The organism is Halorhodospira sp. M38 (assembly GCF_022227985.1).
In the GTDB taxonomy this organism is placed as follows: domain Bacteria; phylum Pseudomonadota; class Gammaproteobacteria; order Nitrococcales; family Halorhodospiraceae; genus Halorhodospira; species Halorhodospira halophila_A.
The window spans coordinates 1-112917 of sequence record NZ_JAJNQP010000005.1; the positions used below are offsets into that span (position 1 = coordinate 1).

Genomic DNA, 112917 nt, shown 5'->3' on the forward strand with positions numbered 1-112917 from the left:
CCCGGGAATTCGTGTTTCGCAACCGAGGATCACCGCATGAGTAGAGTCTTCAACTTCAGCGCCGGTCCGGCCATGCTCCCCGAGGCGGTGATGCGCCAGGCCGCCGACGAGATGCTCGACTGGCACGGCACCGGCATGTCGGTCATGGAGATGAGCCACCGTGGCAAGGCGTACGTCTCCATCGCCGAGAAGGCCGAGGCCGACCTGCGGGAACTGCTGCAGATCCCGGACAACTATAAGGTGCTCTTTCTCCAGGGCGGTGCTACTGGCCAGTTCTCGGCCATTCCGATGAACCTGCTCCGTGGCGGGCAGCGCGCCGACTACATCTACACCGGGCAGTGGTCCAAGAAGGCCATCGCCGAGGCGAAGAAGTTCTGCGACGTTAACGTCGCCGCCTCCGGCGAGCCGGACATGATGCACATCCCGCCGCAGTCGCAGTGGCAGCTTTCCGACGACGCCGCCTACGTCCACTTCACCCCCAACGAGACGATCAGCGGCGTGGAGTTCCACTGGCTGCCGGACGTCGGGGACAAGCCGCTGGTCGCCGACATGTCCTCGACGCTGCTGTCGCGGCCCATCGACGTCAGCCGCTACGGCCTGATCTACGCCGGGGCGCAGAAGAACATCGGCCCGGCCGGCGTGACCCTGGTCATCGTCCGCGAGGACCTGATCGGCCAGGCGATGCCGCAGACCCCCACGGTCTGGGACTACAAGCAGCAGGTCGACGCCGACTCCATGCTCAATACGCCGGCCACCTATCCGCTCTACATTGCCGGGCTGGTCTTCCAGTGGCTCAAGGAGCTCGGCGGGCTCGAGGCGATGGCCGAGATTAACCACCGCAAGGCGCAGAAGCTCTACGACGCCATCGACGGTTCCGGCTTTTACAGCAACCCGGTGGACCCGCAGGCGCGCTCGTGGATGAACGTACCCTTCGTGCTCGCCGACGACAGCCTCGACAAGACCTTCCTCGAGGAGGCCGAGGCGGCCGGTCTGACCACCCTCAAGGGGCACCGCTCGGTCGGTGGAATGCGGGCCTCGATCTACAACGCCATGCCCGAAGCCGGTGTCGACCGGCTGATCGAGTTCATGGCCGACTTCGAGAGGCGAAACGGGTGAATCCCATGTACCGCATCCTCACGCTGAACAACATCTCGGTGAAGGGCCTGGACCGGCTGCCCCGCGAGCGTTTCGAGACCTCGTCGGACATCGCGCACCCGGACGCCATCCTGGTCCGTTCCGCCGACCTGCACGGCCAGGAGGTTCCCGATTCCGTGGTGGCCATCGGCCGCGCCGGGGCGGGCGTCAACAACATCCCGGTCGGGGACATGACCGAGCGCGGCGTGCCGGTGTTCAATGCCCCGGGTGCCAACGCCAACGCGGTTAAGGAGCTGGTCATCGCCGGGCTGTTCCTGGCCGCGCGCAACATCTGCCCGGCCTGGGAGTATGCCCGGGGCCTGCAGGGCAGCGACGCCGAGCTGCATGAGGCCATGGAGGCCAACAAGAAGCGCTTCGTCGGCTTTGAGCTGCCCGGGCGCACCCTGGGCGTGGTTGGCCTCGGCGCCATCGGCGTCCAGGTGGCCAATACCGCCCGGGCCCTGGGCATGAAGGTCGTCGGTTTCGACCCGCAGATCACCGTGGATGCCGCCTGGGCCCTGGACTCCGGGGTCGAGGCGGCGCACAGCGTGGGCGATGTCATGGCGCGCTCGGACATGATCACCATCCACGTGCCGCTGATCGACGCCACCCGGGGGCTGATCAACGCCTCGCGCCTGGCCCAGGCCCGCCAGGGGGCTACGCTGCTCAACTTCTCGCGCGCCGAGGTGGTGGATGAGGGCGACGTGCTCGAGGCACTCAACGAGGAGCGTCTGCACGCCTACGTCAGCGACTTCCCCAGCAATGCCGTCAAGGACCATCCGCAGGCGGTGACGCTGCCGCACCTCGGGGCATCGACCCACGAGGCCCAGGAGAACTGCGCCATCATGGTGGCCGATCAGGTGCGCGATTACCTGGAGACCGGCAACGTGCGCAACGCGGTCAACTTCCCGGACATGAGCATGCCGCGCAGCGGCAAGGGCGACCGCCTGTGCGTGGTCAACGCCAACGTGCCGAACATGCTCGGTCAGATCTCCAGTCTGCTGGCGCAGCACGGTCTGAACATCGACGACATGTTCAACAAGGCGCAGGAACGCCTGGCCTACACCTTGGTGGACGTCGAGGGCGAGGTGCCGGAAGCGGTGGCCGAGGAACTGCGCGGCATCGAGGGGGTTCTGAAGGTCCGCGTGATCCGCTGAGGGGGAGCGATGTCCGTCGACAATGACGACCTGGCCGCGCTGCGGCAACGGATCGACGGGATCGACGACCAGATCCTCGAGCTGGTCAGCGAGCGGGCTCGCCTGGCTGAGGAGGTGGCCCGCGCCAAGGCCCGCCGCGGTGAAGCGCTCAAGGTCTACCGGCCTGAGCGGGAGGCGGAGATCCTGCGGCGGCTCGTCGAGCGCAACCGGGGGCCGCTGACCCGTGAGCAGGTCACGGTCCTCTTCCGCGAGGTCATGTCCGCGTGCCGGGCGCTGCAGCAGCCGCTGACCGTCGCCTTCCTCGGCCCGCAGGGCACCTTCACCGAAGAGGCGGCCAGCAAGCACTTCGGCCACGATGCCGGCATGTCGCCTCAGGCCACCATCGGCGGCGTATTCCGCGAGGTGGAATCGGGGGCGGCGCATTACGGCGTGGTCCCCGTGGAGAACTCCTCCGAGGGGGTGGTTAGCCACACCCTGGACCGCTTCCTGGACTCGGAGCTGGCCATCGTTGGCGAGGTGGAGCTGCGCATCCACCACGCCCTGGCCAGCCACGCCGGTGGGCTGACCTCGGTCGAACGGGTCTACTCGCACCAGCAGGGGCTCTCGCAGTGCCGCGCCTGGCTCGAGACCCATTTGCCGCAGGCCGAGCGCCATCCGGTCTCCAGCACCGCCGAGGCGGCCCGGCTGGCGGCCTTGGAGCCCAACGCCGCGGCCATCGCCAGCGAGGCGGCGGCGGAGCGCTACGGCGTGCCGCTGCTCCAGGAGCGCATCGAGGACTACCACGGCAACACCACCCGCTTTCTGGTTCTCGGCTACCAGTCCCCGCCGCCGAGTGGTCACGACAAGACCTCGCTGGTGGTCTCCAGCGCCAACCGCTCCGGGCTGCTCTTCCAGCTCCTTGAGCCGCTGGCGCGCAACGGCATCGACATGACCCGGATCGAGTCGCGTCCGGCGCGCCAGCAGGGGGTGTGGGAGTACGTGTTCTTCATCGACATCCTCGGGCACGCCGGGGACGAGCACCTGCGTGGCCCCCTGGAGGAGATGCGCCAGCGTGCCAGTCTCTTCCGTGTTCTCGGCTCCTATCCAAGGGCGATCTGATCCATGGCTGCATCCGAATCCGCATTCCTCGAGCTGGCCAATCCGGGCGTTCGCGGCCTCGCCCCATACGAGCCCGGCAAGCCCATCGAAGAGCTCCGGCGCGAGTATGGCGTCGAGGAGGTGATCAAACTCGCCTCCAACGAGAACCCGCTGGGGCCCTCGCCGCGGGCGGCGGAGGCTGCTACCGCGGCGGTCCAGGCCGGTCACCGCTACCCGGACGGCAACGGCTTCGAACTCCGGCACGCCATCGGCGAGCGCCACGGGGTGGATCCGGGGCGGGTGACGCTGGGCAACGGTTCCAACGATGTCCTCGCCCTCGTGGCGCAGACCTTTCTCGGCCCTGGACGCCGCGCAGTCTTCTCGGCCCACGCCTTCGCCGTCTACCCGATCGTGACCCAGGCGGCGGGGGCCGAGGCCCGGGTGGTACCGGCGCTGCCCGCCGGGCACCCGGAGCAGCCCCGCGGCCACGACCTGGAGGCGATGGCCGCCGCCACGGACGAATCGGTCCAGGTGGTCTTCGTCGCCAACCCCAATAACCCGACCGGCACCTGGGTCGGGGGCGAGGCGCTGCGCCGGTTTCTCGACGCCGTGCCGGCGACGACCCTGGCGGTGGTCGACGAGGCCTACTTCGAGTACGCGGTGGAGGAGGCGGACTACCCCGATGCCAGTCGTTGGCTCGACGATTACCCGAATCTCATCGTCACCCGCAGCTTCTCGAAGGTCCACGGCCTCGGCGGCCTGCGGGCCGGCTACGCCCTGTCGCATCCGGCGGTTGCCGAGCTGATGAACCGCGTGCGCCAGCCGTTCAACTGCTCGGGCCCGGCCCAGGCGGCGGCGGTCGCGTCGCTGGCCGACTGCGAGTACCTGGAGCGTTCGGTGGCGCTCAACACCGAGCAGCGCGCAGTACTGCGCCGCGGCCTGGAGGAGTTGGGCTTCGCCCCGCTGCCGTCCGCCGGCAACTTCCTGACCTTCGACGCAGGGGATCGGGCGGCGGAGCTCAACGAGGGGCTGCTGCGCAGCGGGGTTATCGTCCGCCCGGTGGACGCCTACGACCTGCCCGGGCACCTGCGTGTGAGCGTGGGCACGCCGGTGGAGAACCGCACCTTCCTGGCCGCGCTCTCCCGGCAGTTGCACGGGGGTACGGCGTGATCCGCCGCCTGGCGATCATCGGCGTGGGCCTGATCGGTGGATCGCTGGCCCTGTCCCTGCGCCGCAACGCAGCGGTGGAAGAGGTGGTCGGCTGCGGGCGCAGCGCCGCCAACCTGGAGCGTGCCCGGGCGCTGGGGGTCATCGACCGCGGTTGCCACGACCCCGCCGAGGCGGTTCGAGGCGCCGATCTGGTGGTGATCTGCGTACCCCTGCGTGCCATGCGCGGGGTTCTGGCCGCCCTCGAGGGGGCGGTGGAGCCCGGTACCGTGGTGACCGACGCCGGGAGCGTCAAGGGCTCGGTGATCGAGAACGCCCGTGCCGTCTACGGGACGCCGCCGGCGTGGCTGGTGCCCGGCCACCCGATCGCCGGCACCGAGAACAGCGGCGTGGAGGCCGCCTTCGCCGAACTCTACGATCGCCGTCGGGTCATCCTGACCCCCACGGCGGAGAACCCCGAGGAGGCGGTCGAGCGCGTCGCGGCCATGTGGCGGGCGGCCGGTGCCCAAGTCGTGCGCATGGAGGCCGATCACCACGATGAGGTCCTGGCGGCCACCTCCCATCTGCCGCACGCGCTCGCCTATGCGCTGGTGGATGCCCTGGCCGGCTGGGATGACCGGCAGGAGATCTTTGAGTACGCCGCTGGCGGATTCCGCGACTTCACCCGTATCGCTTCGTCGGATCCGGCCATGTGGCGGGATATCTGCACCGCCAACCGGGCGCATGTGGTCGCGGCACTGCGCCGCTACCAGGAGGATCTGGGGCGGCTGACCGACGCGCTGGCCGCCGGTGACGACGATCGGGTCCTGCGTGTGTTCGAGAATGCCCAGGAGGCCCGCGCCGGCTTCCTGCGCTTGCTGGAGGGGCGCTCGTGAGCGCGATGCAAAACGAGAACTGGCGGGTCGCCCCGGGCGGGGCGATCCGCGGCGAGGCCCGGGTCCCTGGGGACAAGTCGATCTCCCACCGGGCGGTGATGCTCGGCGCCCTGGCCGATGGCACCACGCAGGTCACCGGTCTGCTCGAGGGGGCCGACGTCCTGGCCACCATCGAGGTCTTCCGCGCCCTCGGCGTGGCCATCGACGGTCCGGAGCACGGCGCGGTGACGGTCCACGGGGTGGGCTGGGAAGGGCTGCGTCCGCCGGCCTCCGAGCTGGACGTGGGCAACTCCGGCACCTCCATGCGCCTGCTCGCCGGACTGCTGGCCGGGCTGCCCTTCGACACCGTGCTCACCGGCGATGCCTCGCTCAACCGTCGCCCGATGCGCCGGGTCACCGAGCCCCTGGCGGAGATGGGCGCGCGGATCACCACCAGCGAGGCCGGCACCGCTCCGCTGCGCATCCACGGAGGCAGCCCGCTGACCGGCATCGATTACACGCTGCCGGTGGCCAGCGCCCAGGTGAAATCGGCGCTGCTGCTCGCCGGCATGCGCGCTGCCGGCCACACCTGCGTCACCGAGCCGGCCCCCACCCGCGATCACACCGAGCGCATGCTCCAGGGGTTCGGTTACCCGGTCTCCCGCGATCTGGCCACGGTCTGCCTGGAGGGCGGGCGGCGTCTGTACGGGACCCGCGTCGACGTCCCGGCGGACATCTCCTCGGCCGCCTTCCTGCTGGTCGCGGCGAGCATTGCCCCGGGCTCGGACCTGACCCTGCGCCATGTCGGCTGGAACCCCACCCGCACCGGCGTGGTGGAGATCCTCCGGCGCATGGGCGCCGATATCGAGGTGCTGGGTACCGACGAGGTCGGTGGCGAGCCGGTGGCGGACCTGCGGGTGCGTTCCGCCGGGCTGCGTGGCATCGCCATCCCCGAGGAGCTGGTGCCACTGGCCATCGACGAGTTCCCGGCGCTGTTCATCGCGGCCGCCTGCGCCGAGGGCGAGACGCTGCTCACCGGCGCCGCCGAGCTGCGCGTTAAGGAGTCCGACCGCATCGCGGTGATGGCCGAGGGCCTGCAGGCGCTGGGGGTGACGGTCGAGCCTCGCGAGGATGGGGCCCGCATCGTCGGCCGGCCGGTGCTCGACGGTGGGCAGGTGCACAGCCATACCGACCACCGCATCGCCATGGCCTTCGCCATCGCCGCCCTGCGTGCCGAGGCCCCGGTGGCGATCGAGTCCTGCGAGAACGTGCGCACCTCCTTCCCCGGTTTTGTGGAACTGCTGCGCCGGCTGGGGATGGGGGTGGAGGTCGACGCCGGGCCCGCCCATACCCCCTGAACCCTAACCGTCGAAACCTGAAACTTCATGACCCAGACCAATCCCCCTCCCGTACTTGCCATCGACGGCCCCAGCGGGGCCGGAAAGGGCACCGTGGCCAAGGCCGTGGTGCTTGCCCTCGGCTGGCATTTCCTGGACAGCGGTGCCCTCTACCGCCTGACCGGGCTCTACTGCCAGCGCCAGGGTGTGGCCGCCGACGATGCGCCGCGGGCCGCCGAGCTGGCAGCCGTGCTGCCGGCGGAGTTTCGGGTCGCCGACGGGGCGGAGCGGATCCTCCTCGACGGCGACGACGTCTCGGCCGAGCTGCGCACCGAGACCACCGGGGCCCTGGCCTCGCAGGTGGCGGCTCTGCAGGCGGTGCGTGACGCCCTCCTGCAGCGTCAGCGCGACTTCCGCCGCCCCCCGGGGCTGGTGGCCGACGGCCGCGATATGGGCACCGTGGTCTTCCCCGACGCGCCGGTGAAGGTCTTTCTCACCGCCAGCGCCGAGGAGCGCGCGCGGCGGCGCTATAACCAGTTGAAGGAGCAGGGGGCCGATGTTAGCCTTGCGAGCCTGTCGGAAGAGATAGCCGAGCGAGACCGACGCGACGCCTCCCGTACCACGGCGCCACTGAAGCCCGCCCCGGACGCCGAATACCTCGATACCACTGGCCTGGCCATCGAAACGGTGATCGAACGGGTACTGGCGCAAGTGCGGGGACGGCTGGGATAATCGGCACAAGCGCGTCGCCGCCGCCCCCCGCGGGGTGGCAGGCGGCCGTAAATCGTATTCAAGGAAGGGCCGGCGGCCGTGGCCGCCGAAATCCACCACCAACAACTGACCGTGACACGGTCCTGGATCGACTGAGCGATGACCGAAAGCTTTGCGGAACTCTTTGAGGAGAGCCTTGCGAACACCGATATGCGGCCTGGCGCCATTGTTACGGCGAAGGTCGTGGGGATCGACAACGAGGACGTGATCGTCAACGCCGGCCTCAAGTCCGAGGCGGTGATCCCTGTCTCGCAGTTCTATGACGAGGCCGGGAACCTGGAGGTGAACGTCGGCGACGAGGTCGAGGTGGCCCTCGACACCGTCGAGGACGGCTTCGGCGAAACGCGGCTCTCCCGCGAGCGGGCCAAGCGCGCCTACGCCTGGCGTGCCCTCGAGAAGGCCTACGAGAACAGCGAGACCGTGTCCGGTCAGATCAGCGGCAAGGTCAAGGGCGGTTTCACCGTCGATCTGGGCCACATCCGCGCCTTCCTGCCCGGCTCCCTGGTGGACATCCGCCCCGTGCGCGACACCACCTATCTGGAAGGCAAGGACCTCGAGTTCAAGGTCATCAAGCTCGATGCCCGTCGCAACAACGTGGTGGTCTCCCGCCGCGCGGTGGTCGAGGAGGAGTACAGCGCCGAGCGCGAGGCCCTGCTCGAGAAGCTCCAGGAGGGCGAGACCCTCAAGGGCATCGTCAAGAACCTGACCGACTACGGCGCCTTCGTCGACCTCGGCGGCATCGACGGCCTGCTGCACATCACCGACATGGCCTGGCGCCGGGTCAAGAACCCCTCGGAGGTGGTCGAGGTCGGCCAGGAGATCGAGGTCAAGGTGCTCAAGTTCGACCGCGAGCGCAACCGCGTCTCGCTCGGCCTCAAGCAGCTCGGCGCTGACCCGTGGGAGGCCATCGCGCAGCGCTACCCGGAGGGGGCGCGCGTGCCGGGCAAGGTCACCAACATCACCGAGTACGGCTGCTTCGTCGAGATCGAGGAGGGCGTCGAGGGCCTGGTCCACGTCTCCGAGATGGACTGGACCAACAAGAACGTCAATCCGGCGAAGCTGGTTGCGGTCGGCGACGACGTCGAGGTGATGATCCTCGACATCGACGAGGAGCGCCGCCGCATCTCGCTGGGTATGAAGCAGTGTCAGCCGAACCCGTGGGATGAGTTCGCCGCCAAATACGCCAAGGGCGATCGCGTCGTCGGTCAGATCAAGTCGATCACCGATTTCGGCATCTTCGTCGGCCTGGAGGGCGGCATCGACGGCCTGGTTCACCTCTCCGACCTGTCCTGGGACGAGGCCGGCGAGGAGGCGGTGCGCAACTACCGCAAGGGCGAGGAGGTCGAGACCGTCGTCCTGTCGATCGACCCCGAGCGTGAGCGCATCTCGCTGGGCATCAAGCAGCTGGAGCAGGATCCGCTGAGCCAGTGGCTGGCCGACCACCAGAAGGGCGCCACGGTCAAGGCCAAGATCCTCTCCGTCGAGGCCAAGGGCGCGACCCTGGACGTCGGCGGCGGTGTCGAGGGCTACATCCGCGCCTCGGACCTGGCCAAGGAGCGCGTCGAGGACGCCCGCTCGGTCCTTGAGGAGGGGCAGGAGCTCGAGGCCAAGTTCGTCGGCGTCGATCGTCGCAACCGCACGGTCAACCTCTCCCTGCGTGCCCAGGAGGCCGAGGAGGAGCAGGTGGCGGTGCAGGAGCACGCCCGCCCGGGGCCGAGTGCCGGCACCACGCAGCTCGGCGATCTGCTCAAGGAGCAGATGAAGGGCAACCAGGACAACTGAGTCCGGTGACCCCGGGGGGCCGTGCGCCCCCCGGTCCCGCCGATCCGAGCCAGCAAGCAGAGACCCCCGACCCATGACGAAGTCCGAGCTCATTGAGGCCATTGCGTCCAAGCAGCCGCATCTGGCTCACAAGGACGTTGAAGACGCGGTCAAGAAGATGCTCGAGCACATGAGCGAGACCCTGGCCAACGGCGAGCGGATCGAGATCCGCGGCTTCGGGAGCTTTTCCCTCCACCACCGCCCAGCGCGGATGGGCCGCAACCCCAAGACCGGAGAACCCGTGGCGCTGCCAGCCAAGTACGTGCCACACTTCAAGCCGGGTAAGGAGCTGCGGGAGCGCGTAAACAGCAGCCGCCACCAGGCGCCGCTGCGCTCGCAGTGAATCGTTTCCAGCCATAGAGGGTGAGAGCCGGCCCATGCGACGCATATTCGCCATCATCGGTATCCTTCTGATCATTCTTATCGGGCTTGCCTTCTCCGTGCTGAATGCGGATCCGGTCGCCGTGGATGTCTTCTTCGCGGAGTTCCAGGTGGCGCTGTCCGTGGCCCTGGTGATCACGCTCATCGTCGGCGCCGCCCTCGGCGCCCTGACCAGCATCGGCGCCGTCTGGCGCCGTCGCCGCGAAGTCTCCCGGCTCCGGCGGCAGCTCGGCTACGCCGAGCGGCAGCTGCAGGCCATGCGCCGCGTGCCGCTGGGAGACAGTGACTGACCCCGATGCACGAGCTGCTGTGGCTACTGCTGCCAGTAGCCGCCCTTTCCGGATGGTGGATCGGCCGGCGCGGCGGAGGTGACGAGCACCACGATTCCTACTCCCCTCCGATCTCGGATGCTTACTTCCAGGGCCTCAACTACCTGCTCAACGAGGAGCGAGACAAGGCGCTGGAGGTGTTCACCCGCATGGTCGAGGTCGACAGCGATACCGCTGAGACCCACCTGGCGCTGGGCAGCGTCTTCCGTCGGCGGGGCGAGGTCGACCGGGCCATCCGCATCCACCAGAACCTCATTGCCCGTCCGTCGCTGACCCGACGCCAGCGCACCTACGCGCTGCTCGCGCTGGGCGAGGACTACATGAAGGCAGGGGTCTTCGACCGGGCCGAGAAGCTCTTCCAGGAGGTGGTGGAGCAGGACGCCCACGTCGATCAGGCCCTGCGCCGGCTGCTGACCATCTACGAGCATGAGCGCGAATGGGACCGCGCCATCGAGACCGCCGAGCACCTGGAGCGGGTGGGCGAGGGCGACTATCGGGTCCGGATCGGCCAGTTGCGCTGCGAGCAGGCCGCCCACGCCCTGAGCCGGGGGTACACCGAGCACGCCCGCAAGGCGCTACGCCGGGCGCTGAGTGCCGACCCGGACTGTGCCCGGGCGAACATGCTCCTCGGTGACCTGGAGCGCGAGCTGGGACGCTACAAGGCCGCGGTCAAGGCGTATGAGGCGGTGGGTACGCAGGATCCGGCGCTGCTGCCCGAGATCCTCGACGGCCTGGCCGCCGCCTACCGCGGGCTGGGGCGCCCGGGGCAGATGGAGACCTTCCTGCGGGATACGGTCACGCGCATGCCGGACGGCCGCCTGATGGTCCGCCTGGCCGAGGTCATCCGTGAGCGCCGCGGCACGCAGGCGGCGATCCGCGAGCTGACGCTGATGCTGCGCCGGCAGCCCTCGCTGGACGGCATCCGCCGCCTGGTGGCGCTGACCCACTCGGTGGGTGAGCCCATCGACCCGCGCGAGATGCAGATCCTGCTCGATCTCTTCGAGAAGCTGGAGGCCGGTCGCGCCCTCTACCGCTGCCGGCGCTGCGGTTTCTCGGGGCGGACCCTGTTCTGGCAGTGCCCCGGCTGCCAGAGCTGGGCGAGCATTCGACCGCAGAACGAGACGGAGGGCGGATGAACGTACCTGCCGGGCCGCGACTGATCGTGGCGTTGGACTTCCCCGCGGCGGCCCCGGCCGAGGCCCTGGCCGCGCAGCTCGATCCGCGGCTGTGTCGGCTGAAGGTGGGTAAGGAGCTGTTCACCCGCGCCGGACCGCAGCTGGTGGAGCGACTCCAGGGGCGGGGGTTCGAGGTCTTCCTCGACCTCAAGTACCACGATATCCCCAATACCGTGGCCGGTGCCTGCCGCGCGGCGGCGGAACTCGGCGTCTGGATGGTCAACGTCCACGCCCTTGGCGGACGGCGGATGCTCGAGGCCGCCGGCGAGGCGGTGGCGGCTGCCGACGGGCAGACCCTGCTCACGGCGGTCACCGTGCTGACCAGCCACGACGCCGCCACCCTCGAGGAGATCGGCCTGGCCGGGCCGCCGCGTGAGGCGGTGCTGCGGCTGGCCGGGCTGGCCCGTTCCAGCGGGCTCGATGGCGTGGTCTGCTCGCCGGAGGAGGCCGCAGCCATCGGTGAGCGCTTCGGCGGTGGCCTGCTTCGGGTCACCCCCGGCGTGCGTCCGGCCGGGGCGGCGGTCGGGGATCAGCAGCGCATCGCCACCCCGGCTGCGGCGGTGGCCGCCGGATGTGATTACCTGGTCGTCGGCCGCCCGATCACCGCCGCCGACGATCCTGCCGCCGCCGCCGCCGGGATCGGCGCCGAGATTGCCGCCGCCGGGTGAACGCCGGCGCCGTCCCCGATTGGCCCGGCCGGGGTGGGCTGCTACATTAATACCGACGCCGTCGCAAGACGGTGTCGTCCGTCGCCAGGGAGTGGCGACTTACAGGCACAAGCATCAAGGAGGATCCGACATGCCTGAGCAACTCAGCGGCGCTATCCGCGCGTCCATCCCCGCGACCCTCACCGCACTCACGCTCACCGCCGGGGCTGTCCAGGCCGCCGGGGGCGTGGACATCAATGAAGCCGGTGCCGAAGAACTCGCCGCCGGGCTGACCGGCGTCGGCGAAGTGCGGGCGGCCGAGATCGTCGAGGAGCGCGAGGCCAACGGTCCCTTCCGGGATGCCGACGACCTCAGTCGCGTCAGCGGCGTGGGCCCGGCGACCGTGGAGGACAACCGGGAACGGATCCGGGTGGAGGACGCCAACTAGGGCGGTGAAGGCGGGGGCGGCGGGGCCGCCCCCGCCACCGGCGATCACTCCATGTGCAGGCCGCCGTTGATGTCGAGGTTGGCGCCGGTGATGAAGCCGGCGTCCTCCGAGGCGAGATACTCGATCAGCGAGGCCACCTCGTCGGGCTCACCGAGTCGTTGTACCGGGATGGTGTCGATGACCTGCTGGCGGGCTTCCTCTTTCATGGCCATGACCATGTCGGTGGCCAGGTAGCCGGGCGAGACCGTGTTCACCGTCACCCCCTTGCGCGCCAGCTCCCGCGCCAGGGACATGGTGAAACCGTGCATGCCGGCCTTGGTGGCGGCGTAGTTGCATTGACCGAACTGGCCCTTGCGGCCGTTGACCGAGGCGACGTTGATGATCCGGCCCCAGCCGCGGCCGGCCATGTCATCGGCGAACTGCTTGGTGACGTTGAAGACGCTGTCGAGGTTGGTCCGCATCACCGCATCCCAGCTCTCCCGGGTCATCTTCTTGAAGCTGCCGTCCTTGGTGATGCCGGCGTTGTTGACCAGGATGTCCACGGGCCCTGCCTGCTCATGGATCGCCTCGGCCATGGCCACACAGGAATCCCAGTCGGAGACGTCGCACTGAACCGCATGGACGGGCCCGGTTACCCCCCGCTGCTGGAGCTGCTCGCGCCACTTGTCGACACGGCCGTTGTCCGAGGTGTAGGTGGTCACCACGGTGTGTCCGCTGCGCCCCAGGCGCGCACAGACCGCTGCGCCCAGCCCGCCCAGGCCACCGGTCACCAGTGCCGTCTTCTGGCTCATAAGGTTGCTCCCCCTTCGATCTGGATCCTTATCCTTGGTGGTGCCGCCTGGACAGGTGTGCCTGCCTGCGGCTTTTTCCCCAGAATAGGGGCTATGCACTCTTTTGCAAATGACGCGGCGCAGCGTAATGGTGGCTTTTGCTGCACATCGGAAACGCTTGCGCGGGGCCGTTCTCAGGAGGTGGGATGACGCAGACGCAAGGACCCGCGCCGGGGCGCGGGCGGATCTACGACGACTTCGTGGCCACCATCGGGCATACGCCGCTGGTGGGCCTGCCGCGGCTGAGCGCCGAGGCGGGTCTGGCGGCCGAGCTGTTGGCCAAGCTGGAGCTGTTCAACCCGCTGAGCTCGGTCAAGGACCGCATCGCCCTGGCCATGATCGAGGCGGCGGAGGCCGAGGGCCGTATCACGCCAGGTCGCTCCACACTGATTGAACCCACCTCAGGGAACACCGGCATCGGCCTGGCCTTTATCGCCGCCGCGCGGGGTTATCGGCTGATCCTGACCATGCCGGCGAACATGTCCAGCGAGCGCCGCAAGCTCTTCGCCTTCTACGGTGCACGGGTCGAGTTGACGGATCCGGCTGTCGGTATGCGCGGTGCCATCGAGCGAGCCCAGGAGCTGCTTGAGGAGATCCCGGACAGCTTCCAGCCGGGGCAGTTCAGCAATTCCGCCAATCCCCGGGCCCATCGCCGCGCTACGGCCGAGGAGATCTGGCAGGACACCGGCGGTGTCGTGGACGGGCTGATCGCCGGGGTGGGGACGGGGGGCACGCTCACTGGTGTGGCCGGGCTGCTCAAGGAGCGACGGCCGGGCTTTCGGGCTTACGCCGTGGAGCCGGCCGGCTCGCCGGTGCTCTCCGGCGGGGCGCCCGGCCCTCACGGCCTGCAGGGTATTGGCGCCGGCTTCCTGCCGGAGACCCTGGATGCCGCGCTGGTGGATGAGACCCTGCAGGTGGAGGACGCTGAGGCGCTGGCCATGAGTCGTCGTGTGGCACGATTGGAGGGGATTCCCTGCGGGATCTCCAGCGGCGCGGCATTGGCGGCGGCGGTGCGGGTGGCCGCGCGCCCGGAGCTGGCCGGTCAGCGTCTGGTGGTCATCCTCGCCTCTAGCGCCGAGCGCTATCTCTCGACCCCGCTGTTCGAGGGGCTGGATGACGAGGCGTAGTCGGCGGCGAGGAGCCGGCGGGCACACGTTCCACCTGCCCGAGCGGTGGAACGCTCCAGAGCTGGTGGATACTGCGGCCGCGGGAGGTGGGGGCGTCAACACGGCGCATTGAGCGCACCGAGCAGCGCAACCCCCTCGGGGCATGCGGTGCGAACCTTTGCTGGTTCGCACCGCATAGCGCGTAGCGCACGAGCGCCGCGCAGCGGCGCGAGCTTTACGCGCGGCCCCGAGGGGGAGAGCAGCGCAGGGGACCCCGAAGGGGTGCGCTCATCAGCGCCGTGTTGACGCCCCCACCTCCCACGGCCGCAGCGAGCCGTCCTCGGGCTTCGCCAGCCCGCATCGCCCAAGCGGTGAACCGCCTGCCCGCCGGCTCCTCGCCGCTTACGTCTCGTCATCCTCGCCCAGGGCGAAGAGCGAGGCATTGCCCCCGGCCGCGGCCGTGTTCTCCGTGACCACCCGCTCGTTGACGAAGCGCAGTAGGTAGTTCGGACCGCCCGCCTTGAAACCGGTGCCCGACAGACCTTCGCCGCCGAAGGGCTGCGAGCCGACCACCGCACCGACAATATCCCGGTTCACATAGGCGTTGCCGGCGCGGATCGCCCGCGTGGCCGCATCCCGATGACTGTCGACGCGGCTGTGCACACCGAACGTCAGCCCATAACCGGCGGCGTTGATCCGCTCCACCACCGACTCGAGTTCCCCCGCCCGCCAAGTGGTGTAGTGGAGCATCGGCCCAAAGAACTCCTCCTGCAGGTCCTCGATGGCGTCCAGCCGGTAGAGCGACGGGGGGACAAAATGGCCGCGGGCTCCGGCGTCGCCCAGAGGTGTTCGATGGACCACCCGGCCGGCGGCGGCCATCGCCTCATGGTGGGCCTCCAGCCGGGCCCGGGCCGAGGCATCGATGACCGGGCCGATGTCGGTGGCCAGCCAGCGCGGGTCGCCGACCCGCAGGGCGTCCATGGCACCGCGCAGCATCTCTAGAAAAGGTTCGGCGATGTCTTCCTGGAGGCAAAGCAGGCGCAGCGCCGAGCAGCGCTGACCGGTACTGAAGAACGCCGAGCGCAGGACATCCACCACTGCCTGCTCGGGCAGGGCGCTGGAGTCCACGACCATGGCGTTGAGGCCGCCGGTCTCAGCGATCAGGGGGACGATGGGTCCTTCGCGCCCGGCCAGGGTGCGGTGGATCTGCTGCGCGGTGGCGACCGAGCCGGTGAAGGCCACGCCGTCGATGCGCCGGTCGGCGACCAGCGGCGGCCCGATGCGCCCGCCCTCGCCGGGTAGCAGGTGGAGCACGTCGCCAGGGATGCCCGCCTCGTGCATAAGCGTCACCGCCCGGTGGGCGATCAGCGGTGTCTGCTCCGCCGGCTTGGCGATCACCGCGTTGCCGGCGGCCAGGGCGGCGGTGATCTGACCGGTGAAGATCGCCAGCGGCAGGTTCCAGGGGCTGATGCACAGATACGTGCCGCGGCCATGGAGTTGTAGCGCGTTGGTCTCGCCGGTGGGTCCGGGCAGCGGCGTCGGCTCGCCCATCAGCCGTCGTGCCTGGGCGGCGTAGTAACGGCAGAAGTCCACCGCCTCGCGGACTTCGGCGATGCCATCGCGCAGCGTCTTGCCGCCCTCCAGGGTACAGAGGGTCATGAGCTCGGCCGTGTGCGTCTCGTAGAGATCGGCCAGGCGCTCCAGGGCGCGGGCGCGTTCCTCGACCGGTGTCGCCGCCCAGCGCGGCCAGGCCGCGGCGGCGCCGGCCAGCGCCTGTTCCAGTTGCGAGGGGCCGGCCCACAGCACGCGGCCCACCCGTTGCCCGGTGTCGGTGGGGCTGCAGATATCCGCCCACTGGCCGTCGGCGTCGTCCGCGTCGCGGCCGTTAATAATCGGCCGCGCCTGACGCCGGGTCTCGGCCGCCTTGGTCATGGCGTCGGCCAGCGCGGCGGTCTCCTGGCGGTTGGAGAAATCGATGCCGCGGCTGTTGGTCCGACCCGGGCCGAAGATCCCGGCCGGCAGAGGCAGGTGGGGATGGCGCAGGGTCGGACGCGAGCGCAGGTGCTCCACCGGATCGGCGATCAGGGTCTCTACGTCGCCCTCGTGGATCCGGTTGACGAAGGAGGAGTTGGCGCCGTTCTCCAGCAGCCGCCGGACCAGGTAGGGGAGCAGGGCCTCGTGCTGGCCCACCGGCGCGTAGATGCGCACCGGGACACCGCGGCCGGGGCGGGCGTCGACGAGTTGATCGTAAAGCTCGTCGGCCATGCCGTGCAGGCGCTGGAACTCGAAGGGTTGCTCTTCGGCCAGTTCCAGCACGGCGGCCACCGTGTGGGCGTTGTGGGTGGCGAACTGGGGGTAGATCTGTTCGGGGTAGCGCAGCATGCGCCGGGCGCAGGCCAGGAAGCAGACGTCGCTGGCCGCCTTGCGCGTGAAGACGGGGTAGTCGTCGAGGCCCTGGATCTGGGTGTCCTTGACCTCGGTGTCCCAGTAGGCGCCCTTGACCAGGCGGACCCGCAGCCGTCGCTGGTGGTGCCGCGCCCGTTCGGCAAGCCACTCGATCCACTCCGGCGCCCGCTTCTGGTAGGCCTGCACCGCGATCCCCAGGCCGTGCCAGTCGGCCAGTTCGGGGTCGGCCATCACCGCCTCGAGCACGTCCAGGGTCAGATCCAACCGGGCCGCTTCCTCGGCGTCCACGCACAGGGCGATGCCGGCCTCCCGGGCCCGTCGGCAGAGCGCCTGCAGCCGTGGGATGACCGTCTCCCGGACGCGTTCCTCCTGGCCGGGCTCGAAGCGCGGGTCGAGGGCCGAGAGCTTCACCGAGACCTCGGCGCGGGCGTCCATCGATGCGTTGGGGTCGGCGCTGCGGCCAAAGTGTTCGATCCCTGCGCAGTAAGCCTGGAAGAAGCGCTCGGCGTCGGCATCGGTCCGCGCCGCTTCGCCGAGCATGTCGTAGGAGTAGCGGTACCCCTTGGCTTCGAGCTTGCGGGCACGCCGCTGCGCCTCGGGGATGTCGCGGCCGAGGACAAAGGTCTCGCCGAGCAGGCCCATGGAGCGGCGCACCGCGCGGCGGATCAGTGGCGCCCCCCGGCGCGCCATGGCACCGCGCAGTTGAGCCCCGAACCAGCGTTCGGCTTCGCCGGCATCGAGGATCCGCCCGGTCAGCGCCAGGCCCAGGGTGGCGGCGTTGACCAGCAGGCGGCGGTCGCGGCCCAGGTGCGATGACCAGCCTCCGGCGCCGAGCTTGTCGTGGATCAACCGATCGGCCGTGGGGGCGTCGGGGATGCGCAGTAACGCTTCGGCCAGGCACATGAGCGCGACCCCTTCCTCGCTGGAGAGGTCGTATTCGTGGAGCAGCGCGGTCAGCGAGGACTGGCGGCGCTGGGCACGGATCATGCCGTGGACCAGGGTGCGGGCCCGCTCCTGGATACGCGCCCGGGTCTGCGGGTCGCACTCGGCCTCCCGGATTAGGGCCTGGCTGCGGGTGGGCTCGTCGATGCGATAGGCCGCGGCCAGGGGTTGGCGCTCGACGGGCAGCAGCTGCTCGGGGTCCGGATGGACGAACGCGCTCATGGCACCTCCTCGGGCGGATCGAATCAGGGCGGACATCGCCTGCTGCGTGCAGGGCGCGTGCCAGCCCGCCCCGCGCGCAGTGCTCGGCCTGCGAGCGGGCGGCGCTTTCCCTGATTGTGGCGCCTGTCGGCCGGGTCGGCGAGGGCGGTATGCCGGCGCAGTGCCTTGCACGATCGCAGTGCCTGGTATTTCATCCCCGGTCACGCATGGTGCAATCGCCGCGCCTGCGTCCGGGGATGCCGGGCGGTGCGCAGCGGCACGGAATCTGCACCCGGTAATCGTTGACCCTGACCCGCGGCCGCCGGGCGGCGGGCGTTGCACAAGCGGAGGAGCGGGCTATGGAAGAGAACCTCACGGCAGCCACCTGGTTCTGGCTGCTGGTGCCGATGTTGCTGGTGGTGGTGCTCGCGCTGGCGAGCCTGGTGCGCCGCAAGCTGCGGGAGGAGGACCAATGAACGGGGAGCTCGATCTGAACATCCCGCTGCTGGCGACCTTTGTCGTCTACCTGATCCTCATGATCCTGGTGGGGCTCTTCGCCTACCGCTTCACCAAGAGCCTGGCCGACTACATCCTCGGCGGGCGGCGTCTCGGATCGGGGACTGCGGCCCTGTCCGCCGGCGCCTCGGACATGAGCGGCTGGCTGCTGCTCGGCTTGCCCGGGGCGGTCTACGCCTCGGGGATGAATCAGATCTGGATCGCGGTGGGCCTGGCCATCGGCGCCTACCTCAACTGGCAGTTCATCGCCGAGCGGCTGCGCCGCTACACCGAGGTGGCGCGGGACTCCATCACCATCCCCGCCTACTTCGAGAACCGTTTCCGGGACCGGACCTCCGCCCTGCGCGTGGTCTCCGCCCTGGTGATCCTGCTCTTTTTCACCTTCTACACCTCGGCCGGGCTGGTGGCGGCGGGCACGCTGTTCGAGGACACCTTTGGCGTGGACTACACGCTGGCCCTGGCGGTCGGCGCCTCGGTGATCCTGGTCTACACCCTGCTTGGCGGCTTCCTGGCGGTTAGTTGGACCGACTTCATCCAGGGCATCCTGATGTTCGTCGCGCTGATCCTGGTGCCGGTGATCACGGTGATGAATCTCGGCGGCTGGTCGGAGACCGCCGGGGCGGTGGCGGACTTCGAGCCCGGGGCGCTGGATGCCTTCCACGACGTGACGTTGTTCAGCATCATCTCGCTGATGGCTTGGGGGCTGGGCTACTTCGGGCAGCCCCACGTGCTGACCCGATTCATGGCCATCCGCAGCCCGAAGGACATCCCGGCGGCCCGGTTCATCGGCATCAGCTGGATGGTCTTTGCCCTGTTCGGGGCGATCTTCACCGGCTTTGCCGGTATCGCCTTCTTCGAGGGGACCGGCACCCTGGACAACCCCGAGACGGTCTTCCTGGCCCTGATCCAGGCGCTGTTCAACCCGTGGGTGGCCGGCTGCCTGCTGGCGGCGGTGCTGGCGGCGATCATGAGCACCATCGACTCGCAGCTGCTGGTCTCCTCCTCGGCCCTGTCCGAGGACTTCTACAAGCGCTTCCTGCGCCCGCGCGCCGGCGATCGCGAGCTGGTCTGGGTCGGCCGTGCCACGGTGCTCGTCATCGGACTCTTCGCAACGCTGTTGGCGTTCGATCCGGACGCCGCGGTCCTCGACCTGGTCGCCTACGCCTGGGCTGGATTCGGTGCCGCCTTCGGCCCGGTGATCATCCTCTCGGTGTTCTGGCGGGGTACCACCCGCAACGGTGCGCTGGCGGGGATCGTCGTCGGTGCGGTGACGGTGGTCGTCTGGGATCTGCTCGAGGGTGGCCTGTTCGATATGTACGAGATCCTGCCCGGCTTCATCCTCGGGACACTGGCGATCCTGGTCTTCAGCCGCATTGGTGGCCGTCCCGGCGAGGAGATCGAGCGCGAGTTCGATCGCGTCCGGGCGCGTATGGACTGACCCGTCGCCCCCGCCGCCCGGGGCTCGTTGGCACCTGGGCGGCGGGGGCACGTATCCCTCGCCGCGCCAGGCATTGGGTCCGGGCGGGATCCTTGCCCTCGATGTGCGCCTGCACTTCCCCCGTGCGCCGTGTGCTGATGCAACAAGGCTGCATGCGCCCGCGCAATGACGCAGACTGTGCGCGTTTGCGCCCCGCAGGGGCGTGACCTGCCTGCAGAGGAGGAGCGCATGATCGAGATGCAGCCGATCGGGGTGATCCGCACCCCGCACACCGAACGTCGCGGTATGCCGGTCCAGCCGAGCGGTGCCGGCGACTTCACCGGCCAGGTGGAGGTCGATCCCGCCTACGCGGCCGGGCTCAAGGATCTGGACGGGTTCTCGCACATCACCCTGATCTTTCTCTTCGACCGCAGCGAGGGCTACGAGCTCGAGGTGGTCCCCTTTCTCGATGATCGCCCCCACGGTGTCTTCGCCACCCGGGCGCCCCGGCGGCCGAACCCCATCGGCCTGTCCACCGTGCGACTGGAGGCGGTGCGCGGCAACACCCTCGAGATCCGGGGGCCGGACATGCTCGACGGCACGCCGCTACTCGACATCAAGCCGTGTACGCCGGAGTTGGGTCCACAGGGCCCGGTGCGCCGCGGCTGGCTGGACGAGGCCCGGGCCCGCTTCGCCGAGGGTCGGGCGGACGAGCGCTTCCGGCCGTAGGGGTCGCGGCTGCCGCAGCCCCTGGCGGACATACGGCTGAGCGGATAAAATAAACAGGACGCATTCGCATTTGCATGAAGGAGGTAGCATGATACTCCGGTTCCGGACCCTCGCGGTATCGTGGCGCGGCGCACTGCCGGCGGCCGGTCTGGCGGGGCTGGCGGCACCGGCGGCGGTGCTTGGGGGCTCGGGGGCCGAGGTCCTGCCTCAGGTGACCGTGACCGGCGATCCCCTGGGCAGCCGCACGGAGAGCGAACTCGTGCGCCCGATCTCGGTGGTGGAGGGTGAGGCGCTGGAGCGCCGTCGCGGTGGCGGGACCATCGGCGAGGTCCTCGACGGCCTGCCGGGGATCAGCAACGCGGACTTCGGGCCCGGCGTGGGCCGGCCCACGATCCGTGGCCTGCAGGGGTCCCGGGTCGAGGAGCTGCAGGACGGCATGCGCATCAGCGATGTCTCGGACGAGGGCGTCGATCACGCCGTCGGGGGGGACTCGCGGCGGGCGCAGTCGGTGGAGTTCATCCGCGGGCCGGCGACACTGATGTACGGCTCCGGGGCCGCCGGCGGGGCCGTGAACATGGTCACCAGCCGCTTTGACCCGTTTATCGGCGACCAGGTCTCCGGCCGCCTTTACGGCGCCTACACCGACAATGCCAACAAGCGCCAGGGCTACGCCGGTGTCGAAGTGCCCCTGACCGAGGGGTTCGCCCTGCGCACCGACTACAGCCTCAGTCGCAGCGACGACGCCGACATCGCCGGCTTCCAGCTTGAGGAGGGACGCGACGGCGATCACCTGATCCGCGATACGCTGGTCAACAGCGACGTCAAGGACGACAGCTGGTCACTGACCGGGATGTGGTCCGAGGACTGGGGCTACATCGGCGTCGGCTACGACCGCTGGGAGATCGAGTACGGCGTGCCGGAGGCTTTCTTCCCGGTGCACAACACAGGCGATATCGACCTCTCCGACGAGTACGAGCGGATCTACGCCGAGCACGACCGCTTCGATCTGCGCAGTGAGTTCTACGACCCGTTCGACGGCTTCTCGGCCGCCCGTTTCAATCTCTCCTACACCGAGTTCGTCCAGGATGAGATCGAGTACGAGTACGACACGAGCACCGGACGGCTGGACGAGCGAGAGCTGGAGGCGACCTTCGAGCAGGACGAGCTCGACGCCCGGCTGGAGCTGACCCACGATCCCCTGGACGCCCTCGGCGGGCTGCGCGGGACCGTCGGCATCGATTTCCACGACGTGGATTACATCGGCGCGGCCGATGGCGACGACCTCATTCGCCCCACCGAGACCACCTCCACCGGGGTCTTCGTGGTCGAGGAGCTGCCCACCGGCTTCGGCGCCGTGGAGTTCGGCGCCCGGCTCAACCACGAGCGCTCACGGGCGGCGGATGTGGCGGACCAGCAAATCAAGAAGGTCGCCGAAGACGGCAGTATCAACGGGGTCGACGTGCCCGAGCGCAACTTCCAGGAGGAACTCGGCAGCCGCACCTTCACTACCGGCAGCGCCTCCGCCGGTGCCCGCTTCGAGCTCGACGACGCCCACCGCCTGCGCACGTCGGTGACCTACGCCGAGCGCGCCCCCTCGGCCGAGCAGCTCTACGCCTTCGGGCGCCACGGCGCCGCCGGCACCTGGGAGGTGGGGGATCCGGATCTCGGCGAGGAGCAGTACCTCAACCTGGACATCGCCCTGGAGCGCCACCAGGGGGCGGTCCGCTACGACGCCGCGGTCTTCTACAACCGGGTGGATGACTACATCTACTTCCAGAGCTTCGACGACAACGGCGAGCCTCTGCGCGTTGACGGGGATGCAGATTACGATGAAGAGGGCGATCAGCTGGTCTACAACACCGCCGCCGACGTCCATCTCTACGGCCTGGAGTTCGAGGCGGAGCACGATCTCACCGTGGCCGACTGGCCGGTGACCGCCCGGGCCAGCGGCGACTACCTGCGCGGGCGCTTCCGCGACGGCGGGAGCCTGCCGCGGATGACGGCGCCGCGGCTGGGGGTCGGCGCGGACACCGCCTGGCGGACCCTGGACTTCGCCGTGGACTGGCGACACGTTTTCCGGCAGACGGATACCGGCCCGGCGGAGACCGAGACCGGCAGCTACAACCTGGTCGGCTTCGATATCGGCTGGGAACCGCAGGATGTCGAGGAGCTGCGCGTGTTCTTCCGCGGCCGGAACCTCCTCGACGAGGACGGCCGACGCCACGAGAGCTTCTTCAAGAGCTCGGCGCCGATCCTCGGCCGCAACTACACCCTGGGGGCGAGCTACAACTTCTAGCCGGTGGCGTGGCGGCGGCCGGCCCCGGGCGTTGACCCGGGGCCGGCTGCCGGCTAGCTTGCAGCGATTATGAGCGAGCCCTCCGCATCCCCGCACAACCACCCCGCCTCCGCGGCCGCCGGGCCGCCGCTCGGGGTGGTGCTCACCGGCGGCAGCCGCGGCCTGGGCCTGGCCATGGCGCAGCGTTTCCTCGCCGCCGGGGATACTGTGGTCGTCTGCGCCCGGGATCCGGCGCGGCTGGATGCGGCGCGGACCGAGCTGGCCGCCGCCACGGGGGCCGGGGAGCGTCTACACGTCCTCGCCGCCGACGTCGCCGACCCCGGGGAGGCCGAGCGGCTGGCGGATTTCGCCGTCGAGCGACTGGGGACCATCCACCGCTGGGTGAATAACGCCGGTACCGCCGGGCGCTTCAAGCGGCCGCTGACCGGGCTGGATACGGCGGACATTGCTGGCACCTGCGCGACCAACCTCACCGGCTCCATGCAGCTTTGTGCGGCGGCGCTGCGGCGCATGCAGGCCCAACCGGCGGCGCAGCAGCCGTGCTACCACCTGTTCAACTTCGGGTTCTCGGGGCTGGGGGCGCGTTTCTCGCGGACCTCCATCCCGCATCGGGTCAGCAAGCTGGCGGTGGCGGAGCTCTCCCGTCAGCTGCGTCGCGAGCTGCAGGCCGCCGGCGAGCGCGGGGTGGGCGTCCACGAGCTGCGTCCCGGGCTGGTGCGCACCGAGCTGCTGCTCGCCGATTTGCCCGAGAGCGCCCGGCCGATTATTGATCGCCTGGCCGAGCCCCCGGAACGGGTGGCCGATGTCCTGGTGCCCCGAATCCGCGGGGTCACCGGCACCGGGCGCACCCTGCAGTACCGCTCGCCCCTGGTCACGCTGCTCCGCGCCCTGACGGCGGTGCCCGCCCTGCGCCGCGGCGGCTGATCGGGGCAGCCCCGGTCAGCGGACGCGGAACTGCCCCACGCGGTCCTGCAGGTCGGCGGCCAGCCGGGCGACTTCCTCGCTGGCCGATGCGACCTGGGAGGCGCCGCTGGCGGTGGCGTCGATGGTCGCCTTGATCTGGGTCAGCGAGCGGTTGATCTCCTCGGAGGCCGCCGACTGCTCCTCCGCAGCGCTGGCGATCTGGGTGTTCATGTCGTTGATGGTCCCTACGGACTCGGTGATCGCACCCAGCGACTCCGACGCGCGCGAGGCAATGGTTACTGCCTGGCCAGAGCTGCTGCGGCCGTTCTCCATGGCCTGGGCCGCCTCTTCGATGCGCCCGCGCAGGGTGTCGAGGATCTCGCGGATCTCCTCGGTGGAGGTCTGGGTGCGGGTGGCCAGCTTGCGCACCTCCTCGGCGACGACCGAGAACCCGCGGCCGTTCTCCCCGGCGCGCGCTGCCTCGATGGCGGCGTTGAGGGCAAGCAGGTTGGTCTGCTCGGTGATCTCGTGGATCACGTCGAGCACCTTGGTAACCCGCTCGGCGTCTTCATTGAGCTGCTGGACGACGCCGGCGGCGGTCTCGGCCTGCTGTGCCACCTGACGGATCTCGTCGGCGTTCTCCTGCACGACCTCCGAGCCCGACTGGGCGGCCTGATCGGACCGGCGGGCGGCTTCGGAGGCGTCCGAGGCGTTTTCGGCGACCTGCTGGATGGTGGCCGCCATCTCGTTCATGGAGGTGGCCACCTGCTCGGTCTCGGACTGCTGCTCGCGCAGCTGGCCGCTGGTCTCGCGCACCGAGGCCGACAGCTCCTCGGCAGAGGCGGAGAGCTGGGTTGAGGCGTCGGCGACCGAGCCGATCAACCCCTGGAGCCGGTCAATGAAGGCGTTGAAGTTGGTGGCCAGTTCGCCCACCTCATCCCGGGAATGGACCTCCAGGCGGCGGGTGAGGTCGGCTTCGCCGCTGGCGATCTCGCCCAGTGCCCGGCCGGTGGCGGCGATCGGCTGCGCGATGCGCCGGGCCACCAGGACGATGATCCCGCCAAGCAGCACCACCGCCGCGGCGAAGACGATCAGCAGGTTCTGCTGCAGATCGCGGGCAGCGGCCATCAGTTCTGATTCTGGCACGGCGATCCCCAGCGACCAGCCGGAGAGTCCGGAGACCGGGGCAAAGGCCGCTGTGTAGGCGGTGTCGTCGGCCCCGCTGAAGGTGCCCACGCCTCGCTCACCGTCGACCATGCGCTGGGCGATCGCCTGGTAGTCGGTATCCCCGGACTCCAGCGCGTTCTCTTCCATGCGCACGTCCTCGTCCGGGTGGGCGACGGTGAGGCCGTCGGCGCTCAAGGCCCAGGAGAGGGCGCCAGCGCGATCCGTAGTCGATGCCACCACATCGGCCAAGGTGTCGAGGGTGACGGTCACCGCCACCAGGCCGATGACATCCCCCCCGGCATCGGTAACTGCCCGGGCGATGACGGTGATCGGATTGCCAGTACTGGCGGAGTGGACCGGATCGGAGATGACCAGCGTCTCCCGCTCCTCTTCGACGATGGTCTGCCAGTAGTCGCGCCCGGAGAGATCCGTCTGCTCGCCGCCGTGGTGGTAGGTGGCCGTCCCCTCGGTGTCGACGAAGATCAGCACTTCGTATTCGTCGCTCATGTGCTCGCCCTGGCCGGCGAGGAAGTCACCGATCCGATCGGGGTCGCCGGAGGCGAGCGCCTCGCTGTGCGCCAGGGCGGAGACGTAGGCCGTGTGCGTGTCGAGCCACTGGCTGATGGCCTCGGCACCGGCCTCGCTCAGCTCCTGAGTCGAGTCGGTGATCTCGGTGCTGAAGCGGTCGTTGGCCTGGTGGGTGGCGATCCCGCCGACGATGACAAAGGCCAGCAGAGTGGGGACGCCGAAGAGGAGGAGCAGCTTCGGGGTGAGACGGACGGCACTGAGCATGAGGATTCGCTTCCCCGTTGCAGGCGGTCTGTTGGTTTTTCGTTAACTGGAAAGACGCGTTGGATGGCTTGAGCAGGCGACCGCGCAATGGTGCCTACGCCGGATCGGAGGCGCAAATCGGTCGGCTAGGCATCGGGCAATGCCGCCGGGGTGGCTGGGCCAACCCAGCGGCATTGCCGTGCCCTAGTCAGCGACGCCGGTAGCGGTCGAAGGCCCGCTCCAGCTCCTCGGGGTCGAGATCGGCGGAGTTGACCACGCCGCCCTGGACCATGATGGATTCATGGTTGTCCTGCCAGCGCTGCTGCTCTTCCTCGGTGGCGCGTGGCATGAACCACCCGGTCGCCGCAAAGAGCAGGCCGATCAGCGGCGACAGCCAGCAGACGATGGCAAAGGGGGCGTAGACCAGCGTCGGGATGCCCAGCGCACCGGCGGTGAAGGCACCACCCGCGCCCCAGGGGATCAGCGGGTTGATCATGGTCCCGCCTTCCTCCACTGAACGCGACAGGTTCAGGGTCGATTGTCCCTGCCCCCGATAGACCGGGGCGTACATCCGGCCCGGCAGTGCGATCGACAGATACGGGTCGCCGGAGATGAGGTTGGTGCCGGCGGCACTGCCGGTGCTTGCCGCGAACAGGGAGAACCGACCGCGGATGCGCTGGATGATGGCGTTGAGGATGGCCTCGATGCTGCGCGTCTGCTCCAGGATCCCGCCGAAGGCGAGGGCGATGAGCACCAGCGAGATCGTCCACATCATCGACTGGATGCCACCGGTGGAGAGCAGGTCGTCCACCGATTCGACGCCGGTCTCGCTGACGAAGCCGTCCTGCATCGCCATGATCGCGGTGGTCAGATCGGTGCCCTGGACGAGGACCGCCATGACCGCGCCGGCGATCGCACCGGCAAAGAGCGTGGGTAGCACCGGGAAACGCATCAGCGCCAGGCCCATGACCAGCACCGCCGGCAGCAGCAGCACCGGATGCAGTGTGAACTGCGCCTCCAGGCCCTCGAGGATGGTCTCGATGCGTCCGCTCTCCAGGCCGGTGTCCGCGTAGCCAAAGCCGATGGCCCAGTACGCGGTGCCGGCAACAATCAGCGCCGGCACGGAGGTGGCCATCATGTTGCGGATGTGGCTGAACAGGTTGGTGCCAGTGACGGCCGGGGCGAGATTGGTGGTGTCGGACAGCGGCGACATCTTATCGCCGAAGAAAGCACCCGAGACGATGGCGCCGCCGGTCAGGGCCATGGGGATGCCCAGCCCCTCGCCGACGCCCACCAGGGCCAGACCCACGGTGCCGACCGTGCCCCAGGAGGTGCCCACGGCCATGGAGACCACGGCGGTGAGGATCATGGCGGCGAGCAGGAACAGTTCCGGGGTGATCAGCAGCAGGCCGTAGTAGATCAGCAGCGGCACGGTCCCCGAGAGGATCCAGGTGCCGATGATCATGCCCACGGTAATCAGGATGGCCACCGACTGAAGACCGATATGGACGACGTGGTAGAGGCCGTTCTCCATCCGCCACCAGCGGATGCCGTGGTACCAGCCAAGCAGGCCGGTGAAGGCGATGCCCAGGGCCAGTGGTACGTGGGGGACGAAGTCGTCGAAGGCGAGGATCTGAAAGACCATCAGGCCCATGGTGAAGGCGATGGGGAGCAGGGCCGTGGTCACGCTCGGAAGCGGGATCTCCGGCTCCCGCGCACCGTTCTCGTTGGTGTCGCTCATGCAGACTCCAGGGTTGCCAAGGAAGCCGGCATTATCGCGATGATGGATGTCATTGCAAGCGGTGCGTTGACCCGCCGGGTAGCCCCAGCGGGTGACAGGAACACTGTGATTGCTACATTCGATCAGGGAGCCGTCTTGAGTGAGACTGCGCACAAGCGCAAAATGGAATCGTTCAAAACGGCAATCCGCAGGAAGCAACGGAGATAACAATGACCGATCAGCAGAAGACCGGCGGCTGCCCGGTGATGCACGGCGCGATGACCCAGGTGGGCGAGTCCAACATGGACATGTGGCCCAACGCCCTGAACCTCGACATCCTGCACCAGCACGACCACAAACCCGATCCGATGGGCCCGGGCTTCAACTATCGTGAGGAGGTCAAGAAGCTCGATCTCGACGCGGTCAAGCGGGATCTCCACCAACTCATGACCGACAGTCAGGAGTGGTGGCCGGCGGACTGGGGCCATTACGGCGGGCTGATGATTCGCATGGCCTGGCACGCCGCCGGCACCTATCGGGTGGCGGACGGCCGGGGCGGCGGCGGCACCGGCAACCAGCGGTTTGCCCCCATCAACAGCTGGCCGGACAACGTCAACCTGGACAAGGCGCGGCGTCTGCTCTGGCCGATCAAGAAGAAGTACGGCAACCGGCTCAGCTGGGCCGACCTGATCATCCTTGCCGGCAACGTGGCCTACGAGTCCATGGGCCTGAAGACCTACGGGTTCTCCCTCGGGCGCGAGGACATCTGGCACCCGGAGAAGGACATCTACTGGGGCTCGGAGAAGGAGTGGCTGGCGCCGAGTGATGCCGAGGACAGCCGCTATGGTGACGACCGCGAGTCGCTGGAGAACCCGCTGGCGGCGGTGATGATGGGCCTGATCTACGTCAACCCCGAGGGCGTGGACGGCAACCCGGATCCGCTACGGACCGCCGAAGACGTGCGCATCACCTTCGAGCGCATGGCCATGAACGACGAGGAGACCGTCGCCCTGACCGCCGGCGGGCACACGGTGGGCAAGTGTCACGGCAACGGCAACGTGGAGCATCTCGGTCCGGACCCGGAGTCCGCCGATGTCGACGAACAGGGCCTTGGCTGGAACAACAAGGTCTCCCGGGGGATCGGGCGCGACACGGTCTCCAGCGGGATCGAGGGCGCCTGGACGACCTATCCCACGCGCTGGGATAACGGCTACTTCCACCTGCTGCTCAACTACGAGTGGGAGTTGACCAAGAGCCCCGCCGGCGCGTGGCAGTGGGAGCCGGTGGATATCAAGGAGGAGGACAAGCCGGTCGACGTCGAGGATCCGTCGATCCGCCTGAACCCGATCATGACCGATGCGGACATGGCCATGAAGATGGATCCGGCGTATCGCAAGATCTCCGAGCGCTTTTACAACGACCCCGCCTACTTCGACGAGGTCTTCGCCCGGGCCTGGTTCAAGCTCACCCATCGGGATCTGGGGCCGCGGACGCGCTACATCGGACCGGAGGCACCGACCGAGGATCTGATCTGGCAGGACCCCGTGCCGGCCGGCCGGACGGACTACGATGTGAATGAGGTCAAGGCGAAGATCGCCGATAGCGGCCTGAGCATCGGCGAGATGGTCGCCACCGCCTGGGACAGCGCCCGGACCTTCCGCGGCTCCGACTACCGGGGTGGTGCCAACGGCGCCCGTATCCGGCTTGCCCCGCAGAAGGACTGGGAGGGCAACGAGCCCCAGCGTCTGGCGAAGGTGCTTGGCGTTCTTGAGGGCATCGCTGCCGAGACCGGGGCCAGCGTGGCCGATACCATCGTGCTCGCTGGCAACGTGGGCATTGAGCAGGCGGCCCGGGCGGCCGGCCACGAGATCACGGTGCCCTTCGCCCCGGGGCGCGGCGATGCCAGCCAGGAGATGACCGATGTCGACTCCTTCCAGTACCTCGAGCCGCTCGCCGACGGTTACCGCAACTGGCTCAAGAAGGACTACGCGGTCCAGCCCGAGGAGATGATGCTCGACCGCACGCAGCTGATGGGTCTGACGGCGCCGGAGATGACTGTCCTCGTCGGCGGCATGCGGGTGCTCGGCACCAACCACGGCGGTGCGAAGGATGGCGTGCTCACCGATCGCGAGGGGCAGCTGACGAACGACTTCTTCGTCAACCTCACCGACATGGCCTACACCTGGAAGCCGGTGGGCAAGAACCGCTACGAGATCCGTGAGCGCAGCAGCGATGCAGTGAAGTGGACGGCGACCCGGGTGGACCTGGTCTTCGGCTCCAACTCGATCCTGCGCTCCTACGCCGAGGTTTATGCCCAGGACGACAACCAGGAGAAGTTCGTCCACGATTTCGTCGCGGCCTGGACCAAGGTCATGAACGCCGACCGATACGACCTGGAGGCGTAACCGCGGTTTCACCCCGGTCCGGGCCGGGGTGAAAGGGCATGCCCGGCCCCGCCAGAGCGGAGCCGGGCATCGGCCGCTGCCCACTTCCCAGTCATCAGGAGCATCACGGATGAGTGACCACGTCTACAAGATCGTCGAACTGACTGGTTCGTCGCCCGACGGAATCGAGGAGGCCGTCAACAACGCCATCGCACGTGCCGGCGAGAGCCTTCGCCACCTGCGCTGGTTCCAGGTGGTGGATACCCGAGGCCATATCGAGGACGGGCGAGTGAGTCACTGGCAGGTGACGATCAAGGTCGGCTTCACCCTGGAATAGGTTCGCCTCTGCCGCATGACCTCTGGGCCCGTGGAGGGCGGTCGCGCCATGGCCCGAAAGTTGCTGGATGGGTGGTGCTTCGATCGATCCATAACCCATTTGGCAAGGCAGGAGTGAAGCTATGCCCAGCGTGACCTTTCGGCATCCAGACCACGGGGAGCAAACCGTAGAGGCGGTGGCAGGCAGTCATACGGAGCCGGTCCTGAAACTGGCCCGCCGGAACCACATCCCGATCTCTTTCGATTGCCAGGACGGCGAGTGTGGCAGTTGTCTGGTTTATGTCCATTACGGTGTCGCAAAAGGGACAATGGCGGGTCCACTGACGGACCGCGAGGAGCGGGTCCTGCTCGAGCTGGGCAAGGTCACCCAAGCGGAGATCGATCGCATGCGCGTCGATGATCTGCCCACCAACTGGCGTCTGATGTGCCAGATGGTGGTGCGTGACGAGGACCTGGTGATCGAGTACGGCGATGTCTGAGCTCGGGCCTGGTCTGGATTGTGAGCGGGCCATCCAGCGCCTGCTCCAGTGCGTTGACCGCCACATCGCAGAGGAGCCGGAGAATAGCCGAGTGCGGCGGTATCTGGAGCGTGAGCTGGGCGGCCGGGATGGTTCAGAGCCGGATACGCGCCTGATGGTCCACGCGCAGATTAACGTGATCCGGGAGTTATTCGTTCAGCGCGGCGATGATGCGGGTCTGAGCATGCTCTCCGCCATCGAGCGGGAATGCTGCTGAGATCCGGACTTGGGGGTGGCGGCCTCTCATACCGGTGAGGGGTCGCCCGGCCTCCCGGTGATACAGGGTTATCACCTTGCGCCCGCGGAGTCGGGTGGCCGACAGGAAGGGGTGGTGGATGGCTCCCCGGGACGGATTCGAACCGCCGACCCAGTGATTAACAGTCACTTGCTCTACCGCTGAGCTACCGGGGAAGCGTGGTGTCACCTCACGACGCGCTGCGTATTCTGCCGATCCTCTACTGCGTTGGTCAAGCCTCTATGGGGTTTTCCGTGCCCGTCCTGCCGCCCCCGCGATCGCCCGGGGCCATCGCGGGGGCGAGGAGCGGTGCCGATCAGCCGCCCAGGGCCTGCTGCAGCCGGTCCATGGCGCGCTCCAGGTTCTCCATACTTGTAGCATAGGAGATGCGCGCGTACCCGGGGAGACCGAAGGCGGAACCCGGGACCAGGGCCACGCCGGCGTCGTTGATCAGCTGCTCGGCGAAGGCGACGTCGTCCTTGGCGCCGACCCGGTTCATCGCCTCCTCCATGTGCGGGAAGCAGTAGAAGGTGCCGTCGCAGGGCGTGCAGCTGACCCCCGGCATGGCGTTCAGCCGCTCGACGACGAAGTCGTGGCGGGCCTTGAACTGCTCGAGCATGGGCTGGATGCAGCCCTGATCGCCGTTGAGCGCGGCCAGCGCGCCGGCCTGGGAGATGGAAGCCGGGTTGGAGGTGCTCTGCGACTGCACCTTCTTCATGGCGCCGATCAGCGGGGCTGGGCCGGCCGCGTAGCCGATCCGCCACCCGGTCATGGCGTACGCCTTGGAGACGCCGTTGACGACGATGGTTCGGTCGACCAGCTGCGGGGCGGCCATGGCGATGTTGGTGAAGGGTTCATCGCGCCAGAGGATGTGCTCGTAGATGTCATCGCTGACCACCACCACCTGGGGGTGCTGCTCGAGCACGGCGCCCAGCGCCGCCAGTTCGTCACGGGTGTAGGCGGTGCCGGTGGGGTTGGACGGGCTGTTGAGGATGACCATGCGGGTCTTGCGGGTCAGGGCCTGCTCGAGCTGCTCGGGGGTGATCTTGAAGCGGCTCTCGGCACCGGCGGCCACGAACACCGGCTGAGCACCGAAGACCAGGGCCATGTCCGGGTAGGAGACCCAGTAGGGCGCTGGGATGACCACTTCGTCGCCGTCGTTGAGCACCGCCGCCATGGCGTTGAACAGGGACTGCTTGGCACCGCTGGAGACGAGGATCTGGCTGGGCTCGTAGTTCAGGCGGTTGTCGCGCTCGAGCTTGTCGATGACCGCCTGCTTGAGCTCGGCAGTACCGTCCACGGCGGTGTAGCGGGTCTGCCCCTGTTGGGCGGCCCGGACGGCGGCCTCGATGATGTGCGGGGGGGTGTCGAAGTCCGGTTCGCCGGCGCCGAGGCCGATGACGTCGTGGCCGGCGGCGCGCAGCTCGGCGGCGCGGGCGGTGACGGCGAGCGTCGGCGATGGCTTGATGCGCTGGACGCGATCGGCAAGCTGAAGGTCCATGGTCTGGCTCCGCGTTGAAAGTTGGGCTCGGTGCGTATGATAAGGGTTTTCGGGTCGGGTGTTCACGGTTCAGTGCGCGTGGGGCGGGGTTGAGGCTTCGGGGTTCAGTGGGCAGGGTCCGGCAGGTGGTGTCGTTGGTCGAGCGGGTAGACGCTGTGTGCAGGGCGCCGGGTCAGGGTGCGCCCAAGATGAATGCGGGGGTTCGATGACGGAACGTTTCAAGCTCAACGCCCGGTTTCAGCCGGCGGGTGATCAGCCCCAGGCCATCGAGGAGCTCGTCGAGGGGATCGAGTCGGGGCTCTCGGATCAGACCCTGCTCGGGGTCACCGGTTCCGGTAAGACGTTCACCATCGCCAACGTCATCGAGCGGCTGCAGCGCCCGGCGATCCTGCTCGCTCCCAACAAGACCCTGGCCGCCCAGCTCTATGGCGAGATGCGCGAGTTCCTGCCGGAGAACCGGGTCGAGTACTTCGTCTCCTACTACGACTACTACCAGCCCGAGGCGTACGTGCCGTCGTCGGATACCTTCATCGAGAAGGATGCCTCGGTGAACGAGCACATCGAGCAGATGCGCCTGTCCGCCACCAAGGCGCTCCTCGAGCACCAGGATACGGTCATCGTCGCCTCGGTATCGTCCATCTACGGCCTCGGTGACCCGCAGGCGTACATGTCGATGCTCCTGCACCTGGTCCGCGGCGAGCGCATCGACCAGCGGGCGATCCTGCGCCGGCTCGCCGAGCTGCAGTACACCCGCAACGACACCGAACTTACCCGCGGGACCTACCGCGCCCGCGGCGAGGTGATCGACATCTTCCCGGCCGAGTCCCCGGAGGAGGCGGTGCGGGTGCAGCTCTTCGACGATGAAATCGAGGAGATCAGCTGGTTCGACCCGCTCACCGGCGAGCTGCTGCGCCGGGTGCCGCGGGTGACCATCTATCCGAAGACCCACTACGTGACCCCGAAGGAGCAGCTGCACCGGGCCGTCGAGCAGATCAAGGAGGAGCTGCGCGAGCGCCTCAGCGAGCTGCGCGCCGCCGACAAGCTGGTGGAGGCGCAGCGGCTCGAGGAGCGGACCCGCTTCGACATGGAGATGATGCTCGAGCTCGGCTATTGCAACGGCATCGAGAACTACTCGCGCTACCTCTCCGGGCGGGCGGCCGGTGAGCCGCCGCCGACCCTGTTCGATTACATCCCGCCGGAGGCGGTGCTGTTCATCGATGAGTGCCACGTCACCGTTCCGCAGATCGGCGGCATGTACAAGGGCGACCGTTCGCGCAAGCAGACGCTGGTCGACTACGGCTTCCGCCTGCCCTCGGCGCTGGATAATCGGCCGCTGAAGTTCGAGGAGTTCCGGCGCCTGGCTCCGCAGACGGTCTTCGTCTCGGCAACGCCCGGCCCGTTCGAGGAGGAGCACGCCGGGCAGGTGGTCGAGCAGGTGGTTCGCCCCACCGGGCTGGTCGATCCGGAGGTGGAGGTGCGCCCGGCCACCGCGCAGGTCGATGATGTCTATGGCGAGATCCGCGCCCGCGCCGAGCGTGATGAGCGCGTGCTGGTCACCACGCTGACCAAGCGCATGGCCGAGGACCTGACCGAGTACCTGGAGGAGAACGGGATCCGCGTGCGCTATCTGCACTCCGACGTGGACACCGTTGAGCGCACCGAGATCATCCGTGACCTGCGCCTGGGTCATTTCGACTGCCTGGTCGGCATCAACCTGCTGCGCGAGGGGCTCGACATCCCCGAGGTCTCGCTGGTGGCGATCCTCGATGCCGACAAGGAGGGGTTCCTGCGCTCGACCCGTTCACTGATTCAGACCATCGGCCGGGCGGCTCGCAACATCAGCGGCCGCGCGATCCTCTACGCCGATCAGGTGACCGACTCCATGCGCCGCGCCATCGGCGAGACCGAGCGTCGGCGGGCCAAGCAGATCGCCCACAACGAGGCCCACGGCATCACCCCGCAGGGCATCCGCAAAGAGGTGCCCGACATCATGGAGCGCGGCGGGGTGCCGGCGCCGGGCGCGCCGCAACGGGCGGCCGGAGTGGCCGAAGAGGCCGGCGCGTACGCCGGGCTGTCGCCGGCGGAGGCGGTACGGCGGATCCGTGAGCTGGAGAAGCGGATGCATGAGCACGCCCGGGATCTCGAGTTCGAGGCGGCCGCGCAGGTGCGGGACGAGATCCGCCGTATCGAGGAGCAGGCCCTCGGCGGCGGCGACGCCACGGCCGCCGCTTCCTGAGCGGGCCTGCGGTTCAGCTCGGACGGCGGTTTTGCATCAGGGTCTCGATATCCAGGCGTTTGTCGCCGTGCCGGGTGCGCATGAGCACGTCGTGCTCGTAGTGGTAGTAACGGGCGATGAAGTAGGCCGAGCGCAGCGCCGCGATCTCGGTCTGCGAGTTGCCGATGTGCTGCACGCCGCCCTGTTCGTTGTAGAAGACTACCTCCCAGCCGTTGTCACGCTCCTCGATGATCAGCCGGTAGGTTGTGCGCAGTCGCGGTTTGTGCGGCCGGGGATTCAACAGCTGCTCTCCTGATCGGGCAAGTCGCCCCCATCCTGCCATGGATCGGCGCCGCCGCGGGGATCCAGGAGGGGTGCACGCCTAGAACTATAAGACTTCTAAAGAGTCTTCCCTTCGGGTTCGGGAATATGTACCCTTTGAGTACGGATTGAGCGAAGTCAGAGATCATGCTCCGAATCAACCGCGAGACCGATTACGGCGTTGTCATCCTCTCGGCCATGGCACGCCGGCCGGGAGAACGGGTCAACGCCGCGCAGCTGGCGGGCGCCCACGGCCTGCCGCAACCGATGGTTAGCAAGGTCATGAAGCAGCTGGTGCATGCCGGGCTGCTGTGCTCCTACCGCGGCGCCAAGGGCGGCTACGGCCTGGCCCGGCCTCCCGAGCAGATCTCGGTGGCCGAGGTCATCGAGGCCCTCGAGGGGCCGATCGCCTTCACCGAGTGCGTCGAGAGCGGGACCGATAATTGCACGCACGTCGAGGACTGCAATGCCAGCGCCACCTGGTCGCGGATCAGCTCTGTGGTCCGGCAGGCCCTGGCGGCGGTGAGTCTGGCGGAGATGGGCGAGCCGGCCAGCGCGCCGGTGGGGATCTACCCCCGTCAACAGGTTATTGGCCACTGAGCAGCCGGAGGCTTGGGCGACATGTCGAGCAGCAACGAAACCATTGAACGGTTCACCAGCCGGGGCTACGAGGCCGGCTTCTTCACCGATATCGAGCAGGAGTTTGCACCACCGGGGCTCAACGAGGAGACCATCCGGTTCATCTCCGAGAAGAAGGGCGAGCCGGAGTGGATGCTCGAGTGGCGGCTCGAAGCCTACCGCGGCTGGCTGGAGATGGCTGTGCCGCAGTGGCAGAACGTGCAGTTCCCGCCCATCGACTTCCAGGCCATCTCCTACTACGCCGCCCCCAAGCAGGGGCCGAAGAGCCTCGACGAGGTCGACCCGAAGCTGCTCGAGACCTACGAGAAGCTCGGCATTCCGCTGCACGAGCAAAAGATGCTCGCGGGCGTGCAGGAGGAGGGCGAGCCTGCCGAGGGCGCCCGGCGCTCCAACGTGGCGGTGGATGCGGTCTTCGACTCCGTCTCCGTGACCACCACTTTCAAGGACGAGCTGGCCAAGCACGGGGTCATCTTCTGCTCGATCTCCGAAGCGCTGCACGAGTATCCGGAGCTGGTGCGGCAGTACATCGGCAGCGTCGTGCCGCGCAAGGACAACTTCTTCGCCGCGTTGAACTCGGCGGTCTTCTCGGACGGCTCTTTCGTCTACATCCCCGAGGGCGTGGAGTGCCCCATGGAGCTGTCCACCTACTTCCGCATCAACGCCGGGCATACCGGGCAGTTCGAGCGGACCCTGATCATTGCCGAGAAAGGCAGTTCGGTCTCCTACCTGGAGGGCTGCACCGCGCCGCAGCGTGACGAGAACCAGCTGCATGCCGCCGTGGTCGAGCTTTACGCCCACGACGATGCGCAGATCAAGTACTCCACGGTTCAGAACTGGTACCCCGGCGACGAGAACGGCGTCGGCGGCGTCTACAACTTCGTGACCAAGCGCGGCCTGTGCGCCGGTAAGCGCTCGAAGATCTCCTGGACCCAGGTGGAGACCGGTTCGGCGATCACCTGGAAGTACCCGAGCTGCGTGCTCAAGGGCGACGACTCCATCGGCGAGTTCTACTCGGTGGCGGTGACCCGCGGCCGTCAGCAGGCGGATACCGGCACCAAGATGATCCACATCGGCAACAACACCCGCAGCCACATCATCTCCAAGGGGATCTCGGCGGACTACGGCCAGCAGAGCTATCGTGGCCTGGTCAAGGTGCTGCCCACGGCGAGCAATGCCCGCAACTACTCGCAGTGTGACTCCATGCTCATGAGTTCCCACTGCGGCGCCCACACGTTCCCGTACATCGACATCCAGAACCCCAGCGCACAGCTCGAGCACGAGGCGACCACCTCGAAGATCGGCGATGACCAGATCTTCTACTGCAAGCAGCGCGGCATCAGCGAGGAGGACGCGGTCTCCATGATCGTCAACGGTTTCTGCAAGGAGGTCTTCCAGGAGCTGCCCATGGAGTTCGCCGTCGAGGCGCAGAAGCTGCTCGAGGTCACCCTCGAGGACAGCGTCGGATAAGACAGATTCCCAGGAGAAGCGGACCATGCTGAAGATCAACAACCTCCACGCCAGCGTCGAGACGACGGAGATCCTCAAGGGCATCGACTTCGAGATGGGCCCCGGCGAGGTGCACGCCATCATGGGGCCCAACGGGTCGGGCAAGAGCACCCTGTCCAAGGTGCTCGCCGGCGATGAGAGCTACGAGGTCACCGACGGCGCGGTGACCTTCGAGGGGCAGGATCTGTTCGAGATGGAGCCCGAGGAGCGGGCCCGGGCCGGGGTCTTTCTCGGCTTCCAGTACCCGGTGGAGATCCCCGGGGTGAGCAACAGCTACTTCCTCAAGGCGGCGGTCAACGCCGCCCGTGAGGCCCGGGGTGAGGGCGAGATCGACCCGGTCAGCTTCCTCAAGATGGCCCGCGAGCGGGCGCAGTGGGTCAAGCTTGACGAGTCGCTTCTCAACCGACCGGTCAACGCCGGCTTCTCCGGCGGCGAGAAGAAGCGCAACGAGATCTTCCACATGGCCATGCTCGAGCCGCGGCTGTGTATCCTCGACGAGACCGATTCCGGGCTGGACATCGACGCCCTGCGCGCTGTGGCCGACGGCGTGAACAGCATGCGCGACCCGCAGCGCTCGTTTTTGATCATCACCCACTACCAGCGCCTGCTCAGCTACATCGTGCCGGACTACGTGCACGTCATGGTCAACGGGCGCATCGTGCGCTCCGGCGGCAAGGAGCTGGCCGAGGAGCTGGAGCGCACCGGCTACGCCCTGTTCGAGGACGAGGAGGCTGCCTGACATGGGAGCGGTGGAAGAGCTCAAGAGTCACCCGCGCGCGGTCTTCGACGACCTCGCCGACCCGGGACCGGCCTGGCTGGCCGAGCGTCGTCGCGCGGCCATGGCCACCTTCGACGCCCACGGCTTCCCGACCCGGCGCTGGGAGGCGTGGAAGCACATCGACCTGACCCCGGTGCTGCGCAGCGACTTTCGCCCGCCGCAGGGCCCGGGCGAGGTAGACGACGGCCTGGCGGGGCGGCTTGATCAACTTCTCCCGCCCGGCGATGGGCCCCGGCTGGTCTTCGTTGATGGGCAGCTGGATCCGGCGCGTTCGGATTACGCCAAGCTGCCCGCCGGGGTCTCGGTGCGCCCCCTGAGCGAGGCGCTGGCCGAGGAACCCGCCTGGCTGCAGACGCATCTGGCCGCCCACGCCGACCCGGCCAACAGCCCGTTCATCGCCCTGAACACCGCTTTGATGGGCGAGGGAGTGGCCGTGCAGGTGGCCCGCGGGGCGATGGTCGAGGCGCCGCTGCTCATCGTCTGCTACACCAGCGCTGCCACTGCCGGCCACGCCGTCTACCCGCGTGTGATCGTCCACGGCGAGGAGGCCAGCCACCTGCGTGTGGTGGAGTACCATAGCGGTGATCCGCAGGCGGCCTACCTCAGCTGTCCGGTCACCGAGCTCATCGCCGATGCCGGCGCCCAGGTGGATCTGACCCGGATCAGCGAGGAGGGCGACGCCGGCTGCCAGCTGGGGGCGGTCAGCGGCACCGCTGCCCGCGATGCCCGGGTCGGCGCCCACTCCTTTGTCTGGGGCGGCGACAAGGTGCGTGTGGACATCGAGGCGACCGTACAAGGCGATAACGGCGAGGGGGATCTCACCGGCATCCACCTCAGCGACGGCCAGCGCTTCGTCGACCACCACACCTGGGTCCACCACGACGCCGAGCACACGCGCAGTCGCCAGGTCTTCAAGGGCGTGCTCGACGGGCGCTCGGAGACCGTCTTCGACGGCCTGATCAAGGTCCATCCGGGGGCGCAGAAGACCGACGCCGAGCAGGAGAACCGCAACCTGATCCTCAGCCCGCGGGCGCTGGCCCACTCCAATCCGCGCCTGGAGATCTTCGCCGACGACGTGCGCTGCACCCACGGCTCCACGGTGGGCGAGCTCGATGAGCAGGCGCTGTTCTACATGCGCGCCCGCGGCATCGATCCCGTCGTGGCCAAGAGCCTGCTGACCTACGCCTTCGTCGCCGAGGTGGTGGAGACCGTGCGTTGCCCGCAGGCCGCCGCGTACGAGCGTGCGCTCCTGCGCCGGTTCCTGCCGGGCGGCGAGCAACTGGAGGGTTTTGAGGCATGAGCATGGTCGAGGAGGCGACCCGCCCGGGGGCGGTGGATGTGGACCGGCTGCGCGCCGACTTCCCCGTGCTCCGCCGCGAGGTCAACGGACGGCCGCTGATCTACCTCGACAGCGCCGCCAGTGCGCAGAAGCCGCAGTCGGTGATCGATGCCGAACTCGGCTGCTATCAGCACTACTACGCCAACGTCCATCGCGGGGTGCACACCCTCTCCCAGGAAGCGACCACGGCCTTCGAGGGGGCGCGGACCGAGGCCCAGTGCTTCCTCAACGCCCCCAGCGAGCGGGAGGTCATCTTCCTGCGCGGGGTCACCGAGGCGATCAATCTGGTGGCGCACAGCTTCGTCGCGCCCCGGGTCGGGCCGGGGGATGAGATCCTCGTCACCCACATGGAGCACCACTCGAACATCGTTCCCTGGCAGCTGGTCTGCGAGCGGACCGGTGCCACCCTGCGGGTGGTGCCCATCGACGACAACGGCGACGTGGATCTGGAAACGGTGCGCGGCATGATCCATGAGCGCACCCGGCTGGTCAGCGTGGTCCACGTCTCCAACGCCCTCGGTACCGTCAACCCGGTGGCGGAGATCGCCGCCATGGCCCGGGCCGAAGGGGTGCCCGTGCTCCTGGACGGGGCGCAGGCCGCTCCCCATCTGCCGGTGGACGTCCAGGAGCTGGGGGTCGACTTCTACGCCTTCTCGGGCCACAAGGCCTACGGGCCTACCGGCATCGGCGTCCTGTGGGGCCGCTATGAGCACCTGGCCGGGATGGTGCCGTATCAGGGCGGGGGCGACATGATCCGCCACGTCTCCTTCGAGGGCACCGAGTACGCCGAGCCGCCGGCGCGCTTCGAGGCGGGGACGCCGAATATCGCCGGCGCCATCGGCCTGGGCGAGGCACTGCGCTATATCGAGGCCATCGGGCGCGAACGGATCGCCGCTCGGGAGGAAGAACTGGTCGGCCACGCGGCCGAGGCCATCGCCGCGGTGCCGGGGGTGCAGCTCATCGGCCGGCCGCAGCGTCGGGCCGGGGCCGTCTCCTTCATCATGGAGGGGACGCACCCCAACGACGTGGCCATGCTCTTGGACGAGCAGGGGATCGCCATCCGCGCCGGTCACCACTGCGCCCAGCCGCTGATGGAGCGCTACGGCGTGCCGGCCACGGCACGGGCGTCGTTCGGCGTCTACAACACCCACGACGAGGTGGAGAGCCTGGTGGTGGCCCTGGAGAAGGTCCGCCGCCTGTTCGGCTGACCGACGCGGCCGGGGCGGTGGCGCCGGCGCCCCGGCCGGTGGCGGCTATGGCTCGTAGAGCATCCGCACCGCCCCCCAGTGTTTGCCCCGGACCTGGATCGGGGCGGAGACGTCGCGGATCAACTCGAAGCGGCCACCGCCCATGTCCCGCCGGTAGGTCTGCAGCAGGAAGGGTTTCTCGTTGCGCGCCGCCGACTGTGCGGTGCGGTCCTCCCAGATGCGCCGCTGCCGGGCGTGGCGGGCGTTCCACTGTGGGTCGCCGGGACGCTGCGGGTGCGAGACGTGGCGATTGTGGGTGGGGATGTAGCCCCGGTTGTCGATGACGAAACACCCGGAGATGTGCGCATCCTCCAGTGGCGGCTCCTGGAGCTCGGGCAGGACCCGATCGGTGAAGGCCACGAACCGCGTCTCATACTGCTGTGGGTCGGTCCCCGGGACCTCGCGGTAGTCGCGGTCGAAGAGGTCTGCCTCGCTGATCTCGCCTTCGCGGATGGCCGCCTCGAAGCGCTCCGACACCTGCCGCGCGACCTCCATGACCCGGACGATGTATGGGGTGTCCTCGGTCTCGACGTCCGAGGCGTTGGCCAGGTTCATCAGCTCCTCGGTGAAAGCGAGGAAGCGGTCGATCTGGGCCCGGCCGCGCTCGAGGTCAGAGTGGGAGGCCTCCAGCTCGGCGGTGTTGTGGTCGAAGCGCTCGATGGTGTGCTCGCTCTGCGTGTCGATCTCCTGGACCGCCTCGGCGATCCGCGCCGATTCGGCATCCACCGACGCCATGGACTGCTCGAGCTGCTCGAACAGGCTCTGCATCTGCCCCGTGGTCTGCTCCACCCGCTGCGCCCGGCGCGTGCTGTGGTGGCCGATGGCGATCAGCTCCTGGGTCTGCTCGGTGAGGTTCTGCAGGGTGCGGTCCATGTCCCCGGTGGCCTCGCTGGTCTGGGCGGCCAGGGACTTGACCTGCTCGGCCACCACGGCGAACCCCTGGCCGGCATCGCCGGCACGGGCTGCCTCGATGGACGCATTGAGGGCGAGCAGGTTGGTCTGCTTGGCGATGGCGCCGATCCCCCGCGCCACCTTGGTGACCCGCTGCATCGCCTCGTTGAGATGCTCCAGGTCGCTCTCGATCTCGCGCACCGAGGTGCTCAGCCCGGCGATCCGCTGCAGAGCATCGCGGATGCGGTCTTCGGAGCGGCGCATGTCGGCCCGCGCTGCACCGGAGACGTGCTGGGCGTTACGGGCCGCCGCGTCGACGACCTTGTTCGCCTCGGACAGGCGCTGGCACGACTCGCGCAGCTCCTGGAACAACCGCGCCTCGCGCTCCATCTGCGCGGCGGTGTCGTCCACGTTGCCGTGCACGTCGGAGACCTCCAGGCCCAGCTGGCTGGTCTCCTCCGAGACGCCGCGGATGGCCTGCGCCAGGGCGTGCTCCCGGGCGTCCCGTCCGGTATCCGCCCGGGGAGCGCCGGAGCGCCCCGGTAGGAAGCCACGGCCCCTCAAGAAATCGATGAACGCCATACCCGCTGCTCCGTCGCTATCGTTCACTCGCCGCCGTAGATCACCCGCAGGCAGCCCCGGACCTGCCCCCCGGCCTGCACCGGTGCGCTGATCTCCTGGACCACCGGCCCCGCGCCGCCGTACTGCAGCCGGTAGGTCTGCAGCAGGTACGGCTCGCGGCTGCGCAGGGCCGAGCGGGTGGGGCGGTCGTCGAGCCGCTGTCCCTGCAGAGCATCGCGCAGGCCGGTCGCGCCGCCCGGCGGCACGGTGGCCGCAAGGCAGTGCCCCTCGGCGTCGCAGATCAGGGCGGCGCGTACGCCGGTTTCTCCCTCGACGAGCTGCTCGAGAGCGGAGCGCGCCTGGGCGGCGATCTGTTCGGCGCCGGCCTCGGCCGGCAGCGTCTCGCCCAGTTCCGCGGCGATCCGGCGGATCCGCCGGATCAGCCGCGTGTCCCGGGTCTCCACCCCGTCGACGGCGGTGCGCCGGATCAGCTCGTGGGCGTGGCGACTGATCTTCTCGGCACGCTGGTCGGCGGCCTGCAGCGTGTCGGTGGCCCGGCGCACGGTGTCGGCCAGCTCTTCGAGCCCCTCGACGGTGCGCCGGCAGTAGTGGTCGATGGTATGCACCGACTCGCGGACGCGGCCCGAGTCGGTGTCGATATCGGCCATGGCGCTGCCGGCGGTCTCCATGATCTCCTGGATCGCCTCGGTGCCGTCGCGCACCGCCTCGGCCTGCAGCGTGCTTTCGCCGCCTTTCTGGACCAGGCGGTCGATGATGTGGGTCAGCTCGTCGAGGATGGTGTGGATGTCATCGGTGGCGTCGGCGGTCTGCTTGGCCAGCGCCTTGACGTGCTCGGCCACCACGGCGAAGCCGCGGCCGACCTCGCCGGCCCGGTTGGCCTCGATGGTGGCGTTGAGCGCGAGCAGGTTGGTCTGCTTGGCGATGGTGGCGATCTCGCTGGAGACCTTCGAAACGCCCTGCAGCGCCTCGTTGAGGGCACCGAGCTGGCGTTCCACCCGCGTCACCGACTCGGCCAGCTCGCGGATCTCCTCCAGCGCCTTCTGGATCCGGGCCCGTGAGTGCTCCACGTTGCTGCCGGCCTCGGTGGCCACCTGCTGGGCGCGGTCGACGGCCTGGTGGACCACCTCGTTGCTGCGGGCCATGCTGCGGGCGTTGGTGCGCAGGTCGCTGAACGACTCATTCTGCCGCTCGAAGGCGGCGGCCAGGGCGTTGAGGACCTCGGTGATCTGCACCGCCTCAATGCCGATCGCCGAACTGCGCTCGGCCACCTGCTCGGCAACCTCCTGGCGCGAGCGGGTGACCGCGCGGGCGTCGGGGTGTGCGTGTTCCGGGGGCGTGGCCATGCGTTCTTTCCTGGCTGTGGGTGCCGCGCGGGTGCGGATCCCGCCAACGGGCCGCGGTGCCCGCGCGTGCCCCTTATAGCGTGGCGGCTGTCCGGCCGTAAAGCGTCGCGCCGGGTTCCGCCCGGCTCTGGTATCCTTGGCGGCAGCAAAGCCCGGTTCTGTAACGAGGCCCTCGAATGATGCGATGGCGGAAGCTCTCCGCGCTGCCGGCACTGGTCTGCCTGGCGCCGCTGGCCTGCTATGTGCCTCCTGATGACGGCATTGCCGATGGCGGTGGCGACGCGCGCACGCAGGCCGAAGCGCCCCGGCAGGACGACCGGGATGAGGCACAGCAGGAGCAGGGTGGCTGGTGGTCGCAGCCGCAGCCGCAGCCGCAGCAGGAGCCGGAGCAGGAACAGGGGGGCTGGTGGTCGCAGCCACAGTCCGACGCCCGGCAGGAGACCCGGGGCGGTGCCGATGAGATCGCGGCGCTGGCGCAGCAGGCGCGGGAGGCCTACGAGAGGCGCGACTACGACCGGGCGGTACAGCACCTGGAGCAGGCCCTGGACCAGGCGCCGGAGCGGGCGGTGCTGTGGCAGAACCTGGCGGCGGTGCGCTACCAGCAGGGGCACCACCAGCGGGCCGAGGAGCTGGCCCTGCGCGCCGTAGACACCGGCGGCGACGACCTCGCCGTGATGCGCGAGGCGTGGTGGCTGGTGGCGGCGGCGCGCATGGAGCGCGGTGACCGGGGCGGCGCCCGGGACGCGGCCTCCTCGGCGCGAAGCTTCGGTGATACCGGAGACGGTGGCCTTGGCCGATTCTAGGCCGCCCGGGGGAGCCTTCGCCCGGGCCGTGGTCGCCGAACTCGATGTCGGCGGGGCGGTCAGCCGGGCCATCGAAGGGTTCGCCGCGCGCCCGGGGCAGCTGCAGCTTGGCGCCGCGGTGGCCGACACGCTAGCCGACGGCGAGGTGCTGGTGGCCGAGGCGGGCACCGGTATCGGCAAGACCTACGCCTACCTGGTGCCCACGCTCCTCGACGGCCGCCGGGTGATCATCTCCACCGGCACCCGGACCCTGCAGGATCAGCTCTTCCACCGCGATCTGCCCCGGGTGCGGGCGGCGCTGCAGGGCGCATCCCCGCAGCCGATGCGCACCGCCCTGCTCAAGGGGCGGGCCAACTACCTGTGCCGTTACCGGCTGCAGCGGGCCGTGGAGGAAGGGCCGTTCACCGCCCCCGACGAGGTCGCGGCCATCCAGACGGCGGCGGAGTGGGCGCGGGCGACGGACAGCGGCGACCTGGCCGAGGCGCCGCAGGGCGTCGAGGGGGTGGCCGAGCGCATCACCGCCACGCCCGAGCGCTGTCTCGGTCAGGGTTGCCCGGCCTACGACACGTGCTTCTTCTACGAGGCTCGCCGGCGTGCCCACGAGGCCGACGTGCTGGTGGTCAACCACCACCTGCTGCTGGCCGACTGGGCGGTGAAGGATGCCGGCTACGGGGCCGTGCTGCCCGAGGCGGAAGCGGTGATCCTCGACGAGGCCCACCTGCTCCCGGACACGGCCGCGCGTTTCTTCGGTCACTCGGTCTCGGCGCGGGCGATCCGCGATCTGGTTCGCGATGTGCGTATCGCCGACCGGCGCGAAGCGGGCGACATGCCGGATTTGCGCGCGGCCATCGATACCCTGGAGGCGGCGGTCGCCGGGCTGCGCCTGGCCCTGGAAGGGGGGGAGCAGCGGGATGCCTGGTACACGGTGGCCGAATCGGGGGGCGCCGAGGCGGCCGAAGCCCTGCGCGGGGCAGCGGCTGGCCTGCAGCAAGCCCTCGCTCTGGTGGCCGAGCGTGGCCCCGAGCTGGAGGCGTGCCACCGGCGCGCCGGTGAGCTGGAGGAGGCCCTCGGCTGCTTCCTCGCCCCCGCGGAGGGCGAGGTCCAGTGGTACGAGACCCGCGGGCGGGGTTTCGCCCTGCACCGGACACCCCTGGATGTGGGCGGCAGTTTTCGCCGGCACATGGAGCGGGAGGCCGATGCCTGGGTTCTGCTCTCGGCCACGCTGGCGGTGGGTAGCTCCTTCGCTGCGTTCCGGGGCCGCCTCGGGCTGGCCGATACGGTGCGCACCGAGCAGCTGCCCAGTCCGTTCGACTACGCCGGCCAGTCCCTGCTCTACTGCCCCAGCGGGCTCCCGTTGCCCAACCAGGCGGGGTACGATCAGGCGGTGGTGGCGCGGGCCCGCGAGGTGATCGACTGCACGCCGGGCGGGGTGTTCCTGCTGTTCACCAGTCATCGGGCCCTGCGCCTGGCCCGCGAGCAGCTGGAGACGGCCCTGAGGCGACCGCTGCTGGTCCAGGGCGATGCCCCGCAGGGGCGGCTGCTGGAGGCCTTCGCCCAAGCCGGCGACGCCGTCCTGCTGGGTACGGCGAGCTTCTGGCAGGGGGTGGACATCCGCGGGGCGGCGCTCTCGGCGGTGATCATCGACCGCCTGCCGTTCGCCGCCCCGGGAGATCCGGTGACCGCCGCCCGGCAGCGCGCGGTAGAGGATGCCGGCGGGGTGGCGTTTCGCGATATCCTCTTACCCGAGGCGGTCATCGCCCTGAAACAGGGGGCCGGGCGCCTGATCCGCGACGACGCCGACCGCGGCGTGCTGATGATTGCGGACCCGCGCCTGCTCGGCAAACCCTACGGCCGACTGTTCCGCAACAGCCTGCCGGCGATGCCGCTGACCCGCCGTGTCGAGGATGTGAAGGCCTTCTGGGAGGGCGTGTTATGAGCCTCATCGACCGGATTGCCGAACGCCGACTGGAAGAGGCCGTGGAGCAGGGCGAGCTCCAGGACCTGCCCGGCGCCGGGCAGCCGCTGGAGCTCGATGACGACTCCATGATCCCCGAGCATCTGCGCACCGCCTACCGGGTGCTCAAGAACGCCAACTGCATCCCACCGGAGTTGGCCGAGCGCCAGGAGATCCGCAGCCTCGAGGACCTCATCGACGCCCTCTACGCCGATGCCTCCGCCGAGGCGGCGGAGCAGCGCAGCCAGGCCGAGCGGCGGCTGTCGCTGCTGCGCGCCCGGCTCGAGCGCAGCGGCCACGACGCCGATGCCCTGTACGTCGCCGAGCAGGGCTACCGGGATCGGTTGCTGAGGCGTTTCAGCAACGCCGATCCGGAGGACGGCGCCGACTGAGCGAGGCGCTTTTCTCCGTGCAGACCCTTCCCTTCAGTGACAAAGCGAGTACAATGCCCGGTTTACTCAAGTACGTATCAGAAGCCCCGCCGCGGGGCCGATGACTCAACGTAACGGGAATCGCAAGGGCGCATATGGTTACCATTCGACTGGCAAGGGCGGGCGCGAAGAAGCGGCCCTTCTACCACATCGTAGTTACCGAGGCGAAAAAGCCGCGGGACGGCGCCTTCATCGAGCGCCTGGGCTACTTCAACCCCGTGGCCTCGGGGCAGGAGGCGCCGCTGAAGCTGGACGTCGAGCGCTCGAAGGCGTGGATCGCCAAGGGTGCGCAGCCGACGGAGCGTGCGGCTCAGCTGATCCGGCAGGCCGAGCGCGCCGAGCAACCGGCTCAGTAAGCCGGTCCGCGGTCCATGCCGGATCGTGAGCCCAGGCGGGTCGTCGTCGGCCAGATCGTCGGGCTGTTCGGTGTGGCGGGGTGGGTCAAGGTCTACTCCTACACCCAGCCGAAAACCAACCTGTTCACTTACGCCGACTGGGAGCTGGCCACCGCCGACGGCTGGTGGGCTGTCCGGCTCGAGGCGGGGCAGGAGCAGGGAAAAGGCCTGATCGCCCGGGTCGCCGGCATCGATGATCGCGACGAAGCGCGGCAGTGGGTTGGCAGCGACATCGCGGTAGCGCGGGAACTGCTGCCGGAGCCGGACCCCGGTGAATACTACTGGGTCGATCTGCAGGGGCTGGCGGTGCGCACCGTCGACGGCGTCGAGCTGGGGGCTGTCAGCCACCTGTTCGAGACCGGCGCCAACGACGTCATGGTCGTGCGCGGCGAGCGAGAGCGGCTGATCCCGTTTACCCTCGACCACGTCGTTCAGCGGGTCGATCAGCAGGAAGGCGTCATCGAGGTTGACTGGGACCCCGAATTCTAGGCGCATCGACGTCGTCACCGTCTTCCCGGAGATGGTCGAGCAGGTGGCCCGGTTCGGGGTGGTCGGCCGGGCGGCCGAGCGGGGCCTGATCGAGCTGGCTGCGTGGAACCCGCGGGACTACGCAACCGATCGGCACGCCACCGTGGACGACCGGCCCTACGGCGGTGGTCCCGGCATGGTGATGAAGGTCGAGCCGCTGCGCCGGGCTATCCAAGCGGCTCGGGCAGCGGATCCGCGCCCGGCCCGGGTGATTCACCTCAGCCCCCAGGGGGCGCGGCTGGATCAGGACGGGGTGGCGCGCCTGGCGGCCCGCGAGCGGGTGATCTACCTCTGTGGCCGCTACGAGGGCATCGACGAGCGGCTGCTCGAGGCCGAGGTGGACGAGGAGCTGTCCATCGGCGACTACGTACTCAGCGGCGGCGAGCTCGCCGCCATGGTCGCCATCGACGCCACTACGCGGCTGGTCCCGGGGGCGCTCGGGCACGAGGACTCGGCGGCCGAGGACTCCTTCGCCACCGGGCTGCTCGACCATCCGCACTACACCCGCCCGGAGGTCTACGAAGGGCAGGGGGTGCCGGAGGTGCTGCGCTCCGGGGATCACGGGGCGGTGGATACCTGGCGGCTCAAGCAGGCCCTGGGGCGGACGTGGCTGCGTCGCCCGGATCTGCTCGCCGGGCGGGAGCTGGACGAGCGGCAGCGCCGCTTGCTGGATGAATTCATCGTCGAGCACCGCGCAGGGGCGCGGGCCGGCAACGATCACGAAGAAACGTAGAACCGAGGGGAATCGTCATGAACGTCATCGACGAACTGGAGCGCGAGCAGATCGAGGCGTGCAAGCACACGGTGCCGGAGTTCGCCCCGGGCGACACCGTGCTGGTGCAGGTGTGGGTGCGTGAGGGCGGTCGCGAGCGCGTCCAGCCCTTCGAGGGTGTCGTCATCGCCAAGCGCAAGCGCGGCCTGAACTCCTCGTTCACCCTGCGCAAGACCTCCCACGGCGAGGGCGTCGAGCGGGTCTTCCAGACCTACAGCCCGCAGATCGAGAGCATCAAGGTCAAGCGCCGCGGCGACGTGCGCCAGGCCAAGCTCTACCACCTGCGCGAGCTCAGCGGCAAGGCGGCGCGCATCAAGGAGAAGATCAACTAAGGGCTTCGATTGCCCGGCTCATCCGGCTGGCGGCGGGCTCGTGGGCGGTATCGCGCACGGACTCCGCCGCCCGCTCCGGATTGTCCAGGATCCGTTCCCGGGTCTCCTCGGCCAGGGCGCGGGCTTCCTCCCGATCTCGTGGCACCTCGCCGGTGGCCGAATCCGGCCCCGAGGCGTTGACCGCCACCGGGTCGCTGGCGCGCACCGACTCCGCATCCCGGTTGCCGGCCGCCTCGGTGCGCTCCTCCCGGATCCGTTCCGTCCCCGTTGTCTCCCCGTCCCGTTCCGGGCGCAGGGCCTCCTGGCGACGCTGCTCGGCAGCGTGCTCGGCGTGGTGGGGGCGGATCGCTTCGTGGCTGGCCGTGGCAGGGTCGATCTCGGTCATGGCTGCCTCCGTCGTTCCATCCCCTGAAGATAGCACGCGGGCAGCGGCTCGGTTCGGAGGTTGCCGGAGCGGGTATTGTCAGGCGCGCGTGATGCGCCGGGAGCGGTCGCTGGCGGTGTAGCCGCCGTGGGTGCCGTAGGTGAGTTCATCGGCCCGCTCGTGGGCGCCGGTGGCCAGGTCGAGCAGGCGCCGGGTATGGTCGAGGTTGCGGTGGATGAGGCGGCCATTGGCCTCGTTGCGGGCCTGGATGGTGCGCAGCAACTGCTCCAGCTCGCCCCAGGCGGAGCGCAGCGACTCCGGTGCAGTACGCAACACCGCCCGCACGCCAGCGGTCCCCGTCGGATAGCCGGCTTCGGTGAGAACCCGCCGCAGCTGCTGCTCGGCCTCTTCCAGGGCCTCGACCTGGGCGCCCTTGCGGCGCAGGAGTTCGTCGAAGCCGTTCAGGTCCCGGTCGATCAGTTGCCGGGCCTCGGCCTCGAGGGTGGCGGCGAGTTCCCCGGCGCGCGCCTGGCAGCGCTCGACGCGCACGGCCAGGCGCTGCGCCAGCTCCGCGTCCAGCGTCTGGCGCGGAAAGCGGTCAGAGCGGCCGTGCTCCGCCGGCGTCATCACGACTCGACCAGCGCCTCAAGCTCAGCGAACTTCTTGGCGACTTTCTCGGCGTCCACCGGGTAGTCGCCGTTGGCGATCCGCTCCTTGATGGCTTCGACCCGATCCCGGTCGACTTCCGGGGTTTGGTCGATGCGTTCGCGGACCGTCTGCAGTCGTTCCGAGGTCTCGGCCTCGTCGGCGCCGCCTGCGCCCCGGGGCGGGGCGTTCGACGCCTCGTCGGCGCCGCCGCTCTTCGGGCCCTTGCCCGGCTGGGCGGTCGCGGGTCCGACGGGGCGCGGACCCCCTCCTTCGATCGGATTGGACATCGGGCTCTCCTCAAAACCTTTCCTATGCGGGCTGCAGCGCCGCTCCCTGGCCTGCATGGACCCGTGCTATCCGTATCTATCGGCGGCCCGGGCAGGAACTTGAGTCCTGGTTCCGGTTACTGTGACCCAGGTTGCCACTGACGGCAACTCCCGCCGCCTGCGGCCTAATCGCCGACCCGGACCTGGCCCTCGCCGACGACCCGTGCCTGGATCTCCCGTCCGGAGTCCAGGTTCTCCACCCGGATCCGGTCGCCTTTCTGGCCGTGCTCCAGGGCGCGGCCACGGCTGCTGATCTGGATGGCATCGCCCCGGCCGGCGGCGATGGTGACCCGGTCGTTGCGCTCGACCAGCGTCGGGGGCTGCACGTGGTTGCCGGTCACGGCCACCCCCTCGCGCAGGCTCCGGCGTACCTCCTGGCCGACCAGATCGCCGGCGTCGCGGTAGAACTCGCCGCGGACCCGGCGCGCATCCCGCGTAGCGGTGCGCAGATCCGCCGCCGCGAGCCGCTGTCCGCGGCGCAAGCTGCGTCCGGCCACCACCATCTCCGTCTTCAAGGTGGTTTCCATGCGCACGTAAACGGTCCAGGGTGCCTCTCCGCTGCAGCGCACCCCCACGGTACCGGCTTGGTGGGGGCTGCGCCCGCGGGGGATGAACCCCTCCAGCTCGCCGTCACACGCACGCAGTTTCAACCGGCCGTCCACCCCGCGGGCCTCGACCTCCACCTCGTCGTACTCCCCGGCCAGCGCCTCGCGCAGGAACACCTCCGCCGTCTCACGGATGGCCTCCGGCGACTGGGTGCTGGCCTGCGCCGCCGCCGGGGCCAGGACCGTCAGCGCCAACAATACGACGGCCAGGCGCCAGGCGGGCGACGGTCGCGCACTGCGCCCGACCCTGCGGGCGGGGGTGGCGCCGGCGGGTCTGCTCATCGGTCCGCGCGCAACCTCCATTCGGTTGGTGATCCTCCGGAGAAATATGCAAAGGGTGTGCCGCGGCGTCGGCCGCTTTCCCTGATCCGGCTACCGGATTAACATGACGCCAACGGGCGGGGGCCAGCCCCCGGGACGCACGCCGATAAGGGAGCCGTCAGCGATGGCCGGAATCATGAGCTCCGTCGACCAGCGGACCCAGCTGGCTGGCCATAACCGCATGGAGCTGCTGCTGTTCCGTTTCGAGGGGCGGCAGCGCTACGGGATCAACGTGTTCAAGGTCCGCGAGGTCATACCGGCCCCGGAGCTCAGTTACGTGCCGCATGCCCATCCGGCCTCGCTGGGGATTGCCTACATCCGCGGCCACACCCTCTCGGTGCTCGATCTGAGCTACGCCACCGGCAACGGCGCCATCACCAAGGAAGAAGGCAACTACATCATCGTCACCGAGTACAACCGTCAGGTCCAGGGGTTCCTGGTCGGCGGGGTGGACCGGATCGTCAACATCAACTGGCAGGACGTGCTGCCGCCGCCGAGCGGGGGTAGCGCCGGCAGCTACCTGACCGCCGTGGCGCGCTACGACGGGCAGATGATCCAGATCGTCGACGTCGAGAAGGTCCTCGCCGAGGTTCAGCGTGCCGGCGGCGCCGATCCGGAGGTCACCGAGGGCGGTGGCGTGGATCACGCCGAGGGCTCCGAGGCTTACAAGGTCCTGGTGGTGGACGACTCGGCGGTCGCCCGGGGGCAGATCAAGCGCACGCTCGAGGAGATCGGTGTGCGCGTGGTCACCAAGAACAACGGCCGCGAGGCGCTGGAGCAGCTGCGCACCTGGAAGGATCAGGATCCCTCCGGGCTCGACGATCTGCTGATGGTGGTCTCGGACATCGAGATGCCGGTGCTCGACGGCTACACCCTGACCCGATCGATCCGGCAGGATCCGGGGCTTGCCGGGGTCCACGTCCTGCTCCACTCCTCGCTCAGCGGTGTCTTCAACACCGAGATGGTGCGTCGCGTGGGGGCCGACGAGTTCCTGGCCAAGTTCCACTCCCGGGAGTTGGCCGAGCGGGTCGGCGCCCGGCTGGCCGAGCGAGGGGGATGAGCATGCAAGGAGGACGGTTTGGCCGCGCTTTCCGTGGGTGAAGAGGAGTACCAGGCGTTCGCACGGTTCCTGGAGCGCGCCTGCGGGATCGTCCTTGGGCCGAGCAAGCAGTACCTGGTGGCCAGCCGGCTCGGGCCGCTGCTCGAGGCCGAGCGCATCCCGGATCTGGCCACCCTGGTCCAGCGGCTCGAGCAGCGCCCCACCGCCGATCTCAAGGGGCGGGTTATCGAGGCGATGACCACCAACGAGACCCAGTGGTTCCGCGACCGCTTCCCCTTCGACGTCCTGCGTCGGCACCTGCTCCCCGAGATGGAGCGCCGCCGCGTCTGGCCGGTGCGCATCTGGTCCGCGGCCTGCTCCTCCGGGCAGGAGGCGTACTCGATCAGCATGACCGTCGACGAGTACAACGACAGCGGCGGGCGTATGGAGGCCGAGATCCTCGGGACCGACATCTCCACCGCGATGGTCGAGGAGGCGCGGCGGGGGCGTTATACCGCCAACGTGGCGCGCCGCGGGCTGGCGCCGGAACGCCAGCAGCGGTTCTTCGATGCCGTGGGCGAGAACACCTGGGAGGTCAAGCCCGCCGTGCGCCGGCGGACTAGCTTCCGCGTCCACAACCTGCTGGAGAGCTACGCCGGTCTGGGTCGATTCGACATCGTTTACTGCCGCAACGTGCTCATCTACTTCGGCTGGGACTCGCGGCGGGATATCGTCCAGCGCATCGCCGAAGTGACCCGCCCGGGCGGGTACCTGATCGTCGGGGCGTCGGAGTCCCTCGCCCGGCATTCCGACGAGTTCGAGCTGGTCCGCCTCGATGGCGGTGTGGTCTACCGGCGCCGCGGCTGACGGACAGACCCTGCCGCCGGGCGGCAAGCGCTTGCCGCCCGTTGCCGCCTTCTTCCGGCTTAGTCGTTGATCCGCCAACCCCGCGTGCCTGGCACGCGATCTGCATAAAAGTCCCGTGAACGAACACCACGGGAGCCCGCCATGCGGATCGGCTTCGATCAGGCCTTCTCGGCACCCGAGCAGGCCATGCGCCTGCGCGGCGAGCGGCACGAGCTGCTCGCCTCGAACATCGCCAACGCGGACACGCCCGGCTACAAGGCGCGTGATATGGATTTCCGCGAGGCCATGCGCCAGGCCAGCGAACCGCAGCCGCAGCCGTTGCAGGCGACGCATGCGCAGCACGTGCAACCGCCGCCTTCATCCACCATGGCGGCAGGCGATCCGAAATCTTTATACCGGGAGCCCCACGCCGCCTCGCTCGACGGCAACACCGTCGAGATGCACGTCGAGCAGGCCAAGTTCGCCGAGAACGCCGTGAACTACCAGGCCGCCGTGGACTTCCTCAACGGCCGGATCCAGAAGCTCACCGGCGCCATCCGAGGGGAGTAAGCGAACATGTCCTTGATGCACGCCATCGACGTCGCCGGCACCGGGATGAACGCCCAGCAGCTGCGCCTGAACACCGTGGCCAGCAACCTGGCCAACGCCGAGACGGTCGCCTCCAGCCCCGAGGAGGCGTACCGCGCCCGGCAGCCGGTTTTCGCCGCGGCGCTCCACCAGGCCCAGGGCGGCTATCCGCAGGGTGGCGGACCGCAGCCGGCGCAAACCCCCGGCTGGGCCGAATCCGGCGGGCCGGTGGATCGGGTCAGCCCGGTGAGCTTCCAGCGTCAGTTCTTTGGCGGCGAGCCCGCCGGTGTGCCGGCGGCCGGCGACCCCTGGGCCAGCCCGTCGCCCAGCGTACCGGTCTTCATGCCGGGTGTGGTGGAGAGCGACGCCGAGATTGAGCCGCTGTACAAGCCGCACCATCCGCAGGCGGATGACGACGGCTACGTCTACCGCTCCAACGTGAACTCCGTCGAGGAGATGACCAACATGATCTCCGCCTCGCGGTCGTTCCAGAACAACGTCGAAGTCATGAACACCTCGCGGGATCTCATGCTCGAGACCCTGCGCCTCGGCCGCTGAATCCGGGAGGAGCGACCATGCTCGATCCGAGCCAACTGATGGGCGGGGCCGCCGGTGGCGGCCAGAAGGCCCCCAAACCGCCGAACGCCGGTGACGGCGGATCCGGTAAGCCGGGCGGCGGGGCCACGCAGGGCGTCGCCGAGGGTGTGCAGGCGGCGCAGAAGGCGGCCGAGAAGCCCGTGGGCAGTGGCCCCGCCGGCGGTTCGCGCGGCGAGCCGTCCGGTTCGGTCGCCCGGTCGGGCTATGAGGCGCTGCCCGAGGATCTGCGCAGCATCCCCGACGAGAAGGACGACGGCGACCCGCAGAGCATCGGCCACGAGGACTTCCTGGAGCTGATGATGGTCCAGCTCGAGAACCAGGATCCGACCGACCCGCAGGACACCGAGCAGATGATGGGGCAGATCGCCCAGTTCACCACGGCCTCGGGGATCGAGCAGCTGCAGTCGGACTTCCGCGAGTTCTTCGAGCACATGCGCTCGGATCAGTCGCTGCGCGCCTCGCAGCTGGTCGGCCGTGAGGTGGTCACCGAGAGCCGCGAGGCCTATCTGCCCGAGGATGGGGAGATGGAGGCGCTGCTCCAGCTCGAGCGCTCGGCCCCCAATCTGACCGTCGAGATCGAGAACGAGGCCGGAGAGCGGGTCCACCGCGAGCAGCTTGGTGAGGTGGAAGAGGGCGAACACCCCTTCACCTGGGACGGTACCGACAATGACGGCCAGCGCATGCCCCAGGGCACGTACCAGGTCAACGCCTACGTTGAGGACGGTGATGAGCGCGAGCCGGTACCCACCCTCGTCGGTGCGCCGGTGACCAGTGTCTCGGTGGGGATGGACGGCCGGCCGCCGGAGCTCAGCGTGGCCGGGCTTGGTGAGATGTCGCTGTCCGACGTCAAGCGCATCCGATAAGACGAACAAGAGCAGCGGGGATCGAGGAGATCAGCCATGTCATTCAACATCTCGCTAACCGGGATCAACTCCGCCTCCAAGGACCTGGAGACCACCAGCAACAACCTGGCCAACGCCGGCACTACGGGCTTCAAGGAGTCGCGGGCGGAGTTCAACGACCTCTTCGCCATGGGCCCGATGGGCATCCCGCAGCTGGCCGTGGGGCAGGGGTCGCGGCTGGCCAACGTCGGCCAGATGTTCAGCCAGGGGTCCTTCGAGTTCACCGAGCGCAGCCTGGATCTGGGTATCGAGGGGCGCGGCTTCTTCCGCCTTGAGGACGACGGCGAGGTCAGCTACACCCGGGCCGGTCAGTTCGAGGTGGATCGCGACGGCTACATCGTCAACAACACCGGCAAGCGCCTGACCGGCTTCCAGACCGACGAGGACGGCAGCCGCATCGGCGACGGTCGCGATCAGCTTCAGCTGCCCACCGACGGGATCCCGGCGCGTGCCAGCGAGAACGTCGAGATCGCCGCCAACCTCAGCGCCGATGCCGAGGTGATCGATGAGGGTGTGGCGTTCGATCCGGACGACAGCGAGACTTTCACCGAGTCGACGACGACCACCCTCTACGACTCCCAGGGCTCGGCCCGGGACGCGACCTTCTACTTCCGCAAGGCGGGCAACAACGAGTGGGATGTCTACACCCAGATCGACGGGGTGGACTACGACGCGGCGGGTGCCGAGGGTGAGGATTTCTTCGGCCCGCACCGTCTCACCTTCGACACCTCCGGTTCGCTGGTCGATGCCGAGGGCGATGATGAAGGCCGGATCGCCAGCCTCGAGGAGATCCCGCTGCTCGCCGAGGTGGACGACCTGGACATCGACATCGACTTCGGCGAGATGACCCAGTTCGCTCGGCCGTTCAACGTCACCAACGTCTCCCAGGACGGCTACACCGCCGGCGAGTTCGAGAACATCAACGTCGAGGGCGATGGCACTATCCTGGCCCGCTACAGCAACGGCGAGGCCCAGGCCGTCGGTCAGGTGGCGCTGACCAGCTTCCCGTCGGAGGAGAACCTGCAGTCCGTGGGCGAGACCTCCTGGCAGGCGACCCGCGATGCCGGGGATCCGCTGATCGGCGTGGCCGGTCAGGGCCAGTTTGGCCGCATCGAGAACGGCGCCCTGGAGCAGTCCAACGTGGAGGTCTCCGATCAGCTGGTGAACATGATCACCGCGCAGCGCAACTTCTCCGCCAATGCGCAGATGGTCAGCACCCAGGATCAGGTGACCCAGGAGATCCTCAACATCCGCTAACGGGGTGTCCCCTCCCGCCGCAGCGGGGCAGAACGGGTAGAGGCGTATGGATCGTCAACTGTATGTGGCCATGACCGGGGCGAAGCACTCCCTGGAGGCGCAGCACCACAACAACCAGAATCTGGCCAACGCCAGCACCCCGGGCTTCCGCGCCGACCTGGACAGCTTCTACCAGGCGCCGGTCTACGGGCCCGGCTTCGCCACCCGGGCCTACGCCGAGGAGCTGCGTGCCGGGACCGACTTCAACCCGGGGCCGATCGAGACCACCGGGCGCGACCTGGATGTGGCCATCCAGGACGAGGGCTGGTTCGTGGTCCAGGCACCGGACGGGGACGAGGCGTACACCCGGCGCGGCGATTTCCAGACGACGCCCGAGGGGCTGCTGACCACCGGCGATGGCCACCTGGTCATGGGCGAGGCCGGGCCCATCTCGATCCCGCCGGACACCAAGGTGGACATCGCCGACGACGGGGTGATCACGGCCACCCCGCAGGACGGAGCCGGGGCGCCCATCGAGCTCGACCGGCTGCGCCTGGTCAATCCGGACCCGACGCAGCTGGTCAAGGGCGAGGACGGGCTGATCCGCCACGCCGAGGGCGAACCGGCCGCTGACGACGCGCAAGTGAAGGTCCGCGGCGGCGCGCTCGAGGGCAGCAACGTGAACATGGCGGAATCGCTGGTGAACATGATCGATCACGCGCGGCAGTTCGAGACGCACATCAAGATGCTGACCGCCGCCGAGGAGAACGAGCAGACCAGCGCCCAGCTGCTCAACCACCCGGGCTGAGGTGGCGCGAGCTGTCCACTGCCGTGACAAACGAACAACAATGAGGTGACGCCATGGATCCCGCCCTCTGGGTAGCCAAGACCGGACTCGACGCCCAGCAGAAGAGTATGCAGGTGACGTCGAACAACCTGGCCAACGTGAACACCAACGGTTTCAAGAAGGACCGGGCCAACTTCGAGGACCTGTTCTATCAGACCGTCCGCCAGCCCGGCTCCCGAGCCAGCCAGGACAACCTGCTGCCCTCGGGGCTGATGCTCGGCACCGGCTCGCGGGTCATGGGTACGGAGAAGATCCACTCGCAGGGCAATGTGCAGCAGACCGAGCGGAGTCTTGATGTCGCCATCGAGGGCAAGGGCTTCTTCCAGATCCTCCGTCCCGACGGGCAGGTGGGTTATACCCGGGACGGCGCCTTCCAGCTCAACGAGAACGGTGAGATCGTCACCTCCGGCGGCTACCTGCTCGAGCCGGCCATCCAGGTCCCCGAGGAGGCCGAGACCATCAGCATCGGCAGCGACGGTACGGTCAGCGCCAAGATCCCCGGCGACGAGGAGCCCGAGGAGATCGGCCAGATCGAGCTTGCCGACTTCATCAACCCCTCCGGCCTCGAGCCGGTGGGCGAGAACATGTTCCTTGAGACCGCGTCGAGCGGCGCCCCCGAGGTGGGTGCTCCGGGGGAGGGGGCCCTGGGCAACGTCATGCAGGGGGCCCTGGAGACCTCCAACGTGAACATCGCCGAGGAGCTGGTGAACATGATCGAGAACCAGCGCGGCTTCGAGACCAACACCCGGGCCATCTCGACCACCGATGAGATGCTCCAGTTCCTCAACCAGAACGTCTGAGGGCGGCTGAGATGACGCGCTGGCATCGGTGGGTACGCGGCTGTGCCGCGGCCATGGTGGCCGGGGTGGCGGCAGCAGCGTGCACCCCGATGCCGCAGGAGGCGCCGGATCCGTCGCCGATCACCGCGCCGCGGGTCGACATCCCCGATGACCCGGACGAGCGGACCGGCTCGGTCTTTGATGAACAGCGCGGCATGCGGCTGTTCGAGGACCGCAGCGCGCGGCGCACCGGGGATCTGATCACCGTGGTCATCGAGGAGGAGACCGCCGGCGATCGCTCGATCAACTCCGAGATGGCGCGCCAGCAGGAGGCGGATATCCCGGCGCCGCAGATCGGCGGCGAGGACCTGGAGATCTTCGGCCGCCCCTTCGCCTTCGAGCAGGAGGGCGAGGCCAGCTTCGAGGGCGGCGGGAGCGCGGACCAGGAGACGAACCTCACCGGCACGATCAATGCCGTGGTGGTGGACACCACCCCCAACGGACACCTGGTCATCCGCGGCGAGAAGAACGTGCGGGTCAGTCAGGGCCGGGAGACGCTGCGCATCTCGGGGATCGTGCGCACCGACGATGTGGGGGCCAACAACGAGGTCTCGTCCAACCGGGTGGCGAACATGCAGGTCGGTTACACCGGCGAAGAGGCGCTCAGCGACTCCGCCCAACCGGGGTGGCTGACGCGTTTTCTGATGAGGCGCTACTGAACGGCGGGTGCCGCCGCGATGGACGGCGCGCTCGGGAGGACGCAAGGTGATGAGAATGCGCAGGATCGACACACGCTGGGTCCAGGTCGCCGCAGGGGTGCTCCTGGTGATGCTCGCGGCGAGTGTCTCAGCGGCCGAGCGGATCAAGGACATCGCCTCGGTGGGGGGCGTGCGCAGCAACCAGCTGGTCGGCTACGGCCTGGTGGTGGGCCTCGACGGGACCGGCGATGACACCCCGTTCACCGAGCAGAGCGTACGCTCCATGCTCTCCAGCCAGGGGGTCAATATTCCCCACGACGTGGATCCGGACGCGGACAATACCGCGGCGGTGATGATCACCGCCGAGCTGCCGGCCTTCACCCGTCCCGGGCAGCAGATCGATGTCAGTGTCTCGTCGCTGGGCGATGCCGACAGCCTGCAGGGCGGCGAGCTGCTGATGACGCCGCTGCGTGCCGCCGACGGCGAGGTCTACGCGGTGGCCCAGGGGCGTGTGGTCATCGGCGGCTTCGGCGCCGAGGACACCGAGATCCCCGTGGACAACCAGCTTGGCGGCTCCATTCCCAACGGCGCGATGGTCGAGCGGCGCATCGAGACCGGTTTCCAGGATCGCGACGAGGTGGTGCTCAACCTCCACGAGCCGGATTTCACCACCGCACGCCGCACGGCCGAGGTCATCAACCACAACCTTGGGCCGAACACCGCCCGTGCCGAGGACGCCGGCTCGGTGCGGGTGCGTGCGCCGCAGGATTCGGATCAGCGGGTGAGTTTCATCTCGTTTCTCGAGGAACTGCGTGTCGAGCCCGGTGAGGCGCCGGCGGAGGTCATCGTCAACGCCCGCACCGGGACCATCGTCATGGGCTCCAATGTCCGCGTCCGCCCGGCGGCGGTCAGCCACGGCAACATGACCGTGGCCATTGGCGCCGGCGGCCCGGAACAGGTGGCCGACGACCCCTTCGGGTTGGATGAGCCGCTGATCGTCCCCGACGAGGGCATGGAGGGCCTCGAGGGTGAGAATCCGGCCTTCGTCTTCGAAGCCGGCGCCGATCTCAACGAGATCGTCGACGCCATCAACGCCGTGGGCGCCGCCCCCGGCGACCTGGTGGCGATCCTCGAGGCCCTCAAGCGTGCCGGTGCCCTGCGTGCCGAGCTGACCATCATCTAGGGAGGCGATCATGCACAACCCCGGCGGCGGCGCCCTTGGCAACGCCCTCGAGCCCCAGGGGCTGCAGCAGCTGCGCTCGATGTCGCGCAACCCCAGCGAGGAGGACCTCGCCGAGGTGGCACGGCAGTTCGAGGCGGTTTTCGTCGAGATGATGCTCGGTCAGATGCGCCAGGCCACCCCGGGCGATGAGATCTTCGGCGGCAATGCCGAGGAGACGTACCGCGACCTCTTCGACCGGCAGATGGCGGTGCAGATGTCCCGCGACGGGGAGGGCATGGGACTGGCCCCGATGATCGAGGAACAGCTGCGCGAGAATGCGGGCTTCGAGACCGATCGGATGCAGGGGCTGCCGCAGGAGATCTCCGACTACCGCCACTCAGCGGTACCGGTGCAGCCTGATGCCGGGGAGCTCGCGGCGGCGGACGCGGGCGACGGCGCGCAAGGCCGCAGTGGCGGCCTCGGCGGCAAGGGGGCCGGCTGGTCGAGCCCGCAGGACTTCGTCGAGGACATCACCCCGGCGGCCAGGGAGACCGCCGAGCGCCTCGGGGTGCCAGCGGTGGCCCTGGTGGCCCAGGCTGCTCTGGAGACCGGGTGGGGCCAGCACATGGTGGCCGACGGGGACGGGCGCAGCGCCAACAATCTGTTCAATATCAAGGCCCACTCCGCGGACTGGCAGGGCGATGCCGTGCGCGTGCCCACCCTGGAGTACCGGGATGGTATCCCGCAGCGCGAGATGGCCGACTTCCGCGCTTACGACTCGGTGGCCGAGAGCTTTGCCGATTACGCCGACTTCCTCGAGCGCAACCCGCGCTACCGTGAGGCCCTGGAGGTCGGCGACGATCCGGAGCGGTATGTCGAGGCCCTCCAGCGGGCTGGGTACGCCACCGATCCGCAGTACGCGGAGAAGCTGCAGCGGATCATGGAGCTTGGTGACGACGGGCAGGGGGTGCGGATCGGCGGTGAGACCCTCAAGATTTCCGATTCCGTGCCGAGAGGTTAGACAGGGCAGGGTGGGCCTGCGGGCCCCAGCGAGGCGGAGTCTATGGTTGATCTGTTGCAGACGGGCATCTCCGGGCTGCGCGCATCCCAGCGCGGGCTGGCGACCACGTCGCACAACATCTCCAACGTCAACACCGACGGCTACAGCCGCCAACGGGTGGAGCAGGATACGAGCATCCCGCACTACCACTCCCGCGGGGCCGTCGGCACCGGCACGCAGGTGCAGACCATCCAGCGCCTGACCGAGGATCACCGCGTCGACGCCCTGCGCAACAACCACGCTGAATATGAGCGCCTGGATCGACTCGCGGAGATGACCGGGCGCATCGACAACCTGGTTGCCGACCAGGACGCCGGGCTGAGCCCGGCGCTGCGTCAGTTCTTCGACGCCGTCGAGGAGGTGGCCAACGACCCCTCGAACACCGTTGCCCGGCAGCAGCTGCTCACCCAGGGGCAGGCCCTGGCCGATCGCTTCCAGACCCTGGACAACCGACTGCTGACCCTGGAAGAGGACGTCAACAAGCGGGTGCGGGCCGAGACCGACAAGGTCAACGGCCTGGCCGAGTCCATCGCCGAGCTCAATGGCGAGATCCGCAGCCGCTGGACCAACCCGCAGCGCCCGCCCAACGACCTGCTCGACCAGCGCGACGAGAAGATCCGCGAGCTCTCCGAGCACGTCACGGTCCGGGTGACCGAGCAGGACGACCGGTCGCTGAACGTGGGCATTGGCAATGGCCAGCCGCTGGTCACCGGCGACCGCGCCAACACCCTGGAAGTCACGCGCAACGCCTTCGAGCCGGAGCGCCCGGAGCTGGCTGTCCGCCGGGGCGATCGCGCCGTTCAGATCACCGACGCCGTTCAGGGCGGTTCGCTGGGCGGGCTGCTGGAGTTCCGCAACGGTGTGCTGGACGAGACCCGCGATGAGATCGGCCGGGTGGCCACCTCCCTGGCCGGGGCCATGAACGAGCAGCACCGCAGCGGCATCCAGTTCGACAGCGGTTACCCCGAGGCCGGTGACGACTTCTTCGACTACGCCCGAGAGGCCGGGGTCTCCGCCCACCGCGGCAACGCCGGCGAGGGCCAGCCGCAGGTGATCGTCGACGAGGAGCGTATCGGTGAGCTGCGCCGCGAGAACTACCAGGTGCGCCTCGTTGACGGGCAGTGGCAGGTAGCCACCGAGGACGCCAACGAACTCCGCACCCTGGGCGAAGGGGAGGATGCGGACATCCAGCCCGATGCCGACGGCGGCTACCGCTTCGACGGGCTCATCCTCTATCCGCCTGACCCAGAGGGCGGTGACGTCGAGGAGGGCGACCGCTTCCTGATCCAGCCCACCCGGGACGCGGCTCAGGGCATCGAGGGGCGGCTCTCGCGGCCAACCCAGGTGGCGGCGGCCGCACCAGTGGTCACCGGCGAGGCGCCGCGTGCCGATGGCCAGACGGAGAACACCGGGCGCGCGCAGATCGGTCCGCCGGACGTGGGGCGGGCCGAAGGCGTCATGGCAGCCCTGGAGGAGGGGGGTGCCCTGCAGCAGGGGGTCGAGATGACCTACGCCGATGACGGCACGTTCACCGTGACCATCGGTGGCGAGACGGCGGGCACCTTCGACTACGACCCCGAGGACATCGAGCGCGGCCAGGTGGTGAACCTGGCCGAGGACGTGGAGCCGGCCGGCAGCGCCCAGGCCGAGACGCTGGCGGCGCTGGATGTCTCGGTGCGCATCTCCGGCGTGCCGGATGACGGGGATCGCTTCGGGCTCTATGGCAACTACGAGGGCGTGGGCGACAACACCAACGCCCTGCGCATGGCCGAGCTGATGGAAGAGACCGTCATGGACAACGGCAACAGCACCTTCCAGGAGGCCTACAGCGCCATGGTCGGCGAGCTCGGCGGCTTCAGCCAGCGGGTGCAGACCAATCGCGATGCCCAGGAGGCCCTGCTCAACCAGGCCAAGGAGCAGTGGGAGGAGCTCTCCGGCGTCAACCTGGATGAGGAGGCGGCCAACATGATGGAGTATCAGCAGGCCTACCAGGCCGCCGCCCAGATCATCACCAGTGCCGACGAGGTCTTCCAGGAGATGCTCAACGCGGTGCGTCGCTAAGGGGGTGAGCCGTGCGCGTATCCACGAGCCACATGCAGAACACGGCCGTTCAGAACATGACCGGCCAGCAGAGCGAGATCAACGACACGCAGACGCAGCTCTCCAGTGGGCGTCGGGTGCTGCGTCCGTCGGATGACCCCACCTCGGCGGCGCGCACTCTGGATCTGAAGCGGGCCACCGAGTCGGTGGAGCGATTCAACCGCAATGGCGACCTGGCGCGGACCCGGCTGTCCATGTCGGAGTCTGCCCTGGAGCATGCCGGCAACGAGCTGCAGCGCATCCGCGAGCTCACCGTCCAGGCGGCCAATGGCAGCCAGGATCAACGCACGCGCAACTACATCGCCTCGGAGATCGAGGAGCGCTACAAGCAGCTGGTCGAGCTCGGCAACAGCCGTGACGGCAACGGGGAGTATCTCTTCTCCGGCTCGCGCACTCGCACTCAGCCGTTCAACATGGGCACCGATGGGCACGTCACCTACCACGGCGATCAGAACAGCCGCGAGGTGCGCATCGGGCCCGGGCGGCAGATCGGTGTGGATCACTCCGGCTTCGATGCCTTCATGAAGGTCCCCGACGGCAACGGCCAGTATCAGGCCTACCAGGGCGAGGAAAACCGCGGCACCGGTGTGGTCAGCGTGGTCGACGGCAAGGTTCGGGGTCTGGACGCGGAGCAGTACCGCCTGCGCTTCGCCGAGGACGAGGACGGCAACACCCGCTACGCCATCCAGCGCACCTACAACCCCGAGGATGAGAATGCCTGGGAGTGGGTGGGTGGCGAGAACGGCGAGCCGCCGGCGGTGGAGGACGCCCCGCTGTATGAGCCGGGGGCGACCATTGAGGTGGACGACGGTGTGCGCGTGAAGATTGAGGGCAACCCCGATCCGGGCCAGGGGGGCTTCGAGGACGGCGATCACTTCACGGTCACCGGCAGCCGGTCCCAGTCGATCTTCGCCACGGTCAACGAGCTGATCGGTGCCCTTAAGGAGGGCGAGGGCCCGGATTTCAACAACGCCGCGGACCGGGCCCTCGGCGATCTGGACCTGGCCATGGAAAACACCTACCGGGTCCGCTCGGAGATCGGCGCGCGCCTGTCCACCCTCGATAGCGAGAAGGCCAGCAACGAGGCGGCGATCATCGACCTCAAGCAGGCCACCTCCGACGAGCGCGACCTGGACTACGCCGAGGCCACCGGACGCTTCAACCAGGAGCTCACCGGGCTCGAAGCGGCGCAGTCCACCTTCGGCCGTGTGCAGAACCTCTCCCTGTTCGATTACATCTGATCTCCCCGTGTGATGACGGGTCGCCCGGCGCACCAGCCGGCCACCCCGGCCTATGCAGGCGCAGAGGAGGCCTAGCGCTGCACGCCCGATGAGTGGTGGGGTCGTCGATCGAAAAAAGCAATGGCGTCGTCCCGCTTGAAGTATAGTAAACGCGAATCGTTCTCACTATGATGCGCATGACGTGTTACAGCCATGTGTAGCAAGGGGGGGGTATGAAACAGGGGGTGACGCCTTGGGGAGTCGCGGCGGTCGCGGTCTTGAGCGGGAGCGGCCTGGCGACGGCCCAGGCAGAGACCGACGGCGAAGCGCGTCTGCTTGATCGCATCATGATCACCGGCGGGCCGGACCGGGTGCAGGATACCGCCGGCTCGGCGCAGGTGCTCAGCCGGGAGGATATCGATCGGCAGGGGTACACCGATCCGCACCGCATCCTGCGCCAGATCCCCGGGGTGAATGTGGCCGATGAGGAGGGCTACGGTCAGTTCCCGCACATCAGCATGCGAGGAGTGAACCCGGAGCGAAACGCGCGCATCACGGTCATGGAAGATGGGGTGCTGACGGCGTCCCCCGCGCCCTATGCAGCCCCGGCGGCCTACTATTTCCCGCCCATGGGTCGGATGGACAGCGTCGAGGTGCGCAAGGGCTCGAGCGCCATCAAGCACGGCCCCTACACCGTCGGCGGCGCCCTGAACATGACCTCCACGCCGATCCCCCAGGAGCGCTCCGGCAAGGTGGAGGGGCGCCTGGGCTCGGACAACGGGCGGCGCGCCCACGCCCACATCGGCGGCCGCGAGGGGCAGTTCGGCTGGCTGCTGGAGAGCTACACGGAGCAGAGCGACGGCTTCAAGGAACTCGACCATCCGCTCTCCGGGGATCAGTCCAACAAGCCCAACAATCCGGTGCCGAACACCGGCTTCGACCGCAACAACTTCGTCGCCAAGGGGATGTGGGCCAGCGACCCCACCGCCGAGGTCTACCAGGAGGTGGAGTTCAAATACGCGCGCGATCGGCGGACCGTCCACGACACCTACCTGGGCCTGCTCCCCGACGACTTCGACGACAACCCGCACCGGCGTTACGCCGGCTCGCAGCTCGACGAGATCAACACCCAGAACGACCTCTACCAGGTCCGCCATTACTTCCAGCCCACGGTGGATACCGACGTCACCACCACGCTCTACCGCACCGATACCGTGCGCAACTGGTACAAGCTGCATGAGGTGGGTGTTAACGGAAACGGGTTTACCGGCATCTCCGACATCCTCCGCGACCCCCGTGACCATGAGGATGAGCTGGCCTGGATCCTCGGTGGCTTCGACACCGCCTATGACGCGGGGCTTAGCATTAAGGACGACGCCCGCGGCAACGTCCGCGCCAACAACCGGGAGTATTACGCCCAGGGCCTCCAGGTGCAGGTCGGCCATCTCTTCGAGGCCTTCGGCTGGGATCACGACCTGGAGGTGGGCTTCCGCTACCACGAGGACGAGGAGGACCGCGAGCAGTGGCAGGACTCGTTCGAGATGCAGAACGGCATGATGGTTCTCGACGAACACGAGGAGCCGGGTGAGACCACCAACCGGGTCACCTCCGCCGAGGCCTACGCGTTCCACGTGCAGAACACCATGGAGCGCGGTCCGTGGACCCTGGTTCCCGGTGTGCGTTACGAGAACATCGATGTGGACCGCGAGGAGTGGAGTGATCCCGAGCGTACCAGCGACAACATTGATCCGGACGGTACGCGGTCGAACACCTACAGGGTGTGGACGCCCGGCGTCGGCGCCACCTACGCCATCGATGATCAGTGGAGCGTCCTGGGCGGGGTCCACCGCGGCTTCGCGCCGGCCGGAGCCAGTGAGGACGCCGATGAGGAGCTCAGCGTCAACTACGAGGCCGGTTTCCGGTTCAGCGACGCGCACACCCAGGCGGAGGTCATCGGCTTCTTCAACGACTACTCCAACATCAACATTGAATGCACCGCTGCCGGGGGTGCCAGCTGCCCACAGGGTGATGTCCGCAGCGCTGGCGGCGTGCACATCTGGGGCTTGGAGGCGCTGTGGATGCACGATCTGGGTCAGAGCCAGGACCTGCCCGTCCAGCTCCCGGTCAGCGTCAGCTACACCTTCACCGACAGCGAGTTCCGGGAGAGCGATGACGGCGAGCTGTCGAACCAGTGGGAGAATGCCCGCAAGGGTGACCGCCTGCCGGAGATCCCCGAGCACCAGCTCAACCTCAGTGCCGGCGTGGGCCAGGCTGACTGGCGCGTCAACCTGAACGCCAACTACGTCTCCGAGACCCGCGCGCTGGCGGATCGCGACTACAGCGACCTGAAGATCGACTCCCGGTGGCTGTTTGATCTCTCCGCCCACTACCAGCTGATGGACAACGTGCGGTTGCTCGGGAGCATCGAGAACCTCACCGACGAGACCTACGTCGCCCACCACCGCCCGGCGGGGGCACGGCCCGGCGCGCCGCGGACCTACTGGGCGGGGATGCGCGTCGACTTCTGATCCCACGTCACGGGTCACCCGTAGCTTAGGGGTGCTCATGCCTGCCGCCTTGGCGGCTTCCTCCAGCCGAACGATCGGCGCCTGATTGCCGGGGAGGGCATCCTCCCCGGCACTTTTTTGCCCGCCTCACGGGTCGCGGCGCGACCCGCTCTTGCCGCTGCGCTTGCCGCCCGCCGCCGTCGGGTCACCCTCCGTGGTGCTCTCGGTTGCCTGTTGTGGCAACATGCTGCCCCTGAACACCTTGCTCAAACAGTCAGATACGAGGATGCGGCCCCTGCTTGCCGCTCTGTGCCACCGGATTGCCGCGTATGGAAAATTTTTGCCGCCGAAGGGGTAAAGCCTTGCCGCCGGTCGCCGATACGGTAAGTGAAGGCGAAAGACTGGGTACCGGCAGGCGGCAAGAGCTCGCCGCCGGGGCCTTCCAAACAGCGGAGCACAAGGAGCAAAGGCAATGGCACAGGTCATCAACACCAACATTGCGTCCCTCACCGGTCAGCGGCATCTGAGCGCCAGTCAGGGCGAGCAGCAGCAGGCCCTGGAGCGGCTCTCCTCGGGCAAGCGGATCAACTCCGCGGCCGACGACGCCGCCGGCCTGGCGATCAGCGAGCGCTTCACCTCGCAGATCGGCGGCATGAACCAGGCGGAGCGCAACGCCAACGACGGCATCTCCTACGCCCAGACCGCCGAGGGCGCCATGGAGGAGATGGGCAACCTCCTGCAGCGGGTTCGTGAGCTGGCGGTGCAGTCGGCCAATGACACCAACACCGCCGAGGACCGCCAGGCCCTGGAGGCCGAGGTGCAGCAGGCGGTGCAGGAGATCGACCGGATCGCCTCCAGCACCCAGTTCAACAACCAGAACATCCTGGACGGGTCGCTCGACGAGCTGGTCTTCCAGGTGGGTGCCAACCGGGCCCAGAGCATCAACACCAGCGGTGTCGATGTGCGTGGCCACAACCTCGGCGCCGAGATCGGCGAGGGGCAGGCGGTGCAGCGCGTTCTCGATGAGGAAGGCAACTACGGCGATCTGGACCTGGATGGCTCGATCAACATCAACGGGCTGGATATTGACGTCAGTGGCTCGCGCAGCGTCTCCGACGCCATGGACGCCATCAACGCCCAGTCCCGTGCCACCGGTGTGACGGCGTTCCGCGCTGACCGGGCCACCACCGAGTCGTTCGACTTCAACAATGACGGTGGCGCCAGCCTGGAGATCAACGGCACCACCATCAGCGTTGGTGAGGATGCCGGTGTCGGCGAGTTCGTCGACGAGGTGAACGCCGCCTCCGGCGACACCGGCGTCCGTGCCGAGATGGACGGCGACCAAGTGCGCTTCGTCTCCGAGTCCGATTTCCGCATCGAGCCGGGTGACGACAGCCCCATCGGCGATCTCGGGCTCGAAGGCGAGGAGAGTGGGATGCGCTTCGAGCGCGGCATCCAACTCTCCACCGACCTGGGCCAGCGGATCGACGTCAATGGTGACGCCGACACCCTCGGGGCGCTCGGGATGTCCGACGAGCAAATGGAGATGAGCCGTCACCGGGTCAGCGGGCCGGATGCGCTGAGCGTGGCCACCCGGACCGACGCCGATGACGCCATCCGTACGGTGGACTTCGCCCTGGGGCAGATCAACGACGCCCGGGCCGACCTGGGTGCGGTGCAGAACCGCTTCGAGGCCACCACCAGCAACCTGCAGAACGTCTCCGAGAACATGGAAGCTTCCCGTTCCCGGATCCTGGATGCGGACTTCGCGGCCGAGACCGCCGCCATGACCCGCGCCCAGGTGCTGCAGCAGGCCGGTACCTCGGTCCTGGCCCAGGCCAACGAGGCCCCGCAGAACGTCCTGACCCTGCTGCAGTAAGACCCGAGGCGGAGCCCGGCTGACCCCCCCCGGGCTCCGCCACCGGCTCGCTGACCCCGAGACCGGTGCCATGACCCGCAGCAGTTTCGGGATTCTTCCGTGAACGGACGCGGATAAAGAGAAGGAGGTGAGACGCCGGCCATGACCTGAACCCACGCGGGCCGACCCCGGCGGTGACCGTTGGTGGACAACGGAACCGTTAAAGCTTTGCCAGGGAGCGCCGATACGTTTGGGCAAGAGCGCGAGACGCGAGCCCAAGCGAACAGGTTCGCTCGTGCTGGGGTCAGCGAAACGGCGCCGTAACGGCGTCAGACGTGAGGAGACGGGTCATGGCACAGGTGATCAACACCAACGTTGCATCGCTGAACGCGCAACGGCACTTGAATTCTTCCCGGGGCGATCAGGAGGTGGCCCTGGAGCGGCTCTCCTCGGGGCTGCGCATCAACAGCGCCCGGGACGATGCGGCTGGGCTGGCGATCAGCGAGCGCTTCACCGGCCAGATCAACGGCATGGATCAGGCCGCCCGCAATGCGAACGACGGGATCTCGTTCGCCCAGACCGCGGAAGGCGCCATGGAAGAGATGAGCAACCTGCTCCAGCGGGTCCGCGAGCTGGCGGTGCAGGCGGCGAACGACACCAACTCGCCGTCGGATCGCGCCGCGCTCGACCGCGAGGTGCAGGCCGCCGTGCAGGAGATCGGCCGGATCGCCGAGACAACCCAGTTCAACCAGCAGAACGTGCTCAACGGCACCCTGCGCGAGCTGGTCTTCCAGGTCGGGCCGAACCGCGGCCAGACCATCAACGCCGGCGGCGTGGACGTCCGCGCCGAGAACCTGGGCGCCAATGTGGCCGAGGGGCGGGCGGTGCATCAGGCCGCCGGTGGTCCCGGTGTGGAGCTCCCGGGCGGGCTGCAGGTCAACGGTCACGAGATCGACCTGGGCGATGCGCGCGGGCTCAACGACGTGGCGCGCGAGATCAACGAGCGCCAGGCCGAAACCGGCGTGTCCGCCATGCGCGCCGACCGGGCCGAGACCCAGGCGGTAGAGTTTGACGGCTTGGGTGAGGGCGAGCGCGGTCAGCTGCGTATCAACGACCACGCCATCGAGCTTGACGAGAGCGTCACGGACATCGGCGAACTGGCCGCCCGGGTTAACGACCGGGCCTCGGAGACCGGGGTGCGCCTGGAGAACGGGGAAAACGGCTGGTCCTTCGTCTCCAACAGCGACTTCGAGCTCGAGTACTTCTCGGACGACGCCGAAGATGCCATCGGTGTTGGTGGGACCGAGATCGGCCAGGGGCTGGATCGCGCCGACGAGGAGAGCACCGGGCTCATCGTCGAGCGCGGCATCACCCTCTCCACCGAGATCGGCGGCGAGCTGCGGGTCGAACCGGTGGATGGCGACGACGATGCAGACCTGGGGCAGATCGGCCTGAAGAACTGGCAGCCCGGCGATGACTACGAGGACCTGCAGGCGGAGGCGTACACCATCGGCGGGGTCGACCCGGTTGATGTGCGCACCCGCGAGACCGCTTCCGATACCATCGTGGCGGTGGACTTCGCCCTGCAGCAGATCAACAACACCCGGGCCGATCTGGGCGCGATCCAGAGCCGGTTTGACGCCACCATCAACAACCTGAACATCTCCTCGGAGAACCTGAGCGCATCCCGCTCGCGGATCCTGGATGCCGACTTCGCCGAGGAGACGGCCGAGATGACAAGGACGCAGATCCTGCAACAGGCGGGGACCTCGGTGCTGGGTCAGGCCAACGAGATCCCGCAGCAAGTGGCACAGCTGTTGCAACAGTAACGACGGCCGGGACCTCCGGGGAGCCTTCCGGAACCCGGCCCAGGGGCCTGGTAGCAGGGCCGGTCGGGAGGCTGTATGAGTGAAATGCACAAGGTGAGTTCCGTGACCAGCAGCATCAACTGGTCGCGGCCAACCGAGCAGGGGGAAGGGAGGCGCCTTGCCCCCGAGCAGGACACGGCAGCACCGGTCCCCGCCGCCGAGACGGAAGAGCGCTCCCGCGTGCCGTTGTCCGAGCTCGAGCCGCTGGAGCACTTCAAGGCGGAGGATCCCCAGGCGCTTGCCCGGGCGGTGGAGCGCATGGAGCAATTCATGCAGCGCGTCGGCCGGGACCTGGAGTTCCGGGTCGACGACAACACCGGCAAGACGGTGGTCACTGTCTACGTCCGCGGCACCGACGACGTGGTCCGTCAGATCCCCCCGGAAGAGATGCTGGCTATCGCCGCGCGCATGCGCGAGGTCCAGGGGCTGCTCTTCAACGGGGAGGCCTGAGCGTGGCCGGAACGCATCCGCCGCCGGAAGGGTCCACCGGGCAGGCCCGCTAGCGATACCTCGAGAGGTGACCGGATATGGTCTCACCGCTGGATCAGATGCCGAACATGCCGAGCCAGATGGACGTCGGCTCCGGCATCGACACCAACAAGATGGTCCAGGACCTGGTCCAGGCCGAGCGGGCACCCACGGAGCAGCGCCTGGGCCGGCGCGAGGAAGAACTGCAGGAGAAGCTCGAGGCCCTGGGGCAGATGCGAGGGGTCATCGGCGAACTCCAGGAGGCCGTCCAGGGGCTGGGCGATCCCGGCGCTTACTCCGGCATCGATGCGGAATCGAGCAACACCAGTGTGGCCGGGGTCTCGGCCAGCGAGGAGGCGCGCCCGGGCCAGTACGACGTGGAGGTGGAGCAGCTGGCGCGGACCCAGCGCATCGCCACGGCCAGCGGCGTGTTCGAGGACAGCGCCGATCCGGTCGGCACCGGCCGGCTGATGATCACCGACGGCCAGGGCAACGAGCAGGCGGTCACCATCGACGAGGAGTCGGCCACCCTGCTCGGCATCCGCGACGCCATCAATGCCCAGGCCGAGGGCGTGCGCGCCTCGGTGGTCGATGATGGCGCCGGGCCGCGGCTGGCCCTGGCTACCGAGCAGACCGGTCAGACCAATGCCATTACCCAGATCCGCGCCGAGCAGGATCCGGAAGCGGACGAGGGCGATCTCTCCGCCCTGCAGTACAACGTCGCCGATCCCCAGACCGGCGAGCCCGCCGGCGCCTTTCAGGAGATCCGCCCGGCCAGCGACGCCGTAGTCACCATCGACGGCATGCGCGTCACCCGCCCTGAGAACCGCATCGAGGGGGCCATCGAGGGCGCCACCATCAGCCTCCAGGACGAGGGGCGCAGCCGCATCTCCATCGAACAGCAGACCGGGCTGGCCGAAGAGAATATCCAGCGTCTGGTCGACTCGTTCAATCAGGTCCGGGCGCAGCTCAACCAGCTCTCGGACTACGACCCCGAGACCGAGAAGGCCGGCCCGCTTCAGGGGGACCATACCCTGCGCAACCTCCTCTCGCAGCTGAGCCGGTCCCTCAACGAGCCAGTGGAGGCCCTGGACGGGGCGCCGATTTCATCGTTGGGGGATCTCGGTGTGCGCACCAACCGGGACGGCACCCTGGAACTCGATGGCGAGCGCCTGCAACAGATGGTTGGCGAGCACTCGGAGCTGGTCACGCGCATGATGACCGACCCGGAAAGCGGGGTGATGTCGCGGTTGGAGGGGGTGCTCGACAACGCCCTCGGCCGCGACAGCGTGATCGACATGCGCACCGAGGGGGTTGAGCGCCGCCTCGACGGTATCGCCGACGATCGCGAACGCCTCGACCGGCGCATGGAGCGGCGCGAGGAGCAGCTGCGCAGCCAGTTCTCGCGGATGGACTCGCGGGTCGCTGAACTCAATCAGACCTCGGAGTTCCTCGAGCAGCGCCTGGCGGCCATGAACAGTCGGGATTAAGCGGTCAGAAGCTTCCGGAACGGAGGTTCCGCCCTCAAGGATCATGGGTAGCAGCCGCTAAAAGGATAGAGCGCGAACCAACTACCCCCAAGAGTAGGAACGGGATATGAGCATGCATCGCGGCATAAACCAATACCAACAAGTCGGGACCTACTCCAGCACGGCCTACGCCGACCCTTACCGGTTGGTGCAGTTGCTCATGGACGGGTTCCTCGACCGAGTCGCCCAGGCCCGCGGCGCCATGGAGCGCCAGGAGATCGCCCTCAAGGGCGAGCTGATCAGCAAGTCCATCTCCATCCTGGACGGCCTGCGTTCCGGGCTCGACCACGAGCGCGGTGCCGAGATCGCCGGCAACCTCGAGGAGCTCTACACCTACATGCAGCGCCGCCTGGTGGAGGCGAACGCCCAGAACGAGGTCCAGCACCTTGATGAGGTCGCCTCGTTGATGCGCGAGATCAAGAGCGCCTGGGACGCTATCCCGCCGGAGGTGCGTACCCGCGACGCTGCCGAGGCGGCCGCCGCCCGCGGCCAGTAGGGGTGCGCGTGGGCGGCGGCAGCGCCAAGGGCGGCGACGGGCGGGCGGCGGTGGCCGCCTCGGCCCGACGCCTGCTGGAGCTGTCCCGGCAAATGCGCCGTTGCGCAGAGGCCGGGGACTGGGACGGGGTCATGGAGCGCAATGGACTGCGCCAGGCGCACGCCCGCGGGTTGCCCGAAGACCCGGACCACCCCGGCGCTGACCTGGCTCGCCGCGCGCTGGCCCAATCGCTCGAGTGCGACCGCGCGGTCCGGGCGCTGATGGAGGCCGAGCGCGACCGCCTCGGCGCCGCCTCGCGCGACGAGCAGCACCACCGCGAGGTCCACGACGCCTACTCGCGCTGTTCCGGCTAGGAAACACCTTGCCGGCGGCTGTGTCGTTTTTTTGACGGCCTGGTTAACCCGGCGTAAACTCGCCCCCTCGCAGACAGGCGATCCGTCATCGGAGGGGAGCGTTGGTTCAGGTCCTGGTGGTCGACAGCGACGCGGAGCGCCGGTCGGGTGTCGAGACGGTGCTGCAATTCCTTGAACACGAACCCATCCCCGCCGAGGCCGGCGATGCCGGCGGCGCCGCTACCCGCCACCCTGGGCTGGCCGCGGCGCTGGTGGGCATCGACGGACAGGAGCGCGCCTGCCTGCAGCGGCTCGTCGATAGCCGGCCCGAGCTGCCCGTCTTTCTCATTGCGCCGGATGCCGATGCGCGGCGCCGTGGCGGTGATCCGCAGCACGGTGTCCTCGGGGTGCTCGATCTGCCGCTGCGTCAGGGCCAGCTCACCGCCGCCCTGCGTCAGGCCCTGAGCCACAACGTCCGCCACCGCGAGCACGGTGCCGCCGGGCGGGCGCCGCGGCTGGCCGGCGAGAGCCGCGGTGTGCAGCGGGTCACCGCCCTCATCGAGCAGGTGGCCGACACCGACGCCAGCGTGCTGATCCTCGGTGAGTCGGGCACCGGTAAGGAGGTGGTGGCGCGCAACATCCACGCGCGCTCCTCCCGTCGGGCGAGACCCTTTGTGCCGATCAACTGCGGGGCCATCCCCGCCGACCTGCTCGAGAGCGAACTCTTCGGGCACGAGAAGGGCGCGTTTACCGGCGCCATCAGCGCCCGGCAGGGCCGTTTCGAGATGGCCCAGGGCGGCACGGTCTTCCTCGACGAGATCGGGGACATGAGCATGCACATGCAGGTCAAGCTGCTGCGCGTGCTCCAGGAGCGGACGTTCGAGCGGGTCGGCTCCAACAAGCCCATCCACGCCGACGTTCGGGTCATCGCCGCCACCCACCGCAACCTCGACACGGGGATCCGGGACGGCAGCTTCCGCGAGGATCTGTTCTACCGGCTCAACGTCTTCCCCATCGAGATCCCGGCCCTGCGCGAGCGCCCCGGGGATATCCCGGTGCTCGTCGAGGAGATCATCCGGCGCATCGAGGACGAGGGGCGGGGTTCGGTGCGGGTCAGCCCGGCAGCCATGTCCTGCCTGTCGGCCTACCACTGGCCGGGCAACGTGCGTGAGCTGGCCAACGTGGTCGAGCGTCTGGCCATCCTTTGCCCCTACGGCGAGGTGGGGGTCGAAGACCTGCCCCGGAAGATCCGGGAGGCGGCCCGCGAGGAGCTGGAGGATGGCGGCGCGCCGGCGGGCGCGCCGGAGCCCGTCAACGGACAGGCCGGGGTGCCGCTGCCGGCGGTGGACTGGTCCGAGGGCATCGATCTCAAGGGCCACCTGACCGAGGTGGAGCAGGAGCTGATCCGCCAGGCCCTGGAGGCCACGAATGGGGTCGTCGGTCGGGCTGCCCGGCTGCTCGGGTTGCGCCGTACCACGCTGGTCGAGAAGCTGCGCCGGCTCGACGTCGAGCGCCCCGCCTGAGCCGGCACGCTTGGGCCGCCGGTCGGCAAGTACCGACCGTCAAGCGGCAAGCGGTTGCCGGTCTTGCCGGTCGACAGAACTTTGACTGCCGGTTCCGCCCGCGGCGGCGGCAGCGCCTCGCCGGCCGCGTGGAATCCGGCGTTTAGCGCACCACCCCACCCCTGGCACGCCCCTTGCTTCAGAAGGGGCCGCCGCGGGGTACCACCGCGGCGCGGATTTGCGCTGAGGGGGACAATCCATATGGGTCAGCAACGCGTGCTCGTGGTGGCCCGCGAGCCGGGCCGCCGCAGCGAGCAGCGGCGCCGCCTGGACGACGCCGGGTTCGTGACCGCCGAGGCGGAAGACACCGGCTCCGCCCACGAACTCCTGGAGCAGGGCGGGATCGCTGCCGTCGTCTGCTTCGAGGACGCCGGTGACGGGGACAACTGGCGGGTGCTTACCCGGCACCCCATGGCTCCGCCGGTGATCGTCATCTCCGCCCGCGCCGAGGTCAGCGGCGCCGTCGCCGCCATGCGCGACGGGGCGGCGGACTACGTCGCCGAGGAGGCCCCGGCCGGCGAGCTGGCTGCCGCCGTGGCCCGGGTCACCGACGCCGGTCCCGAGCTGGTGGCCGAGGATCGCAGCAGCCGTCAGCTGATGGCGCTTGCCCAGCGGGTCGCCGGCAAGGACGTCACCGTCCTGCTGACCGGCGAGTCCGGGACCGGCAAGGAGATCTTCGCCCGCTACATCCACGAGCGCTCGCCCCGTGCCGATGGCCCCTTCATCGCCGTCAACTGCGCGGCGATCCCCGAGAACATGCTCGAGGCCCTGCTCTTCGGCTTCGAGAAGGGCGCTTTCACCGGGGCCAACCGGGCCCACGCCGGCAAGTTCGAGCAGGCGCAGGGCGGCACGCTGCTGCTCGACGAGGTCTCGGAGATCGAGCCGGGGCTCCAGGCAAAGCTGCTCCGGGCCCTGCAGGAGAAGGAGATCGAGCGCCTCTGCGGGCAGACGCCGATCCCGCTCGACGTCCGCGTGCTCGCCAGCAGCAACCGCGATCTGCGCGAGGCGGTGCGCAACGGGCGCTTCCGCGAGGACCTCTTCTATCGTCTGCACGTCTTCCCGATCCATCTGCCGCCCCTGCGCGAGCGCGCCGCGGACATCATCCCGCTCGCTCGCTCCTTCGCCCAGAAGTACGCCCAGCTTGGCGGCGGCTGCGGCGCAGACTTTACCCCCGAGGCGGAACGGCTGCTCATCCAGCACCCGTGGCCGGGCAATGTCCGCGAGCTCGAGAACGTCGTCCAGCGCGCGCTGATCCTCGCCGAGGGCAGCGCCATCGATGCCGAGGCGATCCGTTTCGAGCCCGTCACCGTCAGCGCTGGCGCCGACGCTCCGAGCACCGGGGAGTCGGCGGGCGCGAGCGCTCCGGTCGCCGGGGTCGCCGCGGCGGAGGGCACCCCCGGTCCGGCGGTGCGGCCGGAGGCCGCTGCCGGCCAGGACGCCGCAGCGACCCTCGAGGAGGATCTCAAGAGCCGCGAGTACCGCCGTATCCTCGAGACGCTCGATCGGGTCGGCGGCAACCGCAAGGAGGCCGCGGCGCGGCTGGGGATCAGCAGCCGCACCCTGCGGTACAAGCTGGCGCGCATGCGCCAGGAGGGTGTCGAGATCCCGGAGCGCTCCGGGATGCTCTACGCCTACGGCAACTGAGGTCGCGCCATGTCGGATTTTCGTATCGAGCAGGCCCTCGCGGAGATGCGCGCCATCGGCGGGCAGCCGGTGCAGCAGCCGGAGCAGGACGCGCCGCCGGTGGAGGAGTTCTCGGACCTCCTGCGCCAGGCGGTGGAGCAGGTCAATGACCAGCAGGTGGACGCCAAGGGGATGACCGACGCGTTCATGAATGGCGAGGACGTTCAGCTCACCGACGTCATGATGTCTGTGCAGAAGGCCGATGTCTCCTTCGAGGCCATGAAGGAGGTCCGCAACCAGCTCCTGGAGGCCTACCAGGAAATCGCCAACATGCAGGTGTAACGCGTGAGGGGTCGCCATGGCGGATAGCCAGGCCATGACCGAATCGAGCGGCTCCTCGCCGCCGTCGCCGCTGGACAGCGGCGGCCAGGGCGGTGCCGGAGCCGAGGCGGGTGGCTTTGCCGGCGTGGGCCGGTTCGTGCCTGAGGACTGGCGTGAGCAGCTGACCCGTGTCCTCGGCGACAACCCGCTGCGCAAGCTCGGTCTCGGCGCCGGGCTGCTGGCGGTGGCCGGGCTGGGCGTGGCGATCTTCTTCTGGGCGCAGGAGCCCGCCGAGCTGCGTACGCTCTACGCCGATCTCTCCTCGGACGACGCCGCCGAGGTCATCAACGCCCTCGAGGAGCAGGGCGTGCGCGTCGAGTTCGACGAGCGCACCGGGGATATCAAGGTTGCGGAAGGCGCCGTCCACCGGGCGCGCATCTTCCTCGCCTCCGAGGGGCTGCCGCGCGGGACCGGGTTCGGCTACGAGATGCTCGAGGAAGACCCCGGGTTCGGCGTCAGCGAGTTCATGGAGCACGCCCGCTTCGACCGCGCGCTGGAGACGGAGCTGGCGCGCTCCATCGAGACCCTGCGCGGCGTGGTCAGCGCCCGCGTCCACCTGGACGACCCCGAGGAGTCGGTCTTCGTACGCGACCGCCGCGATGCCAAGGCGTCGGTGGTCCTCGAGCTGGACCAAGACAGGCAGCTGCCCGACCGCCAGGTGGAGGGGATCATCCACCTGGTGGCCAGCGCCGTCTCCGATCTCGAGCACGGCAATGTCAGCGTGGTCGACCACCGCGGCCGTCTGCTCACCGCCGAGGATGAGCCCACCGAGGCGACCCGTTCGGCGCAGCAGTTCGAGCTCACCCGCCGGCTCGAGGAACGCATCCAGCGCCGCGTCGAGGACATGGTCGAGCCGATCATCGGCCCGGACCGCGTCCGCGCCCAGGTCAGCGCCCGGCTCAACTTCGACGAGCGCCGCCAGATCGAAGAGCTCTTCGACCCGGAGCGCAGCGCCATCCGCAGCGAGCAGATGAGTGAGCGCAGCGGCGGGGGCGGGCAGTGGCCCATCGGCATCCCCGGTGCGCTGACCAATCAGCCGCCCGGCCCGGGGACCCTCGACGGGGAGGAGCCCGAGGGCGGGGGCGGCACGCCGTTCAGCTCCGACGAGACCCGCAACTGGGAGGTGGGCCGGACGCTGAGCGAGGTGCAGCCGGCCATTGGCGTGATCGATCGGCTGACCGTCGGGGTTCTGGTCGATCACCGCTACGTCGAGAACGAGGACGGCGAGGTGGTCCGCGAGGCCCTCTCCGACGACGAGATCCAGACCCTGGAGAATCTCGTCCAGGACGCGGTGGGCTTCGACGCCGATCGCGGCGATGCCGTGAGCGTGGCCACCGTGCCCTTCGCCGAGATCGTCGAGCCGCCGGATCCGCCCGAGGAGGTCTGGGAGCAGGAGTGGGTGCGCGACTTGATCCGGCTGGCGGTCTTTGCTGCCATCGGATTGTTGATCTACATCGTCGCCATCCGCCCGATCGTCAACCGCATGCTCGGGGGCGAGGACGAAATGGACGAGGAGCGCGGCGGGGCCGAGACCGAGGGGCTGGAGCGCCCGGCCGGCGAGAGCCTGGAGAGTCCCGGCGGAGGGCAGGAGAGCGAAGCCGCCATGCGCCTGGCGGGGATCAGCGGCGAGCAGCTCAGCGACATGCGTGAGCGCCCCTACGAGGCCAAGCTCCAGGCCGTGCTCGAGCTCGTCGAGAACGAACCGGAGCTGGCGGCCAACGCCGTCAAGGCCTGGCTCGATGAAGACGACAAGCGCAAGGGCTGATGGCGATGATGAAGGGTACCGACCGCGCCGCGGTCCTCATGCTCACCCTCGGCGAGGACGCTGCCGCCGAGATCATGCGCTACCTCGGCCCGCGCGAGGTACAGAAGCTCGGCCTGGGCATGACGCAGATCGGCAACGTCAGCCGCGAGCAGGTCGACGAGGTCCTCGACGAGTTCATCCAGACCGCCGCCGAGCAGACCTCGCTGGGGATCGGCTCCACGGACTTCATCCGCAGCACCCTGGTCAAGGCCCTGGGCGAGGAGAAGGCCGGCTCGATCATCGACCGCATCGTCATGGGCGGCACCACCCGCGGGCTGGATCAGCTCAAGTGGCTGGATCCGCGGACCATCGCCGAGATGATCCGCCTCGAGCACCCGCAGATCATCGCCATCGTGCTCTCCTACCTGGAGGCGGATCAGGCGGGGTTGGTGCTCGCCGAGATGCCCGAGCGCGTTCGCCACGACATCGTCATGCGCGTGGCCACCCTCGAGGGCATCCAGCCCCGCGCACTGCAGGAGCTCGACGAGATCATGGAGAAGCAGTTCTCCGGTCAGCAGCGCCTGAAGTCCTCGACCATCGGCGGCCTGCAGTCGGCGGCCAACATCCTCAACAACATGGACGGCCAGACCGAGACCGCCATTCTGGACAACGTCAAGGAGCTCGACGAGGAGCTCGCCGACCGCATCCAGGAGCTGATGTTCGTCTTCGAGGACCTCAAGCAGATGGACGACCGCTCCATGCAACAGGTCCTGCGCGAGATCGACACCGGCTCGCTGACCCTGGCCCTGAAGGGCGCCAGCGAGGACCTGCAGGCCAAGTTCATGAACAACCTCTCGCGCCGTGCCGGCGAGATGCTCCAGGAGGACCTGGAGGCCATGGGGCCGGCGCGTCTGTCCGACGTCGAGGCCGCACAGAAGGAGGTCCTCGCCGTTGCCAAGCGCATGGCCGACGAGGGCACCATCAACCTGGTCAGTAGCTCCGACCAGTACGTCTGAACCCCACCCCCCGGTGCCGCTGAGCCCCGGGGCGTGTCGCAGCCGGGAGGGCGCGGATGGACAGTGGCGATCGACGCCTGCGGATCATCCCTGGAGAGTTCGCCGAGACGGCCGAGGCGTGGGAGACGCCCGACTTCGACCAGCCCGAGATCGACCGTCAGCGCCAGGCCGAGCAGGAGCAAGCCCGGCGCATCGAGCGCGAGAAGCGCCGCCGCCGTCGCGAGCGCCGCCGCCAGGCAGTGGCCGAGCGCCTGCGCCTGGAGGACGAGGCACGGCGCTCGCTGCCGACGGTCGAGGAGATCGAGGAGATCCGGGCCACGGCTCGCCGCCAGGGCCACCAGGAGGGCTACGAGGCCGGTCGTCACGAAGGCTTCCACGCCGGCTACCCCGAGGGCCTGCAGGCCGGGCAGAGCGACGGTCGGCGGGCCGGGGCGGTGCTGGTGCGCCGGCTGCGGGCCCTGCTCGATACCCTGGGCCGGCCGCTGGAGCAGCTCGATCGGGACGCCGAGGATGAGCTGCTGCACCTGGTCTTCTCCGTGGCCCGGCGGCTGGCCCTGGAGGAGCTGCGTACCGACCCGGAGCACGCCCTGGCGGCAGTGCGCCAGGCGCTGCGCGAGCTACCGGCGCAGGAGCGCGGCCTGACCATACAGGTCCACCCGGAGGAGCACGGCTTCATCACCGAGCAGCTGGGCACCGAGGTGGGCGACAAGGGGTGGTCGGTGGTGGCCGACGCCCACCTCACCCCTGGCGGGTGCATCGTCACCACCGAGACCTCTCGGGTGGACGCCACCGTGGAGCGGCGCCTGGACGCCGTCGCCGAGCAGCTGCTCGGCGACGCCCACGCCGGCGAGGGGGGCGAGGCCGTGCAGCGCAGCTATCGCGGTCGTGCCCCCGGCGCCGAGGAGGACGATACGGCGGGTGAGGCCGGTGGCGAGGGTGCCGAGGCCCCGGCCGGCGATGACGGGGGCGGTCGATGAGCACCGTTGCTGGCCTGGCCCAGGACTGGACCGCCCGCGTGCGCCGCCGGGTCGAGCACATCGAGCCCGTGCGCCCCCCGGTGGAGGGCGTGCTGCGGCGCATGGTCGGCCTGACCCTGGAGGCCGAGGGGTGTCGGGCGCCGCTCGGGGCGCGCTGCACCATCGAGGACGGCCAGGGCGGAGTCGAGGCCGAGGTGGTGGGTTTCGCCGGAGACCGCCTCTACCTCATGCCCACCGGCGATCTGCGCGGCGTCATGCCCAATGCCCGGGTCGTGCCCCGGGGCAGCGGCGCCCAGGCCCGGGTGGGCGAGGAGCTGCTCGGCCGGGTCATCGACGGCGGCGGGCAGCCCATCGACGGCGGCGGTCCGCTCAAGGCCCGGGAGCGCACACCGCTCATGGCCGAGCCGATCAACCCCCTCGAGCGCGCCCCCATCGCCGCGCCGCTGGACGTCGGGGTGCGCTCGATCAATGCCCTGTTCACCGTTGGCCGAGGCCAGCGCATGGGCCTGTTCGCCGGCTCCGGGGTGGGCAAGAGCGTGCTGCTGGGCATGATGACCCGCTACACCACCGCCGATGTCGTGGTGGTGGGGCTGATCGGCGAGCGGGGGCGCGAGGTGCGCGAGTTCATCACCGAGATCCTGGGCCGCCACGGCCTGGCGCGGGCGGTGGTGGTCGCCGCACCGGCCGACACGTCGCCGCTTTTCCGGCTCCACGGTGCCATGCGCGCGACTAGCATCGCTGAGTACTTCCGCGACCAGGGCTACAACGTCCTGCTGCTGATGGACTCGCTGACCCGCTACGCCCAGGCGCAGCGGGAGATCGGTCTGGCCATCGGCGAGCCGCCCACCACCAAGGGCTATCCGCCGTCGGTCTTCGGGTTGCTGCCGCGGCTGGTCGAGCGCGCCGGCAACGGCGCCGACGGGGGCGGCTCGATCACCGCCTTCTACACCGTGCTGGTCGAGGGCGACGACCAGCAGGAGCCCATCGCCGACTCGGCGCGGGCCATCCTCGACGGCCACCTGGTGCTCTCGCGCAGTCTGGCCGACTCCGGCGTCTACCCGGCGGTGGACGTCGAGGCCTCGATCAGCCGCGCCATGATGGCCATCACCAACGGCGCCCACCAGAAGGCGGCGCAGCGCTTCCGGGAGCTTTATACCGCCTACCGCCAGAACGAGGATCTGATCAGCGTGGGCGCCTACCAGCGCGGCTCGGACCCGCTGGTCGACCAGGCCATTCAGTACCAGCCCCGGCTGCGCGCCTTCCTGCAGCAGGATGTGAGCGAGGCGGTGGATTTCGACGAGTCCCTGGCATCCCTGGGACGACTGACCGGTGAGGTGAGCGGATGAGCAAGGGGGCCGAGCGACTGCGCCCGGTGGAGCGGCTGACCGACCAGCGCAAGGAGCAGGCCGCCAGCCAGCTAGCCCGGGCCGAGGGGGAGCTGCGCCAGGGCGAGGCGCGCCTGGAGGAGATCCTGGAGATGCGCCAGGAGTACCGCCGCCAGCTGACCCAGGACAACGCCATCGAAGCGGCCCGCCTGCGCGATTTCAACGCCTTCCTGACGCGCCTCGACGAGGCCATCGTCCAGCAGCGCCAGCAGATCGCCCAGCAGCAGCGCCGCGTCACCCAGCTGCACAAGGAGTGGCTGCGCCGCTGGGGCGAGCACCGCACCATCGAGAAGGTCGTCGAGCGCCGCGCCGAGGCCGAGCAGGCGGCGGCCGAGCGGCGCGAGCGCCAGGAGTCCGACGAGGTGGCGCGCATGCTCTACCAGGCCATCCAGCGCGGGGATCTGCCCGGCCAGGGGGGGTAGCCCCGGGGGCGCCGTGCTGGTTCGGATCTTGCACCTGATCCGGGGACGCGTTCGTCGCCATCGCTGGAGGAAGCCGCATGCCACCCATCGACCCCGCCACGCTCGACCTCGACGCCTCGGTGCGCAAGCGCCCGGAGGGCGCAGCCCTGAACGGCGGGGGCGAGGCCGGCGGGTTCCTTGAGGCGCTGCTGGCGAGTCCCGCGCTCAAGGAGGCGGGCCTTGATGAGGCTGACCTCAAGGGGCTGCTCGATGCCCTCGGCAGCAAGCTTGACGGCGAGGCCTTGCCGCTGGACGGCGAGGCACTGCCGGCCGAGCTGGAGGAGGTGGCGCCGGACCTGGATGAGCTCTCCGAGAAACTGCAGGCCGTCATGGACGCCCTGGCGGGGATGGGCGAAGGGGACGCCGAGCAGGCCTTGGCGGAGCTCGACCCGGCGCTGCTCGAAGAGCTGGGCAACGCCGACCCGCAGGAGCGTTCCAGCAAGCTCCAGGCGCTGCTGGAGGGCGAGACGGACAAGCTCGAGCGCCTTGAGGCGTGGCTGGAGGGCCAGCGTCAGCTGGCTGCCGAGCGTGCCGAGGTCCTGCAGGCGCTGGCCGAGCTGGAGGACGAGGGGCTCTCGGGCAAGGAGCTGGTGGCCGCGCTCCAGGAGCGCCTGGCCCATCTCGACGGCGCCGGTCTGGCCGCGGAACCCGCCGAAGAGCAGGTCGAAGAGCAGGCCGGGGAGCGTGGCCTGGCCGCCATTGCGGCCGCCACCACCGCGATGCTCTCCGGAGTCGGGGGGAGCGATGACGCCGAGAGCGCGCGCCAGGGCGCCCTCGGCGACCAGATCGCCCGGGAGCTGCGCGCCGGCGGTTTGCTTAACGCCGTCTCCGGCGGGCTGGACCCCGCCGGCGGCCAGAGCCCCGGTGGCCAGGGCGGGCAGACCGGCAGCGGTGAGCGGGGCGCCGCCGCCGAGGCGCTGCTGCAGGCATTGCAGTCGGGCCAGCGCGGGCGGGACGAGGGCGCCGCTCGTGGCGAGTTCAGCGGACTGCTGGCTGCCGCCCAGGGGCTGGAGGGCAGTCAGCGCGGCGGCGGCCTGCAGTTCACCGTGCAGCAGCCGGTGGGTCAACAGGGTTTCACCCCCGCTGTGGGCGAGCGGGTGGTGTGGATGGTCAACGAGAATGTCCAGCAGGCGCGGCTGCAGCTCAATCCGCCCGGCCTCGGCCCGCTGGACATCCAGGTCAACGTCGGTGACGAGCGCACCACGGTGAACATCACCACGCACAACGCGGCCACCCGCGAGGCCCTGGAGCAGGACCTGGAGCGGCTCAAGCAGTTCCTGGCCGACCAGGGTCAGGGGGAGGTGGACGTGAATATCTCCCAGGGCGACGGCGGTGACGACGAGACCGATCCCGACGGCGGTGAGTCCCTGCAGGCCGCCGAGTCAGAAGGCGAGGACACCGGGGAGGCCGCCGCAGCCGGCAGTAGCGGCCGCGGGCTGATCGACCACTACGCCTGAAGCCGCCCGCCCAGCCGCCCGGCAAGCAGGCGCAGCGGCGCCACGGCCGCCGCGATGCCCACCAGGACCGTGGCAAAGGGCAGATCCAGCGCCATGGCGGTGACGAACGCCGCGGTGTAGATCGCAGCGGCCAGCCCCGCCGCCCAGGCCACGGCGCGCCGCCATCCGCCCGCCAGGGCGAAGGCCAGCCAGGCCGGGATGAAGACCAGGGCGAAGGCGGCCATCACCCCCATCACCAGCGCCGTGATCGCCACTACCGCCGCGGCGATCAGATCGAAACCGAGCGTCACCGGCCACAGCGGCTTGCCGTTGGCGGCGTCGTGGCCGGGGAAGAGCTCGTGGCGCAGCAGCCGGCGCGAGATGATCGGCAGGAGCACGGCGGCGGCACCGGCGACGATCAGCGTCGCCCACAACTCCTCGGCACCGACGAAGTAGAGCTGCCCCTCCATCAGGTTCTCGCCGAGGAGCTTGGCGTGGTAGGTCATCGAGGCGCCGAGCATCATCGCCGCCCAACCGAAGAGGATCAGCCAGGCGTAGACGTCGTTGCCGGTTCGGTGCAGGGCGCCCTTGATCGCCACCGCCACGGCGCTCGCCGCCAGGGCCGCGGCCAGCGGCGGGGCGCCGAGCAGCAGGCCCGCCACGCCGCCGGCGCCGGCCAGGTGGGCGAAGCCCAGGGCGGCCAGCCACTCGCCGCGCAGGCGCAGGTAGAGCCCGACCACCGCCACCGCCACGGCGGCGGTCAGCCCGGCGAGGAACGGCAGACGGAACAGGGGGTCGAAGAGCAGTTCCATTACGCGGCCGTCTCCGTTCGCTGCAGATGCCCGCCCGGCTCCAGGGTGATCACCCGGTGGCAGACCTGGCGGATGAAGTCGGCGTCGTGGCTGATCACCAGCGCCCCGCGCCCGGCGTCCAGGCGATTCAGTCCCTCGATGAGCAGCTGCCGGCCACGGGCGTCCAGGTTGTTGGTGGGTTCATCGAGGAGCACCAGGGCCCCGGGGTGGCCGAGGACGGACCAGACCAGCAGGCTCTGGCGCTGCCCGCCGCTGAGGCGGTCGATGCGCCGGCGCAGTAGCGGCTGCAGCGGCTCGGGCAGGGTGGCGGGGTCGGCGCCCATCAGCGTCAGGAGCTCGTCGCCGCGCAGGGGCAGCTCGCCGCCCTGGTACGGGGCCTGGGACTGGCAGGCGATGCCGGCGCCGGCAGCCGTTTTGGCCTGGCCGCCGAAGCGCTGCGCCTGGCCGGTGAGGACACTGAGCACCGTGCTCTTGCCGCAGCCGTTGGGGCCGGCCAGGCCGATCACCTCGCCGGGGTGGACCTGCAGAGAAACCGGGCCGACCACCGGCTCGCCGTAGCCAGCCCGCAGCTGTTCGATCTCGAGAAGCGGTTGCGCCACGAGATGGATCCTTGTCGTGGGGAAGAACGACCCGGGCGGGACCGTGCCCCGTCCGGGTCGCGTCATGGTAAGGGGCGCGGGGGGGGGGGGGCCCCCCGGGGCCGGGGGGGGGGGCGGGGGGGCCCCGGCGCCCCCCCCGGGTCGGCTCAGGAGGCCGGCGAGGCGATGGCCTCGACCAGCTCGTCGATGACCGCGAAGTAGTCGTCGGCATCGCCATTCACCGGGACGTGGGTGGGCAGACTGTAGTAGGACCAGCCCAGCTCCCGCTCGATGAAGCGGGCCCCGTCCGCCGGCTGGAAGTCGGTGAACAGGGTCACGCCCCGCTCGTCCGCCAGCTCATTGACCAGCCGCCGCAGGTGGCGGGCCGTGGGCGGCACGCCGGGCAGCGGCTCCAGGTAGCCGTGCAGGGGCACGTCCAGGCGGTGCACCAGATAGTCGATGTCCGCGTGGAAGAGCAGCACCCCGGGGGCGTCGGCGACGCGCTCTTCCCAGCCGGGCAGACGCTCCTCGACGGCGGCCTGGAAGTCATCGGCATTGCTGTAGAAGTGCTCCGCGTGCTCCGGGGCCAGGTTGCCCAAGCGCGAGGCCAGGGCCTGACCCACCTCGGCCATGCGGACGGGGTCCAGGTAGACGTGGGGGTTGCCCGCCGGGTGGACATCACCCCGGGCACGGTCGGCGTGACCGGTCTGGCCGATCAGCTCCACCTGGGCGGCGGCCTCGAAGTAGCCGTCCTGGCCGATCTGCACGTCCGGGTTGTTGGCGCCGCGGATGGCGGCGGGCAGCCAGCCCTCCTCCAACTCGGCGCCCACCGAGACCACCAGGTCGGCCCCGCGCAGCGCGGCCATCATCGACGGCCGTGCCTCCAGGTAGTGGGCGTCGCGGTCCGGCGGGGCCATGGTGGTGACCTCCACATGCTCGCCGCCGACCTGCTGGGTGATCATGGCCATGTTGGTGGTGGTCGCGGCCACCTGCAGCCGCTCCGCTGCGGCGGGGCCGGCGGCGAGGGCGGTGGCGAGGACCGCGGTGGCAAGGATGCGCTTGAACATCATTCGACTCCCTTTGCGTTTGCGGCGCGGCGCGCTCAGAACGGATGGGCGCCGTGGGCGCCGAGGCTCAGGTTGTACTGGAGCATCGCCTGCCAGGCGTCTTCCCCGGATCCACCCGGCGAATCGGCAGCGAAATCCGAGTAATTGACCTGGGCTCGGATGTAGGAGAAGTGCGACGGGTAGAAGGTCACATTGGCCGAGTAGCGGTAGGAGGTGTCTAGATCCGCGTAGCCGTTGCCGTCATCCCGATCATGCCAGGCCTGGTTCTCGAGCAGGCCCAGGGCCTCGGCGCGGATGCCGGTACGCCAGCGCGGGGCAATCCCGTAGACGGCCTGCACGTAAAGGCCATCTTGTTTGAAACGGCCCGAGGTGCGATCAGCGGAAGCCGTGTCCCGTTGCCAGTATCCCTCTCCAGAATCGACTTCATCACGCTCAAAGTCGCTGTTGTAGTAATAGTAATCCGCGTCGATGTTCCGGTAGAAGTACTCGCCTTGGAGCGTCAGTTGGCCGGTGCCTTGGTAGCTGCCCGGCGGGTCGAACTTGTAGACCGCATCCAGGCCGGCGAACCAGGCATCGCCATCCCACGCTTCCACGCGGAGGCCCTCGCTATGTTCCTCTATTCGTTGCCAGGCCTGCGCATACCCGCCAGATATGCCGAATTGAGCGGCGTGGTTGAAGCCGAGATCCGGTCCCCACTTCGCGAACAGGGTGGCGAGACGGGGGGCGGTTGAGTCGGAGAAAGGCAAATCCAACTCTTCGGTCCTAAAGCGGCCCGGTTCGGTATCATCATTATCACTAGTGTTATCAATCCACCCTGGCTGGGTGCTGGTTTCCCCCTCGTAGGCCGCAATCCCGCTCGTCTCCCCCTCGAGGATCTCGGCACCGAACTTCAGGTAGGTCCGGGTGGGCGCCAGCCAGTTGAGCTGCGCGCCGATCTCCTGGATGCCGTGGTCGCCGAAGAGGTGCTCGCTGACCAGCGGGCGGTCGACGAAGTCCCACTCGTGGGGGTGCTGGCTGTTGATGTAGCCGACGTCGGAGAGGAAGCGGCCGGCCTTCACCTGCAGGCCCCAGGGCAGGCTGCGGGTGGTGAAGTACGCCTCCTCCAGGTCGATGTGGTCGGTGCCCTCGATGACCAGCATGGCGAAGGCGTCGAAGTAGGGGTCCACCGAGGCCTCGAAGGCGATCTCGGTCTCGCGCAGCTGGAAGCCGTCCTCGATGCCGTGGGCGTGGTCGTGGCCGTGACCGTGGCTGTGGCCCATGCCGAAGCCGCCGGGGTCATCGACGTGGCCGGAGAACTCGTTGCCGTACACGCCGTCCAAGATCACGGAGATGGACGGGTTCATCAGTGTGCCGGCGCCGATCTGCTCGCTGGAGGCGGTGGCCCGCTGCATCGGGCCGGGGTCGGCGCTGACGGTGGGTTCCGGTCCCTGCTCGACGGTGGGTTCGTCGGTGGGCGACTGGGCGTGGGCACTGCCGAGCAGCAGGGCTGCGCCGCCCAGACCGGTGGCCAGCAGGGCCGATCGGCGCCATTGGGCGTGGTATCGTGACATGTTCGGGCTCCCCTGGATTGAGTGACGCGCCGGGCGGTTGTGGCCGCTGTCGCGCTGCTGTGGTCAAGTTCCCGGCGCTGGTGGCCGATAGCACAAGAGAGTCCACAGCGGCCGCCTCCGGCGTCCAGTGCAATCTAGTTGCAAATGCAACAAGGCGTCAACAGGCGTCGCCGGCGGGTGATGCGGTAGCATGGGGAGTCGGCAGCAGCAGCGCCGGCGTCACGGCACAGTCAGTGCATTGATAGGGCACGGGGAGGCATACCAGTGCCGAAGATTGTCTACATATTCATGGGGATCATGGCGTTGATGATGGTCGTGACCATGGGCACCGTGGGGGCCCTGGCGTTCGGCTACATCACGCCGCCGGGCATGCATGCGGACGCAGAGCCCGACCTGGGGGATCCGCAGTACCTCAAGCTGGAGCCGCCTTTGACCGTCAATTTCGAGCGGGGTCAGCGGATCAGCTACCTGCAGGCCGAGGTCGAGGTCATGGCGCGCACCGACCAGGCGCTCGAGGGCGTGGAGCGGCACATGCCGGTGATCCGCAACAACCTGCTGATGCTCTTCGCTGATCAGAGCTTCGAGGCGCTCAACACCCGGGCCGGGCGCGAGGATCTGCGGCACGCCTCGCTCGAGGAGATCAACGACATCCTCGATGAGCGCGGGATCGAGGGCGAGGTCGAAGCGGTCTACTTCACCAGTTTCGTAATGCAGTAGCGGGCGGTCGTCATGTCGCAGCAGGATATCCTCAGCCAGGACGAGATCGACGCGCTCCTCCACGGGATCGACGACGGCGACGTCGACACCGAGGACGAAGAGGATACCGGCGAACTCCGGCCGTACACCTTTACCGCCGAGGAGCGCATCGTCCGGGGCCGGATGCCGACCCTGGAGATGATCAACGAGCGCTTCGGGCGGCTCTTTCGCATCGGCCTGTTCAACATGCTCCGCCGCACGCCGGAGGTCTCGGTCACCGGCGTGGAGATGATGAAGTTCGGCGAGTACGTCCATACCCTGTTCGTCCCCACCAGCCTGAACATCATCCGCGTGCCGCCGCTGCGCGGCTCCGGTCTGTTCGTGATCGACCCCAAGCTGGTCTTCCTGGTGGTGGACAACTTCTTCGGCGGCGGCGGGCACTTCTACCTCAAGGTGGAGGGGCGCGAGTTCACGCCTACCGAGCAGCGGGTTATCCGGCTGATGCTCGATCAGGCCTTCGACGACCTGCGCGAGGCGTGGAACCCGGTGCTCGGCGTGGACTTCGAGTACGTGAACATGGAGGTCAACCCGCAGTTCGCCAACATCGTCAGCCCCACCGAGGTGGTCGTCGTGAGCAAGTTCCACGTCGAGCTCGACGGCGGCGGTGGCGACATCCACGTGACCCTGCCGTACACCATGGTCGAGCCGATCCGCGAGATCCTCGACGCCGGCGTGCAGTCCGATCGCAACGACGTCGATGACCGCTGGGCCAAGGCGCTGCGCGAAGAGATGAAGACCGCTCCGGTGACCATGCACAGTACCCTGGCGCGCTCGGAGATCACCCTGCGCGATCTGATGCACCTCAAGGCCGGGGATGTGATCCCCATCGAGATGCCCGAGCGGGTGGTGGTCGAGGTCGAGGAGGTGCCAGTCTTCTACGGTACCTATGGGGTGTGCGAGGGCCATGCGGCGCTGCGCATTGACGAGAAGGTGCAGGCGCCGGAGCGCGAGACACTGCTGCCGGAGCGCGACCAGGTCCGCCGCGAGGAGCGCGAACGGGACGAGGAGCCGGTTCAGCAGCGCATCAACCGGCTCACCGCCGAGCAGCGCAGCGGCGCCGAGGAGTCCCACGAGGCGCCGGAGCGCCCCCAGAGCAGCCAGAGGGTGGATGAGTCATGAGTGACGAGAACGACCGGCCGTCGGCCGATGACGACTGGGCCGACGCCCTGGCCGAGCAGAAGGGGCAGGGCGAGCAGGAGGGAGAGCACATCGACGACGAGGCCCTGGCCGAGGAGTGGGCGGCCGCCATGGAGGAGGGCGCCGAGGCCACCGAGACGGCCGGTTCGGGCGGTCGGGAGAGCGGCCAGTCCGGCGCTGCCGAAAAAGGCGGCGGCGGCCGATCGGTGGATCTGGACGAGTTCGATCCGGCCGCCACGCGCGCCGCCGGCGAGGATGACCAGAACATCGATGTCATCCTCGACATCCCGGTGACGCTGTCCATGGAGATTGGCCGGACGCAGATCAGCATCCGCCACCTGCTCCAGCTCAACCAGGGCTCGGTGGTGGAGCTCGACCGCCTGGCCGGCGAGCCCCTGGACGTGATGGTCAACGGCACGCTGATCGCCCACGGCGAGGTGGTGGTCGTCAACGAGCGCTTCGGCATCCGCCTGACCGACGTCATCAGCCCGGCCGAGCGGGTGAAGAAGCTGCGCTGATGGCCCCTCGATCGCGCTCGTGGGTGACGTTCCTCCGGCGCTCGCGCCTGGCGGGGGCGGCGCTGGGCGTCAATCTGCTGGCGTTCTCGGCGCCGGCCGTGGCCGAGACCGTCCCTGGGGTCGAGGCCGAGGCCATCGTCCGGGTGATTGTCGCCCTGTTGGTGGTGCTGGCGGTGATTGTCGGGCTCTCCTGGCTGCTCCGGCGCTTCGGCGGCGGGGCCGTGGGCGGCACCGGGGCCATGCGTGTGCTCGGCTCGCTGCCGGTGGGCCAGCGCGAGCGCGTGGTGCTGGTTCAGGTGGGGGAGACCCAGCTGCTGCTCGGTGTAGCGCCCGGGCGGGTACAGACCTTGCATATACTGGAAACCCCAGTGACCGGCGTCGGCGGCGAGGCCGACGGCGGGCAGGGCGGCCCGTTCGCGGCGCGGCTGCGTCGCTTGATGCAGCAATCCGATCAGCAGTAGTCCATGCCCACACTCCGTATTCTGCTTCTCGTGGCGTTGTTTCTTTGCCCGGTGCTGGCCTACGGCCAGACCGGGCTGGAGGCGCTGACCATCGAGGAGACCGAGGACGGGCAGACCTGGAGCCTCAGCGTCCAGGTCCTCGTCCTCATGACCCTGCTGACGCTGCTGCCGGCGATGGTGCTGATGATGACCGCCTTTACGCGGATCATCGTCGTCCTTGCCATCCTGCGCCAGGCGCTCGGCACCGCCTCGACGCCGTCGAACCAGGTGCTCATCGGGCTGGCCCTGTTCCTGACCCTGTTCGTGATGATGCCGGTCTTCGACGAGATCAACGAGACCGCGCTGCAGCCGTACATGGCCGAGGAGATGAACGCCGAGCAGGCGCTGGAGCAGGCCAGCGAGCCGATGCGCGAGTTCATGATCCGCCAGACCCGCGAGGACGACATCGCCCTGTTCCTGCGCATCGCCGACTACGGCGAGGTGGACAGCCCGGACGACGTGCCCATGTCGGTGCTGATCCCGGCATTCATGACCAGCGAGCTGAAGACCGCCTTCATCATCGGCTTCGTGCTCTATCTGCCGTTCCTGGTCATCGACCTGGTGGTGGCCAGCACGCTGATGTCCATGGGCATGCTGATGCTCTCGCCGATGATCATCTCGCTGCCGTTCAAGATCATGCTCTTCGTCCTGGTCGATGGCTGGTCACTGGTGATGGGCACCCTGGCGTCCAGTTTCTTCCTGTGACCGCCCGGGTGCCCCGCCGGGCGGCAAGACCTTGCCGCCCGGCGGCAATGGCGGGGCGCCGAACGGCAAAAAGCTGCCGGCCCGGCCGGAGCCGGTCGGCCGGTGCCGGCCGCTAGCGGCAAGCCTTTAATGGAGGTTGTCTATGACACCCGAGCGGGCGATTCAGCTGGGCACGGACGCGCTCACCGTGGCCACGCTCCTGGCCGGGCCGATCCTGTTGGCGGCGCTGATCATCGGCCTGATCGTCGGCATGTTCCAGGCGGCCACGCAGATCAACGAGCAGACCCTCTCCTTCGTGCCCAAGCTCGCCGGCTTGGCGGTGGTGCTGTTCCTGCTCACGCCGTGGATGACCCAGGTCCTGACCGACTTCACCGAGGGGCTCATCCGCAGCATCCCGGAGATCCTGCGCTGAATGGAGATCAGCAGCGCCGAAGCGGCCGCGTGGGTGGGTACCTTCATGTACCCGCTGATGCGCATCGGGGCGGCGGCCCTGGTGGCGCCGGTGTTCGGCAACGACATGATCCCGCTGCAGGTGCGGGTGTTCATCGGCGTGGCCCTGACCATCGCCGTGCTTCCGGCGGTGGGCGAGGTGCCCCCGGTGGATCCCCTCTCGGCGGACGGCCTGCTGATCGCCGTCCAAGAGGTGCTGGTGGGGCTGACCATCGGCATGATCCTGGCCCTGGCGCTGAACACGGCGGTGATCGCCGGTGAGAGCATTGCCCTGGCCATGGGGCTGGGTTTTGCCACCATGGTGGACCCGCAGACGGGCATGTCGGTGCCGGTGATCTCCCAGCTGCTGCTGACCATCGTCACGCTGCTCTTCCTCGCCGTCGGCGGACACCTGATGCTGATCCAGCTGCTGGCAGACAGCTTCGCGGCGGTGCCTATCGGCGAGATCGCCCTGGATCGGGACGTGTTCTGGGGTGTCGCGGCCTGGGGGACGCAGATGTACGCGGGTGCCGTACTCATCGCGCTGCCGTTGGTCACCGTCCTGCTGGTCATCAACCTCTCGCTGGGCGTGATGACCCGCGCCGCGCCGCAGATGAACGTCTTCTCCGTCGGTCTGCCGCTGACCATCCTGGTCGGCGGCGTCCTGATGCCCATCCTGGTCCTGCCGGCGCTGCCGGCGCGCATGGCCATGATGTGGAGCGAGGCGTACAACACCATCGGATCGTTGCTCGGTACACCGGGGATCGGGGGGTAGGCCGTGGCCCAGGAGAGCGAAGACGGGCAGGAAAAAACCGAGGATCCGACCCCGAAACGGCGCGAGGAATCGCGCAAGAAGGGGCAGATCCCGCGCTCGCGGGAGCTGACCACCATGCTGGTGCTGCTGGTGGCCGCCGGCGCGCTGCTGGCGCTCGGTCCCTTCATGGGCGGTCAGCTGACGTCGCTGCTCGAGTGGTCATTCACCATTGATCGTAGCCACATCTACGACCCGGGGATGGTCATCGAGCGGCTGCACGAGGCGCTCGGGCGGGGGTTGCTCACGGTGCTGCCGTTCATCGCCGTGATGCTGCTCGCCGCGCTGATCGCCCCCACCGCCCTGGGCGGGTGGAGTTTCTCCTTTCACCCGATGCAGCCCAAGCCCGAGAAGCTCAGCCCCATCAAGGGGTTTCAGCGCATGTTCGGGACCAAGGCGGCGGTGGAGCTGGGCAAGGCCCTGGGCAAGGTGCTGGTCATCGGCGGCACCGCCGTCGGGCTGTTTGTCCTCTTCTGGGACAACTTCTACACCATGAGCCGGGCCCCCCTCGAGCCCTCCATGGCCGAGGGCATGCGGCTGTTCTACATCTTCTTCTTCCTGCTGGCACTGTCGATGCTGGTGGTGGTGGCCATCGACATCCCCTACCAGATCTACGACCACACCCAGAAGATCCGCATGACCCGCCAGGAGGTTAAAGAGGAGTTCAAGCAGACCGAGGGCAAGCCGGAGGTCAAGCAGCGGGTCCGCGAGCAGCAGCGGGAGATGACCAACCGGCGGATGATGGAGCAGGTCCCCGATGCCGATGTGGTCATCACCAACCCGGCCCACTACGCTGTCGCGCTCAAGTACGATCAGTCGTCTATGCGTGCGCCCACGGTGGTGGCCAAGGGCGCCGACCTGCTTGCTGCGCGCATCCGCCAGATCGCCGAGGAGAACGACATCCTGATCTTCCAGGCCCCGCCGCTGGCACGGGCCTTGTATCATTCCGCCGATCTGGACCAGGAGATCCCGGGCGCGCTTTACTTCGCCGTCGCCCAGGTGCTGGCCTACGTCTACCAGTTCCAGGCCGCGCAGCGCCGCGGCTGGACGCCGCCGCAGCGGCCCGAGCCGGAGGTTCCGTCGGGCTACGACGCCGGCGGCGGTGCACCATCCGATGAGCCAGGAGGGGATAGCCGCCGATGAATTCGGCCATCGCCGATCAGATCCGCAGCCTCGGCTCCCGGGGGCTGGGTACGCCGCTGCTGGTCATTGCCCTGTTGGCGATGATGATCGTGCCCCTGCCGCCGCTGGCGCTGGACATGCTGTTCACCTTTAACATCGTCCTGTCGCTGTCGATCCTCCTGGTCACCGTCTACATCATGCGGCCGCTGGAGTTCGCGGTTTTCCCGACGATCCTGCTGGTGGCCACGCTGCTGCGCCTGGCGCTGAACATCGCCTCGACGCGGATCATCCTCCTCGACGGTCATACCGGCACCGACGCGGCGGGCAACGTCATCCAGTCGTTCGGCGAGTTCGTCGTTGGCGCCAACTACGTGGTCGGCTTCGTGGTCTTCGCCATCCTGGTGATCATCAACTTCGTCGTGGTCACCAAGGGCGCCGGGCGCATCTCCGAGGTCTCGGCGCGCTTCACCCTGGATGCGCTGCCCGGCAAGCAGATGGCCATCGACGCCGACCTCAACGCCGGGATCATCAGCCAGGAGGAGGCGCGCAACCGGCGCCAGGAGGTGGCGCAGGAGGCCGACTTCTACGGCTCCATGGACGGTGCCGCCAAGTTCGTCCGCGGTGACGCGATCGCCGGCATCCTGATCCTGCTGATCAATATCGTCGGCGGGCTGATCATCGGCATGACCCAGCACGGCATGCCGGCCGACGAGGCCGCCCGCAACTACACCCTGCTGACCATCGGCGACGGCCTGGTGGCGCAGATCCCCTCGCTGGTGCTCTCCAGCGCGACGGCCATCCTGGTCACCCGCCGCTCGGATACGCGGCGGATGACCGACGACATCATGGAGCAGCTGTTCAGCAACCCGCGGGTGCTCTGGGTCGTCGCCGGGATCATCGGCCTGCTTGGTCTGGCGCCGGGGCTGCCGCCGGTGCCGTTTCTCTTCTTCGCCGGGCTGTGCGCGCTGGGGGCGTGGTACGCCGGCAGGCGCGAGGCCGAGGCGGCCGCCGCGGCTCAGCAGCCCGCGGCATCCGAGCAGGCCGATGCCGAGCGGGAGGACCCCGAGCAGAAAGAGCTCACCTGGGACGACGTGCCCCCGGTGGACCCGGTGGGCCTGGAAGTGGGTTACGGCCTGATCCCGCTGGTCGACCGCAATCAGGGCGGGCAGCTGCTGACCCGGATCAAGGGGGTGCGCAAGAAGCTCTCCCAGGACCTGGGCTTCCTGGTCCAGCCGGTGCACATCCGCGACAACCTCGATCTGGGACCCAACGTCTACCGGGTCAGCATCCACGGCGTACCCGTGGCCGAGGGCGACGTGCAGCCCGGCCGCGAGCTGGCCATCAACCCCGGGACGGTCCACGGCGAGCTCTCCGGGACGCCGACCAAGGATCCGGCCTTCGGTCTCGACGCGGTGTGGATCGAGCCGTCGCAGCACGATTACGCGCAGACCCTGGGCTACACGGTGGTGGACGCCAGCACGGTGATCGCCACCCATCTCTCCCAGGAGGTGCAGCGCAACGCCCATCAGCTCTTCGGCCACGAGGAGGCGCAGAAGCTGCTCGACATGCTCGGCCAGAGCCAGCCCAAGCTGGTCGAGGAGCTGGTGCCCAACACCCTGAGCCTGTCCACGGTGGTCAAGGTGCTGCAGAATCTGCTCGAGGAGGGCGTGCCCATCCGGGACATGCGCTCCATCGTCGAGGCGCTGGCCGAGCACGGGCAGAAGACCAAGGACCCGGGGCAGCTGACTCAGCACGTGCGCGAAGCGCTCAGCCGCATGATCGTCCAGGAGATCGTCGGCATGCAGCGCGAGGTGCCGGTGATCACCCTGGAGCCGCAGCTGGAACAACTCTTGCTTAATTCCGTGCAGGGTGCCGGGGACGGGGGCGGCGGCATCGAGCCCGGGCTGGCCGAGCGCATGCAGCGCTCGATCGCCCAGGCGGCGGAGCGTCAAGAAGCCGCCGGTCAGCCCGCCGTATTGCTGACGTCACCGCCGCTGCGCCACTGGCTGCGGCGGCTGTCCCGCAACGTGGCGTCGGGGCTTTACGTCCTGTCCTACAACGAGGTCCCGGATGACCGGCAGGTGCGCATCATCGCCAACGTCGGTCAGGGGCAGGAGGAATCGGGCAAGCAGGGGTAACGCACCATGCGAATCAAGCGAATCTTCGCCGCCAATACCCGCGAGGCGCTGCGCAAGGTCAAGGAGCAGCACGGCCCGGATGCCGTGGTGATCTCGTCGCGCAATGTCGACGGCGGCGTCGAGGTGATCTCGGCGGTGGACTACGACGAGCGCGCCGTTCAGGCGGCGGCCCGCGCGCAGGATCCGCGGGCCGCCGAGATCCCGCCCCTGGACGGCTCGCCGGGCCCGCGCCCCGGTGAGCCGGACCTGCCCGCCGCCGAGGACGAGCCGTCCGGGCAGGCGGAGCCGGCCGAGGATGAGGCCGGCCGTGCTCGCGAGGCGGCACTGGCCCGCCTGCGCAGTCTGCGCGCCGGTGGTGCGGTGGCCGACGACGCCCTGCCGCAGCGTGAGGGGGGCGGCCCGTCCCGCGGGCGGCCGCGCATCGACACCGGCGCGGCGGAGCGGGCCCGCGCCAACGCGGCCGCCCATCGCAGTTCCGGCCAGGAGCGCAGCGGCGGCGAGCGCCGCGAGCCGCGTATCGATCTGCGCGTCGGCGGCGCCGACGAGGACGCCGAACTCTTCGACGCCCTCAGCCGCGAGCACCAGGAGGTGGAGCGCAAGCGCGCCGAGCAGCCGCGACGCGAGCCGGCCTCCCGGCCGGCGCGTGGTCGGGGCGGGGCGGCCAGCGGCGGCGAGCCCGGTGGCGACCGGGGCCAGGGGCTCGGCGGGGTCGAGCACGCCGCCGCCATGGGGGCCGCCGCCGAGGCGGCCAGCGCCGGCAACCAGGAGGGCCCGTCTACCGGGGGTGGCTCCGGTGCGAGCCGCCGTCGCGTCGAGGAGGAGCCGGCCTTCCAGGAGATGCGCGAGGAGATCCGCACCCTGCGCAGCCTCTTCGAGAACCAGCTCTCGCTGCTCGAGTGGAACCGCATGGGTCACCGCCACCCGGCCCGAGCCACGGTGATCAAACGGCTCACGGATCTCGGCATGGGCACCGAAGTCAGCCGCAAGCTGGCCGATCACATTGGCGGCGACGAGAACCCCGACACCGCCTTCCGCAAGGCGCTGGCCCTGATCGCCCGGCACCTGCCCATCGCCGGCGACGAGATCGTCGACCGCGGCGGGGTCTACGCCCTGGTCGGCCCCACCGGCGTCGGCAAGACCACCACGGTGGCCAAGCTGGCGGCGCGCTACGCCCTGCGCCACGGCCGCGAGCAGGTGGCACTGGTGAGCACCGACAACTACCGGGTCGGCGCCCAGGACCAGCTGCTGACCTACGCCCGCATCCTCGATGTGCCCGTCTACACCGCCACCAACCGCCATGAGCTGCGGACCATCGTCGACGATCTGATGGACCGCGGCCTGGTGCTCATCGACACCGTGGGCATGAGCCAGCGCGACGTGCGTTTGGCCGAGCAGTTCAAGACCTTGGGCAGCGCCGAGGGGCTGGTGAAGACCTACCTGGTGCTCTCAGCGGCCACCCAGATGGCGACGCTGACCGAATCGGTCAGCGCCTTCGCCGGCGCCGAGCCGGTGGGCTGCATCTTCACCAAGGTCGACGAGGCCTCCAGCCTGGGCGGGGCGATGACCTGCGCCCTGCGCACCAAGCTGCCTATCGCCTATCTGGCCGTGGGGCAGCGGGTGCCGGAAGACCTTCAGGCGGCCAGGGGTGATACACTCGTGCACCGGGCGTGTGCGCTGCTGGACGAGCACGTTCAGGAGGCCGACGAGGAAGCCCTGGCATTGGCTCTCGGTGGGGGAGGCGCATGTTCCTGACAGAGCCAGGCCTCGATCAGGCGGCGGGGTTGCGCAGGATGGCGAAAACCAGACCGGTCAAGGTGGTCGCCGTCACCGGCGGCAAAGGCGGGGTCGGCAAGACCAACGTCTCCGTGAATCTGGCCACTGCGCTCAGTCGCATGGGCCAGGAGGTGATGCTCTTCGACGCCGACCTGGGGCTGGCCAACGTCGACGTGGCCCTGGGCCTGTCGCCCAAGCTCAACCTCTCCCACGTGCTCGCCGGCGAGGCGAGCCTCGATGAGGTCCTCGTCGAGGCCCCCGGCGGCTTTACCATCGTGCCCGCCTCTTCGGGCACCCAGCGCATGGCCGAGCTCACCGCCGCCGAGCACGCCGGGCTGATCCGCTGCTTCAGCGAGCTCCAGCGCGAGGTGGATGTGCTGCTCGTCGACACCGCGGCGGGCATCTCCGAGAGCGTGGTCAGCTTCGTGCGCGCCTGCCGCGAACTGGTCATCGTCGCCTGCAATGAGCCCTCGTCGATCACCGATGCCTACGCCCTGATCAAGGTCCTCAACCGCTACGGGGTCGAGCGCTTCCACCTGGTCGCCAACCGCGTGCGCAGCCGCCGCGAGGGGCAGATGCTGCACCAGAAGCTGGCCGTGGCCACCGAGCGCTTCCTCGACCTGAACCTGGACTTCATCGGCGCCATCCCGGAGGATGATCGCCTACGCCGGGCGGTGCAGAAGCAGCAGCCGGTGGTCGAGACCTACCCGAACAGCCCCTCGGCGCGGGCGTTCGGTGATCTGGCGCGGCGAATCGACGCGTGGCCGACCCCCTCGGGGGCCACCGGGAACCTGGAGTTCTTCGTCGAGCGACTGATCGAATACAGCAGCATGGGGGGAGAGGTGACCTGATGAATGGTCACGCGATGTACACCGCGGTGGCACAGCAGGGCGACGAGGATCTGGTCACCCGCCACGCCTCGCTGGTCAAGCGGATCGCCCACCATCTGGCTAGCCGCCTGCCGCCGAGCGTGCAGCTCGAGGACCTGATCCAGGCCGGTATGATCGGCCTGCTCGAGGCGGCGCGCCAGTACGACTCCTCCCAGGGGGCGAGCTTCCAGACCTACGCCGGCATCCGCATCCGCGGCGCCATGCTCGACGAGATGCGCCGGCTCGACTGGACGCCGCGTTCGGTCCACCGCAAGGGCCGCGAGGTGGCCGAAGCCATCCGCAGCATCGAGCACCGGACCGGGCGGGATGCCCGCGACCACGAGGTGGCCGAGGCCCTGGGGATCTCGGTGGCGGAATACCACAATATCCTGCAGGATGTGTCCTCGGCGAAGGTCTTCAGCATCGACCAGGAGGACCCGGGCACCGGCGAGCCCCACGAGCCCGCCGGGCACGACCCCGGCCCCCTGGCCATGCTGCAGGACGAGGCGTTCCAGGGCGAGCTGGCCGAGGCGATCCGGGAGTTGCCCGAGCGCGAGCGCCTGGTCATGGCGCTCTACTACGATGAGGAACTCAACCTGCGTGAGATCGGCGAGGTGCTCGGGGTCTCGGAGTCGCGGGTCAGCCAGATCCACGGCCGGATCATGCTCAAGCTGCGCAACCGTCTCGGGGAGTGGCGGCGCGAGCAGCAGGAACGAACGGCGTAGCACGGCTTTGGCAAGGCCTCGAGATAGGGGGGCAATGTGGCAGCGGACAAGAACATGAAGATCCTCGTTGTGGACGATTTCTCCACGATGAGGCGGATCATCAAGAACCTGTTGCGCGAACTCGGCTACAACAACGTGGTCGAGGCCGACGACGGCAACACGGCGCTGCCCATCCTGCAGAAGGGCGGGATCGACTTTCTGATCACCGACTGGAACATGCCGGGCATGACCGGTCTGGAACTGCTCAAGCACGTCCGTGCCGACGCCAATCTCAAGGACCTGCCCACGCTGATGGTCACCGCCGAGGCCAAGCGCGAGCAGATCATGGAGGCGGCGCAGGCCGGGGTGAACGGCTACATCGTCAAGCCCTTCACCGCGGCGACGCTGCGCGAGAAGATCGACAAGATCTTCGAGCGGGTCCAGGCAGGCGGGGGATGAGCAGCATGCGCCGGGAGCAGGGCAGCAGCGGCGCCGACCTCGAGGCGTACCGCCGCGCCGCGCAGCAGTTACTGGAGCACGTCGACGCCGGGGACAGCGAGGGTGCCCAGACGGTCATCGACGACCTGACCCACCTGCGGGAGACCGAGCTCTTCCGCGAGCTGGGGACGCTGACCCGGGATCTGCATGAGGCGATCAAGGCGTTCAACTACGACGAGCGCCTGGCCGATATCACCTCCCAGGAGATCCCCGATGCCCGCGAGCGCCTGAACTACGTCATCACGATGACCGAGCAGGCCGCCCACCGCACCCTGACGGTGATCGAGGGCAGTGCGCCGCTGGCGCAGGAGCTGGCCGAGGAGGGGGCACGGCTGGCGGAGCGCTGGCAGGCCTTCCAGCGCCGCGAGCTCAATGTCGAGGACTTCCGCGAGCTCTCCCGCGAGCTGGATGGCTTCCTCAACCGGGTCCAGGCAGACAGCCGGCAGATCAGCGATCAGCTCAACGAGGCGTTGATGGCCCAGGACTACCAGGACCTGACCGGGCAGATCATCCGCAAGGTCATCGCCCTGGTCGAGGAGGTCGAGTCGAACCTGGTCCAGCTGGTGCGCATCTCCGGGCAGCGCTTCGAGGAGGAAGGCCAGCAGCCCTCCACCCGGCCGGCCGAGGACGCCGAGGTGGCCAGCGAGCGGATGCGCCGCGGCGAGGGGCCGACCATGCCCGGCAAGGGTGGCGACGACGTGGTCAGCGGGCAGGACGAAGTGGACGATCTCCTGTCGAGCCTGGGGTTTTAGCCCGGGCACCGAGAAGCCCAACAACAGCGGAGGCCGAGCATGGCCATCGACCTCGACGACGACATCGTGCAGGACTTCCTGGTCGAGTCTCGGGAGATCCTCGACCGGCTGGGCGAGCAGCTGGTGGATCTGGAGCAGCACGGCGAGGACCAGGATCTGCTCAATTCGGTCTTCCGCGGCTTCCACACCATCAAGGGGGGCGCCGGGTTCCTCGGGCTCGATCCGCTGGTTGAGGTCTGCCACCGCACCGAGGACGTCTTCAACCTGCTGCGCAATGGCGAGAAGCAGGTCTCGCCGGAGCTGATGGACACCGTCCTGCGCGCGCTCGATGTGGTGGTCGCGCAGTTCGGGCAGATCGAGAACGGCAGCGACCCGGAACCGGCCTCGGCGGAGCTGCTCCAGGAGCTCGACCGGCTCAAGCAGGCGGATGCCGGTGCGCCGCCGGCCGCCGCCGCAGGGGCAGCGCAGGAGCAGCAGCCGGCCTCCCAGCAAGAGCAGACCGGCGACGACAGCGACGCCGAGTTCGATGAGCTGCTCACCGCCCTGGACGACGGCGACGAGGCCGCCACCTCCGGAGGCGGCGACGAGATCACCGACGCTGAGTTCGAGCAGCTGCTCGACGAGCTCCACGGCAAAGGTCAGCACCAGGGCAAGCCGGTGGCCGAGGATCCGGCCGCGGAGGCCGCCGAACCGGCCTCGGGCGGCGGGGACGACGAGATCACCGAGGAGGAGTTCGAGCAGCTGCTCGACAGCCTCTACGGCCCCGGAGCAGCGCCCGGCAAGGACGCGTCGCCGCCGGCGGTCGAAGGCGCGGGCGACGATGCGCAAAGCGCTTCGGCGCCGCCCCCACCCGGCGCGGCCGCGGCTGGCGAGCCGCAGGCGGCCGACGCGCCGGCGGCCCCCCGGGAGCCCGAGCCGGCCGCTGCGGCGGAGTCGACCCCGGCGACGCCGCAGGCCGATGCCCCCGCCCGCAAGCCGGCCGCCGGCGGCGGCCAGGGTGGTGGGGGCGGTGGCGGTGCCGGTGCCGACAAGGGTGGCACGGGTGCCGATGCCGGGGGTGGCGGCAACAAGGTCGAGGCCTCGGTGCGGGTGGATACCGCCAAGCTCGACGAGATCATGAACCTCGTCGGCGAGCTGGTGCTGGTGCGCAACCGCCTCTCCAACCTGCGCAACGAGCTCGACGACGATCGCCTCGGCCAGGCGGTCAGCGATCTGGAGCTGGTCACCTCCGACCTGCAGTCTTCGGTGATGAAGACGCGCATGCAGCCGATCAAGAAGGTCTTCGGCCGTTTCCCCCGGGTGATCCGCGACCTGGCCCGGCAGCTCGACAAGGAGGTCACGCTGGAGACCCACGGCGAGGACACCGACCTGGACAAGAACATGGTCGAGGCCCTGGCCGACCCCATGGTCCACCTGGTGCGCAACGCCGTGGATCACGGCGTGGAGTACCCGGATGAGCGCGAGGCCGCCGGCAAGCCCCGCCAGGGCACGGTGACCCTGTCCGCCGAGCAGGAGGGGGATCACATCCTGCTGACCATCGCCGACGACGGGCGCGGGATGGACCCGGACAAGCTGCGCGGCCTGGCGGTGAAAAAGGGCATGATGGACGAGGAGTCGGCCTCGCGGCTCGATGACAAGGAGGCGTACAGCCTGATCTTCCACGCCGGGTTCTCGAGCAAGGAGGAGATCTCCGACGTCTCCGGCCGCGGCGTGGGCATGGACGTGGTCAAGAACAGTCTCTCGCGGCTCAACGGCACCGTGGACATCGACTCCGAGCTGGGCCGTGGCACGGTCATGCGCATCCAGCTGCCGCTCACCCTGGCTATCCTGCCGACGCTGATGGTCAAGGTCTCCGGGCGCAAGTTCGCCCTGCCCATGTCCGTGGTGCGCGAGATCTTCGAACTCCAGGACGTGCGCACCAACGTGGTCAACAACCGCCTGGTGGCCATCGTCCGCGACAAGGCCATGCCGCTGTTCTTCCTGGAGCGCTGGCTCAGCCAGGCCGGTGAGCCGGTGCTCACCACCAAGCGCGAGATGGCCAACGGCGAGGAGGCCGAGGACGAGCGGCAGGTCATCACGGTCATCGTCGGCAACCAGGCCGTCGGCTTTGTCGTCGACGAGGTCATCGGTCTCGAGGAGGTGGTCATCAAGCCCCTGGGCGCGCTGCTCCACGGCCTGCCGGGGCTGGCCGGCTCGACCATCACCGGCGACGGGCAGATCGCCCTGATCGTCGACATCCCGAGCCTGATCAAGGCCTACGGCAAGCGGCTGTAGGCCGCCCGGGCGCGGGGCGCGCGTCGCTCGTAGAGGAGGACTGGGTGAGCATTCGGGTTCTGGTGGTCGACGATTCCGGCTTCTTCCGCCGGCGCATCCGCGCCATGGTCGAGCAGGACCCGCGTCTCGAGGTCTGCGGCGAGGCTGGCGATGGACGCCAGGCCGTGTCCCTGGCCCAGCGCCTGTGTCCGGACGTCATCACCATGGACATCGAGATGCCCGAGCTCGACGGCATCTCGGCGGTCCGCGAGATCATGCAGCGCCGGCCCACCCCGGTCCTGATGTTCTCCTCGCTCACCCACGAGGGCGCACGGGCCACCATCGAGGCGCTGGAGGCCGGCGCCGCCGATTTCATCCCCAAGCGTTTCGCCGACCTCTCCGGGGATATGGAAGCGGTCCAGCGGCAGCTCTGCGAGCGGCTGGTGGAGCTTGGCGGCGGTCGCCGCGGCGGCGGTTCCCGGGGCGGGCAGGCGGCCGCCTCCCAGGCCCGCTCCCCCGCCCCGACACCCCCTCCGGCTGGCGGTGAGGCCGACCGACCCCGGCGCACCCCTGCCTCGACGGCGCCGTCGACCCGGCGGAGGACGGGCGGCGAGCTCGCGCCCGAGTCCCCGGCCGAGGCCCCGACCCCGGCAGCCGAGCCTGCCACTGCCCCCGCGGCAGGCCCCCGGCGGGGCGCGCGCGGCGCTCCGCGCCTGGCCGACCTGCAGGCGGTGGTCATCGGCTGCTCCACCGGCGGTCCGGTGGCCCTGCAGCGGGTGCTGACGCGGCTGCCAGCGAGCTTCCCGGTACCCGTGCTGGTGATCCAGCATATGCCGGCCTCCTTCACGCCGGCCTTCGCCGAGCGTCTCAACGAGCTCTGCCAGGTGCGCGTGCGTGAGGCGGCCGATGACGACATGCTGCGCCCGGGCGAGGTCCTGCTCGCTCCCGGAGGCCGGCATCTGGGGGTGCGCGGGCGTAGCGGCGCACTCAGCGTCTACACCTACGAGGGGCAGAGTGACCACCACTACAAGCCGAGTGTCGACATCGCCTTCAGCGAGCTGGCCCGGCTGGCCCCGGGCGGGGTGCTGGGCATCGTGCTCACCGGCATGGGCTCCGACGGGGCCAAAGGGGCCCGGCTGCTCAAGGATAACGGCTGCTGGGTGTGGAGCCAGGACGAGGCGAGCAGCGTCATCTACGGCATGCCTGCGGCGGTGACCCGGGCCGGGCTCACCGACCAGGTGCTGCCCCTGGACCGGATCGGAGACGAACTCGCCCGCCTCCGCTAGCGGGCAGGATCGCAGGCCTATGCGCATCTGGACCGTGGCCAATCAGAAGGGCGGCGTCGGCAAGACCACCGTCGTCACCAGCCTGGCCGGGCTGCTCGCCCAGCGCGGCAGCTCGGTGCTGGTGGTCGACCTCGATCCCCACGGCTCGCTGACCAGCTACTTCGGCTACGACCCGGAGGAGGTCGAGCCGAACCTCTACGAGCTCTTCCGCCACCAGGGGCGGGGTGTCGACCCCGAGGCGATGAGTGTGCCCACCGCGGTGCAGGGGCTGCACCTGCTGCCGGCGTCCACCTCTCTGGCGACCCTCGACCGGCAGCTGGGCAGCCGCAAGGGGATGGGGCTGGTCATCCGCCGCGGCCTGAGCACCATGGCCCACCGCTTCGACTACACCCTGCTCGATTGCCCGCCGATGCTCGGCGTGCTGATGGTCAACGCCCTGGCCGCCTGTGAGCGGCTGATCGTGCCGGTGCAGACTGAGTTCCTGGCTCTCAAGGGGCTGGAGCGGATGGTCCATACCCTGGAGATGATCGAGCGCTCGCGGCCCCGTGCCCTGCCGTACACCATCGTCCCGACGCTCTATGACCGGCGGACCCGGGCCGCGACTCGGGCCCTGGAGGAACTGCAGCAGCGCCACGGCGAGCGGGTCTGGCCCGGTGCCATCCCGGTGGATACCCAGTTCCGCGAGGCCAGCCGCGAAGGCCTGCCGCTGACCGTGATGCAGCCCTGGTGCCGCGGCAGCCTGGCCTTTCGTAAGCTGCTCGATCACTTGACCCGCGGCGAGCGCGAGCGTGACAACGAGGTGGCCGGCCATGTCTGAGGAGGATCCGGGCAAGGGGCTTCCCGATCACCAGCGCGCCCTGGGGGAGTACCTCCAGGCCCTGCTCGACGACGTCGAGGACTACACTCCGGAGGCGGAGGTGGAAGCACCGGCATCCGATGCCCCGCAGGCGGAGCCGGCACCGGCCCCGCGGGCGCCGGATGCGGAGCCTGCGTCGGGGTCGGCACCCACCGGGCCGCCGCCGGCTGCCGAGCGGCAGCCGGCCCGTACCCGGGAGACGCCGCCGAGCCGGGTGGCCGAGCGCCCGCGGATGCCGCAGGCGCCGCCGCCGTCGGTGGCCCCGCCGGAGACGGCCCCCGGCGAGCCCGAAGCGCACCCGCCGTCCGCCGAGACCGCAGCGCCGCCCCGGCCACGGGCCGGGGCTACGGGAGGCGGCCAGGAGCCGCCGACCGACCCCACCCCGGCGTGGGCGCGTCCCTTCTTCCAGGCGCTGACCCTGCACGTGGGCGCGCTTCGCCTGGCGGTGCCCCTGGTCAAGCTCCACCGGGTGGTGCCGTGGGAGGATCCCGACGAGGTCGAGCCCACCGTGGGGCAGCCGGGGTGGATGCACGGGCTCCTCGACCACCGGGGGCGGTATGTTCAGGTCGTCGACACCGCCGAGCTGGTCCTGCCCGAGGACCGTCGTCCGCCGCTCGAGGAGCGCCGCGCCGGGAAGATCATCATCGTCGGCGACGGCAACTGGGGGCTGGCCTGCCGCGAGGTGGGCGCGGTGCTCAAGCTCACCCCGGATCAGGTGCAGTGGCGCTCGGCTCAGGGCCGGCGGCGCTGGCTGGCGGGTACGGTGCGCGAGCACCTCTGTGCGCTGGTGGATCCCGACGCCTTCGCCGACATGCTCGAGCAGGAGGGCGGCGTCGGGGGCACCCTGGCATCCCCTGCCGCCGGGGGGCAGAATGGCCCCGCCGGCTCCCGTTAAACCCGTAGCGAGGGGAATACATGGCTTACGAACAGGCACAGTACGATGAGGATGCCGAGCTCGCCGAGGGGCCGACCTCCCAGTGGGTGACCTTCAAGCTCGGCAATGAGCACTACGGTATCAACGTGATGCAGGTCCAGGAGGTCCTGCCGTTGTCCGAGATCGCGCCGGTCCCCGGCGCGCCGGAATTCGTGCTGGGCATCATCAACCTGCGCGGCAAGGTGGTGACGGTGATCGACACCCGGCTGCGCTTCGGGATGCAGTCGCGGGAACCCGACAAGCAGAGCCGGATCATCGTCATGGAGGTGGCGGAGAACGTCGCCGGGATCCTGGTGGATAGCGTCGATGAGGTGGCCAGCGTCCGCGAGGCGCAGATCGATACGGCGCCAAACGTGGGCAACGAGGAGTCGTCGCGCTACATCTACGGGGTGGTCAGCCGCGAGGATGGGCTGCTGATCCTGGTCGACGCCAACAAGCTCCTGACCGAGGACGAGTGGCAGGAGGTCGCCGCCCTCTGATCCGCGAGCAGTCCGCCGGGCCGCGGTCACCCCGCCCGCCGGCGGGTTTGGTGAGGTTGGAGACGGAAGCTGCCGCGTTGTGGGGCCTGCCGCCGCGCGGATGTGCGCGCCCCGCCTGCGGCGGGGTCCCCTGCGCTGCTCGCCCCGCCGGGGCCGCTCGCTCAACTCGCGGCGCTAACGCGCCGCTCGGACAAGACCTCGCTGATGAGCGCGAACCGGTAAAGGTTCGCGCTCACCCCCCGTCGGGGCTGCGCGGCTCGGCGCGCCCAAATGCGCGGCGGCAGGCCCCACAAAGCGGCAGCCCTGCACATCGCCCGAGGCCCGCCGGCGGGCGGGGTGGCCGCGGGCGCGCTACGACTCGCGCCGGACCGAGGGCGGGCGCTCCGGCTGGATCTCCGCCGTCTTCACCCGATTGCCCTGGGTCTGCACGATGGTCACCGGATAACCGTCGATCAGCAGGCTCGTGCCCGCCTCGGGGATGGTCTCCAGCCGCTCGAGGATCAACCCGTTCAGGGTCTTCGGCCCGCTGGTCGACAGCTCCCAGCCCAGCACCCGATTCAGCTCCCGGATCGTCGCGCTGCCCTCGACCAGATAGGTTCCATCCTCCTGCCGGGTGATCGAGCGGGTCAGCGTGCCCGGATCCGTCGTGAATTCGCCGACGATCTCCTCGAGGATATCGTCCAGGGCCGCCAGGCCCAGGATCTCGCCGTACTCGTCCACCACCAGCCCGACGCGCTCGCGCTGGCGCTGGAACTTCAACAGCTGGGTGTGCAGCCCGGTGCCCTCCGGGATGAAGAACGGCTCGTGCAGCCGGGCCTGGAGGTCCTCCGGCGTGAAGCTGCCGCGGACCAGGTCGCCGACGATCCGGCGCACATGCACGAACCCCAGGACGTGGTCCACCGTGCCGCGGTAGACGGGCATGCGGGTGTACTGGCTGTTGGTCAGCCGTTCCAGGGTCTCCGGCCACGGATCGTCGAGGTCGATGCCGACGATCTCCGTGCGCGGGATCATGATGTCCTCCACCGTCGCTTCCTCCAGGTCGAGGATGCTCACCAGCATGTGCCGGTGGCGGCGGGGGATCATGTTGCCGGCCTCGTTGACGACGGTGCGCAGCTCCTCCTGGCTGAGCTCGGCGGCGCTGACGTCCTCGACCCGCACACGGACGATGCTCAGTAGGGCGTTCGCCGCCGCATTGACTAGCCAGACCAGGGGGTAGAGCAGGCGCAGGAGCAGCCACAGCACGTAGCTGGCCGGGAAGGCCACGCGCTCTGGATGGACGGCGGCGAGCGTCTTGGGTGCCACCTCGGCGAAGATCAGGATCACCAGCGTCAGCAGGCCGGCGCCCACGGCGATGGCGCTCTCGCCGTGCAGGCGCAGGGCGATCAGCGTCGCCAGGGAGGAGGCGGCGATGTTGACGAAGTTGTTGCCGAGCAGGATCACCCCGAGGACCCGGTCCGGTCGCTGCAGGAGCCGCTCGGCGATGCGTGCACCGCGATGGCCCTGCTTGGCCAGGTGACGCATGCGGTAGCGGTTGAGCGACATGAGCGCCGTCTCCGAGCCCGAAAAGCAGCCGGAGAGGACGATCAGGCCGCCGAGGGCGGCGAAGAGCAGGCTGACGGGAATCGCTTCCAACGGGGGTCCGGGGCCTCGGTGGCTTCAGGTGCGGATGCGTCGGGCGACCGCTGGTTCGGCGCAGAGTCCGGCCAGATCGTCGCCATCCGGGCGCTGCGGGCGGTCGCGGTCGCGGTCGACGATGCAGAGAAAGCCCAGCGGCTCGTCGCCGCCGGTGGCGTGGATCTGGTGCCAGGCCCGCGGGGCGATGTAGACGCAATCCAGCGGGGTGACGACCTCGACCCGGTTGTCGAGGACCACCTCGGCGCGGCCGCGCACCACGATGACCACATGGGTGTGCTCGTGGCGCTCGAGCGTCGTGTAGCCGCCGGGCTCCACCTCGAAGTAGCGGGTCTCGAAGGCCGGAGCCTCCTGCCCGGACGGACGGCCGACCAGGGTCTGGCGGCGGGCACCACTGAAGTGGGTGCCCTCCGCCTTGTAGGCCTCTTCCTCGATGCCCTCCCAGCGGTAGCCCTGCTCGCGCAGGACGCGGGAGGCGTCGTGCTCCTCGTCGGTCATGCCGCTAACGGCCCTCCACCACGTCCTGCAGCCGGCGCGCCGCGGCGACCCGGTCGCCCTGGGCGTAGAGGCTGCCGCCGATCAGCAGCACGACGTCCGGGCCGTAGCGCTCGGCCCAGTACGGCGCCCGCTCGGCGTCGACCCCGCCGCCCGGGGTGGGCAGGGCGGGGCGGATGTCGCCCAGTGGCCGGCGCAGGCGGTCGTTGATGCGGTCACACAGGGCCTGATCGTAGGTCGGGAAGCGCCCTTCGGCGTTGGTGTAGACGACCATATCGGCGCCAAAGAGCCGGGTGATCTCGCCGAGCAGCAGGGCGGGGTCGATGCCGTGCTCGGCGCCGGCCACGGCCCCGGCGAAGGCCGGGTGGGCCATCAGCGCCATGTCGTAGCGCTCCCGGGCCCAGATCAGTGCGTCGAGGCCGGTCAGGAAGGGGCAGATGAGCACCGCCTTGCAGCCGGCCTCCTGGGCGGCGTCCAGGCGCTTGTCCAGCTCCCAGCGCGGCCCGGTGACGTTGGGCAGGTAGAGCGAGCGGCCGCCGGTCTCGGCGTTGACCTCATTGACGGCCTGCTGGCACGCCTGCACCCGGTCGACGAAGCGCGAGGTGTCCTGATCGCAAAGGCCGTGGTCGTCCTTGATCAGGTCGATGCCGCCGCGGGCGAAGTCGGCGCAGAAGCCGGCCAGCGTGGCGGTATCCAGCCCCAGGGGCTTGAGCGCCGTGGAGCTCATCGGCCGCTCGGCGATGCCGAGCATCTCGCGCACGCCGGTGGTGCCGTAGCGCGGGCCGCCCAGGGCCTGCAGCAGGTTGGGCGTCCACTCGACGTCGGCCAGGCGGATTCCGCTCTTGAGCGAGATGTTGCCGAACAGGTTGTTGATCAGCTGCGTCGGCTCGAGACCGGTGATCGCCTCCGGGAAGTCCAGGACCAGGCGGTGGCGACCGTCGTCGAGGGCCGTCAGCTCCTGGATCGTCGGCACCACGTCGTCGTAGACGTGCGCCGGGATGCAGCGCGAGGGCAGCTCGGCGCTCTGCTCCAGGGCGATGCCCTTGGCCTTGTCATGGGGGTCTTCGCCGGGGCGGCAGGTCAGGTGGTAGGTGACGCGCAGGGTTTCGGCAGACAAGGTGGTTCCTCTCCGGTTCGGTCAGTTCTGGTTGGCGTTCGGGGGCGCGATGAGTTCGGCCACGCGGAGCAGGTCGCCGCCCTCGTCGAGGGCGCAGGTGACCGCGCTCTCGGCCGCCTCGAGCAGCAGATCGCGGTTGCTGCCGTGGTCCGGGTAGGCGGCGACTCCGGCGGAGACAGTCACCGGGCCGAGGGGGCGACCGCGCTGGTGGATGCGCAGCTCGGCCAGCTCCTCCCGGACCGCCTCGGCGCGCATGGCGCCGTTGTCCAGGCTGGCGTCGGGCAGCAGGATCCCGAAGCCGTTGTCACCAGCCCGGCAGCAGACGTCCGAGCCGCGGAAGGCGTGGTGTACGGCATCGGCCATCACCTGCAGCAGTCGGTCGGCGGTCTCGCTGCCGTGCTCGGCGGCGAAGGCCTCGAGGGTGTCCACCTCCAGGCGGATCAGCACCAGCCCGGCGTTCACGCGGCGGGCGCGGTGGAGCTCACGCTCCAGGGTGTCCTCCAGGTAGCGCCGGTTGAACAGCCCGGTGAGCGGGTCGCGGACGTTGCGGTGGCGCACCCGGCGCTTGAGGACGTGCCCGGAGAGGCTGATCGCTGCGGCGGTGGCCAGGCTCCGCAGCAGCTCCTGCTCGGCCTCGGATTCGATCTCCGGGCACGGGATGCGCAGCTCGGCGACGGTCAGGCCGTGGGCCTGCAGGGGCAGGCGCAGCTCATCGGTGGGGCCGCGCGGCAGCGTCGTGCGCAGGGAGCGCTCCTGGGGCGGAAGCACGACGCCGGCCTGCCAGCCGCCGCTGTGGTACCAGCCCTCGCGGTCGAGGGCGAGCTGCCAGAGCTCGCCGGAACTGCGCGGCAGCAGCCGGGCCGCGGTCTCGCAGAGGGTCTGCACGACCTCCTCCTGCCCGTGGCTCTCGGCCAGGGCGGTGAGATACCCTCCCAGGGCGGCGACGGTGTCGGCTTGCGCGTGCGCTGCGTGCTGTGCGCTCATGGCCCTCGGTACCCAGTCGGCGTTCAGACGGTTACCTTAAACCAACACCCCGCATACCAGCCAGTTGGAGTCACGACAGGAGGCGCCATGGCGCTGCTGACCACCGATCTCTGTGATGCCCACGCCGATGACCCGGGCGTGCAGCTGCGCGTGATGAACCCGATGCTCATCGGCTACGGCGGGCGCACCCGCTTCGGCGGCCGGGTGACCACGCTCAAGCTCTTCGAGGACAACGTCCGCGTCCGTGAGCTGCTCAGCGAGCCCGGCGACGGCGGCGTGCTGGTGGTCGACGGCGGCGGCTCCATGCGGTGCGCCCTGCTTGGCGACCGGCTGGCGGCGCTGGGGCGGGATAACGGCTGGTCCGGGGCGGTCATCTACGGCTGTGTGCGCGACAGCGCCGAGCTGGCGCAGATCGACTTCGGCGTCCAGGCGCTCAATACCCACCCGCTCAAGAGCCAGAAGAAGGGCCTGGGCGAGCGGGATGTCTCGGTGACCTTCGCCGGGGCCACGATCCAGTCGGGCGACTGGCTCTACGCCGACGAGGACGGGGTCATCGTGGCGACGCGCGAGTTGACCCTGTAGGGGCCCGGTAGCCGGGCAGCGAGTGATTCGGCAAGGGGGCAGCGGGCATGAGTGATCGTTCGGCATCGGTGCGTCTCGATCGCTGGCTGTGGGCGGCGCGCTTCTTCAAGACCCGCCGGCTGGCCGTCGAGGCGGTGCAGGGGGGCAAGGTCGATGTGGACGGCGCCCGGGCCAAGCCGAGCCGGGCGGTGCGCCCCGGGGACCGGCTGACCATCACGAAGGCGCAGCAGCGTTTCGAGGTGGTCGTCCGCGATGTGGCCGAGGAACGCGGGCCGGCCCGGGTGGCGGAGACCCTCTACGAGGAGACCGAGGCCAGCCGCGAGCGGCGTCAGCGGCAGGCTGAGCAGCGCCGCGCGGCTGCGGCGTCCATGCCACGGCCCAGCCACCGCCCTGACCGGCGCGAGCGCCGGCGCCTGTCGGCATTCAAGAAGGGGAGCTAGCTGAAGTCCCGCGAACGGACGTCCAGCTCGCCGATCAGGGCCGAGAGATCCTCCAGGCGGCCGGCGATCAGGTGGCCGACGCCGTGCCGGTACTGCCACGTACCGGCCACCCCCAGCAGCCGGGCCTCGAGCAGGGGGCGGTGCTGCGCCTCGGCGGTGGCGCGGCGCACCACCAGGTTGATCCGGCCGGTCTCGTCCTCCAGCGTGACGAAGGTGATCCCTCCGGCCGATCCGGGGCGCTGGCGGTTGATGACCAGACCCGCGGCCCGCACCGGGCGGCCGTCCTTCGCATCGGCCAACTCGGCGGCGCTGCGGTAGCGCCGATCGCGCAGCTGTCGGCGGAGGAAGGCGACCGGGTGGCGGCGCAGGCTGAAGCCGGTGCTGGCGTAGTCGGCGAGGACCGCCTGGGACTCCCGGGCCGGTGCGAAGCTTGGCCGGTCGGTCTCGGCCGGCGGGGAGGGCAGCAAGGCGGTGCCCGCGTCGGCGCCCAGGGCCGCCCAGCTGGCCGCCCGGCGGTGCCCGGCGATGCCGCGCAGGGCATCGGCGCGGGCCAGGGCGCGGATATCGGCCCGCGACAGGCGGGCGCGGCGCTTGAGGTCGTTGACCCCGGTGAAGGGCGCCTGGCGGCGCGCGGCGGCCAGCCGCTCGGCGCCGGCGGTGGACAGCCCGCGGACCTGGTTCAGCCCGAGTCGCAGCGCCGGCTGCGTATCGCCGGTGGACCGGGTGGGCTCGAGGGTACAGGTCGGCTCGCTGAAGCGTACGTCCACCGGGTGGATCGTCACGTCGTGCTCCCGGGCATCGCGGATGATCTGCGCCGGGGCGTAGAAACCCATGGGCTGGCTGTTGAGCAGGGCGGCGGCAAAGGCCGCCGGCTCATGGCACTTGAGCCACGCCGAGGCGTAGACCAGCAGCGCGAAGCTCGCGGCGTGGGACTCCGGGAAGCCGTACTCGCCGAAACCCTCGATCTGCTGATAGAGCCGCTCGGCGTAAGCGTCGGCGTAGCCGCGCTCGCGCATCCCCTCGATGAGCCGCTCGCGCAGCGGTGCCAGCCCGCCCTTCTTGCGCCAGGCGGCCATGGAGCGACGCAGCCGGTCGGCCTCGTCCGGGGTGAATCCCGCGGCCACCACCGCCAGCTCCATGGCCTGCTCCTGGAAGATCGGCACCCCGAGGGTGCGTTCCAGGACCCCGCGCACCTCCTCCGAGGGGTAGTCCACCGGCTCGCTGCCCTCGCGCCGGCGCAGGTAGGGGTGGACCATGTCGCCCTGGATGGGGCCGGGGCGGACGATGGAGATCTCGATGACCAGGTCGTAGAAGCAGCGCGGGCGCATCCGCGGCAGCATCGCCATCTGCGCCCGCGACTCGATCTGGAACACCCCCAGGGTGTCGGCGCGGCGGATCATGGCGTAGGTGGCCGGGTCCGCCGGGGGTAGGGTGGCCAGGGTCCAGGCGTGGCCGCGCCAATGGCGGATGAGTTCGAAGGCGCGGCGGATCACGCTGAGCATCCCCAGAGCGAGGACGTCCACCTTGAGCAGGCCGAGCGCCTCCAGGTCGTCCTTGTCCCACTGGATCACCGTGCGCCCGTCCATGGCGGCCGGCTCGATCGGCACCAGCTCGGTGACCGGGCCGCGGGCGATCACGAAGCCGCCGACGTGCTGCGACAGGTGCCGCGGAAAGCCGAGGAGTTCGCTGGCGAGCACATGCAGTCGGTGCGCGGTGGGCCCCTCCGGGTCTAGACCGGCACGGCGCAGCTGCTCGTCGCCGGCCGCCGAGCGGTCCCACGGCTGCAGCCCCTTGGCCAGGCGTTCGA

At 69.3% G+C, this 112917-nt stretch carries 105 protein-coding genes, 1 tRNA gene and 2 pseudogenes (1 of these 108 only partly in view); 86 read left to right on the top strand and 22 right to left on the bottom strand.

Translation table 11 applies throughout. The features are described from left to right. Nucleotides 1-36: 36 nt before the first annotated feature. The 13 genes from serC to LRA98_RS04750 all read left to right on the top strand — a co-directional run bounded on the left by serC (nucleotide 37) and on the right by LRA98_RS04750 (nucleotide 12298). Nucleotides 37-1116 carry a 3-phosphoserine/phosphohydroxythreonine transaminase gene (serC, locus tag LRA98_RS04690; protein WP_201168667.1) on the top strand — a complete coding sequence of 360 codons (1080 nt, stop codon included), beginning with the start codon at nucleotides 37-39 and terminating at the stop codon, nucleotides 1114-1116. Nucleotides 1117-1121: 5 nt separating this feature from the next. After that, nucleotides 1122-2291 carry a phosphoglycerate dehydrogenase gene (locus LRA98_RS04695; RefSeq protein ID WP_238633580.1) on the top strand — a complete coding sequence of 390 codons (1170 nt, stop codon included), beginning with the start codon at nucleotides 1122-1124 and terminating at the stop codon, nucleotides 2289-2291. Nucleotides 2292-2300: 9 nt separating this feature from the next. Then, on the top strand, nucleotides 2301-3389 hold the full coding sequence (gene pheA / locus LRA98_RS04700) for a prephenate dehydratase (RefSeq protein ID WP_238633579.1): 1089 nt from the start codon (nucleotides 2301-2303) through the stop codon (nucleotides 3387-3389). Nucleotides 3390-3392: 3 nt separating this feature from the next. Continuing rightward, on the top strand, nucleotides 3393-4538 hold the full coding sequence (gene hisC, locus LRA98_RS04705; RefSeq protein WP_238633578.1) for a histidinol-phosphate transaminase: 1146 nt from the start codon (nucleotides 3393-3395) through the stop codon (nucleotides 4536-4538). Then, nucleotides 4535-5410 (top strand): prephenate dehydrogenase, encoded by an 876-nt coding sequence (locus LRA98_RS04710; RefSeq protein WP_238633577.1) that lies wholly within the window; start codon nucleotides 4535-4537, stop codon nucleotides 5408-5410. Before hisC ends, LRA98_RS04710 begins: the two co-directional genes overlap by 4 nt. 5 nt (nucleotides 5411-5415) lie before the next feature. Further along, the gene (gene aroA / locus LRA98_RS04715) at nucleotides 5416-6747 is read left to right on the top strand and encodes a 3-phosphoshikimate 1-carboxyvinyltransferase (protein ID WP_238633582.1); all 1332 of its coding nucleotides are present in this window, start codon (nucleotides 5416-5418) and stop codon (nucleotides 6745-6747) included. Nucleotides 6748-6774: 27 nt separating this feature from the next. Further along, nucleotides 6775-7458, top strand: a complete 684-nt coding sequence (gene cmk / locus LRA98_RS04720; protein WP_201168652.1) for a (d)CMP kinase — start codon at nucleotides 6775-6777, stop codon at nucleotides 7456-7458. A 138-nt stretch (nucleotides 7459-7596) separates the two neighbouring features. Further along, entirely contained in the window at nucleotides 7597-9279 is a 1683-nt protein-coding gene (gene rpsA / locus LRA98_RS04725) for a 30S ribosomal protein S1 (RefSeq protein WP_201168650.1), read from the top strand. Between the two features lie 73 nt (nucleotides 9280-9352). After that, nucleotides 9353-9661, top strand: a complete 309-nt coding sequence (locus LRA98_RS04730) for an integration host factor subunit beta (RefSeq protein WP_201168648.1) — start codon at nucleotides 9353-9355, stop codon at nucleotides 9659-9661. A gap of 34 nt (nucleotides 9662-9695) precedes the next feature. Further along, nucleotides 9696-9989, top strand: a complete 294-nt coding sequence (locus LRA98_RS04735) for a LapA family protein (RefSeq protein ID WP_201168646.1) — start codon at nucleotides 9696-9698, stop codon at nucleotides 9987-9989. Between the two features lie 5 nt (nucleotides 9990-9994). Continuing rightward, nucleotides 9995-11164, top strand: a complete 1170-nt coding sequence (gene lapB, locus LRA98_RS04740; protein ID WP_201168644.1) for a lipopolysaccharide assembly protein LapB — start codon at nucleotides 9995-9997, stop codon at nucleotides 11162-11164. Next, nucleotides 11161-11871, top strand: coding sequence for an orotidine-5'-phosphate decarboxylase (gene pyrF, locus LRA98_RS04745; RefSeq protein WP_201168642.1), 711 nt, complete (start codon nucleotides 11161-11163; stop codon nucleotides 11869-11871). The genes lapB and pyrF overlap by 4 nt, the downstream gene beginning before the upstream one ends. A gap of 130 nt (nucleotides 11872-12001) precedes the next feature. Continuing rightward, complete coding sequence (locus tag LRA98_RS04750) at nucleotides 12002-12298, top strand: ComEA family DNA-binding protein (RefSeq protein ID WP_201242423.1); 297 nt, start codon at nucleotides 12002-12004, stop codon at nucleotides 12296-12298. A gap of 44 nt (nucleotides 12299-12342) precedes the next feature. Here LRA98_RS04750 and phbB read toward each other — a convergent pair whose 3' ends face one another. Continuing rightward, nucleotides 12343-13089: an acetoacetyl-CoA reductase gene (gene phbB, locus LRA98_RS04755; protein ID WP_238633576.1), complete on the bottom strand. Its 747-nt coding sequence runs from the start codon at nucleotides 13087-13089 to the stop codon at nucleotides 12343-12345. 185 nt (nucleotides 13090-13274) lie between these two features. Here phbB and cysK point away from each other — a divergent pair, with 185 nt between their 5' ends. Then, nucleotides 13275-14255: a cysteine synthase A gene (cysK, locus tag LRA98_RS04760; RefSeq protein WP_238633575.1), complete on the top strand. Its 981-nt coding sequence runs from the start codon at nucleotides 13275-13277 to the stop codon at nucleotides 14253-14255. 381 nt (nucleotides 14256-14636) lie between these two features. Here cysK and putA read toward each other — a convergent pair whose 3' ends face one another. Next, complete coding sequence (gene putA, locus LRA98_RS04765; protein WP_238633574.1) at nucleotides 14637-17804, bottom strand: bifunctional proline dehydrogenase/L-glutamate gamma-semialdehyde dehydrogenase PutA; 3168 nt, start codon at nucleotides 17802-17804, stop codon at nucleotides 14637-14639. 451 nt (nucleotides 17805-18255) lie between these two features. Between putA and putP the strand changes: the two genes are divergently transcribed. The 4 genes from putP to LRA98_RS04785 all read left to right on the top strand — a co-directional run bounded on the left by putP (nucleotide 18256) and on the right by LRA98_RS04785 (nucleotide 23665). Beyond that, a complete protein-coding gene (putP, locus tag LRA98_RS04770; RefSeq protein WP_274519787.1) occupies nucleotides 18256-19737 on the top strand; it encodes a sodium/proline symporter PutP in 1482 nt (493 codons plus the stop codon). A 228-nt stretch (nucleotides 19738-19965) separates the two neighbouring features. Next, nucleotides 19966-20445 carry a tRNA (N6-threonylcarbamoyladenosine(37)-N6)-methyltransferase TrmO gene (gene tsaA / locus LRA98_RS04775; protein WP_201168711.1) on the top strand — a complete coding sequence of 160 codons (480 nt, stop codon included), beginning with the start codon at nucleotides 19966-19968 and terminating at the stop codon, nucleotides 20443-20445. Between the two features lie 88 nt (nucleotides 20446-20533). Next, a complete protein-coding gene (locus LRA98_RS04780) occupies nucleotides 20534-22741 on the top strand; it encodes a TonB-dependent receptor (RefSeq protein WP_238633573.1) in 2208 nt (735 codons plus the stop codon). Between the two features lie 69 nt (nucleotides 22742-22810). Beyond that, nucleotides 22811-23665 (top strand): SDR family NAD(P)-dependent oxidoreductase, encoded by an 855-nt coding sequence (locus LRA98_RS04785; RefSeq protein WP_238633572.1) that lies wholly within the window; start codon nucleotides 22811-22813, stop codon nucleotides 23663-23665. A gap of 15 nt (nucleotides 23666-23680) precedes the next feature. On the opposite strand, the gene LRA98_RS04790 is transcribed toward LRA98_RS04785, so the two are convergent. Together LRA98_RS04790 and nhaC are read right to left on the bottom strand one after the other, a co-directional pair. Beyond that, nucleotides 23681-25603 carry a methyl-accepting chemotaxis protein gene (locus LRA98_RS04790; RefSeq protein ID WP_238633571.1) on the bottom strand — a complete coding sequence of 641 codons (1923 nt, stop codon included), beginning with the start codon at nucleotides 25601-25603 and terminating at the stop codon, nucleotides 23681-23683. A 187-nt stretch (nucleotides 25604-25790) separates the two neighbouring features. Continuing rightward, nucleotides 25791-27323 (bottom strand): Na+/H+ antiporter NhaC, encoded by a 1533-nt coding sequence (gene nhaC / locus LRA98_RS04795; RefSeq protein ID WP_238633570.1) that lies wholly within the window; start codon nucleotides 27321-27323, stop codon nucleotides 25791-25793. Nucleotides 27324-27532: 209 nt separating this feature from the next. Between nhaC and katG the strand changes: the two genes are divergently transcribed. The 5 genes and pseudogenes from katG to cowN all read left to right on the top strand — a co-directional run bounded on the left by katG (nucleotide 27533) and on the right by cowN (nucleotide 30757). Beyond that, nucleotides 27533-29707 carry a catalase/peroxidase HPI gene (katG, locus tag LRA98_RS04800; RefSeq protein WP_201168620.1) on the top strand — a complete coding sequence of 725 codons (2175 nt, stop codon included), beginning with the start codon at nucleotides 27533-27535 and terminating at the stop codon, nucleotides 29705-29707. A gap of 109 nt (nucleotides 29708-29816) precedes the next feature. Then, nucleotides 29817-30023, top strand: a complete 207-nt coding sequence (locus tag LRA98_RS04805) for a dodecin (protein WP_201168617.1) — start codon at nucleotides 29817-29819, stop codon at nucleotides 30021-30023. 121 nt (nucleotides 30024-30144) lie between these two features. Beyond that, nucleotides 30145-30303 (top strand): annotated as a pseudogene (locus tag LRA98_RS13130) (2Fe-2S iron-sulfur cluster-binding protein); the annotation flags it as partial. A 27-nt stretch (nucleotides 30304-30330) separates the two neighbouring features. Then, nucleotides 30331-30501, top strand: a complete 171-nt coding sequence (locus tag LRA98_RS13135) for a hypothetical protein (RefSeq protein ID WP_338018482.1) — start codon at nucleotides 30331-30333, stop codon at nucleotides 30499-30501. Continuing rightward, on the top strand, nucleotides 30494-30757 hold the full coding sequence (gene cowN / locus LRA98_RS04815) for a N(2)-fixation sustaining protein CowN (RefSeq protein ID WP_238633569.1): 264 nt from the start codon (nucleotides 30494-30496) through the stop codon (nucleotides 30755-30757). Before LRA98_RS13135 ends, cowN begins: the two co-directional genes overlap by 8 nt. Nucleotides 30758-30876: 119 nt before the next feature. Here the strand turns inward: cowN and LRA98_RS04820 are convergent. Together LRA98_RS04820 and LRA98_RS04825 are read right to left on the bottom strand one after the other, a co-directional pair. Then, a tRNA-Asn gene (locus LRA98_RS04820) sits at nucleotides 30877-30951 on the bottom strand. Nucleotides 30952-31091: 140 nt separating this feature from the next. After that, a complete protein-coding gene (locus LRA98_RS04825; protein ID WP_238633568.1) occupies nucleotides 31092-32276 on the bottom strand; it encodes a pyridoxal phosphate-dependent aminotransferase in 1185 nt (394 codons plus the stop codon). Nucleotides 32277-32481: 205 nt separating this feature from the next. Between LRA98_RS04825 and uvrB the strand changes: the two genes are divergently transcribed. After that, complete coding sequence (uvrB, locus tag LRA98_RS04830) at nucleotides 32482-34512, top strand: excinuclease ABC subunit UvrB (RefSeq protein WP_238633567.1); 2031 nt, start codon at nucleotides 32482-32484, stop codon at nucleotides 34510-34512. A gap of 13 nt (nucleotides 34513-34525) precedes the next feature. Here uvrB and LRA98_RS04835 read toward each other — a convergent pair whose 3' ends face one another. Continuing rightward, complete coding sequence (locus LRA98_RS04835) at nucleotides 34526-34792, bottom strand: hypothetical protein (protein WP_201168611.1); 267 nt, start codon at nucleotides 34790-34792, stop codon at nucleotides 34526-34528. A gap of 167 nt (nucleotides 34793-34959) precedes the next feature. Between LRA98_RS04835 and LRA98_RS04840 the strand changes: the two genes are divergently transcribed. From LRA98_RS04840 to LRA98_RS04860, 5 genes are read left to right on the top strand one after another with little or no spacing between them, the layout of a single operon-like run. Beyond that, nucleotides 34960-35412, top strand: coding sequence for an SUF system Fe-S cluster assembly regulator (locus tag LRA98_RS04840; protein WP_201242433.1), 453 nt, complete (start codon nucleotides 34960-34962; stop codon nucleotides 35410-35412). A 21-nt stretch (nucleotides 35413-35433) separates the two neighbouring features. Beyond that, entirely contained in the window at nucleotides 35434-36918 is a 1485-nt protein-coding gene (gene sufB / locus LRA98_RS04845; RefSeq protein ID WP_201242436.1) for a Fe-S cluster assembly protein SufB, read from the top strand. Between the two features lie 25 nt (nucleotides 36919-36943). Beyond that, on the top strand, nucleotides 36944-37696 hold the full coding sequence (gene sufC / locus LRA98_RS04850) for a Fe-S cluster assembly ATPase SufC (protein ID WP_201168608.1): 753 nt from the start codon (nucleotides 36944-36946) through the stop codon (nucleotides 37694-37696). Between the two features lies 1 nt (nucleotide 37697). Further along, a complete protein-coding gene (sufD, locus tag LRA98_RS04855) occupies nucleotides 37698-39035 on the top strand; it encodes a Fe-S cluster assembly protein SufD (RefSeq protein WP_238633566.1) in 1338 nt (445 codons plus the stop codon). Next, complete coding sequence (locus LRA98_RS04860) at nucleotides 39032-40282, top strand: aminotransferase class V-fold PLP-dependent enzyme (RefSeq protein WP_238633565.1); 1251 nt, start codon at nucleotides 39032-39034, stop codon at nucleotides 40280-40282. The genes sufD and LRA98_RS04860 overlap by 4 nt, the downstream gene beginning before the upstream one ends. A 45-nt stretch (nucleotides 40283-40327) precedes the next feature. On the opposite strand, the gene LRA98_RS04865 is transcribed toward LRA98_RS04860, so the two are convergent. Beyond that, nucleotides 40328-41794 carry a methyl-accepting chemotaxis protein gene (locus LRA98_RS04865; protein WP_238633564.1) on the bottom strand — a complete coding sequence of 489 codons (1467 nt, stop codon included), beginning with the start codon at nucleotides 41792-41794 and terminating at the stop codon, nucleotides 40328-40330. A gap of 23 nt (nucleotides 41795-41817) precedes the next feature. After that, entirely contained in the window at nucleotides 41818-43137 is a 1320-nt protein-coding gene (locus LRA98_RS04870) for a methyl-accepting chemotaxis protein (RefSeq protein ID WP_238633563.1), read from the bottom strand. A gap of 176 nt (nucleotides 43138-43313) precedes the next feature. Between LRA98_RS04870 and LRA98_RS04875 the strand changes: the two genes are divergently transcribed. The 7 genes from LRA98_RS04875 to rplS all read left to right on the top strand — a co-directional run bounded on the left by LRA98_RS04875 (nucleotide 43314) and on the right by rplS (nucleotide 48352). Continuing rightward, nucleotides 43314-43940 carry a tetratricopeptide repeat protein gene (locus LRA98_RS04875; RefSeq protein ID WP_238633562.1) on the top strand — a complete coding sequence of 209 codons (627 nt, stop codon included), beginning with the start codon at nucleotides 43314-43316 and terminating at the stop codon, nucleotides 43938-43940. After that, nucleotides 43927-45876, top strand: coding sequence for an ATP-dependent DNA helicase (locus LRA98_RS04880; protein WP_207190278.1), 1950 nt, complete (start codon nucleotides 43927-43929; stop codon nucleotides 45874-45876). The genes LRA98_RS04875 and LRA98_RS04880 overlap by 14 nt, the downstream gene beginning before the upstream one ends. Then, on the top strand, nucleotides 45873-46286 hold the full coding sequence (locus tag LRA98_RS04885; protein WP_201168590.1) for a DnaJ family domain-containing protein: 414 nt from the start codon (nucleotides 45873-45875) through the stop codon (nucleotides 46284-46286). Before LRA98_RS04880 ends, LRA98_RS04885 begins: the two co-directional genes overlap by 4 nt. A gap of 134 nt (nucleotides 46287-46420) precedes the next feature. Beyond that, nucleotides 46421-46681, top strand: coding sequence for a 30S ribosomal protein S16 (gene rpsP / locus LRA98_RS04890; RefSeq protein WP_201168587.1), 261 nt, complete (start codon nucleotides 46421-46423; stop codon nucleotides 46679-46681). Nucleotides 46682-46696: 15 nt separating this feature from the next. Next, complete coding sequence (gene rimM, locus LRA98_RS04895; protein WP_238633561.1) at nucleotides 46697-47209, top strand: ribosome maturation factor RimM; 513 nt, start codon at nucleotides 46697-46699, stop codon at nucleotides 47207-47209. Beyond that, nucleotides 47187-47981, top strand: a complete 795-nt coding sequence (gene trmD, locus LRA98_RS04900) for a tRNA (guanosine(37)-N1)-methyltransferase TrmD (protein WP_238633560.1) — start codon at nucleotides 47187-47189, stop codon at nucleotides 47979-47981. Before rimM ends, trmD begins: the two co-directional genes overlap by 23 nt. 17 nt (nucleotides 47982-47998) lie before the next feature. Further along, the gene (rplS, locus tag LRA98_RS04905) at nucleotides 47999-48352 is read left to right on the top strand and encodes a 50S ribosomal protein L19 (protein WP_201168579.1); all 354 of its coding nucleotides are present in this window, start codon (nucleotides 47999-48001) and stop codon (nucleotides 48350-48352) included. Here rplS and LRA98_RS04910 read toward each other — a convergent pair. From LRA98_RS04910 to flgA, 4 genes are all read right to left on the bottom strand, one after another. After that, nucleotides 48345-48737, bottom strand: coding sequence for a hypothetical protein (locus tag LRA98_RS04910; RefSeq protein WP_238633559.1), 393 nt, complete (start codon nucleotides 48735-48737; stop codon nucleotides 48345-48347). The genes rplS and LRA98_RS04910 overlap by 8 nt on opposite strands. 78 nt (nucleotides 48738-48815) lie before the next feature. Continuing rightward, the gene (locus LRA98_RS04915) at nucleotides 48816-49343 is read right to left on the bottom strand and encodes a flagella synthesis protein FlgN (protein ID WP_238633558.1); all 528 of its coding nucleotides are present in this window, start codon (nucleotides 49341-49343) and stop codon (nucleotides 48816-48818) included. After that, nucleotides 49343-49651: a flagellar biosynthesis anti-sigma factor FlgM gene (flgM, locus tag LRA98_RS04920; protein ID WP_201168572.1), complete on the bottom strand. Its 309-nt coding sequence runs from the start codon at nucleotides 49649-49651 to the stop codon at nucleotides 49343-49345. Before flgM ends, LRA98_RS04915 begins: the two co-directional genes overlap by 1 nt. 164 nt (nucleotides 49652-49815) lie before the next feature. After that, nucleotides 49816-50577: a flagellar basal body P-ring formation chaperone FlgA gene (flgA, locus tag LRA98_RS04925; RefSeq protein WP_238633557.1), complete on the bottom strand. Its 762-nt coding sequence runs from the start codon at nucleotides 50575-50577 to the stop codon at nucleotides 49816-49818. 163 nt (nucleotides 50578-50740) lie between these two features. Here flgA and LRA98_RS04930 point away from each other — a divergent pair, with 163 nt between their 5' ends. The 29 genes from LRA98_RS04930 (at nucleotide 50741) to LRA98_RS05070 (ending at nucleotide 83354) form a co-directional block, all read left to right on the top strand. Continuing rightward, on the top strand, nucleotides 50741-51676 hold the full coding sequence (locus LRA98_RS04930) for a chemotaxis protein CheV (protein ID WP_238633556.1): 936 nt from the start codon (nucleotides 50741-50743) through the stop codon (nucleotides 51674-51676). 18 nt (nucleotides 51677-51694) lie between these two features. Then, the gene (locus LRA98_RS04935) at nucleotides 51695-52522 is read left to right on the top strand and encodes a CheR family methyltransferase (RefSeq protein WP_238633555.1); all 828 of its coding nucleotides are present in this window, start codon (nucleotides 51695-51697) and stop codon (nucleotides 52520-52522) included. A 141-nt stretch (nucleotides 52523-52663) separates the two neighbouring features. Beyond that, complete coding sequence (gene flgB / locus LRA98_RS04940; RefSeq protein ID WP_238633554.1) at nucleotides 52664-53071, top strand: flagellar basal body rod protein FlgB; 408 nt, start codon at nucleotides 52664-52666, stop codon at nucleotides 53069-53071. Nucleotides 53072-53077: 6 nt separating this feature from the next. Continuing rightward, a complete protein-coding gene (gene flgC / locus LRA98_RS04945) occupies nucleotides 53078-53647 on the top strand; it encodes a flagellar basal body rod protein FlgC (protein ID WP_201168563.1) in 570 nt (189 codons plus the stop codon). 17 nt (nucleotides 53648-53664) lie between these two features. Further along, the gene (locus LRA98_RS04950; RefSeq protein WP_238633553.1) at nucleotides 53665-54549 is read left to right on the top strand and encodes a flagellar hook assembly protein FlgD; all 885 of its coding nucleotides are present in this window, start codon (nucleotides 53665-53667) and stop codon (nucleotides 54547-54549) included. A gap of 36 nt (nucleotides 54550-54585) precedes the next feature. Continuing rightward, the gene (gene flgE / locus LRA98_RS04955; protein ID WP_201168558.1) at nucleotides 54586-55845 is read left to right on the top strand and encodes a flagellar hook protein FlgE; all 1260 of its coding nucleotides are present in this window, start codon (nucleotides 54586-54588) and stop codon (nucleotides 55843-55845) included. 46 nt (nucleotides 55846-55891) lie between these two features. Next, nucleotides 55892-56632 (top strand): flagellar basal-body rod protein FlgF, encoded by a 741-nt coding sequence (flgF, locus tag LRA98_RS04960; protein ID WP_201168555.1) that lies wholly within the window; start codon nucleotides 55892-55894, stop codon nucleotides 56630-56632. A 53-nt stretch (nucleotides 56633-56685) separates the two neighbouring features. Next, nucleotides 56686-57471 (top strand): flagellar basal-body rod protein FlgG, encoded by a 786-nt coding sequence (flgG, locus tag LRA98_RS04965; RefSeq protein ID WP_201168553.1) that lies wholly within the window; start codon nucleotides 56686-56688, stop codon nucleotides 57469-57471. An 11-nt stretch (nucleotides 57472-57482) separates the two neighbouring features. Next, nucleotides 57483-58169, top strand: coding sequence for a flagellar basal body L-ring protein FlgH (locus LRA98_RS04970; protein WP_238633552.1), 687 nt, complete (start codon nucleotides 57483-57485; stop codon nucleotides 58167-58169). Between the two features lie 55 nt (nucleotides 58170-58224). Then, on the top strand, nucleotides 58225-59331 hold the full coding sequence (locus LRA98_RS04975) for a flagellar basal body P-ring protein FlgI (protein ID WP_238633551.1): 1107 nt from the start codon (nucleotides 58225-58227) through the stop codon (nucleotides 59329-59331). A 10-nt stretch (nucleotides 59332-59341) separates the two neighbouring features. Next, nucleotides 59342-60331 (top strand): flagellar assembly peptidoglycan hydrolase FlgJ, encoded by a 990-nt coding sequence (gene flgJ / locus LRA98_RS04980; RefSeq protein WP_238633550.1) that lies wholly within the window; start codon nucleotides 59342-59344, stop codon nucleotides 60329-60331. A gap of 42 nt (nucleotides 60332-60373) precedes the next feature. Next, a complete protein-coding gene (gene flgK / locus LRA98_RS04985) occupies nucleotides 60374-62431 on the top strand; it encodes a flagellar hook-associated protein FlgK (protein ID WP_238633549.1) in 2058 nt (685 codons plus the stop codon). An 11-nt stretch (nucleotides 62432-62442) separates the two neighbouring features. Beyond that, nucleotides 62443-63711, top strand: a complete 1269-nt coding sequence (gene flgL / locus LRA98_RS04990) for a flagellar hook-associated protein FlgL (protein ID WP_238633548.1) — start codon at nucleotides 62443-62445, stop codon at nucleotides 63709-63711. A gap of 257 nt (nucleotides 63712-63968) precedes the next feature. After that, a complete protein-coding gene (locus tag LRA98_RS04995; protein WP_238633547.1) occupies nucleotides 63969-66218 on the top strand; it encodes a TonB-dependent receptor family protein in 2250 nt (749 codons plus the stop codon). 451 nt (nucleotides 66219-66669) lie between these two features. After that, the gene (locus LRA98_RS05000; protein WP_238633546.1) at nucleotides 66670-68076 is read left to right on the top strand and encodes a flagellin N-terminal helical domain-containing protein; all 1407 of its coding nucleotides are present in this window, start codon (nucleotides 66670-66672) and stop codon (nucleotides 68074-68076) included. Nucleotides 68077-68405: 329 nt separating this feature from the next. Beyond that, nucleotides 68406-69884, top strand: a complete 1479-nt coding sequence (locus tag LRA98_RS05005; protein WP_201168537.1) for a flagellin N-terminal helical domain-containing protein — start codon at nucleotides 68406-68408, stop codon at nucleotides 69882-69884. Nucleotides 69885-69959: 75 nt separating this feature from the next. Continuing rightward, entirely contained in the window at nucleotides 69960-70373 is a 414-nt protein-coding gene (locus LRA98_RS05010) for a flagellar protein FlaG (RefSeq protein WP_238633545.1), read from the top strand. 77 nt (nucleotides 70374-70450) lie between these two features. After that, nucleotides 70451-71881: a flagellar filament capping protein FliD gene (gene fliD / locus LRA98_RS05015; protein WP_238633544.1), complete on the top strand. Its 1431-nt coding sequence runs from the start codon at nucleotides 70451-70453 to the stop codon at nucleotides 71879-71881. Nucleotides 71882-71993: 112 nt separating this feature from the next. Continuing rightward, on the top strand, nucleotides 71994-72416 hold the full coding sequence (fliS, locus tag LRA98_RS05020) for a flagellar export chaperone FliS (protein WP_201168702.1): 423 nt from the start codon (nucleotides 71994-71996) through the stop codon (nucleotides 72414-72416). Nucleotides 72417-72424: 8 nt separating this feature from the next. Next, a complete protein-coding gene (locus LRA98_RS05025; RefSeq protein ID WP_238633543.1) occupies nucleotides 72425-72769 on the top strand; it encodes a flagellar protein FliT in 345 nt (114 codons plus the stop codon). 101 nt (nucleotides 72770-72870) lie between these two features. Beyond that, entirely contained in the window at nucleotides 72871-74271 is a 1401-nt protein-coding gene (locus LRA98_RS05030; RefSeq protein WP_238633542.1) for a sigma-54 dependent transcriptional regulator, read from the top strand. Between the two features lie 240 nt (nucleotides 74272-74511). Next, entirely contained in the window at nucleotides 74512-75954 is a 1443-nt protein-coding gene (locus LRA98_RS05035; protein WP_201168524.1) for a sigma-54 dependent transcriptional regulator, read from the top strand. A gap of 9 nt (nucleotides 75955-75963) precedes the next feature. Next, a complete protein-coding gene (gene fliE, locus LRA98_RS05040) occupies nucleotides 75964-76275 on the top strand; it encodes a flagellar hook-basal body complex protein FliE (RefSeq protein WP_238633541.1) in 312 nt (103 codons plus the stop codon). Between the two features lie 16 nt (nucleotides 76276-76291). Continuing rightward, nucleotides 76292-78079 (top strand): flagellar basal-body MS-ring/collar protein FliF, encoded by a 1788-nt coding sequence (gene fliF / locus LRA98_RS05045; RefSeq protein ID WP_201168518.1) that lies wholly within the window; start codon nucleotides 76292-76294, stop codon nucleotides 78077-78079. Between the two features lie 5 nt (nucleotides 78080-78084). After that, the gene (gene fliG, locus LRA98_RS05050) at nucleotides 78085-79074 is read left to right on the top strand and encodes a flagellar motor switch protein FliG (RefSeq protein WP_201168699.1); all 990 of its coding nucleotides are present in this window, start codon (nucleotides 78085-78087) and stop codon (nucleotides 79072-79074) included. A 56-nt stretch (nucleotides 79075-79130) separates the two neighbouring features. Continuing rightward, entirely contained in the window at nucleotides 79131-80051 is a 921-nt protein-coding gene (locus LRA98_RS12990) for a flagellar assembly protein FliH (RefSeq protein ID WP_201168515.1), read from the top strand. Further along, entirely contained in the window at nucleotides 80048-81397 is a 1350-nt protein-coding gene (gene fliI / locus LRA98_RS05060) for a flagellar protein export ATPase FliI (RefSeq protein ID WP_201168512.1), read from the top strand. The genes LRA98_RS12990 and fliI overlap by 4 nt, the downstream gene beginning before the upstream one ends. After that, nucleotides 81394-81858 (top strand): flagellar export protein FliJ, encoded by a 465-nt coding sequence (fliJ, locus tag LRA98_RS05065; protein WP_201168510.1) that lies wholly within the window; start codon nucleotides 81394-81396, stop codon nucleotides 81856-81858. The genes fliI and fliJ overlap by 4 nt, the downstream gene beginning before the upstream one ends. A gap of 77 nt (nucleotides 81859-81935) precedes the next feature. Further along, a complete protein-coding gene (locus LRA98_RS05070; RefSeq protein ID WP_238634224.1) occupies nucleotides 81936-83354 on the top strand; it encodes a flagellar hook-length control protein FliK in 1419 nt (472 codons plus the stop codon). Here the strand turns inward: LRA98_RS05070 and LRA98_RS05075 are convergent. The 4 genes from LRA98_RS05075 to LRA98_RS05090 form a co-directional block, all read right to left on the bottom strand. Then, nucleotides 83345-84145: a metal ABC transporter permease gene (locus LRA98_RS05075; RefSeq protein ID WP_238634225.1), complete on the bottom strand. Its 801-nt coding sequence runs from the start codon at nucleotides 84143-84145 to the stop codon at nucleotides 83345-83347. The genes LRA98_RS05070 and LRA98_RS05075 overlap by 10 nt on opposite strands. Beyond that, complete coding sequence (locus tag LRA98_RS05080) at nucleotides 84145-84744, bottom strand: ATP-binding cassette domain-containing protein (protein ID WP_238634226.1); 600 nt, start codon at nucleotides 84742-84744, stop codon at nucleotides 84145-84147. The genes LRA98_RS05075 and LRA98_RS05080 overlap by 1 nt, the downstream gene beginning before the upstream one ends. A 146-nt stretch (nucleotides 84745-84890) precedes the next feature. Next, on the bottom strand, nucleotides 84891-85790 hold the full coding sequence (locus LRA98_RS05085; RefSeq protein ID WP_238633583.1) for a metal ABC transporter substrate-binding protein: 900 nt from the start codon (nucleotides 85788-85790) through the stop codon (nucleotides 84891-84893). A 35-nt stretch (nucleotides 85791-85825) separates the two neighbouring features. Further along, nucleotides 85826-87340, bottom strand: a complete 1515-nt coding sequence (locus LRA98_RS05090) for a zinc-regulated TonB-dependent outer membrane receptor (RefSeq protein WP_238633584.1) — start codon at nucleotides 87338-87340, stop codon at nucleotides 85826-85828. Between the two features lie 264 nt (nucleotides 87341-87604). Here LRA98_RS05090 and LRA98_RS05095 point away from each other — a divergent pair, with 264 nt between their 5' ends. The 19 genes and pseudogenes from LRA98_RS05095 (at nucleotide 87605) to LRA98_RS05185 (ending at nucleotide 105860) form a co-directional block, all read left to right on the top strand. After that, nucleotides 87605-88057, top strand: coding sequence for a flagellar basal body-associated FliL family protein (locus LRA98_RS05095; protein WP_201168495.1), 453 nt, complete (start codon nucleotides 87605-87607; stop codon nucleotides 88055-88057). Nucleotides 88058-88069: 12 nt separating this feature from the next. Then, a pseudogene (fliM, locus tag LRA98_RS05100) lies at nucleotides 88070-89032 on the top strand (flagellar motor switch protein FliM); the annotation flags it as partial. A gap of 179 nt (nucleotides 89033-89211) precedes the next feature. After that, complete coding sequence (gene fliN / locus LRA98_RS05105; RefSeq protein WP_201168489.1) at nucleotides 89212-89751, top strand: flagellar motor switch protein FliN; 540 nt, start codon at nucleotides 89212-89214, stop codon at nucleotides 89749-89751. Further along, nucleotides 89751-90212: a flagellar biosynthetic protein FliO gene (gene fliO, locus LRA98_RS05110; RefSeq protein ID WP_201242400.1), complete on the top strand. Its 462-nt coding sequence runs from the start codon at nucleotides 89751-89753 to the stop codon at nucleotides 90210-90212. The genes fliN and fliO overlap by 1 nt, the downstream gene beginning before the upstream one ends. A gap of 3 nt (nucleotides 90213-90215) precedes the next feature. Beyond that, nucleotides 90216-90956: a flagellar type III secretion system pore protein FliP gene (fliP, locus tag LRA98_RS05115; protein ID WP_201168483.1), complete on the top strand. Its 741-nt coding sequence runs from the start codon at nucleotides 90216-90218 to the stop codon at nucleotides 90954-90956. Between the two features lie 142 nt (nucleotides 90957-91098). Then, nucleotides 91099-91368, top strand: a complete 270-nt coding sequence (gene fliQ, locus LRA98_RS05120) for a flagellar biosynthesis protein FliQ (RefSeq protein ID WP_201168480.1) — start codon at nucleotides 91099-91101, stop codon at nucleotides 91366-91368. Next, entirely contained in the window at nucleotides 91369-92160 is a 792-nt protein-coding gene (gene fliR / locus LRA98_RS05125; RefSeq protein ID WP_201168477.1) for a flagellar biosynthetic protein FliR, read from the top strand. 3 nt (nucleotides 92161-92163) lie between these two features. Next, the gene (flhB, locus tag LRA98_RS05130; RefSeq protein ID WP_238633585.1) at nucleotides 92164-93339 is read left to right on the top strand and encodes a flagellar biosynthesis protein FlhB; all 1176 of its coding nucleotides are present in this window, start codon (nucleotides 92164-92166) and stop codon (nucleotides 93337-93339) included. Further along, nucleotides 93336-95456: a flagellar biosynthesis protein FlhA gene (gene flhA, locus LRA98_RS05135; protein WP_238633586.1), complete on the top strand. Its 2121-nt coding sequence runs from the start codon at nucleotides 93336-93338 to the stop codon at nucleotides 95454-95456. Before flhB ends, flhA begins: the two co-directional genes overlap by 4 nt. A gap of 6 nt (nucleotides 95457-95462) precedes the next feature. Then, complete coding sequence (gene flhF, locus LRA98_RS05140) at nucleotides 95463-97208, top strand: flagellar biosynthesis protein FlhF (protein WP_238633587.1); 1746 nt, start codon at nucleotides 95463-95465, stop codon at nucleotides 97206-97208. Between the two features lie 38 nt (nucleotides 97209-97246). Continuing rightward, nucleotides 97247-98080, top strand: a complete 834-nt coding sequence (locus LRA98_RS05145; protein ID WP_274519788.1) for a MinD/ParA family protein — start codon at nucleotides 97247-97249, stop codon at nucleotides 98078-98080. Then, nucleotides 98080-98823 carry an RNA polymerase sigma factor FliA gene (locus LRA98_RS05150; protein ID WP_201168468.1) on the top strand — a complete coding sequence of 248 codons (744 nt, stop codon included), beginning with the start codon at nucleotides 98080-98082 and terminating at the stop codon, nucleotides 98821-98823. The genes LRA98_RS05145 and LRA98_RS05150 overlap by 1 nt, the downstream gene beginning before the upstream one ends. A gap of 54 nt (nucleotides 98824-98877) precedes the next feature. After that, nucleotides 98878-99261, top strand: coding sequence for a chemotaxis response regulator CheY (cheY, locus tag LRA98_RS05155; RefSeq protein WP_201168465.1), 384 nt, complete (start codon nucleotides 98878-98880; stop codon nucleotides 99259-99261). A gap of 5 nt (nucleotides 99262-99266) precedes the next feature. Beyond that, nucleotides 99267-100052: a protein phosphatase CheZ gene (locus tag LRA98_RS05160; protein WP_201168690.1), complete on the top strand. Its 786-nt coding sequence runs from the start codon at nucleotides 99267-99269 to the stop codon at nucleotides 100050-100052. 39 nt (nucleotides 100053-100091) lie between these two features. After that, nucleotides 100092-102326: a chemotaxis protein CheA gene (locus tag LRA98_RS05165; protein WP_238633588.1), complete on the top strand. Its 2235-nt coding sequence runs from the start codon at nucleotides 100092-100094 to the stop codon at nucleotides 102324-102326. Nucleotides 102327-102370: 44 nt separating this feature from the next. Beyond that, complete coding sequence (locus LRA98_RS05170; protein ID WP_238633589.1) at nucleotides 102371-103591, top strand: protein-glutamate methylesterase/protein-glutamine glutaminase; 1221 nt, start codon at nucleotides 102371-102373, stop codon at nucleotides 103589-103591. A gap of 19 nt (nucleotides 103592-103610) precedes the next feature. Further along, nucleotides 103611-104408, top strand: coding sequence for a ParA family protein (locus tag LRA98_RS05175; protein WP_238633590.1), 798 nt, complete (start codon nucleotides 103611-103613; stop codon nucleotides 104406-104408). Next, nucleotides 104401-105342: a chemotaxis protein CheW gene (locus LRA98_RS05180; RefSeq protein ID WP_238633591.1), complete on the top strand. Its 942-nt coding sequence runs from the start codon at nucleotides 104401-104403 to the stop codon at nucleotides 105340-105342. The genes LRA98_RS05175 and LRA98_RS05180 overlap by 8 nt, the downstream gene beginning before the upstream one ends. A 20-nt stretch (nucleotides 105343-105362) precedes the next feature. Further along, a complete protein-coding gene (locus LRA98_RS05185; protein WP_201168447.1) occupies nucleotides 105363-105860 on the top strand; it encodes a chemotaxis protein CheW in 498 nt (165 codons plus the stop codon). 351 nt (nucleotides 105861-106211) lie between these two features. On the opposite strand, the gene LRA98_RS05190 is transcribed toward LRA98_RS05185, so the two are convergent. From LRA98_RS05190 to LRA98_RS05205, 4 genes are read right to left on the bottom strand one after another with little or no spacing between them, the layout of a single operon-like run. Next, complete coding sequence (locus LRA98_RS05190) at nucleotides 106212-107492, bottom strand: HlyC/CorC family transporter (RefSeq protein WP_238633592.1); 1281 nt, start codon at nucleotides 107490-107492, stop codon at nucleotides 106212-106214. A 24-nt stretch (nucleotides 107493-107516) separates the two neighbouring features. Next, nucleotides 107517-107990, bottom strand: a complete 474-nt coding sequence (locus tag LRA98_RS05195) for a cupin domain-containing protein (protein WP_238633593.1) — start codon at nucleotides 107988-107990, stop codon at nucleotides 107517-107519. Nucleotides 107991-107994: 4 nt separating this feature from the next. Next, on the bottom strand, nucleotides 107995-109104 hold the full coding sequence (locus tag LRA98_RS05200; RefSeq protein WP_201168443.1) for a RuBisCO large subunit C-terminal-like domain-containing protein: 1110 nt from the start codon (nucleotides 109102-109104) through the stop codon (nucleotides 107995-107997). A 21-nt stretch (nucleotides 109105-109125) separates the two neighbouring features. Beyond that, nucleotides 109126-110088 carry a GGDEF domain-containing protein gene (locus LRA98_RS05205; protein ID WP_201243140.1) on the bottom strand — a complete coding sequence of 321 codons (963 nt, stop codon included), beginning with the start codon at nucleotides 110086-110088 and terminating at the stop codon, nucleotides 109126-109128. Between the two features lie 87 nt (nucleotides 110089-110175). Between LRA98_RS05205 and rraA the strand changes: the two genes are divergently transcribed. Both rraA and LRA98_RS05215 read left to right on the top strand, forming a co-directional pair. Next, entirely contained in the window at nucleotides 110176-110670 is a 495-nt protein-coding gene (gene rraA, locus LRA98_RS05210) for a ribonuclease E activity regulator RraA (RefSeq protein WP_201168440.1), read from the top strand. A 47-nt stretch (nucleotides 110671-110717) separates the two neighbouring features. Continuing rightward, a complete protein-coding gene (locus tag LRA98_RS05215) occupies nucleotides 110718-111110 on the top strand; it encodes an RNA-binding S4 domain-containing protein (RefSeq protein WP_201168439.1) in 393 nt (130 codons plus the stop codon). On the opposite strand, the gene LRA98_RS05220 is transcribed toward LRA98_RS05215, so the two are convergent. After that, nucleotides 111107-112917, bottom strand: the 3' portion of a protein-coding gene (locus LRA98_RS05220) for an error-prone DNA polymerase (RefSeq protein ID WP_238633594.1). 1309 nt of this gene lie beyond the right edge of the window; 1811 of the gene's 3120 nt are visible here — the last part of the coding sequence; its start codon lies off the right edge, out of view; it ends in the stop codon at nucleotides 111107-111109. The two genes, LRA98_RS05215 and LRA98_RS05220, sit on opposite strands and share 4 nt — an antisense overlap.

What these genes read in the sequence shown, in the direction of transcription:
- flgK (WP_238633549.1), top strand. Translation starts at nt 60,374, where the DNA reads ATGGTTGATCTGTTGCAGACGGGCATCTCCGGGCTGCGCGCATCCCAG.
- fliG (WP_201168699.1), top strand. Translation starts at nt 78,085, where the DNA reads ATGATGAAGGGTACCGACCGCGCCGCGGTCCTCATGCTCACCCTCGGC.
- LRA98_RS04825 (WP_238633568.1), bottom strand. Translation starts at nt 32,276, where the DNA reads ATGGACCTTCAGCTTGCCGATCGCGTCCAGCGCATCAAGCCATCGCCG.
- rpsA (WP_201168650.1), top strand. Translation starts at nt 7,597, where the DNA reads ATGACCGAAAGCTTTGCGGAACTCTTTGAGGAGAGCCTTGCGAACACC.
- LRA98_RS05005 (WP_201168537.1), top strand. Translation starts at nt 68,406, where the DNA reads ATGGCACAGGTGATCAACACCAACGTTGCATCGCTGAACGCGCAACGG.
- flgJ (WP_238633550.1), top strand. Translation starts at nt 59,342, where the DNA reads ATGCACAACCCCGGCGGCGGCGCCCTTGGCAACGCCCTCGAGCCCCAG.
- LRA98_RS05085 (WP_238633583.1), bottom strand. Translation starts at nt 85,790, where the DNA reads ATGTTCAAGCGCATCCTTGCCACCGCGGTCCTCGCCACCGCCCTCGCC.
- flgA (WP_238633557.1), bottom strand. Translation starts at nt 50,577, where the DNA reads ATGAGCAGACCCGCCGGCGCCACCCCCGCCCGCAGGGTCGGGCGCAGT.
- LRA98_RS05075 (WP_238634225.1), bottom strand. Translation starts at nt 84,145, where the DNA reads ATGGAACTGCTCTTCGACCCCCTGTTCCGTCTGCCGTTCCTCGCCGGG.
- cheY (WP_201168465.1), top strand. Translation starts at nt 98,878, where the DNA reads ATGAAGATCCTCGTTGTGGACGATTTCTCCACGATGAGGCGGATCATC.
- LRA98_RS05185 (WP_201168447.1), top strand. Translation starts at nt 105,363, where the DNA reads ATGGCTTACGAACAGGCACAGTACGATGAGGATGCCGAGCTCGCCGAG.
- LRA98_RS04780 (WP_238633573.1), top strand. Translation starts at nt 20,534, where the DNA reads ATGATACTCCGGTTCCGGACCCTCGCGGTATCGTGGCGCGGCGCACTG.
- LRA98_RS04805 (WP_201168617.1), top strand. Translation starts at nt 29,817, where the DNA reads ATGAGTGACCACGTCTACAAGATCGTCGAACTGACTGGTTCGTCGCCC.
- pheA (WP_238633579.1), top strand. Translation starts at nt 2,301, where the DNA reads ATGTCCGTCGACAATGACGACCTGGCCGCGCTGCGGCAACGGATCGAC.
- LRA98_RS04885 (WP_201168590.1), top strand. Translation starts at nt 45,873, where the DNA reads ATGAGCCTCATCGACCGGATTGCCGAACGCCGACTGGAAGAGGCCGTG.
- fliO (WP_201242400.1), top strand. Translation starts at nt 89,751, where the DNA reads ATGGCCCCTCGATCGCGCTCGTGGGTGACGTTCCTCCGGCGCTCGCGC.
- LRA98_RS04870 (WP_238633563.1), bottom strand. Translation starts at nt 43,137, where the DNA reads ATGGCCACGCCCCCGGAACACGCACACCCCGACGCCCGCGCGGTCACC.
- fliE (WP_238633541.1), top strand. Translation starts at nt 75,964, where the DNA reads ATGTCGGATTTTCGTATCGAGCAGGCCCTCGCGGAGATGCGCGCCATC.
- LRA98_RS04790 (WP_238633571.1), bottom strand. Translation starts at nt 25,603, where the DNA reads ATGCTCAGTGCCGTCCGTCTCACCCCGAAGCTGCTCCTCCTCTTCGGC.
- fliS (WP_201168702.1), top strand. Translation starts at nt 71,994, where the DNA reads ATGCATCGCGGCATAAACCAATACCAACAAGTCGGGACCTACTCCAGC.
- lapB (WP_201168644.1), top strand. Translation starts at nt 9,995, where the DNA reads ATGCACGAGCTGCTGTGGCTACTGCTGCCAGTAGCCGCCCTTTCCGGA.
- LRA98_RS04750 (WP_201242423.1), top strand. Translation starts at nt 12,002, where the DNA reads ATGCCTGAGCAACTCAGCGGCGCTATCCGCGCGTCCATCCCCGCGACC.
- hisC (WP_238633578.1), top strand. Translation starts at nt 3,393, where the DNA reads ATGGCTGCATCCGAATCCGCATTCCTCGAGCTGGCCAATCCGGGCGTT.
- flgG (WP_201168553.1), top strand. Translation starts at nt 56,686, where the DNA reads ATGGATCCCGCCCTCTGGGTAGCCAAGACCGGACTCGACGCCCAGCAG.
- flgM (WP_201168572.1), bottom strand. Translation starts at nt 49,651, where the DNA reads ATGTCCAATCCGATCGAAGGAGGGGGTCCGCGCCCCGTCGGACCCGCG.
- sufD (WP_238633566.1), top strand. Translation starts at nt 37,698, where the DNA reads ATGGGAGCGGTGGAAGAGCTCAAGAGTCACCCGCGCGCGGTCTTCGAC.
- LRA98_RS04865 (WP_238633564.1), bottom strand. Translation starts at nt 41,794, where the DNA reads ATGGCGTTCATCGATTTCTTGAGGGGCCGTGGCTTCCTACCGGGGCGC.
- LRA98_RS04875 (WP_238633562.1), top strand. Translation starts at nt 43,314, where the DNA reads ATGATGCGATGGCGGAAGCTCTCCGCGCTGCCGGCACTGGTCTGCCTG.
- LRA98_RS05035 (WP_201168524.1), top strand. Translation starts at nt 74,512, where the DNA reads ATGGGTCAGCAACGCGTGCTCGTGGTGGCCCGCGAGCCGGGCCGCCGC.
- flhF (WP_238633587.1), top strand. Translation starts at nt 95,463, where the DNA reads ATGCGAATCAAGCGAATCTTCGCCGCCAATACCCGCGAGGCGCTGCGC.
- LRA98_RS05195 (WP_238633593.1), bottom strand. Translation starts at nt 107,990, where the DNA reads ATGACCGACGAGGAGCACGACGCCTCCCGCGTCCTGCGCGAGCAGGGC.
- fliP (WP_201168483.1), top strand. Translation starts at nt 90,216, where the DNA reads ATGCCCACACTCCGTATTCTGCTTCTCGTGGCGTTGTTTCTTTGCCCG.
- LRA98_RS04860 (WP_238633565.1), top strand. Translation starts at nt 39,032, where the DNA reads ATGAGCATGGTCGAGGAGGCGACCCGCCCGGGGGCGGTGGATGTGGAC.
- flgC (WP_201168563.1), top strand. Translation starts at nt 53,078, where the DNA reads ATGTCCTTGATGCACGCCATCGACGTCGCCGGCACCGGGATGAACGCC.
- uvrB (WP_238633567.1), top strand. Translation starts at nt 32,482, where the DNA reads ATGACGGAACGTTTCAAGCTCAACGCCCGGTTTCAGCCGGCGGGTGAT.
- LRA98_RS05180 (WP_238633591.1), top strand. Translation starts at nt 104,401, where the DNA reads ATGTCTGAGGAGGATCCGGGCAAGGGGCTTCCCGATCACCAGCGCGCC.
- tsaA (WP_201168711.1), top strand. Translation starts at nt 19,966, where the DNA reads ATGATCGAGATGCAGCCGATCGGGGTGATCCGCACCCCGCACACCGAA.
- fliQ (WP_201168480.1), top strand. Translation starts at nt 91,099, where the DNA reads ATGACACCCGAGCGGGCGATTCAGCTGGGCACGGACGCGCTCACCGTG.
- cowN (WP_238633569.1), top strand. Translation starts at nt 30,494, where the DNA reads ATGTCTGAGCTCGGGCCTGGTCTGGATTGTGAGCGGGCCATCCAGCGC.
- LRA98_RS04970 (WP_238633552.1), top strand. Translation starts at nt 57,483, where the DNA reads ATGACGCGCTGGCATCGGTGGGTACGCGGCTGTGCCGCGGCCATGGTG.
- LRA98_RS04695 (WP_238633580.1), top strand. Translation starts at nt 1,122, where the DNA reads ATGTACCGCATCCTCACGCTGAACAACATCTCGGTGAAGGGCCTGGAC.
- aroA (WP_238633582.1), top strand. Translation starts at nt 5,416, where the DNA reads ATGCAAAACGAGAACTGGCGGGTCGCCCCGGGCGGGGCGATCCGCGGC.
- rimM (WP_238633561.1), top strand. Translation starts at nt 46,697, where the DNA reads ATGCCGGATCGTGAGCCCAGGCGGGTCGTCGTCGGCCAGATCGTCGGG.
- cmk (WP_201168652.1), top strand. Translation starts at nt 6,775, where the DNA reads ATGACCCAGACCAATCCCCCTCCCGTACTTGCCATCGACGGCCCCAGC.
- LRA98_RS05145 (WP_274519788.1), top strand. Translation starts at nt 97,247, where the DNA reads ATGGCGAAAACCAGACCGGTCAAGGTGGTCGCCGTCACCGGCGGCAAA.
- nhaC (WP_238633570.1), bottom strand. Translation starts at nt 27,323, where the DNA reads ATGAGCGACACCAACGAGAACGGTGCGCGGGAGCCGGAGATCCCGCTT.
- flgE (WP_201168558.1), top strand. Translation starts at nt 54,586, where the DNA reads ATGTCATTCAACATCTCGCTAACCGGGATCAACTCCGCCTCCAAGGAC.
- LRA98_RS04910 (WP_238633559.1), bottom strand. Translation starts at nt 48,737, where the DNA reads ATGACCGAGATCGACCCTGCCACGGCCAGCCACGAAGCGATCCGCCCC.
- sufB (WP_201242436.1), top strand. Translation starts at nt 35,434, where the DNA reads ATGTCGAGCAGCAACGAAACCATTGAACGGTTCACCAGCCGGGGCTAC.
- fliJ (WP_201168510.1), top strand. Translation starts at nt 81,394, where the DNA reads ATGAGCAAGGGGGCCGAGCGACTGCGCCCGGTGGAGCGGCTGACCGAC.
- LRA98_RS05150 (WP_201168468.1), top strand. Translation starts at nt 98,080, where the DNA reads ATGAATGGTCACGCGATGTACACCGCGGTGGCACAGCAGGGCGACGAG.
- katG (WP_201168620.1), top strand. Translation starts at nt 27,533, where the DNA reads ATGACCGATCAGCAGAAGACCGGCGGCTGCCCGGTGATGCACGGCGCG.
- cysK (WP_238633575.1), top strand. Translation starts at nt 13,275, where the DNA reads ATGACGCAGACGCAAGGACCCGCGCCGGGGCGCGGGCGGATCTACGAC.
- LRA98_RS04915 (WP_238633558.1), bottom strand. Translation starts at nt 49,343, where the DNA reads ATGACGCCGGCGGAGCACGGCCGCTCTGACCGCTTTCCGCGCCAGACG.
- LRA98_RS04735 (WP_201168646.1), top strand. Translation starts at nt 9,696, where the DNA reads ATGCGACGCATATTCGCCATCATCGGTATCCTTCTGATCATTCTTATC.
- LRA98_RS05160 (WP_201168690.1), top strand. Translation starts at nt 99,267, where the DNA reads ATGCGCCGGGAGCAGGGCAGCAGCGGCGCCGACCTCGAGGCGTACCGC.
- LRA98_RS04950 (WP_238633553.1), top strand. Translation starts at nt 53,665, where the DNA reads ATGCTCGATCCGAGCCAACTGATGGGCGGGGCCGCCGGTGGCGGCCAG.
- fliF (WP_201168518.1), top strand. Translation starts at nt 76,292, where the DNA reads ATGGCGGATAGCCAGGCCATGACCGAATCGAGCGGCTCCTCGCCGCCG.
- LRA98_RS04975 (WP_238633551.1), top strand. Translation starts at nt 58,225, where the DNA reads ATGCGCAGGATCGACACACGCTGGGTCCAGGTCGCCGCAGGGGTGCTC.
- flgF (WP_201168555.1), top strand. Translation starts at nt 55,892, where the DNA reads ATGGATCGTCAACTGTATGTGGCCATGACCGGGGCGAAGCACTCCCTG.
- fliN (WP_201168489.1), top strand. Translation starts at nt 89,212, where the DNA reads ATGAGTGACGAGAACGACCGGCCGTCGGCCGATGACGACTGGGCCGAC.
- sufC (WP_201168608.1), top strand. Translation starts at nt 36,944, where the DNA reads ATGCTGAAGATCAACAACCTCCACGCCAGCGTCGAGACGACGGAGATC.
- LRA98_RS04730 (WP_201168648.1), top strand. Translation starts at nt 9,353, where the DNA reads ATGACGAAGTCCGAGCTCATTGAGGCCATTGCGTCCAAGCAGCCGCAT.
- LRA98_RS05175 (WP_238633590.1), top strand. Translation starts at nt 103,611, where the DNA reads ATGCGCATCTGGACCGTGGCCAATCAGAAGGGCGGCGTCGGCAAGACC.
- LRA98_RS13135 (WP_338018482.1), top strand. Translation starts at nt 30,331, where the DNA reads ATGGCGGGTCCACTGACGGACCGCGAGGAGCGGGTCCTGCTCGAGCTG.
- flhA (WP_238633586.1), top strand. Translation starts at nt 93,336, where the DNA reads ATGAATTCGGCCATCGCCGATCAGATCCGCAGCCTCGGCTCCCGGGGG.
- LRA98_RS05165 (WP_238633588.1), top strand. Translation starts at nt 100,092, where the DNA reads ATGGCCATCGACCTCGACGACGACATCGTGCAGGACTTCCTGGTCGAG.
- LRA98_RS12990 (WP_201168515.1), top strand. Translation starts at nt 79,131, where the DNA reads ATGGACAGTGGCGATCGACGCCTGCGGATCATCCCTGGAGAGTTCGCC.
- flgB (WP_238633554.1), top strand. Translation starts at nt 52,664, where the DNA reads ATGCGGATCGGCTTCGATCAGGCCTTCTCGGCACCCGAGCAGGCCATG.
- LRA98_RS04930 (WP_238633556.1), top strand. Translation starts at nt 50,741, where the DNA reads ATGGCCGGAATCATGAGCTCCGTCGACCAGCGGACCCAGCTGGCTGGC.
- fliR (WP_201168477.1), top strand. Translation starts at nt 91,369, where the DNA reads ATGGAGATCAGCAGCGCCGAAGCGGCCGCGTGGGTGGGTACCTTCATG.
- LRA98_RS05010 (WP_238633545.1), top strand. Translation starts at nt 69,960, where the DNA reads ATGAGTGAAATGCACAAGGTGAGTTCCGTGACCAGCAGCATCAACTGG.
- fliI (WP_201168512.1), top strand. Translation starts at nt 80,048, where the DNA reads ATGAGCACCGTTGCTGGCCTGGCCCAGGACTGGACCGCCCGCGTGCGC.
- LRA98_RS05205 (WP_201243140.1), bottom strand. Translation starts at nt 110,088, where the DNA reads ATGAGCGCACAGCACGCAGCGCACGCGCAAGCCGACACCGTCGCCGCC.
- phbB (WP_238633576.1), bottom strand. Translation starts at nt 13,089, where the DNA reads ATGAGCCAGAAGACGGCACTGGTGACCGGTGGCCTGGGCGGGCTGGGC.
- rplS (WP_201168579.1), top strand. Translation starts at nt 47,999, where the DNA reads ATGAACGTCATCGACGAACTGGAGCGCGAGCAGATCGAGGCGTGCAAG.
- LRA98_RS05000 (WP_238633546.1), top strand. Translation starts at nt 66,670, where the DNA reads ATGGCACAGGTCATCAACACCAACATTGCGTCCCTCACCGGTCAGCGG.
- putA (WP_238633574.1), bottom strand. Translation starts at nt 17,804, where the DNA reads ATGAGCGCGTTCGTCCATCCGGACCCCGAGCAGCTGCTGCCCGTCGAG.
- serC (WP_201168667.1), top strand. Translation starts at nt 37, where the DNA reads ATGAGTAGAGTCTTCAACTTCAGCGCCGGTCCGGCCATGCTCCCCGAG.
- LRA98_RS05215 (WP_201168439.1), top strand. Translation starts at nt 110,718, where the DNA reads ATGAGTGATCGTTCGGCATCGGTGCGTCTCGATCGCTGGCTGTGGGCG.
- LRA98_RS05090 (WP_238633584.1), bottom strand. Translation starts at nt 87,340, where the DNA reads ATGTCACGATACCACGCCCAATGGCGCCGATCGGCCCTGCTGGCCACC.
- putP (WP_274519787.1), top strand. Translation starts at nt 18,256, where the DNA reads ATGAACGGGGAGCTCGATCTGAACATCCCGCTGCTGGCGACCTTTGTC.
- LRA98_RS04840 (WP_201242433.1), top strand. Translation starts at nt 34,960, where the DNA reads ATGCTCCGAATCAACCGCGAGACCGATTACGGCGTTGTCATCCTCTCG.
- LRA98_RS05070 (WP_238634224.1), top strand. Translation starts at nt 81,936, where the DNA reads ATGCCACCCATCGACCCCGCCACGCTCGACCTCGACGCCTCGGTGCGC.
- rpsP (WP_201168587.1), top strand. Translation starts at nt 46,421, where the DNA reads ATGGTTACCATTCGACTGGCAAGGGCGGGCGCGAAGAAGCGGCCCTTC.
- fliD (WP_238633544.1), top strand. Translation starts at nt 70,451, where the DNA reads ATGGTCTCACCGCTGGATCAGATGCCGAACATGCCGAGCCAGATGGAC.
- pyrF (WP_201168642.1), top strand. Translation starts at nt 11,161, where the DNA reads ATGAACGTACCTGCCGGGCCGCGACTGATCGTGGCGTTGGACTTCCCC.
- LRA98_RS04785 (WP_238633572.1), top strand. Translation starts at nt 22,811, where the DNA reads ATGAGCGAGCCCTCCGCATCCCCGCACAACCACCCCGCCTCCGCGGCC.
- rraA (WP_201168440.1), top strand. Translation starts at nt 110,176, where the DNA reads ATGGCGCTGCTGACCACCGATCTCTGTGATGCCCACGCCGATGACCCG.